General features: G+C 63.7%; 110 protein-coding genes, 2 pseudogenes and 1 riboswitch (1 of these 113 only partly in view). Of the genes and pseudogenes, 58 read left to right on the plus strand and 54 right to left on the minus strand.

Translation table 11 applies throughout. The features are described from left to right. Positions 1-103: 103 nt before the first annotated feature. Positions 104-307: a YdcH family protein gene (locus ACYG97_RS20785; RefSeq protein WP_023673103.1), complete on the plus strand. Its 204-nt coding sequence runs from the start codon at positions 104-106 to the stop codon at positions 305-307. A 24-nt stretch (positions 308-331) separates the two neighbouring features. Here the strand turns inward: ACYG97_RS20785 and ACYG97_RS20790 are convergent, their stop codons facing one another. Beyond that, positions 332-1147, minus strand: coding sequence for an IclR family transcriptional regulator (locus ACYG97_RS20790; protein ID WP_023684025.1), 816 nt, complete (start codon positions 1145-1147; stop codon positions 332-334). A gap of 156 nt (positions 1148-1303) precedes the next feature. Between ACYG97_RS20790 and ACYG97_RS20795 the strand changes: the two genes are divergently transcribed. The 8 genes from ACYG97_RS20795 to ACYG97_RS20830 all read left to right on the plus strand — a co-directional run bounded on the left by ACYG97_RS20795 (position 1304) and on the right by ACYG97_RS20830 (position 7770). Beyond that, positions 1304-2134 carry a transporter substrate-binding domain-containing protein gene (locus ACYG97_RS20795; protein ID WP_023673105.1) on the plus strand — a complete coding sequence of 277 codons (831 nt, stop codon included), beginning with the start codon at positions 1304-1306 and terminating at the stop codon, positions 2132-2134. 69 nt (positions 2135-2203) lie between these two features. After that, a complete protein-coding gene (locus tag ACYG97_RS20800) occupies positions 2204-2869 on the plus strand; it encodes an amino acid ABC transporter permease (protein ID WP_023693641.1) in 666 nt (221 codons plus the stop codon). A 1-nt stretch (position 2870) separates the two neighbouring features. Continuing rightward, the gene (locus ACYG97_RS20805; protein ID WP_023684027.1) at positions 2871-3521 is read left to right on the plus strand and encodes an amino acid ABC transporter permease; all 651 of its coding nucleotides are present in this window, start codon (positions 2871-2873) and stop codon (positions 3519-3521) included. 4 nt (positions 3522-3525) lie between these two features. Further along, the gene (locus tag ACYG97_RS20810; RefSeq protein ID WP_023673108.1) at positions 3526-4320 is read left to right on the plus strand and encodes an amino acid ABC transporter ATP-binding protein; all 795 of its coding nucleotides are present in this window, start codon (positions 3526-3528) and stop codon (positions 4318-4320) included. A gap of 117 nt (positions 4321-4437) precedes the next feature. Continuing rightward, positions 4438-4899, plus strand: coding sequence for a RidA family protein (locus ACYG97_RS20815; RefSeq protein WP_023673109.1), 462 nt, complete (start codon positions 4438-4440; stop codon positions 4897-4899). A 20-nt stretch (positions 4900-4919) separates the two neighbouring features. After that, positions 4920-6125, plus strand: a complete 1206-nt coding sequence (locus ACYG97_RS20820; RefSeq protein WP_031200643.1) for an aminotransferase class V-fold PLP-dependent enzyme — start codon at positions 4920-4922, stop codon at positions 6123-6125. 74 nt (positions 6126-6199) lie between these two features. After that, complete coding sequence (gene purE, locus ACYG97_RS20825; RefSeq protein WP_023706267.1) at positions 6200-6697, plus strand: 5-(carboxyamino)imidazole ribonucleotide mutase; 498 nt, start codon at positions 6200-6202, stop codon at positions 6695-6697. Then, complete coding sequence (locus ACYG97_RS20830) at positions 6694-7770, plus strand: 5-(carboxyamino)imidazole ribonucleotide synthase (RefSeq protein WP_023733032.1); 1077 nt, start codon at positions 6694-6696, stop codon at positions 7768-7770. The genes purE and ACYG97_RS20830 overlap by 4 nt, the downstream gene beginning before the upstream one ends. Positions 7771-7808: 38 nt before the next feature. On the opposite strand, the gene ACYG97_RS20835 is transcribed toward ACYG97_RS20830, so the two are convergent. After that, the gene (locus tag ACYG97_RS20835; protein ID WP_023706265.1) at positions 7809-8237 is read right to left on the minus strand and encodes a lysozyme inhibitor LprI family protein; all 429 of its coding nucleotides are present in this window, start codon (positions 8235-8237) and stop codon (positions 7809-7811) included. A gap of 242 nt (positions 8238-8479) precedes the next feature. Here ACYG97_RS20835 and ykgO point away from each other — a divergent pair, with 242 nt between their 5' ends. The 4 genes from ykgO (at position 8480) to ACYG97_RS20855 (ending at position 11030) form a co-directional block, all read left to right on the plus strand. Then, the gene (gene ykgO, locus ACYG97_RS20840) at positions 8480-8605 is read left to right on the plus strand and encodes a type B 50S ribosomal protein L36 (protein WP_006327841.1); all 126 of its coding nucleotides are present in this window, start codon (positions 8480-8482) and stop codon (positions 8603-8605) included. 113 nt (positions 8606-8718) lie between these two features. Then, a complete protein-coding gene (locus ACYG97_RS20845; RefSeq protein WP_023706264.1) occupies positions 8719-9300 on the plus strand; it encodes a tetratricopeptide repeat protein in 582 nt (193 codons plus the stop codon). 193 nt (positions 9301-9493) lie between these two features. After that, complete coding sequence (locus ACYG97_RS20850; RefSeq protein ID WP_023706263.1) at positions 9494-10558, plus strand: alpha/beta fold hydrolase; 1065 nt, start codon at positions 9494-9496, stop codon at positions 10556-10558. Between the two features lie 7 nt (positions 10559-10565). Further along, complete coding sequence (locus tag ACYG97_RS20855) at positions 10566-11030, plus strand: hypothetical protein (RefSeq protein WP_023733031.1); 465 nt, start codon at positions 10566-10568, stop codon at positions 11028-11030. Positions 11031-11038: 8 nt separating this feature from the next. Here ACYG97_RS20855 and pyk read toward each other — a convergent pair whose 3' ends face one another. Both pyk and ACYG97_RS20865 read right to left on the minus strand, forming a co-directional pair. Further along, complete coding sequence (pyk, locus tag ACYG97_RS20860; RefSeq protein WP_023690053.1) at positions 11039-12484, minus strand: pyruvate kinase; 1446 nt, start codon at positions 12482-12484, stop codon at positions 11039-11041. After that, positions 12481-12969: a DUF1036 domain-containing protein gene (locus ACYG97_RS20865; protein ID WP_023673118.1), complete on the minus strand. Its 489-nt coding sequence runs from the start codon at positions 12967-12969 to the stop codon at positions 12481-12483. Before ACYG97_RS20865 ends, pyk begins: the two co-directional genes overlap by 4 nt. A 246-nt stretch (positions 12970-13215) precedes the next feature. On the opposite strand from ACYG97_RS20865, the gene ACYG97_RS20870 reads away from it, so the two are divergent. The 3 genes from ACYG97_RS20870 (at position 13216) to ACYG97_RS20880 (ending at position 15667) form a co-directional block, all read left to right on the plus strand. Then, complete coding sequence (locus ACYG97_RS20870; RefSeq protein ID WP_023733030.1) at positions 13216-14013, plus strand: N-formylglutamate amidohydrolase; 798 nt, start codon at positions 13216-13218, stop codon at positions 14011-14013. Between the two features lie 12 nt (positions 14014-14025). Further along, complete coding sequence (locus ACYG97_RS20875) at positions 14026-14334, plus strand: DUF1244 domain-containing protein (RefSeq protein WP_023690051.1); 309 nt, start codon at positions 14026-14028, stop codon at positions 14332-14334. Between the two features lie 157 nt (positions 14335-14491). Next, the gene (locus ACYG97_RS20880; RefSeq protein WP_023733029.1) at positions 14492-15667 is read left to right on the plus strand and encodes an MFS transporter; all 1176 of its coding nucleotides are present in this window, start codon (positions 14492-14494) and stop codon (positions 15665-15667) included. On the opposite strand, the gene ACYG97_RS20885 is transcribed toward ACYG97_RS20880, so the two are convergent. Next, on the minus strand, positions 15631-16539 hold the full coding sequence (locus tag ACYG97_RS20885) for a LysR family transcriptional regulator (RefSeq protein WP_023733028.1): 909 nt from the start codon (positions 16537-16539) through the stop codon (positions 15631-15633). The genes ACYG97_RS20880 and ACYG97_RS20885 overlap by 37 nt on opposite strands. 95 nt (positions 16540-16634) lie before the next feature. Here ACYG97_RS20885 and ACYG97_RS20890 point away from each other — a divergent pair, with 95 nt between their 5' ends. The 5 genes from ACYG97_RS20890 to ACYG97_RS20910 all read left to right on the plus strand — a co-directional run bounded on the left by ACYG97_RS20890 (position 16635) and on the right by ACYG97_RS20910 (position 21575). Then, a complete protein-coding gene (locus ACYG97_RS20890; RefSeq protein ID WP_023733027.1) occupies positions 16635-17591 on the plus strand; it encodes an SDR family oxidoreductase in 957 nt (318 codons plus the stop codon). 110 nt (positions 17592-17701) lie between these two features. Beyond that, entirely contained in the window at positions 17702-18562 is an 861-nt protein-coding gene (locus tag ACYG97_RS20895) for an FAD binding domain-containing protein (protein ID WP_023693632.1), read from the plus strand. After that, positions 18562-19044 (plus strand): (2Fe-2S)-binding protein, encoded by a 483-nt coding sequence (locus ACYG97_RS20900; RefSeq protein ID WP_023684040.1) that lies wholly within the window; start codon positions 18562-18564, stop codon positions 19042-19044. Before ACYG97_RS20895 ends, ACYG97_RS20900 begins: the two co-directional genes overlap by 1 nt. Beyond that, entirely contained in the window at positions 19041-21305 is a 2265-nt protein-coding gene (locus tag ACYG97_RS20905; RefSeq protein ID WP_023727610.1) for a xanthine dehydrogenase family protein molybdopterin-binding subunit, read from the plus strand. The genes ACYG97_RS20900 and ACYG97_RS20905 overlap by 4 nt, the downstream gene beginning before the upstream one ends. 24 nt (positions 21306-21329) lie before the next feature. Next, positions 21330-21575, plus strand: a complete 246-nt coding sequence (locus ACYG97_RS20910) for a MoaD/ThiS family protein (protein WP_023727611.1) — start codon at positions 21330-21332, stop codon at positions 21573-21575. 276 nt (positions 21576-21851) lie between these two features. Here ACYG97_RS20910 and ACYG97_RS20915 read toward each other — a convergent pair whose 3' ends face one another. The 9 genes and pseudogenes from ACYG97_RS20915 to ACYG97_RS20955 form a co-directional block, all read right to left on the minus strand. After that, positions 21852-22634 (minus strand): hypothetical protein, encoded by a 783-nt coding sequence (locus tag ACYG97_RS20915; protein ID WP_460221607.1) that lies wholly within the window; start codon positions 22632-22634, stop codon positions 21852-21854. A 56-nt stretch (positions 22635-22690) separates the two neighbouring features. Beyond that, positions 22691-23083 carry a phage holin family protein gene (locus ACYG97_RS20920; RefSeq protein ID WP_023693628.1) on the minus strand — a complete coding sequence of 131 codons (393 nt, stop codon included), beginning with the start codon at positions 23081-23083 and terminating at the stop codon, positions 22691-22693. Further along, positions 23080-23688, minus strand: a complete 609-nt coding sequence (locus tag ACYG97_RS20925) for a hypothetical protein (RefSeq protein ID WP_460221608.1) — start codon at positions 23686-23688, stop codon at positions 23080-23082. The genes ACYG97_RS20920 and ACYG97_RS20925 overlap by 4 nt, the downstream gene beginning before the upstream one ends. 530 nt (positions 23689-24218) lie before the next feature. Beyond that, positions 24219-24635 (minus strand): DOPA 4,5-dioxygenase family protein, encoded by a 417-nt coding sequence (locus tag ACYG97_RS20930; RefSeq protein ID WP_023734746.1) that lies wholly within the window; start codon positions 24633-24635, stop codon positions 24219-24221. Positions 24636-24984: 349 nt separating this feature from the next. Further along, positions 24985-25143, minus strand: coding sequence for a DUF3309 family protein (locus tag ACYG97_RS20935; RefSeq protein ID WP_023734747.1), 159 nt, complete (start codon positions 25141-25143; stop codon positions 24985-24987). A 96-nt stretch (positions 25144-25239) separates the two neighbouring features. Beyond that, positions 25240-28410 (minus strand): efflux RND transporter permease subunit, encoded by a 3171-nt coding sequence (locus tag ACYG97_RS20940; protein ID WP_023734748.1) that lies wholly within the window; start codon positions 28408-28410, stop codon positions 25240-25242. A 65-nt stretch (positions 28411-28475) separates the two neighbouring features. Further along, positions 28476-29654, minus strand: coding sequence for an efflux RND transporter periplasmic adaptor subunit (locus tag ACYG97_RS20945; RefSeq protein ID WP_023816386.1), 1179 nt, complete (start codon positions 29652-29654; stop codon positions 28476-28478). 518 nt (positions 29655-30172) lie between these two features. Next, positions 30173-31303 (minus strand): annotated as a pseudogene (locus ACYG97_RS20950) (patatin-like phospholipase family protein). Positions 31304-31689: 386 nt separating this feature from the next. Beyond that, positions 31690-32778, minus strand: a complete 1089-nt coding sequence (locus ACYG97_RS20955; RefSeq protein ID WP_460221609.1) for a citrate synthase/methylcitrate synthase — start codon at positions 32776-32778, stop codon at positions 31690-31692. A 93-nt stretch (positions 32779-32871) separates the two neighbouring features. Here ACYG97_RS20955 and ACYG97_RS20960 point away from each other — a divergent pair, with 93 nt between their 5' ends. Next, a complete protein-coding gene (locus ACYG97_RS20960; RefSeq protein ID WP_031262535.1) occupies positions 32872-34011 on the plus strand; it encodes a citrate synthase in 1140 nt (379 codons plus the stop codon). On the opposite strand, the gene ftrA is transcribed toward ACYG97_RS20960, so the two are convergent. Then, positions 34008-35000, minus strand: coding sequence for a transcriptional regulator FtrA (gene ftrA / locus ACYG97_RS20965; RefSeq protein WP_031262537.1), 993 nt, complete (start codon positions 34998-35000; stop codon positions 34008-34010). The genes ACYG97_RS20960 and ftrA overlap by 4 nt on opposite strands. Positions 35001-35089: 89 nt before the next feature. Between ftrA and ACYG97_RS20970 the strand changes: the two genes are divergently transcribed. Together ACYG97_RS20970 and ACYG97_RS20975 are read left to right on the plus strand one after the other, a co-directional pair. Beyond that, on the plus strand, positions 35090-35509 hold the full coding sequence (locus tag ACYG97_RS20970) for a rhodanese-like domain-containing protein (protein ID WP_023702797.1): 420 nt from the start codon (positions 35090-35092) through the stop codon (positions 35507-35509). Between the two features lie 50 nt (positions 35510-35559). Beyond that, positions 35560-36015 carry a GNAT family N-acetyltransferase gene (locus ACYG97_RS20975; protein ID WP_031194243.1) on the plus strand — a complete coding sequence of 152 codons (456 nt, stop codon included), beginning with the start codon at positions 35560-35562 and terminating at the stop codon, positions 36013-36015. 45 nt (positions 36016-36060) lie between these two features. On the opposite strand, the gene phaR is transcribed toward ACYG97_RS20975, so the two are convergent. Then, positions 36061-36675, minus strand: coding sequence for a polyhydroxyalkanoate synthesis repressor PhaR (gene phaR / locus ACYG97_RS20980; RefSeq protein WP_023685813.1), 615 nt, complete (start codon positions 36673-36675; stop codon positions 36061-36063). A 302-nt stretch (positions 36676-36977) separates the two neighbouring features. On the opposite strand from phaR, the gene ACYG97_RS20985 reads away from it, so the two are divergent. Together ACYG97_RS20985 and phbB are read left to right on the plus strand one after the other, a co-directional pair. Beyond that, positions 36978-38162 carry an acetyl-CoA C-acetyltransferase gene (locus ACYG97_RS20985; RefSeq protein WP_023673832.1) on the plus strand — a complete coding sequence of 395 codons (1185 nt, stop codon included), beginning with the start codon at positions 36978-36980 and terminating at the stop codon, positions 38160-38162. 129 nt (positions 38163-38291) lie between these two features. Beyond that, entirely contained in the window at positions 38292-39017 is a 726-nt protein-coding gene (phbB, locus tag ACYG97_RS20990; RefSeq protein ID WP_023698448.1) for an acetoacetyl-CoA reductase, read from the plus strand. A 49-nt stretch (positions 39018-39066) separates the two neighbouring features. Here the strand turns inward: phbB and ACYG97_RS20995 are convergent, their stop codons facing one another. Beyond that, a complete protein-coding gene (locus tag ACYG97_RS20995) occupies positions 39067-40317 on the minus strand; it encodes an FAD-dependent oxidoreductase (protein ID WP_031262539.1) in 1251 nt (416 codons plus the stop codon). 82 nt (positions 40318-40399) lie between these two features. Here ACYG97_RS20995 and ACYG97_RS21000 point away from each other — a divergent pair, with 82 nt between their 5' ends. The 5 genes from ACYG97_RS21000 (at position 40400) to ACYG97_RS21020 (ending at position 47186) form a co-directional block, all read left to right on the plus strand. Next, positions 40400-40981 carry a TetR/AcrR family transcriptional regulator gene (locus ACYG97_RS21000; protein ID WP_023693613.1) on the plus strand — a complete coding sequence of 194 codons (582 nt, stop codon included), beginning with the start codon at positions 40400-40402 and terminating at the stop codon, positions 40979-40981. Positions 40982-41617: 636 nt separating this feature from the next. Further along, entirely contained in the window at positions 41618-45124 is a 3507-nt protein-coding gene (locus ACYG97_RS21005; protein ID WP_023737026.1) for a helicase-related protein, read from the plus strand. A 75-nt stretch (positions 45125-45199) separates the two neighbouring features. Then, positions 45200-45586 (plus strand): RNA-binding S4 domain-containing protein, encoded by a 387-nt coding sequence (locus tag ACYG97_RS21010; protein ID WP_023699303.1) that lies wholly within the window; start codon positions 45200-45202, stop codon positions 45584-45586. 253 nt (positions 45587-45839) lie between these two features. Beyond that, positions 45840-46178: a ferredoxin FdxA gene (gene fdxA / locus ACYG97_RS21015; protein ID WP_013529180.1), complete on the plus strand. Its 339-nt coding sequence runs from the start codon at positions 45840-45842 to the stop codon at positions 46176-46178. Between the two features lie 426 nt (positions 46179-46604). Next, positions 46605-47186, plus strand: coding sequence for a CarD family transcriptional regulator (locus ACYG97_RS21020; protein ID WP_023673664.1), 582 nt, complete (start codon positions 46605-46607; stop codon positions 47184-47186). A gap of 195 nt (positions 47187-47381) precedes the next feature. Here ACYG97_RS21020 and ACYG97_RS21025 read toward each other — a convergent pair whose 3' ends face one another. The 3 genes from ACYG97_RS21025 to ACYG97_RS21035 form a co-directional block, all read right to left on the minus strand. Continuing rightward, on the minus strand, positions 47382-48149 hold the full coding sequence (locus ACYG97_RS21025; protein WP_023673665.1) for an amino acid ABC transporter ATP-binding protein: 768 nt from the start codon (positions 48147-48149) through the stop codon (positions 47382-47384). Beyond that, positions 48146-48826, minus strand: a complete 681-nt coding sequence (locus tag ACYG97_RS21030) for an amino acid ABC transporter permease (RefSeq protein ID WP_023693608.1) — start codon at positions 48824-48826, stop codon at positions 48146-48148. The genes ACYG97_RS21025 and ACYG97_RS21030 overlap by 4 nt, the downstream gene beginning before the upstream one ends. Positions 48827-48963: 137 nt before the next feature. After that, positions 48964-49737, minus strand: coding sequence for an amino acid ABC transporter substrate-binding protein (locus ACYG97_RS21035; RefSeq protein ID WP_023702802.1), 774 nt, complete (start codon positions 49735-49737; stop codon positions 48964-48966). Between the two features lie 397 nt (positions 49738-50134). Here ACYG97_RS21035 and ACYG97_RS21040 point away from each other — a divergent pair, with 397 nt between their 5' ends. Next, on the plus strand, positions 50135-50992 hold the full coding sequence (locus ACYG97_RS21040; protein ID WP_023734758.1) for an RNA polymerase factor sigma-32: 858 nt from the start codon (positions 50135-50137) through the stop codon (positions 50990-50992). Between the two features lie 96 nt (positions 50993-51088). On the opposite strand, the gene ACYG97_RS21045 is transcribed toward ACYG97_RS21040, so the two are convergent. The 4 genes from ACYG97_RS21045 to thiB form a co-directional block, all read right to left on the minus strand. Then, complete coding sequence (locus tag ACYG97_RS21045; protein ID WP_245260895.1) at positions 51089-52495, minus strand: M48 family metalloprotease; 1407 nt, start codon at positions 52493-52495, stop codon at positions 51089-51091. Positions 52496-52825: 330 nt separating this feature from the next. Continuing rightward, positions 52826-53578: a thiamine ABC transporter ATP-binding protein gene (gene thiQ, locus ACYG97_RS21050; RefSeq protein WP_023734760.1), complete on the minus strand. Its 753-nt coding sequence runs from the start codon at positions 53576-53578 to the stop codon at positions 52826-52828. An 8-nt stretch (positions 53579-53586) separates the two neighbouring features. Beyond that, a complete protein-coding gene (gene thiP, locus ACYG97_RS21055; RefSeq protein ID WP_023734761.1) occupies positions 53587-55185 on the minus strand; it encodes a thiamine/thiamine pyrophosphate ABC transporter permease in 1599 nt (532 codons plus the stop codon). A gap of 220 nt (positions 55186-55405) precedes the next feature. Continuing rightward, positions 55406-56407, minus strand: coding sequence for a thiamine ABC transporter substrate binding subunit (gene thiB / locus ACYG97_RS21060; RefSeq protein WP_156937246.1), 1002 nt, complete (start codon positions 56405-56407; stop codon positions 55406-55408). A 49-nt stretch (positions 56408-56456) separates the two neighbouring features. Continuing rightward, positions 56457-56571, minus strand: a riboswitch (TPP riboswitch). A 162-nt stretch (positions 56572-56733) separates the two neighbouring features. On the opposite strand from thiB, the gene ACYG97_RS21065 reads away from it, so the two are divergent. The 4 genes from ACYG97_RS21065 to ACYG97_RS21080 are packed head-to-tail and all read left to right on the plus strand — an operon-like array spanning position 56734 to position 59812. Further along, entirely contained in the window at positions 56734-57393 is a 660-nt protein-coding gene (locus ACYG97_RS21065; protein WP_023690494.1) for a thiamine diphosphokinase, read from the plus strand. 1 nt (position 57394) lies between these two features. Continuing rightward, the gene (locus tag ACYG97_RS21070; protein ID WP_023734763.1) at positions 57395-59215 is read left to right on the plus strand and encodes an ABC-F family ATP-binding cassette domain-containing protein; all 1821 of its coding nucleotides are present in this window, start codon (positions 57395-57397) and stop codon (positions 59213-59215) included. Positions 59216-59270: 55 nt separating this feature from the next. Beyond that, the gene (locus tag ACYG97_RS21075) at positions 59271-59513 is read left to right on the plus strand and encodes a type II toxin-antitoxin system CcdA family antitoxin (protein WP_245260894.1); all 243 of its coding nucleotides are present in this window, start codon (positions 59271-59273) and stop codon (positions 59511-59513) included. Then, on the plus strand, positions 59513-59812 hold the full coding sequence (locus tag ACYG97_RS21080; RefSeq protein ID WP_023673676.1) for a CcdB family protein: 300 nt from the start codon (positions 59513-59515) through the stop codon (positions 59810-59812). Before ACYG97_RS21075 ends, ACYG97_RS21080 begins: the two co-directional genes overlap by 1 nt. 26 nt (positions 59813-59838) lie before the next feature. Here the strand turns inward: ACYG97_RS21080 and ACYG97_RS21085 are convergent, their stop codons facing one another. Together ACYG97_RS21085 and ACYG97_RS21090 are read right to left on the minus strand one after the other, a co-directional pair. Further along, complete coding sequence (locus ACYG97_RS21085) at positions 59839-61494, minus strand: hypothetical protein (protein WP_352652198.1); 1656 nt, start codon at positions 61492-61494, stop codon at positions 59839-59841. 76 nt (positions 61495-61570) lie between these two features. Continuing rightward, on the minus strand, positions 61571-62869 hold the full coding sequence (locus tag ACYG97_RS21090; RefSeq protein ID WP_023684197.1) for an adenylosuccinate synthase: 1299 nt from the start codon (positions 62867-62869) through the stop codon (positions 61571-61573). 208 nt (positions 62870-63077) lie between these two features. Between ACYG97_RS21090 and ACYG97_RS21095 the strand changes: the two genes are divergently transcribed. Next, a complete protein-coding gene (locus ACYG97_RS21095) occupies positions 63078-63983 on the plus strand; it encodes a DMT family transporter (RefSeq protein WP_023733023.1) in 906 nt (301 codons plus the stop codon). 105 nt (positions 63984-64088) lie between these two features. Then, positions 64089-64553 carry a DUF2231 domain-containing protein gene (locus ACYG97_RS21100; RefSeq protein ID WP_023733022.1) on the plus strand — a complete coding sequence of 155 codons (465 nt, stop codon included), beginning with the start codon at positions 64089-64091 and terminating at the stop codon, positions 64551-64553. 64 nt (positions 64554-64617) lie between these two features. On the opposite strand, the gene serA is transcribed toward ACYG97_RS21100, so the two are convergent. The 5 genes from serA to glmM form a co-directional block, all read right to left on the minus strand. Next, on the minus strand, positions 64618-66219 hold the full coding sequence (gene serA / locus ACYG97_RS21105; protein WP_023699182.1) for a phosphoglycerate dehydrogenase: 1602 nt from the start codon (positions 66217-66219) through the stop codon (positions 64618-64620). Between the two features lie 58 nt (positions 66220-66277). Continuing rightward, positions 66278-67453: a phosphoserine transaminase gene (locus ACYG97_RS21110; RefSeq protein ID WP_023733021.1), complete on the minus strand. Its 1176-nt coding sequence runs from the start codon at positions 67451-67453 to the stop codon at positions 66278-66280. A 201-nt stretch (positions 67454-67654) separates the two neighbouring features. Next, positions 67655-68578 carry an outer membrane protein gene (locus ACYG97_RS21115; RefSeq protein WP_348626116.1) on the minus strand — a complete coding sequence of 308 codons (924 nt, stop codon included), beginning with the start codon at positions 68576-68578 and terminating at the stop codon, positions 67655-67657. 166 nt (positions 68579-68744) lie between these two features. Then, on the minus strand, positions 68745-69590 hold the full coding sequence (locus tag ACYG97_RS21120) for an outer membrane protein (RefSeq protein WP_023711972.1): 846 nt from the start codon (positions 69588-69590) through the stop codon (positions 68745-68747). A gap of 252 nt (positions 69591-69842) precedes the next feature. Further along, positions 69843-71195, minus strand: a complete 1353-nt coding sequence (gene glmM, locus ACYG97_RS21125; RefSeq protein WP_023688970.1) for a phosphoglucosamine mutase — start codon at positions 71193-71195, stop codon at positions 69843-69845. Between the two features lie 346 nt (positions 71196-71541). Here glmM and ACYG97_RS21130 point away from each other — a divergent pair, with 346 nt between their 5' ends. Together ACYG97_RS21130 and ACYG97_RS21135 are read left to right on the plus strand one after the other, a co-directional pair. Next, positions 71542-72546 carry a hypothetical protein gene (locus ACYG97_RS21130; protein WP_023733020.1) on the plus strand — a complete coding sequence of 335 codons (1005 nt, stop codon included), beginning with the start codon at positions 71542-71544 and terminating at the stop codon, positions 72544-72546. 241 nt (positions 72547-72787) lie between these two features. Next, on the plus strand, positions 72788-73240 hold the full coding sequence (locus tag ACYG97_RS21135; RefSeq protein WP_023688968.1) for a hypothetical protein: 453 nt from the start codon (positions 72788-72790) through the stop codon (positions 73238-73240). Positions 73241-73313: 73 nt separating this feature from the next. On the opposite strand, the pseudogene ACYG97_RS21140 reads toward ACYG97_RS21135, so the two are convergent. Next, positions 73314-74198, minus strand: a pseudogene (locus tag ACYG97_RS21140) (NAD(P)-dependent oxidoreductase); the annotation flags it as partial. Between the two features lie 19 nt (positions 74199-74217). Then, positions 74218-74982, minus strand: a complete 765-nt coding sequence (locus ACYG97_RS21145; protein ID WP_023673595.1) for an SDR family oxidoreductase — start codon at positions 74980-74982, stop codon at positions 74218-74220. 185 nt (positions 74983-75167) lie between these two features. Between ACYG97_RS21145 and ACYG97_RS21150 the strand changes: the two genes are divergently transcribed. Continuing rightward, positions 75168-75536 carry a winged helix-turn-helix transcriptional regulator gene (locus ACYG97_RS21150; RefSeq protein WP_023704885.1) on the plus strand — a complete coding sequence of 123 codons (369 nt, stop codon included), beginning with the start codon at positions 75168-75170 and terminating at the stop codon, positions 75534-75536. A 66-nt stretch (positions 75537-75602) separates the two neighbouring features. Here the strand turns inward: ACYG97_RS21150 and ftsH are convergent, their stop codons facing one another. The 9 genes from ftsH to ybgC form a co-directional block, all read right to left on the minus strand. Then, on the minus strand, positions 75603-77528 hold the full coding sequence (ftsH, locus tag ACYG97_RS21155) for an ATP-dependent zinc metalloprotease FtsH (RefSeq protein ID WP_023673598.1): 1926 nt from the start codon (positions 77526-77528) through the stop codon (positions 75603-75605). 103 nt (positions 77529-77631) lie between these two features. Continuing rightward, entirely contained in the window at positions 77632-79038 is a 1407-nt protein-coding gene (tilS, locus tag ACYG97_RS21160) for a tRNA lysidine(34) synthetase TilS (protein ID WP_023733019.1), read from the minus strand. A gap of 51 nt (positions 79039-79089) precedes the next feature. After that, the gene (gene ybgF, locus ACYG97_RS21165) at positions 79090-80172 is read right to left on the minus strand and encodes a tol-pal system protein YbgF (RefSeq protein ID WP_023733018.1); all 1083 of its coding nucleotides are present in this window, start codon (positions 80170-80172) and stop codon (positions 79090-79092) included. A gap of 211 nt (positions 80173-80383) precedes the next feature. Beyond that, complete coding sequence (gene pal, locus ACYG97_RS21170) at positions 80384-80890, minus strand: peptidoglycan-associated lipoprotein Pal (RefSeq protein ID WP_023684182.1); 507 nt, start codon at positions 80888-80890, stop codon at positions 80384-80386. 259 nt (positions 80891-81149) lie between these two features. Beyond that, positions 81150-82454: a Tol-Pal system beta propeller repeat protein TolB gene (gene tolB, locus ACYG97_RS21175; protein ID WP_023673841.1), complete on the minus strand. Its 1305-nt coding sequence runs from the start codon at positions 82452-82454 to the stop codon at positions 81150-81152. Between the two features lie 38 nt (positions 82455-82492). Next, positions 82493-83650: an energy transducer TonB family protein gene (locus ACYG97_RS21180; protein ID WP_023733017.1), complete on the minus strand. Its 1158-nt coding sequence runs from the start codon at positions 83648-83650 to the stop codon at positions 82493-82495. Between the two features lie 7 nt (positions 83651-83657). Beyond that, on the minus strand, positions 83658-84110 hold the full coding sequence (gene tolR / locus ACYG97_RS21185) for a protein TolR (RefSeq protein ID WP_023673843.1): 453 nt from the start codon (positions 84108-84110) through the stop codon (positions 83658-83660). Between the two features lie 9 nt (positions 84111-84119). Continuing rightward, positions 84120-84830, minus strand: a complete 711-nt coding sequence (tolQ, locus tag ACYG97_RS21190; RefSeq protein WP_023673844.1) for a protein TolQ — start codon at positions 84828-84830, stop codon at positions 84120-84122. A gap of 312 nt (positions 84831-85142) precedes the next feature. Then, the gene (ybgC, locus tag ACYG97_RS21195) at positions 85143-85613 is read right to left on the minus strand and encodes a tol-pal system-associated acyl-CoA thioesterase (RefSeq protein WP_023673845.1); all 471 of its coding nucleotides are present in this window, start codon (positions 85611-85613) and stop codon (positions 85143-85145) included. A 65-nt stretch (positions 85614-85678) separates the two neighbouring features. On the opposite strand from ybgC, the gene ACYG97_RS21200 reads away from it, so the two are divergent. Next, positions 85679-86929 (plus strand): glycoside hydrolase family 5 protein, encoded by a 1251-nt coding sequence (locus tag ACYG97_RS21200; protein WP_023733016.1) that lies wholly within the window; start codon positions 85679-85681, stop codon positions 86927-86929. A gap of 144 nt (positions 86930-87073) precedes the next feature. Here ACYG97_RS21200 and ACYG97_RS21205 read toward each other — a convergent pair whose 3' ends face one another. The 6 genes from ACYG97_RS21205 to ACYG97_RS21230 all read right to left on the minus strand — a co-directional run bounded on the left by ACYG97_RS21205 (position 87074) and on the right by ACYG97_RS21230 (position 91696). After that, positions 87074-87976, minus strand: coding sequence for a metallophosphoesterase (locus ACYG97_RS21205; RefSeq protein ID WP_023684177.1), 903 nt, complete (start codon positions 87974-87976; stop codon positions 87074-87076). Between the two features lie 136 nt (positions 87977-88112). After that, a complete protein-coding gene (gene ruvB / locus ACYG97_RS21210) occupies positions 88113-89150 on the minus strand; it encodes a Holliday junction branch migration DNA helicase RuvB (RefSeq protein WP_023688958.1) in 1038 nt (345 codons plus the stop codon). Between the two features lie 43 nt (positions 89151-89193). Beyond that, entirely contained in the window at positions 89194-89814 is a 621-nt protein-coding gene (gene ruvA, locus ACYG97_RS21215; RefSeq protein WP_023733015.1) for a Holliday junction branch migration protein RuvA, read from the minus strand. Between the two features lie 10 nt (positions 89815-89824). Beyond that, positions 89825-90331: a crossover junction endodeoxyribonuclease RuvC gene (ruvC, locus tag ACYG97_RS21220; protein WP_023733014.1), complete on the minus strand. Its 507-nt coding sequence runs from the start codon at positions 90329-90331 to the stop codon at positions 89825-89827. A 67-nt stretch (positions 90332-90398) separates the two neighbouring features. After that, complete coding sequence (rcdA, locus tag ACYG97_RS21225) at positions 90399-90929, minus strand: protease adaptor protein RcdA (protein ID WP_023688956.1); 531 nt, start codon at positions 90927-90929, stop codon at positions 90399-90401. 386 nt (positions 90930-91315) lie between these two features. After that, a complete protein-coding gene (locus ACYG97_RS21230) occupies positions 91316-91696 on the minus strand; it encodes a hypothetical protein (protein ID WP_023668767.1) in 381 nt (126 codons plus the stop codon). Positions 91697-92007: 311 nt separating this feature from the next. Between ACYG97_RS21230 and ACYG97_RS21235 the strand changes: the two genes are divergently transcribed. Next, entirely contained in the window at positions 92008-92559 is a 552-nt protein-coding gene (locus ACYG97_RS21235) for a DUF2269 family protein (protein WP_023733013.1), read from the plus strand. A 7-nt stretch (positions 92560-92566) separates the two neighbouring features. On the opposite strand, the gene ACYG97_RS21240 is transcribed toward ACYG97_RS21235, so the two are convergent. Continuing rightward, entirely contained in the window at positions 92567-93337 is a 771-nt protein-coding gene (locus ACYG97_RS21240; RefSeq protein WP_023668765.1) for a sulfite exporter TauE/SafE family protein, read from the minus strand. 229 nt (positions 93338-93566) lie between these two features. Between ACYG97_RS21240 and ACYG97_RS21245 the strand changes: the two genes are divergently transcribed. Then, positions 93567-94064, plus strand: coding sequence for a GNAT family N-acetyltransferase (locus ACYG97_RS21245; RefSeq protein WP_023733012.1), 498 nt, complete (start codon positions 93567-93569; stop codon positions 94062-94064). On the opposite strand, the gene ACYG97_RS21250 is transcribed toward ACYG97_RS21245, so the two are convergent. Next, on the minus strand, positions 94021-94458 hold the full coding sequence (locus tag ACYG97_RS21250; RefSeq protein WP_023704892.1) for an Lrp/AsnC family transcriptional regulator: 438 nt from the start codon (positions 94456-94458) through the stop codon (positions 94021-94023). The genes ACYG97_RS21245 and ACYG97_RS21250 overlap by 44 nt on opposite strands. A gap of 129 nt (positions 94459-94587) precedes the next feature. On the opposite strand from ACYG97_RS21250, the gene ACYG97_RS21255 reads away from it, so the two are divergent. The 3 genes from ACYG97_RS21255 to ACYG97_RS21265 all read left to right on the plus strand — a co-directional run bounded on the left by ACYG97_RS21255 (position 94588) and on the right by ACYG97_RS21265 (position 97405). Then, positions 94588-95505 carry a DMT family transporter gene (locus tag ACYG97_RS21255; protein ID WP_023733011.1) on the plus strand — a complete coding sequence of 306 codons (918 nt, stop codon included), beginning with the start codon at positions 94588-94590 and terminating at the stop codon, positions 95503-95505. A gap of 141 nt (positions 95506-95646) precedes the next feature. Continuing rightward, the gene (locus ACYG97_RS21260; protein ID WP_023733010.1) at positions 95647-96294 is read left to right on the plus strand and encodes a thiamine phosphate synthase; all 648 of its coding nucleotides are present in this window, start codon (positions 95647-95649) and stop codon (positions 96292-96294) included. 46 nt (positions 96295-96340) lie between these two features. Then, on the plus strand, positions 96341-97405 hold the full coding sequence (locus tag ACYG97_RS21265; protein WP_198029680.1) for a tetratricopeptide repeat protein: 1065 nt from the start codon (positions 96341-96343) through the stop codon (positions 97403-97405). Between the two features lie 9 nt (positions 97406-97414). On the opposite strand, the gene ACYG97_RS21270 is transcribed toward ACYG97_RS21265, so the two are convergent. After that, on the minus strand, positions 97415-98431 hold the full coding sequence (locus ACYG97_RS21270; RefSeq protein WP_023733008.1) for a zinc-dependent alcohol dehydrogenase family protein: 1017 nt from the start codon (positions 98429-98431) through the stop codon (positions 97415-97417). Between the two features lie 101 nt (positions 98432-98532). Between ACYG97_RS21270 and ACYG97_RS21275 the strand changes: the two genes are divergently transcribed. The 8 genes from ACYG97_RS21275 to ACYG97_RS21310 all read left to right on the plus strand — a co-directional run bounded on the left by ACYG97_RS21275 (position 98533) and on the right by ACYG97_RS21310 (position 104621). Next, positions 98533-99396, plus strand: coding sequence for a LysR family transcriptional regulator (locus ACYG97_RS21275; RefSeq protein WP_023733007.1), 864 nt, complete (start codon positions 98533-98535; stop codon positions 99394-99396). 141 nt (positions 99397-99537) lie between these two features. Next, entirely contained in the window at positions 99538-100104 is a 567-nt protein-coding gene (gene efp / locus ACYG97_RS21280; protein ID WP_023668757.1) for an elongation factor P, read from the plus strand. A 22-nt stretch (positions 100105-100126) separates the two neighbouring features. Further along, positions 100127-100927 carry an inositol monophosphatase family protein gene (locus ACYG97_RS21285; RefSeq protein ID WP_023733006.1) on the plus strand — a complete coding sequence of 267 codons (801 nt, stop codon included), beginning with the start codon at positions 100127-100129 and terminating at the stop codon, positions 100925-100927. Between the two features lie 206 nt (positions 100928-101133). After that, positions 101134-101754 (plus strand): PAQR family membrane homeostasis protein TrhA, encoded by a 621-nt coding sequence (gene trhA / locus ACYG97_RS21290; RefSeq protein WP_245260745.1) that lies wholly within the window; start codon positions 101134-101136, stop codon positions 101752-101754. A gap of 179 nt (positions 101755-101933) precedes the next feature. After that, positions 101934-102959 (plus strand): MotA/TolQ/ExbB proton channel family protein, encoded by a 1026-nt coding sequence (locus ACYG97_RS21295; RefSeq protein ID WP_023668754.1) that lies wholly within the window; start codon positions 101934-101936, stop codon positions 102957-102959. A 1-nt stretch (position 102960) separates the two neighbouring features. Beyond that, positions 102961-103992 (plus strand): peptidoglycan -binding protein, encoded by a 1032-nt coding sequence (locus ACYG97_RS21300; RefSeq protein ID WP_023684164.1) that lies wholly within the window; start codon positions 102961-102963, stop codon positions 103990-103992. Between the two features lie 238 nt (positions 103993-104230). Beyond that, complete coding sequence (locus tag ACYG97_RS21305; RefSeq protein ID WP_348626115.1) at positions 104231-104407, plus strand: hypothetical protein; 177 nt, start codon at positions 104231-104233, stop codon at positions 104405-104407. A 10-nt stretch (positions 104408-104417) separates the two neighbouring features. Next, positions 104418-104621 (plus strand): hypothetical protein, encoded by a 204-nt coding sequence (locus ACYG97_RS21310; RefSeq protein WP_348626114.1) that lies wholly within the window; start codon positions 104418-104420, stop codon positions 104619-104621. A 112-nt stretch (positions 104622-104733) separates the two neighbouring features. Here ACYG97_RS21310 and ACYG97_RS21315 read toward each other — a convergent pair whose 3' ends face one another. Next, entirely contained in the window at positions 104734-105087 is a 354-nt protein-coding gene (locus ACYG97_RS21315; RefSeq protein WP_023668751.1) for a DUF1304 domain-containing protein, read from the minus strand. Between the two features lie 146 nt (positions 105088-105233). Between ACYG97_RS21315 and ACYG97_RS21320 the strand changes: the two genes are divergently transcribed. Then, positions 105234-106721: a carboxypeptidase M32 gene (locus ACYG97_RS21320; RefSeq protein WP_023733004.1), complete on the plus strand. Its 1488-nt coding sequence runs from the start codon at positions 105234-105236 to the stop codon at positions 106719-106721. A 10-nt stretch (positions 106722-106731) separates the two neighbouring features. Here the strand turns inward: ACYG97_RS21320 and ACYG97_RS21325 are convergent, their stop codons facing one another. Further along, positions 106732-108534: an ABC transporter transmembrane domain-containing protein gene (locus ACYG97_RS21325; RefSeq protein WP_023733003.1), complete on the minus strand. Its 1803-nt coding sequence runs from the start codon at positions 108532-108534 to the stop codon at positions 106732-106734. 204 nt (positions 108535-108738) lie between these two features. Between ACYG97_RS21325 and rpmE the strand changes: the two genes are divergently transcribed. Then, positions 108739-108960: a 50S ribosomal protein L31 gene (gene rpmE, locus ACYG97_RS21330; protein ID WP_023668748.1), complete on the plus strand. Its 222-nt coding sequence runs from the start codon at positions 108739-108741 to the stop codon at positions 108958-108960. 186 nt (positions 108961-109146) lie between these two features. Here the strand turns inward: rpmE and ACYG97_RS21335 are convergent, their stop codons facing one another. Continuing rightward, positions 109147-109788 (minus strand): TetR/AcrR family transcriptional regulator, encoded by a 642-nt coding sequence (locus ACYG97_RS21335; RefSeq protein ID WP_023684159.1) that lies wholly within the window; start codon positions 109786-109788, stop codon positions 109147-109149. 118 nt (positions 109789-109906) lie between these two features. On the opposite strand from ACYG97_RS21335, the gene ACYG97_RS21340 reads away from it, so the two are divergent. Next, positions 109907-110242 carry the 5' portion of an NAD(P)H-binding protein gene (locus ACYG97_RS21340; RefSeq protein ID WP_023733002.1) on the plus strand. It continues 489 nt past the right edge of the window, so 336 of the gene's 825 nt are visible here — the first part of the coding sequence; its start codon is at positions 109907-109909; the stop codon falls past the right edge of the window.

Raw genomic sequence — 110242 nt, forward strand, 5'->3', positions numbered from 1 at the left:
GACAATGTGATATGTGATATTGGCTGCGCGCCGGCGGCAATTGATGCCGCCCCCGCCCAATCATGCCCATTGCCGGGCGCCGCAGACATGCAGACGGTAGAGAATGTCCGACCAGGAAAAGGCCGATGTCCGCCTCGAATTTTCCCGCCTGAAGCAGGAGCATGCCGATTTCGACGCGGCCATCAATGCGATGATCGCCATGGGCTGCGACCCCTTGCAGATCCAGCGCATGAAAAAGAAGAAGCTTTTCCTCAAGGACCGGCTGATGGCGCTGGAAGACAAGATCATTCCGGACATCATCGCTTAGCCGACGGCCTCGGGGCCTAACTGCTCACCCCGCTATCGACAGCCGCGCCGCGCGATGGCGCAGCAACGTCAGCAATTCGTCGGTCTTCTCCGCTGAAGTGTCGATCGGCACCACCAGGCACATCGTCGCCTCGACCTTGCCGGCGGCCGCGAAGACAGGGGCGGCCAGGCATTTGGTGTAGGCGTCGACCAGCCCCGAAGTGATGCAATAGCCGGTCGTTCTGGCCGTCGCGATATCGGCGATGAAGTCGTCGAACTGCAGCCTGCGGCCGTCGGGCAGCAAAAGGTCGTCTTCCGAGACCATGTCCTGGATGGCGGCCCTTTCCAATCCGGCCAGAAGCAGCCGCCCCGATGCCGTCCATGGCAGCGGGATCTGCAGGCCGGTGGCCGAGCTGATGCGGAACGGCCTGGTGCCGGGGCTGGAATGGACGATGGTATAGCGCCCGCTTTGCAGCATGCACAATTCGGAGGTCTCGCCGGTCTCGCGCGACAGATTGTCGACCTCCTGCCGGCCCCGCCTAAGCAGGTCGTTGCCCCTGACATAGTCCATCCCATAGAGGTAGAGCTTCTTGCCGAAATAGACCCGGTTGCCGTCGCCCTCCATCTCCAGGAGACCCGCATCGACCAGCGAACGCACCAGCGTATAGGTGGTGGAGCGCGGCGCATTCACCCCCTTGGCGAGATCGCCAATGCCGATGGCGCGCTGCGTGACATGCAGGAAGTCCAGGATCTCCAGCACCCGGTTGAGGCCCTTCTCGCGCGAGCCGGAGGTCTTGTCGGGCGTCGGGCTCTCGGCTGGACCAAGCTCCGCCCGATCCGTGAGTCCATTGCTGTCTTGCATAACTGATTCCTGATGTTAGTATCTGTCTTGTACAGGATACATGTGTCTATTGTAAGAGACAATTCAGGTCGGCGACACGTGTGTCTGTAAGGGGAACTCAAACAACAGGAGGTCGCAGTGAACGACGCATCCAAGCGAGATTTTCTGAAACTGGGCATGGCCGGGCTTGCAACGGCGGGCGTGATGACCGCTGTCAGCGCCGAAAAGGCGGCGGCACAAGCCGCATCCGACAGCGTTCTGCGCACCGCGCTTGACCGCGGCAAGCTGATCGTCGGCACCGGCAGCACCAACGCGCCATGGCATTTCGAAAACGATGCCGGCGAGCTGGTCGGCATGGACATCACCATGGGCCGCATCCTGGCCAAGGGTCTGTTCGACGATCCGAGCAAGGTCGAGTTCGTCATGCAGGATCCGGCGCAGCGCATCCCCAATGTCACCACCAACAAGGTCGACATTACCATCCAGTTCATGACCATGACCGCGCAGCGCTCGCAGCTGATCCACTTCTCCAGGCCATACTATGTCGAGGGCGTCGCCCTGCTGACGCTGCCGACGGCGGAAAACAAGACCTTCGACAAGCTGCTCGCCGGTGGTTCGGCGACGCGCATCTCGATCCTGCAGAATGTCGATGCCGAAAGCTCGGTCCATTACGCCCTGCCGGAGGCGCAGGTGCTGCAGATCGACACCCAGGCCAATGTGCTGCAGGCACTGGAATCGAAACGCGCCGATGCCGCCGCTGTCGATCTTTCAACCGTGCGCTGGCTGGCCTCGCGCAACCCCGACAAATATTTCGATGCCGGCAAGAGCTGGTACTCGATGCTCTACGGCGCGGCGGTCAGGCAGGGCGACCTGGACTGGCTGACCTTCGTCAACCAGACCTTCACCATCGCCATGTTCGGCCATGAGACCGCACTCTACGACGCCGCCTTCAAGGACTATTTCGGCCAAGAGCCGCCGGCCCGCCATCCCGGTTTCCCGGTTGTCTGACAAGTGCTGGCGGAAGGGTTAGCCCTTCCGCCTTCTAGTTCGCATCCCCTTGGTTATTGCGGGAGACGCATGGGCTATACGCTCAACTTCAACCTGATCTGGCGCCATTTCGACAAGCTGTGGGGCGGCCTTCTGCTCAGCCTCGAGCTTGCCGTGATTTCGATTGCCATCGGCGTCGTCATCGGCCTGGTGCTGGCGGTCTGGTATGTCTCGGCCGGACGCGTGGTGCGCGCCATCATTGCGGCTTACGTCGAATTCATCCGCAACGTGCCGCTGATCCTGCTCGTCTATCTTGTCTTCTACGGCCTGCCGACGGTGATCGACGTCGCCTACGACGCGCCGACCTCGTTCGTGCTGACGCTGTCGGTCTATAGCGGCGCCTATCTGGTCGAGGTGTTCCGCTCCGGCCTGGAAGCCGTGCCGCGCGGCCAGCTCGATGCCGGCAAAGCCATCGGCCTGACGCCCTGGCAGCGGCTGGTTCATGTGCGCCTGCCGACCATGCTGCGCATCACGCTGCCGGCGCTGTCCAACACCTTCATCTCGCTGTTCAAGGACACGTCCATCGCATCGGTCATCTCGGTGCCCGAGCTCACCTTCGGCGCCCAGTGGATCAACTTCAACACCTTCCGCATTGTCGAGGTCTATCTGGTGACGACGGCGATGTACCTGGTGACCGGTTACACCCTGCTCTTCGGGCTGCGGCTGGTCGAACGCCGGTTCAGGGCTGCGCGCTGACATGCTGAGCCAGATCCTCTACGCCGTACCGTTCCTCGCCCAGGGCTTCGCCATCACTTTGTGGGTGTCGCTGCTGGTCGTGGTGCTGTCGCTGATTGCCGGCGTCGCGCTCGGCGTCGGCCTGGTCTACGGCCCGGCGCCGCTGCGCTGGGCCGTGCGCATCTTCTCCGACACCATCCGCGGCATCCCGATCCTGGTGCTGATGTTCTTCGTCTATTACGGCCTGCCGGCCATCGGCCTGCATCTGCAATCCTTCTCGGCGGCGGTGCTGGCGCTGACCTTGTTCAAGACGGCGCAGGTCATTGAGTATCTCCGGGGCGCCGTCGGCTCTATTCCCAAGGGCCAGTCAGAAGCGGCGATGGCCATTGGGCTGACTTTTCGCCAGCGGCTCACCTACGTCATCTTTCCGCAGGCCTTCCGGCGCTTCCTGCCGCCCTGGATCAACGGCGTCACCGATGCGGTCAAGGGCAGCGCCCTGGTCTCGCTGCTCGGCATCACCGACCTGATGCAGGCGATCAACCAGGTCATCGGCCGCACCTATGAGGCGATGCCGCTCTACATCCTCGGCGCCTTGATCTATTTCGCCGTCAACTATGCGCTTTCCTACGCCAGCCGGCGGCTGGAACGGCGCTTTGCCTTCATCCGGGACTAGCACGATGGCCACAAGCTCGAACGACAATGCTGCCCTTCTCGACATTGCCGGGGTCTCGAAAGCCTTTGGTTCGGTCGAGGTGCTTCGCTCGGTCAGCCTCAAGGTGGACAGGGGCGAGGTGGTCACCGTCATCGGCCCTTCCGGCAGCGGCAAGACCACCCTGCTGCGCTGCGTCAACTTTCTCGAAAGCTACGACTCAGGCTCGATCCGAATCGACGGCAAGGAGGTCGGTTTTCGTGAGGCCGGCGCGCGCCAGCGGCGCAGCGAGCGCGACCTTGCCAATATGCGCGCCGAAACCGGCATGGTGTTCCAGAGCTTCAACCTGTTTCCGCACCTCACCGCCGCCGGCAACATCATGCTCGGCCTCACCAAGGTGCGCGGCAAGAGCAAGGCCGAGGCGCGCCAGATCGCCGAGCATTGGCTGAGCCGCGTCGGCCTGGCCCACAAGGCCGACAGCCTGCCGGCGGAACTCTCCGGGGGCCAGCAGCAGCGCGTCGGCATAGCGCGGGCAGTCGCCATGGAGCCGAAGATCCTGCTGCTCGACGAGATCACCTCCGCGCTCGATCCCGAATTGGTCGGCGAGGTGCTGGCCGTTGTGCGCAGCCTGGCCGAAGACGGCATGACCATGGTGATGGTCACGCACGAGATGGCCTTCGCCCGCGACGCTTCGAGCCGCATTGTCTTCATGGCCGATGGCGGTGTCAGCGCTGTTGGCCCGCCGAAGGAGATCCTTGCCGAAGAGACCACCAATGAGCGCCTCCGCTCTTTCCTGGCGCGCTTCCGCGCCTCCCATTTCTGACATGGGCGGCCCAAAGCAATTCCAGGAGAAGTGTAAGCGGTTTTCCCGGGAAAAGCGCGAAGCGCTTTCCCCTGGGAATTGCGTAAAACAACAGGCCGGCCCAAGGAGAATTCTTCCATGACGCCTTACATCCGGCTCGCCGAACTCGGCCTGACGCTGCCCGAGCCGCCGACGCCGATCGCCAATTTCGTCACCCATGCGGAAAGCGGCCGGCTGATCTTTCTTTCGGGTCAAGGGCCGTTGCGCGCCGACGGCACGCTGTGCACCGGCAAGGTCGGCGAGGACGTCACCGTCGAGCAGGCCTATGAGCATGCCCGCCTCACCGGCCTCAACCTGCTCGCCGTCATGCACGCCGCCGCCGGCGATCTCGGCCGCATCGTGCGCGTCGTCAAATTGCTCGGCTTCGTCAATGCGACGCCGACCTTCAGCGACCACCCGAAAGTGGTCAATGGCTGCTCGGACCTGTTCGCCAGCGTCTTCGACAAGATCGGCGGCCATGCCCGCTCGGCGATCGGGGTCGGCTCGCTGCCTGGAAACATCACCGTCGAAATCGAAGCGGTCGTCGAGATCGCCGCCTGACCGTCAAGGGATTGCTGAACATGAAAACCTATTCCGACACCGGCTCCAACACCACGATCCGTGAACGGCTGGGACTGCGGCCGATCATCAACGTCTCCGGCACGATGACGACGCTCGGCGCCTCGATCATCGTTCCCGAGGCGATCAGCGCCATGGCCGAGATCGCCTCGCAATGGGTGGAGATGGACGATCTGCAGCGCGCCGCAAGCGTGATCACCGCCCGCCTCACCGGCGGCGAGGCCGGCTTCATCACCGCCTGCTGCGCCTCAGGCATCACAATGGCGATCGCCGGGGCAATGACCGGCACCAATTTGCTGGCGATCGAACGGCTGCCCGACGACACCGAAGGCCTGAAGTCCGAAGTCGTCATCCAGCTTGGCCATATCGTCAATTACGGCGCACCGATCGACCAGTCGATCCGCGTTGCCGGCGCCAAGGTCATTCCGGCCGGCACGGTCAGCGTCACGCAGGATTATCATGTGCGCGAGGCTATCAACGAGCGCACCGTGGCGGCGCTCTACGTCGTGGCGCACCACACCGTGCAATACGGCATGCTTTCCCTCGAGGAATTCTGCGATATCTGCCACGCCAGGGGCGTGCCGGTGATCGTCGACGCGGCTTCCGAATATGACCTGCGCAGCTTCCTGGCGCGCGGCGCCGACATCGTCGTCTACAGCGGCCACAAATTCCTTTCGGGGCCGACCAGCGGCATCGTCGCCGGCCGCAAGGATCTCGTCCGCGCCGCCTATCTGCAAAACCGTGGCGTCGCCCGCGCCATGAAGGTCGGCAAGGAAAGCATCGCCGGCACGATGGCGGCGCTCGAAGCCTGGGAAAAGCGCGACCATGCCGGCATCCGCCGACGCGAGGAAGCGGCGCTCAATCTATGGAGGGATTCGCTGCAGGGAATACCCGGCATCGTCGCAAACATCATTCCCGACCCGACCGCCAATCCACTTGACCGGCTGCAGATCTTCGTCTCGTCCGAAAGTCGCTTCAATGCCGCCGGCCTCGCCTCGGCATTGGCGGCAGGATCGCCGCCCATCATCGTGCGCAACCACGAGGTCGAGCGTGGCCATTTCTTCCTCGACCCGTGCAACCTGCACCCAGGCGAGGCCGAGATCGTCGCCGAACGCCTCCGCGCCGTGCTCACCGCGGCCGACAGGCCGGCGGATGCGATGAGACAGCCGCGAAAGGATTCATCCGGCGCCCTGCGCTGGCCGGACTAGGCTGCGGCGGCCGCCATCCTTGCGGGCCAGCCCGAATTCCGCTAAGGCGCGCCTTTACCGCCGGGAGCATGCGCTTGACCGACCACCGCGCCGACGTCGCCATCATCATGGGCAGCCAGTCCGACTGGGCGACGATGCGCCACGCCGCCGAAACGCTGGAGGCGCTGGGCATTCCGCACAAGCGGCTGATCGTCTCCGCCCACCGCACCCCGGACCGCCTCTATGATTTCGCCAAAGGCGCCAAGGCGGCCGGCTACAAGGTGATCATCGCCGGCGCCGGCGGCGCCGCCCACCTGCCCGGCATGACGGCGGCGATGACGCCGCTGCCGGTGTTCGGCGTGCCGGTCGAATCGAAGGCGCTGTCAGGCCAGGATTCGCTGCTCTCCATCGTCCAGATGCCGGCCGGCATTCCGGTCGGCACGCTTGCCATCGGTAAGGCGGGTGCGGCCAACGCCGCCCTTCTGGCGGCCGCCGTGCTGGCGCTACACGACGAAGAACTTGCCGCCCGCCTGGATGCCTGGCGCACCGCCCAAACCGCCAGGGTCGCCACCGAACCGACGGACGCGCCGTGAGCCTGCCCGCGGGATCGAGCATCGGCATCATCGGCGGCGGCCAGCTCGGCCGCATGCTGGCTGTTGCCGCAGCGCGCCTCGGCTACCGCACAATTATCCTCGAACCGCAGGCCGATTGCCCGGCGGCTCAGGTCGCCAACCGCCAGATCACCGCCGCCTATGACGATGCGGACGCCCTTGCCGAACTGGCGGCAGTCAGCGCCGTCGTCACCTACGAATTCGAGAATGTGCCGGTAGCGGCTGCCGGCGCGCTCGCCGCCAAGGTCCCGGTCTATCCGCCGCCCAGGGCGTTGGAAGTCGCCCAGGACCGGGTGGCGGAGAAGCTATTCCTTAACAGCATCGGCATCAGGACAGCGGATTTCCGCTCCGTCGACAATGACGACGAACTGACGGCGGCGCTGAGAGAGTTCGGTGGCAGCGGCATCTTGAAAACCCGCCGCATGGGCTATGACGGCAAGGGCCAGCGCGTCTTCCGCAACATGGAGACGGGCGGCTTTGCCGGCACATGCGAGACCATGGGCAATGTGCCGCTGATCCTCGAATCCTTCGTCGCTTTCGAGCGCGAAATCTCGGTCATCGCCGCGCGCGGGTTGGACGGCGCGGTCGCCGCCTACGATCCGGCTGAGAACGTCCACCGCGACGGCATCCTGCATACCTCGACCCTGCCGGCCCAGATCAGGCTGGAGACGGCGGCGACGGCACAGGGGTCGGCAGCGAAAATCCTGTCGGCCCTCGACTATGTCGGCGTCATCGGCGTCGAGTTCTTCGTTCTTGCCGATGGCACGCTGCTGGCCAACGAAATGGCGCCGCGCGTGCACAATTCCGGCCACTGGACGGAAGCCGCCTGCATCGTTTCGCAATTCGAGCAGCATATCCGCGCCATTGCCGGCCTGCCGCTGGGCAACCCTGGCCGGCATTCAAACTGCGTCATGGAAAACCTGATCGGCGACGATGTGCTGCGCGTACCCGCTTTGCTCGCCGAGCCCGATCTGATGCTGCATCTCTACGGCAAGGCGGAAGCGCGCCCAGGCCGCAAGATGGGCCATTTCACGCGCATCAGCCGCCGTAGCTAAGCCATTCCGGCACTTTGCGCGAGGGCGTGGCTCGAGCCCTATTGCAGCTCGTCGTTCAGATCTCCGTCCTCGTCGGGGCTGGCGCAACTCGCATCGCCTTCCCTACAATTGGCGCCCGCGGTGAGCTGTTTGATGCGCTGGTCCGTCAGTTCGGTCAGGCATTGTGAAACCTCCATCGGATGGATGGAGCCGCCCTCGCTGTCTGTCGTCGTATAGCCGCATTCGGCGTCGCGGAAGGCGATCCAGGCGCGTTGCGCGACCTGCAGCAGCTTCCTGCCCTTGTCGTCGTTGCGACCGACGAGATCCTTGTAGGCCTGGTTGAGCTTGGCATCGGCCGCCCGATAGTCCTCGCCGGCGCAGATGTTCATCATCTGCTGGCTGTCGTCGTTGCGGTCGCATTCCTGCGCCTGCGCGATGGAGGCGGCTGCCAGAACGGCAAGGCTCGCGGACACAAACAACAGGCGCATAGAGGTCTCCAAATCGGCTTGCGGGTGCCGCACCATTCCAGCCCGCCTTCGGCCGCGCAATGGCGTGGAGCCGAGATGGCGGATATTTGATGGCCAAAGCCATTCTCGGCCTCTATCCAGCACGCTTGCGGTTGACACGGGCAAGGCTCCTCGTTTATGAGCCACCGCAAGTTCAAAGGCGCGCTTTTCAGGCGCGCCTTAATAATTCGGCCCGGACAGGGCCCAGACCGACGGGCAAGACCATGAAGATCAAGAATTCGCTCAAGGCGCTGAAGGCGCGTCACCGCGACAACCAGCTGGTTCGCCGCAAGGGCCGCGTCTACATCATCAACAAGACCGCTCCACGCTACAAGGCGCGCCAGGGCTGAGTGTTCGGCCGGAGGCTCGTTGCCTCCGTCCATACGATGGTAATTGCCTGGTTCCAGGCACTTTCACGCTAATTTCAGTTTGACGATCCGCCGTCCGGGGTTAGATTCCGGCGATGCGGATTCTTTTTGCATTTTTGGCCACCCTCTTTCTTTTCGGCGTCACTCCGGCGTCGGCGGACGATCCGCCGGCAAAGCCGCCGGTTGCCCTGACCAGGGAAGCCAGGCTCGACCAACTGTTTGCCGAGCTGAAGCGCGAGCGCAACGAAAAGGCGGCCGAGCGCATCGCCGGGCGCATCTGGGGCGAATGGTTCCAGTCCGGCAGCGCCTCGATCGACCTGATGATGCAATGGTCGCAAAAGGCGATTGACGACCAGAAGTTCGACGTCGCCCTCGACTTCCTCGACCAGGTCGTCATCCTGCAGCCAAAATATGCCGAAGGCTGGAACCGGCGCGCCACCGTCCATTACATGATGAAGAATTTCGGGAAATCGATGTCCGACATCGACCAGACGCTGCAGCTTGAACCACGCCATTTCGGCGCGCTTTCCGGCCTGGCCCAGATCATGGCCGCCACCGGCCACAAGCAATCGGCGCTCGAAGCCTGGCAGAAGGTGCTTACCATCTATCCGATGATGCGCAGCGCCCAGGACCAGGTCGCGGCAATTTCGGAAGAGCTTGCCGGCGAAGGAATTTGATTAGGCAGTAGGAATTAGGGATTAGTGAGTAGTCAGTAGAGAAGATTGGTCGAGACGCCACCTCCCTACTCCCTACTCCCTACTCCCTACTCCCTACTCCCTACTCCCTACTCCCTACTCCCTACTCCCTACTCCCTACTCCCTACTCCCTACTCCCTAGAACTTATCCCCCTCCACCCCCGTATCTCCGCGCATGAACCTCATTTACGCCGCCTGTGCTTTGCTCCTCGCGCTCGTCTTTGCCCTGGCCGGTGTCACCCGCGCCGGCACGTGGCTGATCGAGTGGCGGAACCCGCCGGCCGGCGAATTTGCCGACATCGACGCCACCCGCATCCACTATGTCCACGTACCGGCGCCTCAAAATGCCGAGCTGCCGGCGATCGTCTTCATCCATGGCGCCAGCGCCAACCTCAGGGATCAGATGCTGCCGATCAGGCCTTTGCTCGAAGGCCGCGCCGAGATGGTCTTCCTCGACCGGCCGGGCTTCGGCTGGTCGGCGCGCGGCCCCGGCAATGAGAGCCCGTCGGGGCAGGCCGACACCATCGCCAGGCTGATGGACCGTCTCGGCATCCACAAGGCGATCATCGTCGGCCATTCGTTTGGCGGCGTGATCACCGCCGCCTTTGGCCGCGAACACCCGGAGAAGACGCTCGGGCTGGTCTTTCTGTCGCCGGTCAGCCACCCCTGGCCGGGCGGCGCGACCGCCTGGTACTACAAGCTGACCGCCACCCCCATCATCGGCTGGCTGTTCTCGGAGACATTGACCTATCCGGCAGGCACGCTGCAGATGGACGGCGCCACGGCCTGCGTGTTTTCTCCCAACAAGGTGCCGGAAGGCTATGTCGGCAATGCCTCGATTCCGCTGGTGCTGCGTCCCGGCGCTTTCCGCGCCAACGCCATCGATGTCGCCGGCCTCTACGACTATACGCTGAAGGCCGCGCCGCATTACCGCGACATCACAGCGCCGACCATCGTCATCTCGGGCGACCGCGACAAGGTGGTCTATGCCTCGATCCATTCGGTCGGCCTGGTCAGGGACATCCCCGGCGCCGAACTGATCTGGGTCCACAATCTCGGCCACAAGCCGGATTGGATCGCCTCCGACCTCGTCGTCGGCGCGATCGAGAAAGTCGCCGGCAAGGTCGTCGACCTGCAGGCAATGGCAAAAACCGTGGAAGCACGCATCGCCGGCGATGCGTACAACGATGCACAGTGCCCCGACATTACGGTGCCCGACGCGCAACTCGCCCCGACGTGACGGCCGCATGTATGTCCTGAAGTACGGAATCAAGAAAAACCCCGAAGCGTTCTGGGCGCTACCGGATAGCATCTTCTTCGGCTACGGCGCCTGCCACATCCTTGCGGGCACCTTCCTCAGCCATCCTCCCCTGGACGGATTCTGCGGCGAACGGATCATTCCGGGCGAGGATTTCTACGGCAACCATATCTACATGACGAACGGCGTGATCGCCTTCGACTATCACGGCTATTCCAGCCGAGAGCGGCTTCTGCAGCACCACGGAAGGGGATGGGCTTCGCATAGCGCAGGCTGGCACTGCACGCTGGAAAGGGTCGATTTCGACCTGCTCGACACCGCCGACCTCAACCGGCGAAAGATGCGCGGCCCGGATCAGTATCTCTATGACCCAATCCCTCGCGCACACCGCTTCCTTCAGCGTATCGATCACGCCGAAGGTGCGGCAAGAGCGCTGCGAACTGTGATGAGTTGAAGCCTCTGTCAACCTATGTTGCGGGTGGCCTGCACGTCCGACCCGACATAGGCGATGCGCAGCATGTTGGTCGAACCCGGCGTCCTCAGCGGCACGCCCGCCGTGATGATGACGCGGTCGCCCGGCTGACCGAACCCCTCTTCGAAAGCGATGCGGCAGGCGCGGTCGACCATGTCGTCGAGGTCGCTGGCGTCGGGCGAGACGACGCAATGCGTGCCCCACAAGAGCGACAGCCGCCGCGCCGTGTTGAGGATCGGCGACAGCGCGATGATCGGCACTTGCGGCCGCTCGCGCGCGGCGCGCAAGCCCGTGGTGCCCGACGCCGTATAGGTTATGATCGCCGACAGTTTCAGAGTCTCGGCAATCTCGCGGGCGGCGAGCGAAATGGCGTCGGCGCCGGTTGCTTCCGGTTCCGAGCGCTGCGCGTTGATGATGCCGGCATAGGTCGGGTCGGTTTCGACCTTGGTGGCGATGCGGTTCATCATCGCCACCGCCTCGACCGGATAGGCGCCGGCAGCGGATTCGGCTGAAAGCATGATGGCGTCGGCGCCCTCGAACACGGCGATCGACACGTCGGACACCTCGGCGCGGGTCGGCACCGGCGCGGTGATCATCGATTCCAGCATTTGCGTGGCGACCACCACCGGCTTGCCGGCGCGGCGCGCGGCGCGCGTGATCTGCTTCTGGATGCCGGGCACCGCTTCCAGCGGCATTTCCACACCGAGATCGCCGCGGGCGACCATCAGCGCGTCGGAGAGTTCGATGATTTCGGCCAGCCGGGCTACCGCCTGCGGCTTTTCGATCTTGGCCATGATAAGCGCCCGGCCGCGCGCGATCTTGCGGGCTTCCGCCAAATCCTCCGGCCGCTGCACGAACGACAGCGCCACCCAGTCGACGCTTTCCGCCAGCACCGCATCGAGGTCCTTGCGGTCCTTTTCGGTCAGCGCACCGACCGGCAGGTCGGTGTCGGGCAGGCTGACGCCCTTCTTGTCGGAAATGGTGGTGCCGGCGACGACCGCGCAGGTGATCGACTTGCCGTCGCTCTTCACCGCCCTGAGCTCCAGCTTGCCATCGTCGATCAACAGACGGTGGCCGGCCTCGACCGAACTCAGGATTTCGGGATGCGGCAGGTAGACGCGGGTCGACGTGCCGGGCTCGGGATTGTTGTCGAGGGTGAAGGTCTGGCCCGGGGTCAGCACCTCCTTGCCGTTGGCGAACTTGCCGACGCGCAGCTTCGGTCCCTGCAAATCGGCCAGGATGCCGATCGGACGGCCGACCTTTTCCTCGACCGCGCGGATGCGGCCGACCAGCGTGCGCATCAGCTCGTGATCGGTGTGGCTCATATTGATGCGGAAGACATCGGCGCCGGCTTCGAACAGCTTCTGCAGCATCTCCTCGGACGAGGAGGCAGGACCGATGGTGGCGAGGATCTTGACCTTGCGGCTACGTCTCATTGACTGTTTGTTCCCGGGGCGGCTGGAGCGCCTCCCGTTGTGGACTCATCGGTCAGCTGGACCATCCAGCTTGCCTGCTCGCCCGTGTCATATTCCTGGAATCCGGCGCGCTGGAAGCCCCGGGCGACGCAATCGGTAACGCCGGCAATCTTGAATTCTTTTTCGGCCACGCACATGTTGATCGGGCCATCCCAGCGCCCGCCGCGCTCGGCGTCTTCTGCATAAAGATAGTAAAACCTCGATGACAGCGGACCTTCGATCAGCGTCTTGCAGCTCGATCCTTCGATGTGCCACCACCCCTCGGTGATCCAGCCTGCCTTGGCGCGGTAGCCGATGCCGACGCCGACCAGGTTCTGCGTGGCGTTGCAGACGCGGAAATCGGCGCGGGCAGGCGAAGCCGCGACCAGCGCGGTGAGCCCTAGCGTCAGGGTCAGGAGCGGCACGGCAAAGGCGGTGCGCGCACGCGGCCTGCCGGCGGAACCCATCCCGAAACCCCTCAATAACGTCATCTGCATCTCTCAGCGCCCCTTTTCGGAAAAGTCCGGGCGCATGTCAACGCGCCGTTCTGTCCAATTCCAATCGATTTAGAAAGGCCCCCGACACGCGATCTGCCGCGCGTCACAGGATTTTCGCAGAAACCGTGGCCAAACAACGGCATTGCGCAACAGTCCTCTTCGTGGGAATGACGATACCACCCTCCCCGGAAGCCAGCGAACAGACCTTTCCAGCCAATGACCCGATCCACAGTTTTCGCGCCTTTCGATATCGTCGAAGGCGACCGCAAGCGAGGCATCGTGCTTGTCGCCGACCATGCCCGCCGCGACCTGCCGGAGGAGTATGGCAGTCTCGGCTTGCCGGCGGCGGAACTCGATCGCCATATCGCCTACGACATCGGTGTCGAGACGGTGACGCGCGAACTGGCCGCAGCGCTCGACGTGCCGGCGGTGATCGCCAATTTTTCGCGGCTGCTGATCGATCCCAATCGCGGCGAGGACGACCCGACGCTGATCCGCCAGCTCTATGACGGCACTGTCGTGCCGGGAAACTACCCTATGGCACCGGCCGAACGCGAAAGGCGGCTCGACGGCTTCTACCGGCCTTATCAGGACGCGGTCGGCGCCATGATCGCGTCGGTGGCGCACGCCTCAGGCAAAGCGCCGCTCATCTTCTCCGTACACTCCTTCACCCCTGTCATGCAGGGCTTCATCCGCCCTTGGCATGTCGGCATATTGTGGGACCTCGACGACCGCGTGGCGCGGCCGCTGATCGACATGCTGGCGCAGGATAAAAACCTCGTCGTTGGCGACAATGAACCCTATGACGGCGCGTTGCGCGGCGACACCATGTTCAAGCACGCCATCGTCAACGGCTTTGCCCATGCGCTGATCGAGATCCGCCAGGACCTGATATCAGACCGCAAGGGGGCGCTGGCCTGGGCGGAACGGCTGGCGCCGATCGTTGACGCCATCGACAGCCGTCCCGATATACATCAGGTGAAGATGTTCGGCTCGCGCACCGGGCCGCTGTGAGGACCCAAGGCAATGACCGAACTCAGCGATGACCAGAAACGCGATTTCGAGGCCGCGGCCTTCCGCCGGCTGGTCGAGCATCTGCGCGAGCGCAGCGATGTGCAAAACATCGACCTGATGAACCTCGCCGGCTTCTGCCGCAACTGCCTGTCGAACTGGTATCGCGAAGCGGCCGAGGCTGAGGGCGTCGACCTCGGCAAGGATCAGTCGCGCGAAATCGTCTACGGCATGCCCTATGCGCAATGGCAGGCGCTGAACCAGACCGAGGCTTCGGACGCCAAGAAGGCGGAATTCGAGGCGAGGCGGCCGAGGGATCATTGACGATTGGCTAGGCCCTACGCGACTTCGTCATCCTAGGGTGGAGCAGTCGCGAAGCGACGTCGCGGAAACCGTAGGATGACGAAGAGAAAGGCGCTTGACGAGAAATTGAATCGATCTAATTTGCCGCGCAAAGCCATTCTTTGACCGGATTCGGGCCATGAACGCGCAAGACACCATGCAGAGCGCCATTCGCGGGCGGTGGGCCGTAGCCGCGATATTCCTCGCCAACGGCTTCCTGACCGGCAGCTGGGCGCCGCAGATTCCGGTGTTCCTGACCCGGCTCGACATCTCGAAATTCACCCTCGGCCTGCTGATCCTTCTGTTCGGCGTCGGCGCGGTCGCGGCCATGAGCTGGTGCGGCCATCTGATCTCCAAGCATGGCTCGCGCACCGTGTTGCGCTGGTTCGGCCTTTGCGGCAGCCTCGGCCTGCTGATCGTGGCGCTGGCGTCCAACGTGCCGCTGGCGGCGATCGCCATGATCATCTTCGGCGGCTCGATCGGCGGCATGGATGTCGCCATGAACGCCAATGCAGTGGTGGTCGAGCGCCGGCTGTCCCGCGCCATCATGTCGTCCTCGCACGGCTTCTGGAGCCTCGGCGGTTTCGCCGGTGGCGGTCTGGGCGGTTACGCCATCCAGACTTACGGCCACCTCGCCCATGCGGCTGTAGTCACGATCATTGCTTTTGCCACCATAGCCGTGGCGGTCGGCTACCTCATCGCCGAGGACAAGCCGCAGGCGGCCGAACATCACAAGTTTACGCTGCCGGCCAACCCGCTGGTCTACCTGGTCGGGCTGATGGCGCTGCTGACGATGATTTCCGAGGGCGCCGTGCTCGACTGGGCAGCGCTTTATCTCAGGCAGGAGTTCGGCGCCGACCTCGCCATCGCCGGCCTTGCCTACGCCGCCTTCTCCGGCGTCATGGCTGTCATGCGCTTTTTCGGCGACGGCGTGCGCAACCGCTTCGGCGCGGTGGCCACGCTGCGCGGTTCGGCCATCGTGGCCGCCGCCGGCATGCTGGTCGCCGGCCTGTCGCCCTCGCCCTGGATCGCCATCGCGGCTTTTGCCCTGTGCGGCTTCGGCATCGCCAACATGGTGCCGATCATCTTCTCGGCCGGCGGCAACCAGGAAGGCATGTCGTCGGGCACCGGCATGAGCGTCGTCACCACCATGGGCTATTCCGGAATATTGGTGGCGCCGTCGGCGATCGGCTTCGTGGCCGAGCATTCGAGCTTCGGCCCGATTTTCGTCGCCATGTCGGCGCTGCTGGTCGTCGTGCTGTTGATGGCCGGGCTCGCTCACCGCGCCGAATTCGCGGCCGCCCCCGCCGAATAGCGCTTCAGCTCCTCGTAGAGGAAATCCGCGACGCGGCGGATGCGCACGCTGGTGCGCACGTCGCGATGCATGGCCAGCCACACCGGCAGGCTGGGCAGTGGCAGGCCGAGCAGCAGTTTCTCCAGCGACGGGTCGCTGTCCGCCAGCGGCTCCTGGCCAAGACCGACGCCGTTTCCCGCCCGCAGCGCTTCCCACAGAACGATCTGGTTGTCGGTCCTGAAGCGGAAGCTGCTTCGGGTGACCGGGATGCCGGCCTGGGTAAAGCCCCGGATCATCTCGTCGCTACGGTCGAAGCCGATCAGCGGATGGTCGAGAAGGTCGGCGGGCTTGAGCGGGCGTCCGTGCCTGTCGAGATAGGATTTCGCCGCGCAGCAGCAGAGCTTGATATCGCAGACCTTGCGCGCCGTCAGCTCGTTCTGCGCCGGCTTGACCATGCGGATGGCGATGTCGGCATCCCTTCGCAGCAGGTTCTCGACCTGGTTCGAGGCGACGATCTCGACCTCGATGCCGGGCTCCTCGATGCCGAGCCGCGCCGTCATCCTCGGCAGCACATAGGCCGCCACCACCTCGCTGGCAGCAATGCGCACCGTGCCTTCGATCGCCTCGACCGAGCCCAATGCCAATAGCGAAAACGCGCTCGCCTGCTCGCTCACCGCTCTGCCGCGTTCGAACAGCGTGGCGCCTGCTTCCGTCAGCGCATAGCCGCGCCGCCCGCGCCGGAACAAGGTGACGCCGAGCGCCTGTTCGAGCTCACCGATGTGACGCCCGAGCGTCGGTTGGCTGGCCGACAGTTTGCGCGCCGCGGCCGACAGGCTGCCGGTCTCCGCCACGGTAACGAAACTCTTGATCAGGTTCCAATCCATATCTTCCATTCATTTATGAATAACCAAGCTGCATCCATAGTCAATTTTCATTCGCTTATGAACGCATCATATTCGCCGTGCAAACACAGACACGGAGAAGAAAAATGACCAAGATCGCAATTCTGGGCGCCAATGGCCGGCTCGGCCGCGTGGTTGGCAAGGCCTTCATCGACGCCGGTTTCGACGTCCGCGCCGTCACCCGCACGGGCAAGGTCCCGGCCGAACTCAAGGGCGCCGCGGCCATCACCGGAGATGCGCTCGACCGCGAGGCGCTGATCCGCGCCACGCAAGGTGTCGACATCATCTTCAACGGTCTCAACCCGATCTACACCGATTGGAGCAAATGCCTGCCGATGGCGGCGAACGTCATGGCCGCCTGCCATGCCAATGGCGCGCTGCATCTTTTCCCCGGCACTGTCTACAATTACGGCTCGCCGATGCCTGAGGTGGTCACCGAACACACGCCGTTCCGCCCAACGACCGAGAAGGGCCGCATCCGCTGCGTCATGGAAGCGCTGTTTCGCCGCGAGGCCGATGCCGGTCGCGTCCGCACCATCATCCTGCGCGCCGGCGATTTCTTCGGCGGCACCGGCAGCGGATCATGGTTCGACCTCGTCGTCGCCGCCAAGATGAACAAGGGCGTCTACACCGCGCCCGGCCCTGCCAACCTCGTGCATGAATGGGCCTATTTGCCGGACTTCGCCATCGGCTTCGTCGGCCTGGCGCGCAATCAGGGCAAGCTCGGCTTCTTTGAGGCGCTCAACTTCCCCGGCCACGCCGTCACCGACATGGACATAAAGGCCGCGGCCGAGAAAGCGTTGGGACGTCCGCTGAAACTGACCTTCATGCCTTGGTGGGTGCTGCGCGCCGGCAGCCCGTTCGTGGCGATGTGGCGCGAGATCGTCTCGATGTCCTATCTGCGCTTCGAACCGCACCGGCTCGTGTCCGACCGGTTGGAAGGCATCATCGGCGAAGTCCCGCACACCCCGCTGGACGAGGCCGTGGCCGAGGCCTTGAAGGACATCGGCATCAGCCTCAACAATGCAAAAGACGCCGCCTAGACAAAATCTCTCGCGGTGCTGGCCCAATCGCTGGAAATCAGCAACCGGATGGTCATTATGAGGAGACTGTTTATAACGGTCGGCGAGATCACCATCACCAAGGGGAGACGATGCGTTACATACGTCCGCTTTCAATCGAAGACGCCGTTGGCCTGCTGGCCGACGCTTCCGGCACATCAGCCATTCTCGCTGGAGGCAGTGACCTCCTCGTTCGGATGAAGGGCGGGTTTGTCGATCCCGACCTGATCGTCGACATCAAGGCGATCGAGGGCTTGAGCGAGATCAGGGAGACGGCCGACGGCTTCAGCATCGGCGCCACGGTCCCCTGCGCCGTCCTGGGCGAGAGCTCGGTTCTGAAGAAGGCCTGGCCCGGTGTCGTCGAAGCGTCGAAGCTGATCGGCTCGAAACAGGTCCAGGGCCGCTGCACCATCGTTGGCAATCTGTGCAACGCATCGCCGGCCGCCGACAGCGTCCCGGCCTTGGTGGCCGCCGCCGCAAAGGCCGTGGTTGCCGGTCCCTCGGGCAAGCGCACCATTCCGGTCGAGGCTGTGCCGATCGGGCCTGGCAAGACCTCGCTCACCAAGGGTGAGATCGTCGAGGCGATCCTGCTCGACAAGCGCGCGCCGCGTTCGGGCGACGCCTACCTCAGATTCATTCCGCGCACCGAGATGGACATCGCGGTGGTCAGCGCCGGCGTGAACCTGACGCTCGACGAGCATGGCGTCATAACAGCCGCCCGCGTCGCGCTGGGCGCCGCGGCCCCGACCGTGCTTCTGGTAGAAGAAGCAGCCGAGGCTCTCATCGGCAGGAAGCTGGATGAGGCGGCACTTGAGCGGCTCGCCAAGATCTGCGCTGGGGCCTGCCGCCCCATCGACGACAAGCGCGGCACCATCGAGTTCAGACGAAAAGTTGCGGGCGTGCTGGCCGGACGGGCCGCGACGACCGCCTACGCACGCGCAGGAGGCAAATGATGGCCGGTGTAGCAGTTTCAACGACAATCAACGGCGATCACGTCGAATACCTTTGCCAGCCCGACGAGACGTTGCTCGACGTCCTGCGCGATCGGCTCGGGCTGACCGGCGCCAAGGAAGGCTGCGGCACCGGTGACTGCGGCGCCTGCTCGATCATCCTCGACAACCGGCTCGTCTGCTCGTGCCTGGTGCTCGGCGCTGAAGCCGAAGGCCGGCATATCGAAACCGTCGAGGGCATGGCGCATGGCGATCAATTGCATCCGCTGCAGCAGAAATTCCTCGAGCATGCGGCCCTGCAATGCGGCATCTGCACGCCGGGCTTCCTCATCGCGGCCAAGGATCTTCTGGCCAAGAACCCCGATCCTACCGAGGAAGAAATCCGCTTCGGCCTCGCCGGCAACCTCTGCCGCTGCACCGGCTACGACAAGATCGTGCGCGCGGTCCAGGATGCGGCCAATGTGATGAAGGGAGCGCACGCATGAACTTCGATCCACGCTTTTCGGGCCGCAAATTCTCCTCCGTCGGCACGCGGCCCATCCGTCCCGACGGCGTCGACAAGGTGACGGGCCGCGCCCGTTACGGCGCCGACTTCAACATGGCGGGACAGCTGGTCGGGCGCATCCTGCGCAGCCCGCATGCGCATGCCAGGATCCTCAAGATCGACACTTCGAAAGCGGAAAAGCTGGCCGGCGTGAAAGCGGTGATCACCGCCGCCGACCTGCCCGATCTCACCGATGGCGATGCCGCCATGTACGACGTCCTCGACAATTGCATGGCGCGCGGCAAGGCGCTCTATGACGGCCACGCCGTGGCCGCGGTCGCCGCCGTCGATGCCCGCACGGCAAGGCAGGCGCTGAAGCTGATCGAGGTCGAGTACGAGCTGTTGCCGCATGTCACCGATGTCGACGAGGCGATGAAGCACAACGCCCCTCTCATCAACGATACCATCTTCACCGAAGGCCTCGACGAAAAGCCGGTAAAGCCGTCCAACGTCACCAAGCGCAGCCAGTTTGGCCATGGCGATGTCCATCAGGGCTTTGGCCACGCCGATGTCATCGTCGAGCGCTCCTTCAAGACCGAGCAGACGCACCAGGGCTATATCGAGCCGCATGCCTGCGTGGCGAGCGTCTCGTCCGACGGCACCGCCGACCTCTGGGTCTGCACGCAGGGCCATTTCGTCTACCGCCAGCATTGTGCGCAATTGCTCGGGCTGGAAGCCTCGAAGCTGCGCGTCACCTCGTCTGAAATCGGCGGCGGCTTCGGCGGCAAGACCCATGTCTGGGCCGAGCCGGTGGCGCTCGCTTTGTCGCGCAAGGCAGGCCGGCCGGTGAAGCTGGTGATGACCCGCGACGAGGTGTTCCGCGCCTCGGGTCCGACCAGCGCGACCTCGATCGACGTCAAGATCGGCGCCCGCAAGGATGGCACCATCACTGCCGCCGAAGCGACGCTGCGCTACACCAGCGGCCCCTATGCCGGCACCTGGGCCGAGATCGGCGCCATGACGGCGTTCGCCTGCTACAAGCTCGATAACGTCAAGACGGTCGGCTTCGAAGTGCTGGTCAACCGGCCGAAGACCGCGGCCTATCGCGCACCCTCCGCACCGATGGCGGCGTTCGCGGTGGAAAGTGCCGTCGACGAGCTGGCCAAGGAACTCGGCATGGATCCGGTCGAGTTCCGCATCAAGAACGCCGCGCAGGAAGGCACCAGGTCCTCCTATGGCCCGGTCTACGGCCCGATCGGCATCGGCCCGACGCTGGAGGCGGCCAAGCACCATCCGCACATGAAGGCCCCGCTGGGCAAGAACCAGGGCCGCGGCATGGCTTGCGGCTTCTGGTTCAATTTCGGTGGCCAGACCTGCGTGGACCTGAACATCGGCATGGACGGCTCGGTGTCGCTGGCTGTCGGCACGGTGGACGTAGGCGGTTCGCGCGCTTCGCTGTCGCTGGTGGCGGCGGAGGAGCTCGGCATCGACTATGCCCAGCTCAAGGCGGTGGTCGCCGACACGTCCTCGCTCGGCTACAACGACATGACCGACGGCAGCCGGGGCACCTTCTCGTCCTCGATGGCGACCATCTCGGCCGCCCGCAACGCGATCAAGATCCTGCGTGAGCGCGCCGCCCAGACGTGGGACATCCCCGTCGACGACGTGGTCTGGGAAAACGGCCACGCCATCGCCAAGGGCGAAAAATACGGCAATCTTGCAGCCCTGTCGCTGAAGGAGATCGCCGCCGCTTCCGGCAAGACCGGCGGGCCGATCGCCGGCCACAGCGAGCTCGTCGCCGACGGCGCCGGCGTCTCCTTCGCCACCCATATATGCGACATCGAGGTCGACCCCGATACCGGCTCGACCAGGGTGATCCGCTACACGGTGATCCAGGATGCCGGCAAGGCGGTGCACCCCACCTATGTCGAGGGCCAGTACCAGGGCGGCGCCGCGCAAGGCATCGGCTGGGCGCTCAACGAGGAGTATATCTACGGCAAGGACGGGCGCCTCCAGAATGCCGGCTTCCTCGACTATCGCATCCCGGTCTGCTCGGACCTGCCGATGATCGACACGCAGATCCTCGAGATCCCCAACCCCAACCACCCCTATGGCGTGCGCGGCGTCGGCGAAACCTCGATCGTGCCGCCGCTGGCGGCGATCGCCAACGCGGTCTCCAACGCCGCCGGCGTACGCATGACCCACATCCCGATGTCGCCGCCAAGGGTCCTCGCCGCGATCGAGGCGGAACGGGGGGGCTAGGGCAAAAATGAGGTTCTTGCCCTAATGGTCGAAGTGACGCTCTGGGGCGCGCTGAGCCAGCTCGCCGGCGGCCAGAGCAAGGTCGAGGTCGAGGCCAAGGACATCAGGGAGCTGTTCAGGAAACTGGCTGAACAGTATCCCGGCATCGAGCCCTGGATCGAGAAGGGCATCGCGGTGGCGATCGACGGGACGATTTATCGCGATACGTGGTCGAAGGAACTGCCGCCGGGGGCGGAGATTTTTCTGCTGCCGCGGCTGGCTGGGGGGTGAAGTGGGGTGTCGCCCTACGTCCCAGAGCGGACCGGCATCCTCGGTCTGCGAACTTCAAGTGCAATGTCGGTCCTCGCCTAGATGCCAGTTTTGCTGACCGCGTCTTATCGGCGGCGGGTTGGCCAACAATCCAGAGAACCTGATCCGCTGGATTACTATCGGCAAGGGACATCAGTCCGCACACGGCTCTGAAGTGACTCGAGCGGGTCACCGTTTGACGGACAACACCAGCCCCTTTCTGGAGAGGCCGGCTATCGTTGATCCAGGATCATCAAGCTAGGTTTGGCGCTGAGACGTATCGGAAATTCGTTCGCGCACGGCATGCTCGGTCTTGTCTGCTGTGGACTTCACGATCTCGCCGAGCTGATCGGCTATCGTGTCTGCTTCCATATCTTGCCGGCCAGCTTCCTGCTTGATGGTCTCATAGGCGTCGGCGGCGACCTGCTTGGCCTCATCGAGGCCCCTGTCGAGCAAAGTTTCGGCGGAATCGCGAAGCTTGTCGCCATAGGCGCCTAGTTGCTCGTCCTCCGTTGCGGTATGGGGCAGCATTGCACCTATAGCGGCGCCGATGGCGAGACCGACGGCCGCTACGGCCAAGGGTTGATCCTCCAACAGATCTTGCGCGGAGCGGCTGGCTTTCGCCGCCATGTCCCCAGTCGTCGAGCTCGCATTGGCAGCGCTTCCCGTCAGACCCGCCGCAGCGGCTCTTGCGGTGCTCGATATGGTGTCGCCGACGCTGGCAGCGCTCGAGGAGACCAATTCCGCGGCGTCGGAGAGCGTGCCGCCCAAGCCGCCGCGCTCCCCTGCTACATCATGTCGTCCCGGCGCTGAAGGCAATGGATAGCCAGCCGAACGGTGGGCGGTGTTTGAGGTACCGCTGCCGAACATCAGCCAGGCCAGACCTGCGCCCACCATGGTGACCGGCAAAGGATTGTCTCGGACCTGCGTTCTGAGATTGCTGAGCATGGCCGCGCTCTCCCCTCCCGAGAACAGCCCGGTGAACTCATCCAGCAATTGTCCAGGCGTCATCTTGCCTCGAATGGATTCGGCGGTCTCCATCACCCGAGCGCGAGCAGCCTCGGCCTCGCGTTCAAGTTCGGCTGCGGATTTCTCGTTCATCTCACCTGTTCCTTAATCGCGCTCGCGTCGCGCTTGAGCTGTCCCTGGGTCCGGTCGGGGGTAAGTTCCGAAGGCGCCATGCTGGCCGTCCCGGTCCGCAGCAGGATGACGCCGAGGACCGCCACGACCACACCGACCAGCAGGGAAGACCACCCCGCGCCAAGCCCTGCCCGCGTCAGTGCGATAATGAGCGCCTGCAGCAACACCAAGAGCGCGGCGAGCAGGCAAATCGCGCCGCCCAGCACTTCCGCGGCACCTGCTCCGGCTTTGGTAAGCTTTTCAGAGAGCTCGGCCCGAAACAGCCTCGCCTCGGTTTGCACCAGAGTGGTGACATTCTGGGCCAAATCGGTGACTAGCCCGGCAAGGCTGGGATTGTCCTGGTTATTCATCTGTCCTGCTCCGCGATCTGCGTGGCGCCATCATCGCCGACCACGCCAAAATCTTGTGGACGATCAGCGGACCAACCCTGTGGCTGATCGGTGTGTGATCTGAGGCCTCCCGGAGCGGCCTCAGAATCGGGCCTTGCCGACGGAGAAGCCTTGATGAACCGCCCGAGAGCCAATCCGGCCAACACCGATCCCGCAAGCAGGACACCGGGATTTTGCCGGCCGAAGGACTGCACGTCATCAAGGACTTGGCTAAAGGGCTTCTGTTTCAAGGACGATGAAAGCCGCTCAAGGCCACTGGCAGCATCCAAAGCGAATTTCGATGCGTTCCTTTCATCGTTGCTGGCAAGGTGATCGCTGGCCACTCGCAGTGCACCACCCAACGCCGCCAAGCTCGATCCGATGTCGCGCTGCGCCTCCTCCGCCTTGTCGGAGATGATCTGCGTGGCTTCAGATGCATAGTCGCCAGCCTTACGGGTCACCTCGTCCCGCGCGTCGTGAAGCAACTCGCTGGCACGCTCATTTTCCTGGCGAAGTCTGTTGGAGACGTCGCTTTTCGCCTTGTCGAAATCGGTGCGCTGTCCGCCCTGATCGTTCTCATGCTGCATGAGGCCACCTAGTGAAAACCGAGGAAGGAGAGGACCGCGAGCACGACAACGATAAGGCCGATAAGATAGATGACACTGTTCATGTGCACGTCCTCCGTAGCTTTCCAACTTCGACGAACCTGCGATGTTCCGTAAGTGAGAGCATTTATCTCAGCCGAAACGAAGAGCTTCGTCAGGCACGCACCCAGTCACCAGTGAGTTGCCCTGTCCCTCGTGCGGAGCGCCAGTTGCTCCGTCCGAACGGGTGCGCCCTACCCTGCGGGAACGAGTGCCGGCTGCCTCCTCTATTGCAATCTTTGCCTATTCGGCGACCCCGCCTCGGCGTACCGGCGACCAAGGAGAACTCTCCCTTGCCATCAATTGACGGTCCATCGCTCCAACGGCCCCGCGCTGGTTCGGCACCTTCAACGAAGCAATGATGAAGGCATAGGATACGGCTTGAGGGGCAAAGCGGCTTGTCATGCATGCCTGAGCTAGGCTACTGGCGAACGCGTCTCCAAGGCCAAGTCTCTACTTTGCAGAACGCCTCCCTACGCCCCCAGCGTTGGCTCCGTATTCACCTCCAGCGCCTCTTCCGCTTCATCCTCTTCACCCAGCACCTCGCCATGAACCCCCAGCGGCCGCCCGATCCAGATCGGATCGACCAGATGGTCGCGCTTGGGGTTGGTGGTGTTGGGGTGGATGAGGATGCTGAGGCCGCCATGGTTCAGCATCAGCCAGGGAACCAGCGATGCGAAGATCTCGGTGGCGAAGGAGACCTGGTACATGGCCTGCTCGTGCGGGCCGACCGGCTCGTCGCGCCAGTTGCCCAGGCGCACGCGGAAGCGTTCGCCGATGCGCAGGCGCAGCCATTCGGCGTGCTGCCGCTCGGCTTGCCCGTCATAGTAGATGTGGGCGTGATAGCTGGCGATCTCGGCGAGAGGCCTTGGCGGGCTGGCGGTGTTCACCTTGATGGCTCCCTCGGAGATTGTGGTGCGGGCAGCGTATACGCAAGCGGGCGGGGTGGCCAAGGGGGGCACAGCGTGTGCTCGTCATCTCGATTTCGGGCCAATCGCATATGGAGCTCCCCCACTCCGTCTCGGCTTCGCCCAGCCACCTCTACCCCCACATTCGTGGGGGAGAGGAAATGCTAATCGCCAAGATCGCTGCCTTGAAAAGCTTGGCATTTCCTCTCCCCCATGGACATTGGGAGAGGTGGCCGCGAAGCGGACAGAGTGGGGGCGGGCGCCGCCGTATGCCTATTGCCAGCACTTCATCGGGCGAGGACCCGCTGATCGCAGAGGTCTCTTGCCCCAATCAAACCCTGCCCATCAGCACCAGGATCAGCAGCACCACCAGCACAATGCCGACGATGCCCGATGGCCCATAACCCCAGGAGCGCGAGTGTGGCCAGGCCGGTACGGCGCCGATCAGGATCAGGACTAGAACGATGATGAGGATGGTGCTGACGGTCATTAAGAGTCCCTCGCCTTGCTGGTCGGATACGGAGGGACAATGCAAAAGGCCGCCCGGTTGTTCCGGACGGCCTTTTGTCCGACTGCTCGAATGCAGCTATTCCGCGGCTTTCGGGAAGGCGATTGCCGGCTCATCGAGCGGACCCGGCTTCGGCCCTGTGGACGCATCCCTTTTCTTTTCGCGCCCGAACAGCCGGCGGAAGAACGCGTAGAAGCGGCTGTTCTTGCTGCGCGTGAAGATCATCAGCATGGACGGCGTCACCACCAGCGTCAGCAGCGTGGCGAAGGACAGGCCGAAGACGATGGCCGACGACAGCGAAATCCACCATTGCGTCGACGGCGCGTTGATCGTCGTCTCGTGATGGAAGATTTCAAGGCCGAGGCCAAAGGCGATCGGCAGCACGCCAAGGATGGCCGAGACCGCCGTCAGCACGACCGGGCGGGCACGTTCGCGGCAGGTCTGCAGCACCGCCTCCATCTTGTCCCAGCCCTCTTCGCGCAGCCGGTCATAGGTGTCGATCAAGACGATGTTGTTGTTCACCACCACGCCGGCCAGCGCGATGACGCCGATGCCCGACATGACAATGCCGAAGGCTTCGCCGGTCAGCAGCAGCCCCAGGAACACACCGATCGTCGCCATGACCACGCAGGACAGCACCAGAAGCACGCTGGTGAACTTGTTGAACTGCATCAAGAGCACCAGGAAGATCAGGAAGATCGCCGCGCCGAAGGCCTTGCCGAGGAAGGCGCTGGCTTCGGCGCTGTCCTCGTTCGACCCCGCCAGCTTCCAGCGTATGCCGTTGTCGAGCTTCATGTCGGTGACCGCCTTGGTCACCTCCGCCTGCACCGCCGCAACCTGGTTACCGGCGGCGACGTTGGCCTGGACGACCACTGTGCGGGCGCCATCGATGCGGTTGAGGATGCCGACGGTCGGCTCCGGCTTGCGCACGACGAAGTTGGAGATCGGCACCGAGCCTTGCGCAGTCTGCACCCGGAGCTCGTCGAGCGTCGACAGCGTGCGGCGGTCTTCAGGCAGCCGCAGCCTGATGTCGACGGCATCGTCGGCGCCGGCAGGCCTGTACTCGGACAGCTTCAACCCGTTGGTCACCAGTTGCACCACCGTGCCGACGGCGGTCGGGCTGATACCGTATTGCGCCGCCTTGGCGCGGTCGACCTCGAGCGCCCAGTCGACGCCGGGCGGCGGCAGGCCGTCGGAAACGTCGATGACACCGGGCACCTTGGCAATGCGCGCCGCAACCGCGCGGGCCTGGTCGTCGAGCCCTTTGGGGTCGATGGCCGAAAGCCGCAGCTGCACCGCCTTGCCCGTGGGAGGACCGGCCTCCGGCACGCGCACTTCGACATCGACGCCGGGAATGCCGGCCATGACGGTGCGCAGCTCATCCAGGATATTGTTCGCCGATTTGCGCTCGCGCCAGTCGATGAACTCATACTGGATGACGCCGACGACGTCCTCCGGCACGTCCTGTCCGCCGCCCTGCGTCTTGCCGACGCGGGTATAGACCGATTTGACGCCAGGCCAGCCAAGCAGCCGGTTTTCGGCGATCCTGGTCGCCGTGTCCATTTCGGCCAGCGAGAGATTGCCGCGGGCATGCACATAGAGCAGGCCGTAATCGGGCTCGACGCTGGGGAAGAACTCGACGCCGGCGCCATATTTCGAATAGGCGAAGCCGACGCCGGTGAGCAGCACGGCGGTGAGCACCAGCACGGTGATGGGGAAGCGCACCGCCTGTTTGACCAGCGCCATGTACCAGCCGTCGCGATTGTGTTCCTCGTGATGCTCCGGCGCCTTGGCGAAAAGCGCGCCCAGCGTCGGCGCGAACACCAGCGCATAAAGCATCGAGGCCGACAGCGTGACGATCAGCGTGATCGGCATGTATTTCATGAAGTCGCCGATGATGCCGGGCCAGAACAGCAGCGGCGAAAACGCCGCGATGCGGGTCATGGTCGCGGCGATGACCGGACCGGCCATGCGCTTGGCGGCCAGCGTGAAGGCTTCCGCCTTCGGCATGCCTTCGCCCATGCGCCGTTCGGCAAATTCGGTGACGATGATGGCGTCGTCGACCAGCATGCCGACCGCCAGGATAAGGCTGAACAGCACGATCATGTTGATCGTGTAGCCCATCATCGCAAGCAGCAGGATGCCGATCAGGAAGGATGACGGAATGGCAAGCCCGATCAGCAGCGAGGCGCGGCCCGACAGCGCATAGAGGATGACGATGAACACCAGGATGACGGCGATCATCACGTGGTTCTGCAGGTCGCCCAGCAGCTGGTTGACGAAGACAGACTTGTCCTGCGTGTAGGTGATGTTCATGCCTTCCGGCATCGTCTTGACGTAGGCGTCGGACACTTCCCGCACCTTGGCCAGCGTGTCGATCAGGTTGGCGCCGATGCGCTTCTTGACTTCGATGGCGATGGCCGGCTTGCCGTTGAGGCGAGTGATGGTCTCGGCGTCGGCGAAGGTCGAACGCACCGTGGCGATGTCCTTCGCCTGCACGACGGCATTGGGGCCGGCGACCACCGGCAAGGACGCGACATCCTCGGGTGTCTCGATCAGCGACGGCACCTTGACCGCGTATTTGCCTTCCGAACCCTCGATATTGCCGGCGGCGACCAGGCTGTTGGAAGCGCCGACCGCGCCGATCAACTGGTCGAGCTGCAGGCCGTAGGAGGACAGCTTCATCGGGTCGATGACGACCTCGACGAGATCGTCGCGCGCGCCTTGTATGGTGCCCTCAAGAACGCCCGGGACTTCCTCGATGCGGTCGCGCAGTTCGCGCGCCGCCGCCGTAAGCACACGCTCGGGCACATCGCCGGACAGCGTGACGACCAGGACGGGAAACTCGGAAATGTTGACCTCGGTAACAACCGGTTCTTCTGCCGCTTGGGGAAGGTCAGCCTTCGCGTCCTGAACCTTCGAGCGTGTATCAGTCACCGCGGTGTCGACTTTTATAGACGGCAGAAACTCAAGGAAGACAAAGGCACCGCCCTGATAGGCGGATGATTTCATCTCCTTTAACCCCTTGAGACTCTTAAGCTTTGCCTCCAGAGGCCTAAGCAGAAGTCTTTCAGCGTCTTCGGGCGCGATGCCTTGATAGGCAACATTTATATAAACATAAGGGGTAGGAACGTCGGGTTCCGCTTCCTTCGGTGTCGACTGATAGGCGACCCAGCCCGCCAGCAGCAGGAAGACCAGCACCGCAATGGTCAGCCGGGCATTGTTGATCGCGAGTTTGACGATATCCATGGCCTGTTCTCAAGATTTCAGGAGCCGCATGGCGGCCGGTTGTCCCCGCCCGGGGCCACCCGGCGCTACTGCGTTGTCGCTTCGCCCAACAGTTTCTGGATGGTCGCCTGGTCGGCCTCGACCGGCTTGACGACGTCCCCTTCCTTGACGAGCTCCTGGCCGGCGACGATGACGCGGGCATCGGCGGGAATGCCGCCAAGCACCAGGCCCTTCGGCGAGTCATCGACCAGGTCGATCGGGAAGAACACCACCTTGTTGTCCTTGTCGACGGCGCGGATGCCGAGGTCTCCCTTGTCGCCCAGCGTCACCACGGAGCGCGGCAACATGACGGCGTCGGTCGGCTGCGCGCTGAGCGCAATCTCTGCCGTCATGCCGGCCGGCACCGAGCCGTCGGCATTGGGGACGGCGATCTCGACGCGGAAGGTGCGCGTCGCCGACGAGGCGTCGCGGCTGATGTAGCGCACGGTGCCTTCGACGGTCTGGCCGCTGACCAGCCGGACAGCAGCCTTGTCGCCGAGCTTGAGATAGCCGAGGTCGCGTTCGCTGACTTCACCGCGCGCAATCACCGGATCGAGCTTGAGGATGGTTGCCACCTCGCCGCCCTGCATGACGGAACTGCCGAGCTCCACCGGCACCCGGTCGATGACGCCGTCGAAGGGCGCCTTGACCAGATTGCGGTCGAGTTCGGCCTGCGCCGTTTCCAGCTGCGACTGCGCAGCGGTCAGGTTCGAACGCGCCGTGTCGAGCTGCAGCTTGGGCAGATTGCCGGTCTTCATGAGCCGCAGCGATGCGTCGAGTTCAGCCTGGCGCTGCGCGACGAGCTGCCTGGCACTGTCGACCATCGAGATCTTTTCTTCGGCCGCCAGCATCAGCACCAGGTCGCCGGTCTTGACGTGATCGCCCTGCTTGACCGGCAGCTTTTCGATGACGCCGGCGACGCGCGTCGCCAGCACGGCGCGCTTGTCGGCCTCGGTCAGCCCGGAAATGCGGATGGCGCGGGCATAGGTCTTGCGCGGCGGCGTCACCACCGCGACGGTGCGCAGCGGCGCCTTCGGTTCGGCCTCGGCGGTCTTGGTTGCATCCGGTGCTTTGGCCTGATCGCCCGGCTTGGCCTGATCGCCTGCCTTGCCAGCACCTTCGACAGCGGCGCTGCCGACGGACGAGAACGCGCCTGTTCCCATCCAGGCGGCGAAGCCGATGAGCACGACAATAGCGGCAAGCTTGTGAAACCTGATCTTCGGCATCATTTTTTTCCACTGCGGGGTTCGGCCAAGTCGTTATCCAACAGGAGTCCGTCGTCTAACAGCTACCGTGTCTTCCAACTCGGGCGCGTCGCCGATATGGGTGCGCGCCAGGCCGTGTTCAATTTGCCGTGAACGGCGAAGCCGCGCTTCTACATCAAAGTTGCATCGCAATACAGTCGAAAAGTTGCAGGAACATTGTGCCAGGCGATGTAGTGTGGCCAACGAAAACGGTTTTATCGGCGCCCCGTCAGGCGGCGGAACGACAGTCTCGGAACCATACGGATGTTGGAGGCGCTTTGTTTTCAAGGCGTTTTGAGCACTGATACCCCCCTGTGCCCGCACTAGTTTTTGACGCTCAAATGTGGGCGCGACCTGCGTAGCCACTCAGTGAATGGCAGCAGGCGTCAGTATGATTTTGTATACCGTCACACGCAACGGTTGTTCCGGGACGGAAGGTCGTCGGCGCTACTCCGATTTGCCGAACACTTCGCTGATCGTCTTGATCGATCCGGGCGGACTCAGGCCCGCCGGCGTTCCGCCTCCGGCTTCTTGCGGGCGGCGAGGAATTCCTTCACCCGCCGTCCCGGTGCCGGCCCGCGCACCGGTTTGAAGCCGTCATCGAGTTCGCCGGAAAGATCGAGCGTCGGCCGCTTGCCGACGGCGTCGTAATTCTCCTCCAGCCAGTCGCTGGCCGCTATACGGCCAAGGTCTCTGAGATAGCTCAGGAAGGCCCATTCCGCATTGACCTTGGACGACGCCGACAGATCCTTGAACGCCTCGTCGGCATCGATGCGGTGCATGCGGATGTCGCGGTATTCGCCAGGCGGCAGCCGGCCGGCGGCGATCAGCTCCTTGACGAAGGCGATCGAGCGGAATTCGTTCAGCAGCCCGGCATTGAAGGTGATCTCGTCGATGCGGTTCTGGATTTCGTTGGCGCTTTTCGGCGTGCCCTCGCGCACCACCGGATTGATCTGCACCAAAAGCACATCCTCCGTCGCCGCCGTCTTGAAGAACGGAAACAGCGCCGGATTGCCGCCATAGCCGCCATCCCAATAGGGCACGCCCTTGATCTCGACGGCGCGGAACAATTGCGGCAGGCAGGCCGAGGCCATCACCGTGTCGAGGTCGATCTCGCCATCGGAAAAGACGCGCAACTGGCCGGTCTCGACATTGGTCGCCGAAATGAACAGCTCCATCGACTTGCAGGCGTGCACATTTTCGAAATCGATCTCCTGCTCGACCACGTCACGCAGCGGGTTCAAGCCCAGCGGATTGGCGACATAGGGCGAAAACAATCGGGACATGGTGTCGAAGAAGAAATAGCCGGGGGTGTTCTCGATCGACCAGTTGCCCTAGGCGACGTCCCACGGCATGCGCTGCACCGGGCTGAAGCGGCCCTTGGCCGCCACCGCGCGCCAGAAGTCGTCGAGCTTTTGCCGTGCACCCTCGACGCCGCCGCGCACAAAACCATCGGCCAGCGCCACCGCATTCATCGCGCCGGCGCTGGTGCCGGACACCGCCGCGATCTCCAGCCTGCCATCCTCCAGCAGCCGGTCGAGTACACCCCAGGAGAAGGCCCCGTGCGAGCCGCCGCCCTGCAGCGCGATGTTGATCTTCTTCGTTTCCTCCGCCTTGCCGTTTTTGGTCATGGCGTTCCTGTTCGGTTTGGTCCCTGCTGCCTCATTCCGCCCGGGAATCGGGCGGTTCGACTGCAGCGGACTTATGTTGCAGCGCAGCATATAAGGAATGACGAAGGCAAGAACACGAACACGGTCGCGTGATCACATGAAATTTTGGTCATGGAGAATGGCGTCTCACCGCCGAGGTCTTCGCCCTACGAATACCCCCACCCTTGATCCCTCCCCACAAGGGGGAGGGAGACTTGGTAGACGCTGATCTCAGCAAACCACCGACGTTTCGGCGGCGCGCGCCAGCTGCCCTCCCCCTTGTGGGGGTCCGAAGGACGGGCGAGACCCGTGGCTCGCCCCGGCAAGCTAGGCTGGGGGTCCTCTTCGCAAAATCTGTACTTGGAGCCTCAGGCCACGAGGTCCGGCACCGGCCCGACATAGCGCGACTGTGGACGGATCAGCCGCCCTGTCGTCTGCTGTTCGCGCGCATGCGCGATCCAGCCGGCGACACGTCCGGCGGCAAAGACATTGCTGAACGCCTGTGGCGGAAAGCCAGCCGCCTCAAGCACAAGCGCTGTGTAGAACTCGACATTGGTCTGCAGCGAGCGCTGCGGCTTGGCGATCCGCAGCACTTCGAGCGCCGTCTGCTCGACCTGTTCGGCGAAGGCCAGCCGGCGGCCGGCTTCGCCTTCGCTGCCGAGCTGCCGCACGACGGCTTTCAGCACATCGGCGCGCGGATCGCGCACGCGGTAGATACGATGGCCGAAACCCATGATGCGCTCGCCATGCGCGACCTTCTCGCGCAGCCAACCGGCCGCGTCGCCATGCGCCTGGATTGCATCGAGCATCTCGATCACCGGGCCGGGCGCGCCGCCGTGCAGCGGCCCCTTGAGCGCGCCGAGCCCGGCCAGCACCGACGATGTCAGCCCTGCCAGCGTCGATGCGACGACGCGGGTGGCAAAGGTCGAGGCGTTGAGGCCGTGATCGCACACGGTCACCAGATAGGTGTCGAGTGCCCTTGCCAGCGCCGGCGACGGGACGGATCCCTCGAGCATCCTCAGCATGTCGGCGGCATGATCGGCCTTAGCGTCAGGTGCGGTCGGCTGCTCGCCGCGCGCCAGCCGCAGCAGAGCCGGCGTCAGCACGGCGGGCGCCGCGATCAGCCGCAAGGCGTCCGTCAGCGTCTCGCCATCCGGCAGCAGCGCCATGCCGGCGCGCATGGCGCCATAGATCTCAAGCGGTGCGAGCAGCGGCAGCGAGGGCGCAAGCCGCTCGAACACCTCGACGCGAGCCTTGCCCAGCCTCGCTGCCAGTTCGGCATCGCCGGGAAGGCCGTCGAAGAAGCCGTCGAGCAACAGGCGAACCACTTGCGCATAGCGCCAGCGTCCCGCCAATTCCGGCAGCGAATGACCGCGGATCGTCAGGCGGCCGCCAAGGCCATCGACATCGGAGAGCACGGTCTCCGCTGCCACCACATCATCGAGCCCGTTCGCCATATCTCATCTCCTTGCAGCTTTTCTGCATGGGAGATAAGGGTTAGGCTGCGCCTCGATCAATCTTGATCAATATAATCAATGTATGGGCTGAAAATGTCCGAATGGCTGTCGCGGGAAGAGGCGCTGGAAAGGCTCAAGGTCCGGCCGCAGACGCTCTACGCCTATGTCAGCCGCGGCCGCATCGGCATGCGGCCGGATGAGAGCGACCCGCGCCGCAGCCAGTACCGCGCCGACGACATCGCCGCACTGGCGACCCGCCGGGCGCGGGGCCGCAGTCCCTCGGCCATCGCCGAGAGTGCGATCGCCTGGGGCGAACCCTCGATCGCAACAGCAATTTCAACCGTTCTGCACGGGCGCCTCATCTACCGAGGGCAAGACGCCGTTGCGCTTTCCAAAGCGGCGACGCTGGAGGAAACCGCTGCTGTGCTCTGGGCCTCGCCTGAACCGGTGGCTTTCAAAGCTCCGTCATCTGAAGCGCCTCATCCAGTCGGCCGCGCCTCGGCCTTTGCGCAGCTTGCCATGCTTGCAGGCCACGGGCGGCCTTCGCTAGGACGCAGCGCCGCCTCGCTGTGCACCGAGGCCGCGCGCACAGTCGGAGCGCTGGCGCAGTCGCTGGGCGCTGAAGCCGGCACAGCGCCCGTCCATAAGCGCCTGGCGCAGGGCTGGTCGGTAGATGCGACGGGAGCGGAAGCGATCCGCTGCGCCCTCGTCCTGCTCGCCGATCATGAACTCAACGCATCGACCTTCGCCGCCCGCGTCGCAGCGTCCACAGGGGCCTCGCCTGCCGCATGCCTGTTGGCCGGCCTGGCAACGCTGTCCGGCCCGCGCCACGGCGGCGCCGGCGAAGCGGTGATGCAACTGGCTGAAGATGCAGCAGCCCACGGCGCGGATGCGGCGATCCGGCGCTGGCTCGGCCATGATCGGCCCTTGCCGGCGTTCGGCCATCCGCTCTATCCCGACGGCGATCCCCGTGCCACCGCACTTCTGGCAGTCATCTCTGTCGACGAGACGCTGCAACAGCTGCAAAAAGCCGCCATGGCGGCAGCCGGTGCCCAGCCCAACATCGACTTCGCCCTGGCCGCACTAACGCGCGGCCTTGGCTTGCCGCGCGATGCACCGTTCCAGCTATTCGCGCTTGGACGCAGCGTCGGCTGGGCCGCGCATATGGTCGAACAGATCATTAGCGGCAGCATCATCAGGCCGCGTGGCCGCTATGAGGGACGCGTGACTTAAGCCGACCTGGCCGTGTTCCCGAAACGCGCACGGTACGCGACGGGCGTCGTGGCGAATTGCCGGCGGAAGTGATGCCGCAACGTGCCTGCCGCGCCAAAGCCGGCGGTCTCGGCAATCCGTTCGATCGGCATGGCGGTGTCTTCCAGCAGCGTGCGCGCCCGCGAAAGCCGTTCCGACAGCAGCCAGCGCGCCGGCGTGACGCCGGTTGCGGCCGCAAAGCGGCGCAGAAACGTCCGCTCGCTCATCCCGGCAAGCTCGGCCAAGATGGCGACGGGATAGTCGGCAGAAATATCGGCGCGCATCCTGTCGATCAACGGTCCAAGCCGGCTGCGCTCATGTGGCTCGGGTACGGAACTCTCGACATACTGCGCCTGGCCGCCGTCGCGATGCGGCGGTACCACCAGACGGCGCGCCACCATGTTTGCAGCCTTGGTGCCGAAGTCGCGCCGAACCAGATGCAGGCAAAGATCGATGCCCGCGGCACTGCCTGCCGATGTCAGCACATTGCCCTCATCAATGTACAAAACGTCCGGGATCACGGTGATGTCGGGGTACATCTCCGTCAGCTTCTCGCTGTAGCGCCAATGCGTGGTCGCCCTTTTGCCCGCAAGCAGGCCGGCGGCGGCAAGCACGAACACGCCCGAACAGATCGAAAGAATGCGAGAGCCGCGCTCGTGTGCCTTTCGAAGCGCCTCGATCAGCGCCGGCGGCACCGGAGCCTCCGTTCCGCGCCATCCCGGTACGATCACCGTGCCGGCCTGGCCGATCAGATCGATCCCGCCGTCGGCAACAATACGCACGCCGCCCAGCGCGCGCATTTCACCGCCATCGATCCCGGCAACGGCAAAACGGTACCAATCCTCACCCATTTCCGGCCGGGGCAAGGCGAAGATCTCAACCGCCACGCCAAACTCGAACGTGCACAGGCCGTCATAGGCAACGGCAACGACAAGAGGGTTGGCAGGGCGCGGATTGGCAGAGGATGGCATGATCTTGACGATATATGGCAAAGCTGCCAGCTGCAATCGCCCTGCTTCCTGTCTTATCTCTCCGTCGCATCAGCAATGGAGATACGAGGATGAGCCACGTGACAGACATTCCGGCGGCATCGCCGGATATCGCCCGCGACCATTTTCTGCGCCGGCTTTCCGTCGAGACCGACTGTTCCGACGTCGCCGCCGCACTGCGTGCCGGAGAGCCGGACTTTGTTCTCCTGCATGTGGTCGGTTCGCCGGAAGCCTATGGACGCCGCCATGTGCCGGGCGCGCTGCATCTGCCCCACCGCGAAATATCGGCCGGGCGGATGGTGCAATGGCCCGAAAGGACGCTGTTCGTCGTCTATTGCGCGGGACCGCATTGCAATGGCGCGGATCAGGCGGCCTTCAAGCTGGCCAGCCTCGGTCGTCCCGTGAAGATCATGATCGGCGGCATAACCGGTTGGCAGGACGAGGACCTTCCTTTCGCTTCAGGCAAGGAGCCCGGTGTCTTGCACGCGTGAGGCCACGCGATATGGTCGGCCTTGAAGACTGAGCAAGCATGCAGAAGGCGATGGTTAGAATTCGTCCATTCGAGCGCCAGGATGTCGGTGCGGTGCTCGCCCTCATGCGGGCGCTAGCCGTCTTCGAGGGTTATGACGACAAGCTTCGCGTCACCGAAGCGAACCTCATCGAGCACGGGCTGGGGCCATCGCCCCGGTTCGGCGTGTTGGTGGCGGAGCGAGAGGGCGTGATCGTCGGCATCGCCGTCCACTACCTCATCCCCTGGACCTACGACCTGAAGCCGGTTGTCTGGCTGAAGGAACTCTACGTCACTGAAGCGACGCGCGGCATGGGGGTCGGCCATGCGCTTGTTGAACAGCTTCGCCAACACGCTTTGAGCATTGGCGCCTCCGCCATCAAATGGACGGTGCTGAAATCCAACTCGCCGGCCAAAGCCTTCTACCGCTCGCTCGACGGCCAGCCGGACGATATCTGGGAACCGTGGCAGCTGAAAATCGACCCGTGACAGCCGCCTCGACCAACTGAGGGCGGTCGACCATGCGGCGGTCGCTTACGACATGGTGTCAAGCTTGCGCTGCATGGCGGCGATCTGTTGCTTCAGTTCCTGAAGGTCGTCGCCGCTCTTTTCCGGGACATCCTTGCGGGCCGGCTCGGGTGCAGCCGCGGCCGCAGCATTTGTGGCGGCGGTCGGGAAGGGCGTGAACAGGCGCATCGCGTTCTGGAACATTTCCATGTTGCGGCGTGTCTGCTCTTCCAGCGCCTTGATCGGCGTGGCGATCTTCATCACATCCAGCGGCGACTTGCCGATCGCGCCCTTCATCTGCTCGCGGAACCGCTCCTGTTCCTTGGAGAAGGCCATCATCGACTGTTCGAGGAAGCTCGGCACGATCTGCTGCATCTGGTCGCCATAGAAAGCGATCAACTGGCGCAGGAACGGGATCGGCAGCATGTTCTGCCCATCCTTGTTCTCCAGTTCGAAGATGATCTGCGTCAGCACCGGATGGGTAATGTCGTCACCGGTCTTGGCGTCCTGGACGGTGAACTCCTCGCCCTTCTTGACCATCTCGGCCAGATCCTCGAGCGTCACATAGGTGCTGGTGCCGGTATTGTAGAGCCGGCGATTGGCATATTTCTTGATAATGATAGGGTCGTCTTTCGCGGCCATCAGCATCCTCCCGGGACACCGGCGCGCCTGAGTAAGCCGCCGGTAACGATTGCGCCATTTTTAAGGATATGCGCAAAAGCTCTATAATTCCAAGCGCTTTGTGCAGTGCGGCATCATTTATTGCTGCATGGCCGGCCAATTATGCTGCGCAGCAAAGGTTGGGCGATCGCGCCGGCCGCTCGCGCCCTGCTTGCGGCGCTTGGCCGGCATGCCCATTTCCGGTTTGACTTGGGGTGTGGAACGGGCAAGAAAAGTCCCAACAAGCCCCCAAGAACACGACACCTCGAAGTCTGGAGAGAAAAATGTCCGCTTCCAATTCAATCGTCGTTGCCAGCGCCGCACGCACGGCTGTCGGCTCCTTCAACGGCGCCTTCGCCGCCACCCCGGCGCATGAACTTGGCGCCGTCGTCATCAGGGAGCTTTTGGCGCGCGCCGGCGTCGAGCCGGGCGAAGTCGACGAGGTCATTCTCGGCCAGGTGCTGACCGCCGCGCAGGGCCAGAACCCCGCCCGCCAGGCGTCGATCAATGCCGGCCTGCCCAAGGAGACCACCGCCTGGGGGCTCAACCAGGTTTGCGGCTCTGGCCTGCGCGCCATCGCGCTCGGCATGCAGCAGATCGCCGCCGGCGACGCCACTGTGATCATCGCCGGCGGCCAGGAATCGATGTCGCTGTCGCCGCACGCCGAGCACCTGCGCGCCGGCGTCAAGATGGGCGACTACAAGATGATCGACACCATGATCAAGGACGGGTTGTGGGACGCCTTCAACGGCTACCACATGGGCAACACCGCCGAGAACGTCGCCCGCCAGTTCCAGATCACCCGCGACGACCAGGACCAGTTTGCGCTCGCCTCGCAAAACAAGGCCGAGGCCGCGCAGAAGGCCGGCAAGTTCAAGGACGAGATCGTCGCCTTCACGATCAAGGGCAGGAAGGGCGACACTGTCGTCGACCAGGACGAGTACATCCGCCACGGCGCCACCATCGACGCCATGTCCAAGCTGAAGCCGGCTTTCGACAAGGACGGCACCGTGACCGCCGCCAACGCGTCGGGCATCAATGACGGCGCCGCCGGCGCGCTGCTGATGAGCGAGGCTGAAGCCACAAGGCGCGGCATCACCCCGCTGGTGCGCATCGCCTCATGGGCGACGGCCGGCGTCGATCCGGCGATCATGGGCACCGGACCTATTCCCGCCTCGAAGCGGGCGCTCGAGAAGGCCGGCTGGTCGGTCAAGGACCTCGACCTTGTCGAGGCCAATGAAGCCTTCGCCGCGCAGGCCTGCGCCGTCAACAAGGGCATGGGCTGGGATACGTCGATCGTCAACGTCAATGGCGGCGCCATCGCCATCGGCCATCCGATCGGCGCGTCGGGCGCCCGCGTCTTCAACACGCTGGTTTTCGAGATGCGCCGCCGCGGCGCCAAGAAGGGCCTTGCCACGCTGTGCATCGGCGGCGGCATGGGCGTCGCTCTGTGCGTGGAAGCGCTGTGAAAGAGAAGTGAGTAGTGAATAGGGAGTAGTGAATGGGGAAGAAGGAGCAGCGCGGCGGGATATCGATCCCTACTCGCTACTCCCTACTCCCTATTCCCTTCTTCCGACCAAAGGGAGGAAGAACTTTCAATGACCAAAGTAGCGCTCGTCACCGGTGGATCGCGCGGCATCGGCGCCGCCATATCGATCGGCCTGAAGAATGCCGGTTACACCGTTGCAGCCAACTATGCCGGCAATGACGAGGCAGCGGGGAAGTTCAGCGCACAAACCGGCATCAAGGCCTACAAATGGTCGGTCGCCGACTACGACGCCTGTGCCGCCGGAATCAAACAGGTCGAGGCCGATCTCGGCCCGGTCTCGGTGCTGGTCAACAATGCCGGCATTACCCGCGACGCCATGTTCCACAAGCTGACGCGCGAGCAGTGGAAGGAAGTCATCGACACCAATCTGTCTGGGGTCTTCAACATGACGCATCCGCTGTGGGGCGGCATGCGCGACCGCAAATTCGGCCGCGTCATCACCATTTCCTCCATCAACGGCCAGAAAGGCCAGGCCGGCCAGGTCAACTATTCCGCCGCAAAGGCCGGCGACATCGGCTTCTCGAAGGCGCTGGCGCAGGAGGGCGCGCGCGCGGGCATCACAGTCAATGTCATCTGCCCCGGCTACATCGCCACCGAGATGGTCAAGGCGATCGACGAGAAGGTGCTGAATGAACGCATCATCCCGCAGATTCCGGTCGGCCGCCTCGGCGAACCGGAAGAGATCGCGCGTTGCGTCGTCTTCCTCGCTTCCGAAGACGCCGGCTTCATCACCGGTTCGACCATCACAGCCAATGGCGGCCAGTATTTCGCCTGACGTCATGCCGCACTCGGCAACGCGCCGATTCGCCTGAACGTCGCAACTGTCAGGCGGCGAGCTTCAGCCCTGATTTGGCCTCAGGCTTGCTGGCGGCAATTAAGCCAGGCGCCTTTGCGGGCGCCGGCAGCCGGGCGTTTGAGGCCCGACTGAGACCCGACAGCTTCAGCGCAATGCGACGCTTCACGAACGGCAGAAGATTCACCAAGGAAAGCGACAGGTTGCGGACGAACCGCTTCGCCGGATTATGGGCAAGCGCCATCTCCGTCATCTTCCCCGCAAGATCGAGCACTTCCTGAGCCGCTGGGCGGCGCAGCTTTTCGTATAGGTCGAGTTCCGTCGCCGAGCGAATGCCGTTCACCACATCGCCAAGCAACTGGCCAAGCACGACCGCGTCGATGATGCCGGTATTCATGCCCTGCCCACCCGCGGGACTGTGTACATGCGCGGCATCGCCCATCAGGAACAGCCGGTCCTTGCGATAGGCCCTGACCAGACGATGATGCACGCGAAAGCGCGAACTCCACGTCAGGTCGAGCACGCGGGCTCTTGTCGTGGTTGGCCCGCGGCTATCGAGCAATGCCTGGATGTCGGCGGTGCCGGGCTTTTCCGGCGCATCCTTCATCGTCGCGACGACGCGGTACGAGCCATCCGGCAGCGGCGCCACCACCACCAGGCCCGCCGGTGCGAAAAACAGCGACACTTCGGCCGGTCCTACAGGCCAGTCCAGGCGAACGTCGGCCAGCACAAACGAACCATCATAGGCCTCGCCATCGAACTCGATGCCGGTCGACTTGCGCACCAGGCTCTGCATGCCGTCGGCTCCGACGACGTATCGCGCCGAGATGAGTTTTTCGTGGCCCTGCTCGACCACTGTCACGCGCGCGCCGTCACTGTCTTGAGCAACGGCCACAGCCTCGACCTCGCGATGAATGACGCCACCCAGGACCGCGATCCGTTCAGCGAACACCTGCTCGGTCACGTTCTGCGGCAGCATCATCAGGTAGGGATGCTTTGACGGCAGCTTGCCGAAATCGAGCTTGAGCAGCACCCGGCTCCGATCGCGGATGGCGAAATCGTCGAGATTCACGGAAAGCTCACTCAGCCGCTGCGTGAGGCCGAGCGGCTCCAGTGATTCCAGCGTTTGCGCATGGATGACCCCAGCGCGCGACGTTTGCAGACCCAGCGTCAGTCTGTCGATCAGCACGTGATCGACGCCAGCTTGATGCAGCGCGATTGATAGCGCCATACCAGTCGGGCCGGCGCCAATGATAAGGACTTCCGTTGTCTCAGGCAGCATTCCCCGTCTCCATTTATCAACACGTGTTGACTTCTAGTAAGTTGGATTGCATTTGTCAACGGCTGTTGGCATATGAATCTGGATGAACGAGAAGCAGCCGAACAAGCAGACCAAGTCGGACCGAACACGAGCCCAAATCCTTGAAGCCGCACGCCGGCTTTTCTCCGAGCACGGCTATGACGGCACCTCAATCCGCGACGTTGCGGCGCAGGCCTCGATCGATCCGGCCATGGTGATCCGTTATTTCCACAGCAAGGACGAGCTGTTCGCCAGGGCCGCCGTCGTGGACCTCCAACTGCCGGATCAGCGGATAGACCCTACCGCCATCGGTGAAACGCTGATCAGGCGCTTTCTGGTAAACTGGGAAGGTCAGGCCAACGGGCCAGGCATGATAATCCTGCTACGCTCGGCTGCGTCGAACGAGCACGCGGCCGAGAAGGTCCGCGACGTCTTCGCCAACCAGGTGAGGCCGATGGTTGCATCGATAGGCGACCCAGCGGACGCCGGACGGCGCGCCGGGCTGGTTGCCAGCCAGCTGCTGGGCCTGGCGACCTGCCGATATCTGTTGCGGCTTGAGCCCGTCGTCGCCCTGTCGCATGAGGAAATCATCCGGAATGTGGGACCGGTGTTGCAACGTTATGCAACAGGCCACGACGCGGCCTGAACCGGCGGGCACCGAGTGCTGTCGCGGCGATTGACCCGTTCCGGCACGCAAAGATTAACGATTTCCAGGCGCCCATGTGCAAAACCCGGTTCGCAAGCTGTGAATTCTCGATGGACAAGCTGTGGATAACACAACATGTTGGGGTGAACAAACCAGGAAAATCCCGCCATCGCTGATTCATCGCCGATTCGTTCCGGCTTTGAGCGCAACGTTAACGACCAAGGCCGAAAATCACCGGCAAATGGTTAAGGCCGATTAAGAAAATTCAACAATTTCATAATGTTGGCCGAGGCGTATCGGATCACGACGATGCCCCGCCGGCAAAGGTTAACGCCAATGGTCGCCTTGCAGGAATCGGGCCAGTTTCCGCGATTCAGCATATGGTGAGACTCAGGCTCGCAAAATCCACATGTAGCCGTGAACAAAAGCTGAATCTGCCGGAGTCACTGATTCGTCGCCGATTCGTTCCAGACTCGTTCCAACTGTTAATTGAGACCTCAACGACGAACCGTGGGACTGCCGGCCGGAACATTCCGCTTTCGCTTCGCGCCTGAAATCCCTATGTGTCGCCTGTCATACGCGCCACGCGAGGCGCGCTCCCGACAACACGATGCAGAAAGCCTCATCTCCAGGCCGATGAACATCCAGCCGAAACACACCGAGCCGCTGATCCTGTCGGGCCGCGACGTGACTGCCGTGCTGGGTCCGACCAACACCGGCAAGACCCATCTCGCCATCGAGCGCATGGTGGCACATGAGAGCGGCATTATCGGCCTGCCGCTCCGCCTTCTGGCGCGCGAGGTCTATGCCCGCGTCTGCGAAAAGGTCGGCGCCCACAAGGTGGCGCTCATCACCGGCGAGGAAAAAATCCAGCCGCCCGGCGCGAAATATTCGGTCTGCACCGTCGAAGCCATGCCGCGCGAGACCGACGTTGCCTTCGTCGCCATCGACGAGGTGCAACTCGCCGGCGACCTCGAGCGCGGCCACATCTTCACCGACCGTATCCTGCACCTGCGCGGCCGCCAGGAAACGCTGCTGCTCGGCGCGGCCACCATGCATGGCATCCTGCAAAAGCTGCTGAGAGGCGTCTCGGTGGTGACGCGCCCTCGCCTGTCGCACCTGGCCTATGCCGGCTCGAAGAAATTGACCCGCCTGCCGCGGCGTACGGCGATCGTCGCTTTCTCCGCCGACGAGGTCTATGCCATCGCTGAGCTGATCCGCCGCCAGCAAGGAGGAGCGGCGGTCGTGCTAGGCGCGCTGTCGCCCCGCACCCGCAATGCCCAGGTGGCAATGTTCCAGGCAGGGGACGTCGACTATCTCGTCGCCACCGACGCCATCGGCATGGGGCTCAACCTTGATCTCGATCATGTCGCCTTCGCCCAGAACCGCAAATTCGACGGCTACCAGTACCGCAACCTGACGGCGGCCGAGCTCGGCCAGATCGCCGGCCGCGCCGGCCGGCATCTGCGCGACGGCACCTTCGGCGTCACCGGCCAGGTCGATCCGCTGGACGAGGAACTGGTCAAGCGCATCGAGGGGCACGAGTTCGATCCGGTGAAGGTGCTGCAATGGCGCACCGCGCATTTCGACTTCGCCAGCCTCGACGCGCTGAAGCGCTCGATCGAGGCCAACGCGCCGGTCGAAGGCCTGACGCGCGCGCTGCCGGCGGTCGATGCGCAGGCGCTCGAACATCTCTCCCGCGACGAGGACATCCGCGCGCTGGCTACCAATGCCAAGCGCGTCGCGCTGCTGTGGGAAGCCTGCGCGTTGCCGGACTACCGCAAGATCGCGCCGGCCCAGCACTCCGACCTGATCGCTTCTATCTACACCGACCTCGCCAAACACGGCCATGTCGACGAGAACTACATGGCCGAGCAGGTGCGCCGCGCCGATACGACCGAGGGGGACATCGACACGCTGTCGCACCGCATTGCGCAGATCCGCACCTGGACATTCGTGTCCAACCGGCCGGGCTGGCTGGCCGATCAGGCACACTGGCGGGAAAAGACGCGCGAAATCGAAGACAGATTGTCGGATGCGCTGCATGAGCGGTTGACGAAACGGTTTGTAGACCGCAGGACTTCCGTCCTCATGCGGCGCCTTAGAGAAAATACAATGCCTGAAGCCGAAATCAGTCCTACCGGAACCGTCCTTGTCGAAGGCCATCATGTCGGCGAGTTGCAAGGGTTCCGCTTCACCGCCGACCAGAGCGCCGGCGGCGAAGACGCCAAGGCCGTGCGTACGGCAGCGCAAAAAGCGCTGGCCGCCGAGTTCGAGGCGCGTGCCGAACGCTTCGGCGCCTGCGCCAATGGCGACCTTGCGCTCGGCTCCGACGGCACGCTGCGCTGGATCGGCGCGCCGATCGGCACGCTGGTTGCCGGCGAGGACGCGCTGAAGCCGCGCCTGGTGCTTTTGGCCGACGAGCAGTTGACCGGCCCCGCCCGAGACAAGGTCGCCGCGCGCGCCGAGCGTTTCGTCAATTTCCAGATCGAATCCTTGCTGAAGCCGCTGGTCGACTTGAAGAATGCCGAGCAGATCGCCGGCATCGGCCGTGGCATCGCCTTCCAGCTCGTCGAGCATTTCGGCCTCATCAACCGCCGCGACATCGCCGAGGAAATGAAGTCGCTCGACCAGGAGGGTCGCGCCGCCTTGCGCCGGCTCGGTGTGCGCTTCGGCGCCTACCACGTCTTCGTGCCGGCGCTGATCAAGCCGGCGCCCGCCGGACTGATTACGCTGTTGTGGGCGCTGAAGAACGACGGCAAGGACAAGCCCGGCTTTGGCGACGTGGTGCACGCGCTGGCCTCCGGCCGCACATCGGTGGTCATCGACCCGGCCTTCGACAAGAGCTTCTACAGGCTCGCCGGCTACCGCAATCTCGGGCGCCGCGCCGTGCGCATCGACATTCTGGAACGGCTGGCCGACCTGATCCGGCCTGCGACCAACTGGAAGCCCGGTCTGGGACAGCGCCCCGACGGCGCTTATGACGGCCAGTCCTTCATGGTGACGCCGCCGATGATGTCCATCCTCGGCGCCACCGCCGACGACATGGAAGAGATCCTGAAAGGTCTCGGCTATCGCGCCGAGCCGAAGCCGCCCGCAGAGGTGAAGGCGCGGCTGGAAGCGCAGGACAATGCCGCGCGCGAAGCCGCGGCGGCAAAGCTGGCGGAAGCGGCAGCGAAGGCCGAGCAGGCCCAGACGGCGGAAGCCGCTGCAGGCGAAGCTGTCGCTGAAGCGCCGACCGACAGTTCGGAGCCGGATGCGGCTTCCGCCACTGAGGTTGCGGCTGAGGAGCCCGTTGCCGAAGTCGCATCGGAGGCTGTTGCAGACGCTCAGCCGGAAGCGCCTGCCGAGGGTTCGGAGCCAGCTGCGGCCGTTGAAGCTACCGCCGAGGTCCCAGCCATCGACGAAACAACTGCAGAGCCTGCAGCGCAAGAACACGCTCCGGCCGTTGCAGAGGCTGACGACACTGTCACCGAAAGCGCCGACGCTTTTACCTCCCCCTCGATGGGGGAGGTCGCGGCGCGAAGCGACGCGGGTGGGGGTGACAGCGCTGACGAAACCGATAGTGCAGACCGCGTAGCCGATGCAGGCGCAACCGCCGACGCCGGCGCTGCCCCCACCCCGGCGCTGCGCGCCGACCCTCCCCACGAGGGGGAGGGTGGAAGCGCTGAGCCTGTCCCCGAGGCCGAAGCGCCAAAGCCCATCTTGCTGTGGCGGCAGGGTCGTTTCGAGCAGCGCCCGCGCCATCGTCAAGGCCGGGACAATCGCCCGCGTAACGGCCAGGCTGCCCGCGCCGATGCGCCGGCCGACGCTGCCGGCGGACAGCCGGCAACGGGCGAGCGGCCGGCCTATCAGGGCCGGCGCGACCAGCGCGACGGTGCCGCCAAGCCACGTTTCGACCGTTCGAAGTTCAAGCCCAAGCCGCAGGCCGAGGGCGAACAGCGCCGCGACGGCAAGCCGCAAGGCGAGCGTCCGCGCGAGGGCCGGCCTGACTGGAAAGGCGGCAGGCCGGAAGGCAAAGGCGGACCGCAAGGCGCCAAGCCGGCCTTCCAGGCCAAGCCACGCGAAGAACGGCCGGTGCGCTTCGATCCGGACTCGCCCTTCGCCAAGCTCGCCGCCTTGCGCGACCAGCTGAAGAAGTAAGCTCTGAGCATGATCCCGAAAAGTGGAACCGGTTTTCGGACAAGATCATGCTCCAACAAGAAATAACTCGCTGCGATGGTTGCTGAAGGTCGTCAGCGCATCGACAAGTGGCTGTTCTTTTCGCGCGCGATAAAATCGCGCTCGCTGGCGGCCAAGCTGGTTGTCGCGGGACGCGTCCGCATCAACAGCGACAAAGCAGCGCAGGCCTCCGATCTGGTCAAGCCTGGCGACGTTTTGACCATTACGCACGAGCGCCGTATTTTCATTTGGAAGGTGCTTGGCACCGGCGTGCGGCGCGGTCCGGCCGAGGAAGCGCGCACGCTCTACGAGGACATGTCCCCGCCGCCGGTCCCAAAAGGCGAGGCTGTTGCCGATGCCATTCCGGCGCTGCGCGACGCCGGCAGCGGCCGGCCGACCAAGAAAGAGCGCAGGCAAACCGACCGGCTGTTCGGCGAAGACTGAAGCCTTGGCCGTCTGCGCCATGCCGGCGGTCTGGAATTTCATTCCGGACACGCGGGCCCCGCCTGCAATGGCTGCCCTTGCAAGCGGCAGGCAAAGGCGTTACCTCACCAAAAAAGCCGCCGCATCGGCGCGAAAATCGGAAATCGATTTTTCGGAAGGCACGATGCGCAGATTCAAAGTGTTAGAGCGTACTTTGTGCGTCCAAGTGGACGCACGTCGCTCTAGCAAGAACGGGACGTCCCGGAGCCGACCAATGACCTATGTCGTGACCGACAACTGCATCAAATGCAAGTACATGGACTGCATCGAGGTCTGTCCGGTCGACTGCTTTTACGAGGGCGAGAACATGCTTGTCATACATCCCGACGAGTGCATCGACTGCGGCGTCTGCGAACCGGAATGCCCGGCCGATGCAATCAAGCCCGACACCGAGCCGGGCCTCGACAAATGGCTGCAGGTCAACACCGAATACGCCGAGAAATGGCCCAACATCACCGCCAAGAAGGAGCCTCCGGCAGATGCCAAGAGCTTCGACGGCGAGGCCGGCAAGTTCGAGAAATATTTCTCCGCCGAGCCCGGCGAAGGCGATTGAGCGCATGACCCTGGAATCGGAATCGATTTCGGAAAGGGTGATGCGCAAAGCAAAAAAGTGCGGCCTATTGGATCGTCATAACGCTGCGTAACGCGCATCATACATTAACTGCCTTGACAGGCGGCGATGTCGCTCGACCTTCGCGTTTGCAGCAAAACCTTGATTCTTCCGACTTTTTGTGCTACACCAGTTGAAACATGCCGGTGACACAACGTCGATTTATGGCGCAAGCGCCCCAAATCACTGAAAGGTGAAATCCCCAATCGGACCAGAGCGATCTGGGCCAGGCAGTCGCTATGTATGCGGTTTGCCGGTCCCGGCTTTTTCCGATGGGTTCATCTGTTGTGCGGCTAACGATCGGTGTCCCCGGTCGCATGCGTTCGGACCGGCAGGCCGCCGGTGCCACAACAAGGAGTTCAGGGCGTAATGGCAACGATCACCCCGCAGAAGAAGTCCACCTCGGCACGCCACGGTTTCAAGACCGGCGAGTACATCGTCTATCCGGCGCACGGCGTCGGCCAGATCGTCTCGATCGACGAGCAGGAAGTTGCGGGCCACAAGCTGGAACTGTTCGTCATCGACTTCCAGAAGGACAAGATGCGCCTGAAGGTTCCGGTCGCCAAGGCGACCTCCATCGGCATGCGCAAGCTGTCGGAAGAGGATTATGTCGAGCGCGCGCTGAAGGTCGTCCAGGGCCGCGCCCGCGTCAAGCGCACCATGTGGTCGCGCCGTGCGCAGGAGTATGATGCCAAGATCAATTCGGGCGACCTGATCTCGATCTCGGAAGTCGTGCGCGACCTCTACCGTGCCGACAACCAGCCGGAACAGTCCTATTCCGAGCGTCAGCTCTATGAGGCGGCACTCGACCGCATGGCGCGCGAGATCGCGGCAGTCAACCGCATGTCGGAAACCGAAGCCGTGCGCCTGATCGAGGTCAACCTCAACAAGGGCCCGAAGCGCGGCGCCAAGGCCGACAATGAGGAAGCCGAGCAGGAAGAAGCTGCCTGATCGCTTTCACCGTCGAAATCATGAAAAACCCGGCCTTGTGCCGGGTTTTTGTTTTTACCCCCTTGTGGGGTTCCAAGGACGGGCGAGACCCGTGGCTCGCCCAGGCAGGGTCGCTGCGAAGCAGCGAGGATGGGGACGACCAGACCGCACCCGGACCTTCCGTCCGACACTCCCCACAAGGGGAACGTAGAAGGCTCAGCCGCCGGCTTCCTTCTCCGCCTCCTGCTTCAGCGTCGCAATAAAACGCTTGGTCCGTTCCCGCTCCGGATTGCTGAACACCACGGTGGACGGCCCCTTCTCGACGACGACACCAGCATCGAGGAACACCACCTCCTGCGCGATCTTGGAGGCAAGGCGAAGGTCGTGCGTGGCCATCACCATGGTGGTGCCTTCGCTGGCGAGCTTTCCCAGCACGTCGACCACTTCCTGCGCCAGTTCCGGATCGAGCGCCGAGGTCGGCTCGTCGCAGAGCAGCACTTTCGGCGACGGCGCCAGGGCGCGGGCGATCGCCACACGCTGCTGCTGGCCGCCCGACAGCGTTGCCGGCCAATCGTCCGCCTTGTGCGCCATGCCGACCTTCTCGAGCAGCGCCAGTGCCCGCTCGCGCGCCTTTGCCGTCGGCCATTTCAGCACCGTCACCAGGCCTTCCATGACGTTCTCGATCGCGGTGCGATGCGGGAACAGCTGGAAGTTCTGGAACACCATGCCGGTCTGCAGCCGCAGGCGCTGGATGTCGCGGCTGGGGATCTTGATGCCGGGACGGAATTCCAGCGTCTCGTCGCCGATGCGCACCATGCCCGAGGTCGGGATCTCCAACAGGTTGATGCAGCGCAGCAGAGTGCTCTTGCCACCGCCGGAGGGACCGACAAGCGCGGTGACGCTGCCTTCGGCAATGGTGACCGTCACGCCCTTCAGCACCAGATTGTCGCCGAAGCGCTTTTCGATATCGGTGAGGCCGATCATGAGCGCGCCTCCAGGAAGCCGCCATAGCGGTTGAGCCGCTCCTCCAGCCGCGTCTGCAAGGCCGAAAGCACCGAGCTCATCGCCAGATAAAGGATCGCCGCCTCGACATAGAGGATCAGCGGTTCATAGGTGGTGGCGACGATGCGCTGCGCCGCCTGGAACATCTCCGGCACGGTGATGGCGGCGGCCAGCGACGTATCCTTGACCAGCGAGATGAAGGTGTTGGACAGCGGCGGCACGGCGACGCGGCCGGCTTGCGGCAGGATGGTGCGCCGCATCGCCTGGCTCCAGGTCATGCCGATCGAATAGGCCGCTTCCCACTGGCCCTTCGGCACCGAGCCGATCACGGCGCGGATAATTTCCGAACTGTAGGCGCCTATGTTGAGGGTGAAGCCAATCAGCGCCGCCGGAAAAGCATCCAGCAATATGCCGACCGAAGGCAGGCCGTAAAAGATCAGGAACAGCTGCACCAGAAGCGGCGTGCCGCGAAAGATCCAGACATAGAAGCGGACCACGGCAACCAGAGGCTTGGGGCCGAACAGCCGCACCAGGGCGACAACCAGGCCGACGAACAGGCCGAGTGCGAACGATAGCAATGTCAGCGGTACGGTGAAGATCAACGCCGCCCACAGCAGTGTCGGCAACGAGTCCAGCATCAGGTGTAGCCAGTGCGGCACGAACGGCTCCTCCCTCACAGACCGCCGCGGTGACGGCAGTGCGATTGTGTGCTTCTCATATCATGCGAATAACGGCGAGCCGTCAAAGACGGCCCGCCGCTATTTGTCATTGCCGGCAAACCGCCGGGAGATGGTCTTTACTGCGAGACATCCTGGCCGAAATAGGTATCGGCGATCTTCTTGTAGGTGCCGTCGGCCTTGATGTCGGCCAGCGCCTTGTTGATCGCCGCGACCAGCTCCGGATCACCCTTGCGCACGATGACGCCGGAATAGTCGGCGTTCTCTTCCTGCGCGGCGATCTTCACATTGGCGTCCGGCTTGTGCTTCTTGAAGTCGAGGAAAGACAGGCTGTCATTGATGGTGGCGTCGGCGCGGCCGGTGAGCAGCAGCTGGATCGACTGGTCGAAGCCGTCGGTGCCGACAAGTTCGGCGCCGTTGGTCTCGGCGAGCTTGCCGAAATTCGATGTCAACGACTGTGCCGACTTCTTGCCCTTGAGGTCGGCGAAGGTCTTGATGTCGGTATTGTCGCCGCGCACGATCAGCACGGCCTTGGAGGCGATGTAAGGATCGGAGAAATCGTACTTGGCCTTGCGCGCGTCGGTGATGCCGACCTCGTTGATCACGGCGTCGTAGCGGTTGGCGTCGAGGCCGGCGATCAGCCCGTCCCATTTGCCTTCGAGGAACTCGACCTTGACGCCGAGCTTGTCGCCGATCGCCTTGGCGATCTCGACATCGAAGCCGACCAGCGCGCCGGAAGCATCATGATAGGTGAAGGGCGCATAGGTGCCTTCGGTGCCGACTTTGAGGGTGCCGGCCTGCTTGATCTGGTCAAGATTGGCGCCGGCATGGCCTGATGTAACAGCCAGAACCTGAAGCGTTCCGGCAACGATGAGCGAATTGAGCCATTTCATTTCTGTGTGATCCCGTCCTTGGCCGGTGTCCGGCGCTTGTGAGAGCCGGAAACTGACAGATACAGCGCAGCAAAATAAGGAACCAGATTTCAAAAAAACGACGATCCAGAAATCAGATTCTCAAAGCAGCTCGGATCGGTGCCAATAGTCCCGATCTGCGGTGTCGATGCGCCCTGTCGGATCGCACAAAACAACCGCCATCGGCGGCGGAACCAATCCCCGGTGTGGCACGTTCATGGCTTGTTGTAGGGCGCCGCGTTTCCATTTCAAGAACCCTTGGCTGCGCTAGGCCCGAAGCAATTCCAGGAAAGTGGGAAAGCGGTTTCCTTCGGAATTGCGTCAAACAGAGATAACGGCCGCCAGGCCGTCCGAAAATGTCCGGGAGCAGGAGCGCGGCATGATCGAAGACACGGCAGGACGGACCATGGTCCGCACGGCAATGAAAGCCCCCTACCTCGAGCGCGATGAGGAACATGTTCTCGCCTTGCGCTGGAAGGAGGACCAGGATCAGCAGGCTCTGCATCAGATCACCGTCGCCCATATGCGGCTGGTCATCTCCATGGCTTCGAAATTCCGACATTACGGCCTGCCGCTCGGAGATCTGGTCCAGGAGGGCCATGTCGGGCTGCTGGAAGCAGCCGCGCGTTTCGAGCCGGAGCGCGAGGTGCGCTTCTCGACCTATGCGACATGGTGGATCCGCGCTTCGATGCAGGACTATATCCTGCGCAACTGGTCGATCGTTCGCGGCGGCACCTCTTCGGCGCAAAAGGCGCTGTTCTTCAACCTGCGGCGCCTGCGCGCCCGTCTTGCCAACGGCGCCGAGCCGATCTCCAACGCCACGCTCTACCGCGAAGTCTCGGTAGCCCTCGGCGTCTCCGAGGCCGATGTCGAGAAGATGGATTCCAGGCTTTCAGCACCTGACTCTTCGCTCAACGCACCGCTCGCCGATGAGGCCGGTACCACCGAGCGGATGGACTTCCTGATTTCGGACGATCCATTGCCTGACGAGGTCGCCGGCGACACCATCGACTTCGAACGGCGCCTGATGTGGCTGAAGACGGCGCTCCGCGCGCTCAATGCCCGCGAACTCAGGATCATCGAGGAGCGTCGGCTGACAGACGAAGGTGCGACGCTTGAGGCGCTCGGCGAGACGCTCGGCATTTCCAAGGAGCGTGTCCGCCAGATCGAGGCCCGCGCCATGGAAAAGCTCAAGCTCGCGCTGGTCAAGCAGAACCCCGAATTCATGGCAGCGTGAGATTGCCAGGAACAGGGGTACCGCCCCGAGTTATCTCAGAAAAGTTATCTCAGAAAAAAGCACTACGAAGGCTGGGGTTTCTGACGAAGACCGGCGCTATCTGTCCGTGACGATCTTGACCTTGTCGCCGGCCGAAACCGAGGCGCCCGGCGACATCGCGTTGAGCACGCGGAACAGATCGAGCTTGCGGTCGACGCCGACCATCTGCGCCGAAAGTGTGCCCATCGTCTGCCCGGCCTGTACCGTGACGACGCGGATATGCAGCGGCTTCAGTGCCGCCTTCTCGGCGGGGCTGAGCACGCGGAACGAACCGCTGACCGAGCGTGCCACCGGATCGAGTGTCGTGCTGGCCGAGGGGGCCGCTGTCAAAAGCCGGTAGACCTGACCGCCGGCGCGGATCACCGCAATGTCGAACTGCCAGCCATCGGCGCCGGCGTGCGCGGTCGCCGCCTGGTTGCCGTCGATCGTCTCCTGGCGCACACTGGTCTCGTCGAGACCGGCCACCCAGCCGCTTCTGATGTAGTCGGTCAGCGCACGATCCTTGTCGATCGACACACCGTCGAAGCGGATCGCCATGTCGCCGGGACCGGTCGCCGTCACTGCCGCCGCCGAATTGTCGATGATGAAGCCGTCGGGCACCGTGAACGAAACGCCGAGGCCCGGATGCAGGAAGGTCTGGCCGCGCACATAGCCCTCTTCCGGCGTGTCGCCATAGAGCAGGCCGTCTATCCCGGCCAGGAAGGAAACGCGGTCGCGGGTGCCGATGCCCGGCGCGCCGAACTGGCGGGCGTGGCGCTGCGCCAGATCAATTCGCTGCGGCGTGTTGGGGTGCGTGGCCAGGAAGTCGAGGCTGGCGTCGGTGGCGCCGCTGATCGAGCGGAAATCGGTATAGGCCGACATCGACTGCAGGAAACGCCCGGCGGCATAGGGATCGTAACCGGCCTCGCCGATCGACTTGATGCCGATCGCGTCTGCCTCCAGCTCCTGGTTGCGCGAGAACTGCGCCAGCCTCAGCTTGCCGCGGATCAATGCCTGCTTGGCGGTCGGGCTGTCGCCCAGCACATCGGAGACCACCTTGGTCGCCAGGCCTTCCTCGGCCTCGAGCTGCTGGCGCTGCAAGCCGTGATTGGCGGTGACGTGGCCCATCTCATGCGCGATGACGGCGGCGAGTTCGGCCGAATCATTGGCCAGCGCCAGCAGGCCGCGGGTGACGTAGAGATAGCCGCCCGGCAGCGCGAAAGCGTTGACGTTGGGCGAATTGAGGATGGTGATGCGATAGGTCTGGGTCGGATTGGCCGACACCACGGTCAGGCTGCCGACAACCTTGGCCACCATGCGCTCGAGCTTGGGATCGGAATATTCGCCGCCATAGGTGGCAAGGATGCGCGGATGCTGTGCCTTCGCCAGTTCGGCAAGCTTGCTGTTGGCGGCGACATTGTCGACCGTGATCGGCTTGTCGGAAGGCTGGAAGCCGGATTCCTGCACTTCGGGAGGCGTGAACATCTGGCAGCTGGCCAGCGCCACGGCAAGGCCGGCCAGCGCGAGGAAGCGCACCAGCGGTCTGCGTTTCAAAGTGTCGGTGCCGGTCGGCAGCACGGCGTTCCTTCAGCTCTCGGCGCATGATTTGGACCGGGGTCCGCGCCAGCGAAAAATCGGTTTTCGTTGGCAATCCTGCACACATCAAAAAACCTACAGCGTTTACGCATCCGGCCGGGTGCGGCGCTGTAGGGGCAAATCACGGCTCGTGCCGGACCAGTACTAAGCGGACCTAGCCACATCGACTGGACCATGGCAAGCAAGCGCCACATCACCTGTAGCCGGTTTGGTCGTAAATTATGTCCGCTTCCGGGCAATATCGCGTGATCCGCCCGAACTTGCGCCGATATAGCGCCGAAACGCTTCAGGGCCAGTGCCGTCGAAAAAATCGGCGGCAGGTCCCGTCGCGGCAACCCTGCCATTGTCCAGAAAAACCATCTGCTCGCCGATACGGCGAGCGTCTTCCGGCTGATGCGTGACGAACAGCACCGTCATCGCCCGCTCGGCATGAACGCCGGCCACCAGGTCGAGCATGTCGTCGCGCAGTGCTGGCCCGAGCGAAGCGAACGGCTCGTCGAGCAGCAGCACCGGCCGGTCGCGCACCAGAACGCGGGCGAGCGCCACGCGCTGCCTTTCGCCGCCGGAGAGTTCGCGCGGCAGGCGCTTTTCCTTGCCGGCCAGGCCGACGCGGTCAAGCGCCTCGGCGATTGCGGCGCGATCGGCCTCGGTCAGGTTGAGCGATGGCGAGCGGCCGAGCCCGACATTCTTCTCCACCGAGAGATGAGCAAACAGATTGTTTTCCTGGAACACCATCGACACCGGCCGCACCGAAGGCGGCTCGACGCCGAAATCGGCGCCGCCGATCAGCACACGACCGGACTGCGGCGTCTCGAAACCAGCCACCAGATTGAGCAAGGTCGATTTGCCCGAACCACTTGCCCCCATGATGGCGGTGATCTTCGATGTGTCGAATTCGACATCGAACAGGAATGACGTTCCGCCATAGCTGAACGAGACCTTGTCCAGCCGGACGGTCGTGCTTTTCTCCATGGCGGACGTCACGATCTTTCTCCCCGTCCCAGCCAGTCTGCCGCGACCACCAACGCAAGGCAGACCGCCCCGAGCAGCAAAGCCAGCCCGGCAGCATCGGCCGTGCGATAGCTGCCCATGCGCGCCAGCAGGAGATAGGGCAAGGTCTGCACCGAATCGCTGCCGAACAGCGCGATGACGCCGAGATCGCCGAGCGACAGTGCCATGGCGAAGGCAAAGCCGGTGGCCAGCGGCCGCCGGAGCGATGGCCAGTCGACCAGAAGCAGCCGGTTCCAGCCCGCAATGCCGAGCTGCGCGCACAGCGTTTCGTGGCGCTCGCTCGCCGCATCATAGGCCGGGCGCATCGCGCGGATGGCAAAGGGCATCGCCATCACCGCATTGACGGTGACGACCATGACCGGCGCTATAGCAAAGACATCGCTGACCGTGCGCAGCAGGAGAAACCAGCCGGCGCCGATGACAATGGGCGGCACGACGAGGACGAAGCCGGCGCCGGTGTCGGTGGCATGTTCGAGCAATGAACGGGCACTGGACCGGCGGCGCAGCGACAGTGCCCGCCGAGCCATGATCAGCGACAGCGACAGCGACACCGAAAGTAGCGCCGCAGAGAAGGCGAGACCGGCGCTGGTCAGCGTCGCCTGACGCACGGCACTCTCGCCCGCCAGCCGGCCGAGATCGGCGCCGAGGCCGGACGCGACGGTGGCCGCCATTGGTCCGGCGACGAACAGCAAGGCGAGCACGATCAGGACGGCGTTGAACGCTGTTTCTGCTTTGCCGGCCAAGTGATAGCGGCGCGGCGCGACAGGCAAATTGGCGTCGCCGGTCACATTGGCGCCGAGCCGCGTCAGCGCCAGCATGACGGCAAAAGTCAGCGCGATCTGCAGCACCGTCAGCGTCACCGCTCGCGCCGGATCGAAGTCGAAACGCAGCGCCTGATAGATGGCGACTTCCAGCGTCGTCGCCGCCGGCCCGCCGCCGAGGATCAGCACGATGGTGAAGGAGGTGATGCAAAGCATGAAGACAAGCCCGGCGACGCCCGGCAGCGCGGCGCGCAGCACCGGCCACTCGATCAGCCGGAAGGCTGGCCACGCCCCCATGCCGAGCTGGCTCGCCAGCCGCCATTGATCGGCCGGCACCGTTCCCAGCGCTTCGAGGAACAGCCGGGTGGCCAGCGGCAGGTTGAAGAAGACGTGGGCGACGAGGATGCCCGACAGCCCATAGATGTCGGGCCAGCTCTGGCCACCGATCGCGGCGAAATAACCGGCGCGGCCATAGAGCGCCAGTATGCCCAGCGCTCCGACAATTGCCGGCAAGGCAAGGGGCACAGTGAACAGCTGCAGGATGAAGCCGCGTCCGAAGAAGCGCGGATGCCGCGACAGCGACCGGGCGACGAAGAGCGCCGGTACGGCGGAAAGCAGAGTCGAGAGCGCAGCCTGCCAGAGCGTGAAGCGGACAACGCGCACGAGATAGAGGTCAAAGGCGGACGCGGCGCCGGAAAGGTCGTGCGCGCCTTCGCGGATAAGGCCGGCGAAGGCGGCACCGATCAGCAGCGCGATTGCCGCAAGCGCGACAATGCCGGCCGTGATGCGGGGGTCAGAGCGTTGCACTCTTTACCGGGCGTCGCGTTCCTTCGCGCCCCCCTCTGTCCTGCCGGACATCTCCCCCACGAGGGGGGAGATTGGCGGTTTTAGCGCTCCGCTCATTCCTGCAGCTTCGGAGATTGGCGAAAGTCAACGTAAAGGCCAATCTCCCCCCTCGTGGGGGAGATGTCCGGCAGGACAGAGGGGGGCGCCGTAGAGCACTCATCTTTTGACTATACAGCCAAATCTACTTGCTCATCACCGCCAGCCATTCATCCACCCAGGCCTTGCGATTTGCCGCGACCTCTTCCGGGCTGAACAGCAAGGTCTTCGCCGGCTTGACCAGCCTATCAAAAGCCGGATTGAGCGGCTTGTCGGTTTTCCCGGCCGGGAACATCCAGTTGGTCTCCGGAATGACATCCTGGAATTTCGGCCCGGTCATGAAGGCCAGGAACTTCGCCGCCAGCGGATTCTTCGCGCCCGTGGTGGTGATGCCGGCGACCTCGATCTGCAGATACTCGCCTTCCTCGAACGAGGCCGCCTGGTAGCGCCCGGTGTTCTCGGCCACCATGTGGTAGGCCGGCGACGTCGTATAGGAAAGCACCATCGGCGCCTCGCCCTTGGTGAACAGGCCGTAGGCCTCGCTCCAGCCCGGCGTCACCGTCAGCACTTTGCCCTTGAGTTTCGCCCAGGCTTCCGGCGCCTTGTCGCCATAGACCGACTTGACCCACAGCAGCAGGCCGAGGCCCGGCGTCGACGTCCTCGGATCCTGGATGACGATCTTGTCGGCGGCATCGCCCTCGACCAGTTCCTTCAGGCTCTTCGGCGGGCTCTTCAGCTTTTCGGTGTCGTAGACGACGGCGAAATAACCATAATCATAGGGCACGAAAGTGTCGTCGCTCCAGCCGCCCGGCACGTTGTTTTCAGCCACCGCGCCATGTCGGACAAACAGGCCGGAAGCCTTGGCTTCCGCAGTGAGGTTGGTGTCGAGACCAAGCACGATATCGGCCTTGGTCGAGGCACCTTCGAGCTTGACGCGGTTGAGCAGCGCGACGCCGTCGGCCACCGAGACGAAGTCGACGCTGCAGCCGCACTCGGCCTCGAATTCCTTCTTCACCTGGGGGCCCGGACCCCAGTCGGCAGTGAAACTCTCATAGGTATAGATCGTGAGTTTTTCCTGCGCGGACGCAGGGCTTGCCAGTAGCGAAACAGCAAGCCCCAGCGCTGGGACAAAACGGGACAAAAACATGCGCATCGGCGCCTCCTTCATTCGTGTTGAAAGGAATTGAGGCGTCGGGCTGTCCGAAGCGTCTAATCCCTCCGCCGGTACAAACCGGATCAGGTTCAGCGGGTTGGCGAGACTGCCTCTCAGCCGGTCCGCGAAGATCGCGTCCGGCACCCCGTTAGAGCGTTTCGACACATAGGCCCGGCCAAGGTGCCACGCAAGTGGAAGTTTGCCCGAGCGTGATCCCGGAAAGTGGAATCCGTTTCCGGAAAAAGATCATGCTCCAACAAAGAGTGACGGTGCCGCTCGGCCTTCCGTTTCGTCGGCGGGGCTGGTAAGGGCCAGCGGATATGAGCACATTCACCATCCTGCTTGGCGGCGATCTCGTCCGCACGCCGCGGCTCGACCGCCAGGTCGCGGGCACGCGCGTCATCGCCGCCGACGCCGGCATCGATCATGCCCGCCTGCTCGGCGTGATGCCGGAGCTGTGGGTCGGCGATTTCGATTCCGTGCCGGCGGACCTGCCTGCCGATCTCGCCGCCGTGCCGCGGGAGGTGTTTCCTCCCGAAAAGGACAAGACCGATGGCGAACTGGCGATCGCGGCGGCATTGGAACGCGGCGCCACCAGCCTGGTGCTGGCCGGCGCTTTCGGCGGCAAGCGCGCCGACCACGCCTTCCTCCATCTGGCGCTCAGCCTGCGGCTGGCCGAGGCCGGCACAAAATTGCTGTTGACCAGCGGAGCGCAGGAAGGCGCCCCTCTGCTGCCTGGCAAGGCCGGCTTCGACTATGCCGACGGAACGCTGTTTTCGGTGCTCGGCTTTTCCGATCTTTCGGGCCTCACCGTGTCCGGCGCGAAGTGGCCGCTCGACCATGTCGAGGTCGTGTTCGGCTCGTCGCTGACCATCTCGAACGAGGTCAAGTCCAACACGACCGGGGGCGGCCTCGAAATCGCGCTCGGCCATGGCCGCGCGCTGCTGCTCGCCCACCCCTACCCCTTGCCTGAAAGCTGACATGGCCCCGCCCCTTCTCAACCTCGACGGCATAAGACTGACCTTTGGCGGCACGCCGCTGCTCGATGGCGCCGAACTGACGGCGTCCGCCGGTGACAAGATCGCGCTCGTCGGCCGCAACGGCTCCGGCAAGTCGACGCTCCTGAAGATTGCTGCTGGTCTGATCGAGCCGCAAGACGGCGAGGTCTTCCGCCAGCCTTCGGCAACGGTGCGCTATCTCCCGCAAATGCCCGACATGGACGGCTTTGCCAATGTGCGCGCCTATGTCGAGGCCGGGCTTGGGCCTGCCGACGATCCCTACCGCGCCACATATCTGATGGAGCATCTCGGCCTCGCCGGCACGGAGAACCCCAACGATCTCTCCGGCGGCGAGGCGCGCCGCGCAGCACTTGCCCGCGTCATGGCGCCCGAACCCGATATTCTGCTGCTTGATGAGCCGACGAACCATCTCGATTTGTCGGTCATCGAATGGCTGGAAGAAGAGCTTGTCCGGACGTCTTCGGCGCTGATCGTCATCTCGCACGACCGTCGCTTCCTCGAACGCGTCTCGCGCGCCACTGTCTGGCTCGACCGTGGCCAGACCCGCCGCCTCGACAAGGGCTTTGGCCATTTCGAGGAATGGCGCGACCTTGTGCTGGAAGAGGAAGAGCGCGAACAGCACAAGCTCGGCCGCCAGATCGTGCGCGAGGAGCATTGGCTGCGCTATGGCGTGACGGCTCGCCGCAAACGCAACATGCGCCGCCTGGGCGAACTGCAGACCATGCGCCAGCGTTTTCGCGGCCATCGCGGCGCCGAGGGCTCGGCGACCATGGTGGCCAGCGACGCCGCCGAATCCGGCAAGCTGGTGATTGAGGCCAAGAACATCGAGAAGAGTTTTGGCGACCTGACCGTGGTCAAGGGCTTCTCGACCCGCATCCAGCGCGGCGATCGCGTCGGCCTTGTCGGGCCGAACGGCGCCGGCAAGACGACGCTGTTGAAGATGCTCACCGGCGAGATGAAGCCCGATGCCGGCTCGGTGCGGCTCGGCACCAATCTGGAAATCGCCACGCTCGACCAGAAGCGCGAGGCGGTCGATCCGGCCGAGACCCTGGCGCAGTATCTCACGGACGGGCGCGGCGAAAACCTCGTCATCAATGGCGAGCAGCGCCATGTCGTGTCCTACATGAAGGATTTCCTGTTCAAGCCGGAACAGGCGCGCACCCCGGTGCGCGAGCTGTCCGGCGGCGAACGGGCGCGGCTGCTCCTGGCGCGTGTTCTGGCGCGGCCGGCCAACCTTCTGGTGCTCGACGAGCCGACCAACGATCTCGACATGGAGACGCTGGAACTGTTGCAGGAACTTGTCGCCGGCTTTGCCGGCACGGTCATCCTGGTCAGCCACGACCGCGACTTCCTCGACCGCACCGTCACCAGCATCATCGCCCCGGACGGAGGCGGCCGCTGGATCGAATATGCCGGTGGCTATTCCGACATGCTGGCGCAGCGCGGCGGCACCCGGCTCGACGACCGCAAGGCGCGCGCCAAGGCCGAAACCAGCGATGCGCCGGCGCCGGGCAAGAGCGAGCCGGCAGCGCCAAAAGGGCCGTCGAAGAAACTGTCGTTCAAGCAGAAATTCGCCCTGGAATCCTTGCCCAAGAAGATCGAGGCGGTAATGGCCTCGATCTCGCGGTTGGAAAACAACATTGCCGATCCCGCCTATTACGAGCGCGACCCGGCCTCGTTCCAAAAGACCATCGCCGCCCTCGACAAGGAACGCGCCACGCTGGCCGCACTCGAGGAAGAGTGGCTGGAGCTGGAAATGCTGCGTGAGGAGATGGAGGGGTAGCATTGCCTGCGGTCTTTTATGCGCGTATATTGTGCGCATGAAAGGAGGCATCTCCGTGCTTCAATCGACGCCAAAAACTCAGCGGACCTCTGTCAACACGTCCATTGACTCTCAGTTGATCAAGGACGCCAAAGCGTTGGGCATCAACATCTCCCGCGCTGCCGAAGCAGGGATCGCGAAAGCGATTGCGACGGAGAAAACGCGTCGATGGCAAGAAGAAAACTGGGAAGCCATCGAAAGCTCCAACGAATATGTCCGAAAGAACGGACTGCCATTGGCTAAACACCGGCCGTTCTGATGGCGCGTTACGATTTCTATCGGAGTACCGAGAGCGACGGTTATCTTCTCGACGTGCAGTCAGATATGCTTGAAGGGCTGAGCACGAGGGTGGTCGTTCCTTTGATGCCGCCCGAGATTGCCCCGCTTCCTGGCCGCCGCCTGAACCCGACCTTCGCTATAAACGGCAAAGATCTTGTGATGGTCACACAGTTTGTGTCGGCCTTCAGCGCGTCCGAATTGCGGATGCCAGAGGGAAACCTTTCTAGACATCACGACGACATCGTCGCCGCGCTCGACATGCTGTTCCAGGGCTTCTGAGCGAAGGCAGCCGCTACTGCCGCCCGTCAACCTGCCGTCTTGGCCTGCCAGGCCTTCAGCGCCTCGTCGAACACCTTCTCGCCCGGAATGCCCTTTTCCATGGTCAGCAGCGCCCGGCGTCCGGTCTTGTAGACCACCGGCACGTCGATCCAGTCCTGGCCTCGAAGCAAGGTCATATTGGCGTCCTCGTCGGCCTTGGTGTCGTTGAGCGCCACCAGGAAGAAGCCGTCGGCGATCTTGGCCGGAATGCCGATCAGCGGGCTGCCGGCATCCTGTTCCGAACTCTTCATGGCGACGCGCAGGATGTTGTCGACGCCACCGCCGTCAAAGCCCTCGGGCGTCAGGAAGATCATCTCGATGATGTGGCTGGCCGGCAGCGTCTGGTCGGTATTGCGGCGGATGGTCATGCGCAGCTGGATGTCCTTGCCGGGAATGGTCGCCTCGGCGCGGATCGCCGGCTCAGGCGGCAGGTCGCCGCCGGGGGATTCCTGCACCAGCGACCAGACGATGCTGCCGGGTTCGGCCGATCCTTGCGCGGTCGAGGTGCGTTCCTCGTAGAAGATCGCCTTCTGGCCGACCGCAACGGTGGGCTCGGAAGCGGCGGCCGCCGGCGCCGCGGGCGGCGTGCCGGTCGCGGGCGGCGTGGCGGCGGCATCAGCCGGTGCTGCCCCATTGGGCGGCGGAGCGGCGCCATCGGCGGGCGGCGTTGCCGGTGGCGTGGCGGAAGCGTCGGGCGCCGGCGCGGCGGGCGCGCCCGTGGCTGCGGCGTCGCCGGCCGGCGGGGTCGCAGGCGCTGGAGCCGCAGGTGGCGCTGGAGCCGGGGGTGGCGGTGTGGTCAGCGCGGCGACGGACTCGCCCTCGCCGATGCCGCTTTGACCGGCCGCGGGACCGGGGTCGGTTTCACCGCCTTCGGGCGACAGGCGCTGGGTGAACTTCGTTCCCTCGCCGGCAGCGGCCGGTGCCGGTGCATCGGCCGCGGGCTTGGCCGGCGCCGGCTTTACCAGCGGTTCGGTCGAGACCGTCTTGGTGTCGCCGCCGAGGCCCAGCATCGAGCCAAAGGCATCCTTGTTCAGCCAGATGCCATAGCCGCCGCCGGCGACCACCAGAAGCGCGACGACAGCCGCGATCAACCCGCCATAGCTGCGCCTGCGCTCGGCTGGGCGCAGGCGCTGGAACGTGTCCGCGACCGGCTGCTCGTCATTGGCGAACACATCGGCGCTGTCGTCGTCGGCGTCCAGCTCCACGGCTTGCTTGTCGATGGTTTCTGCACGCGCAGGCGACGGCGGTGTCGGCGCGGGCCTCTGCCAGCTCGGCTCTGTCCTGGCGGTCGGCGCCGGCTGCACGGGTTTCGCCGGCTGCCAGGCCGGCGCAGGCGTGGCGGAAGGCTTTACATGACTGGACTGGTTCTTGTTGCGGTCTATGGAGGAGAAGATGTGCTCCAGCTCCGCCAGCGGATCGGATGCCGGCACCGCCCTGGCATAGTCGCGCTCGACGCTCGAGATGGCATCTTCCAGGGATCGCTTCTGCGTGCTTATGGCTTCGGCGGCCAGCGGCGGCGAATACTCCGCAAGCTTCTTCGCCAGCATGGTACGAACGCTTTCATAGATCCGCGTACGCTTTTCGGGCGTTTCGTCGCCGTGCTTGTCGAGCGCCTTTTTCAGAATAGCAACGAAATCTGCCATGCTTCAGTCGACCTGTATTTTGTTTCCGCGCCGGCCCCCGCAAATCGGCCGCGATGCCCGGAAAGGCTTCAGAAAACTAGTCTTGAAACGGATCGGTCACAAGTATCGTGTCGTCCCGTTCCGGGCTGGTGGAAAGGAGCGCGACGGGTGCCCCGATCAGCTCCTCGATGTAACGGACATATTTGACGGCCTGCGCCGGAAGGTCGTTCCAGCTGCGCGCGCCGGCTGTGGTGCCTTTCCAGCCTTCGAGCGTCTCGTAGACCGGCTCGACACGCGCCTGCGCGCCCTGGCTGGCCGGCAGATAGTCGATCGTTTCGCCGTCGAGACGGTAGCCGGTGCAGACCTTGATCTCATCCAGCCCGTCGAGCACGTCGAGTTTGGTCAGGGCGATGCCCTTGATACCGTTGACGGCGACGGCCTGGCGCACCAGCACGGCGTCGAACCAGCCGCAACGGCGTTTGCGCCCGGTGACGACGCCGAATTCGTGGCCACGCGTACCGAGAAATTCGCCGATCTCGTTCTTCTGCTCGGTCGGGAACGGGCCTTCGCCGACACGCGTCGTATAGGCCTTGGTGATGCCCAGGACATAGCCGATGGCGCCGGGGCCCACCCCCGAGCCGGCGGCTGCCTGGCCGGCAACGGTGTTGGACGAGGTGACGAACGGATAGGTGCCGTGGTCGATGTCGAGCAGCGTGCCTTGCGCGCCCTCGAACAGGATGCGTTCGCCGGCGCGGCGCTTGTCGTCGAGGATTTTCCAGACGCGGTCCATATAGGGCAGGATCTCATCGGCGACCGAGGTCAGCTCGGTCATGATCGCCTCATGCGTGACTTCGCCATGGCCAAGCCCGCGACGCAGCGCATTGTGATGCGTCAGCAGCCTGTCGACCTTGAGAGGCAGCGTTTCCAAATCCGCCAGATCCATCACCCGAACCGCGCGCCGGCCCACCTTGTCTTCATAGGCTGGGCCGATGCCACGACGCGTCGTGCCAATTTTCGTCCCGGAATTGGAGGCGGCGTCCTCGCGGAATCCGTCCAGCTCCCGGTGCAGCGACAGGATAAGCGCCGTGTTTTCGGCTATTTTCAGGCGGTCCGGCGTGACCTCGACGCCTTGCGCCTTGAGTTTTGCCACTTCGGCGACAAAGGCGTGCGGGTCGAAGACGACGCCATTGCCGATGATCGACAGCTTGCCTTGCCGCACCACGCCCGACGGCAGCAGCGACAGTTTGTAGACCTTGCCGTCGACGACCAGCGTATGGCCGGCATTGTGGCCGCCCTGGAAGCGCACGACCACGTCGGCGCGCTCCGACAACCAGTCGACGATCTTGCCCTTGCCTTCGTCGCCCCATTGCGAGCCGACGACCACCACATTGGCCATGTTTCTTTTCCCTTGAGATGCCGCCCTGGCGGCCTGGATATGGTTCGAAACGACAGGCCTCTATAGCGTCAAGACCTCGCAAGCGCGACCTTTCTTTGCCGTCGAAAATGCCCTGAGGCACAACAATTTTCGGCTTTGACATCATTTACTTGCGTCGGCGGGGGCAATAGGCCGGCAAACACAACTTCCCAGGCGGCCGGAATCCCGCATGCATCGACGCGCCTACCTGTTCCTGCTGCTGACCACCTTGCTGTGGGGCGGCAATTCCGTCGCCGGCAAGCTGGCGGTCGGTCACGTCTCGCCGATGACGCTGGTCTTCCTGCGCTGGGTGCTGGCCGTCGCGATCCTGCTGCCGATCGGCTGGCGCACGATCAGGGAGGACTGGCCGGTGGTGCGCAAACACTGGTTCGTCCTGGCTGCACTTGGCGCCAGCGGCTTCACTCTGTTCAACACCATTTTCTACACCGCGCTCAACTACACAACGGCGATCAATGTCTCGATCGAACAGGCGGCGATGCCGGTCTTGATCATCATTGCCAATTTCTTCTTCTTCCGCCTGCGCGTGAGCTGGGCTCAGATTGCGGGCGTGGTGCTGACCATCTTCGGCGTCATCTTGACTGCCTGCCACGGCGATCCGCGCCGGCTGCTCACATTGGAACTCAATTTCGGCGACGCCATCATGCTGGTCGCGGTCGTCCTCTACAGCGGTTATTCGGTCGGGCTGCGGCTGAAGCCGGTGATGCGCTGGCAGAGCCTGATGTCGTCCCTGGCGATCGCTGCCCTCATCACCTCGCTGCCGTTCTTCCTGTGGGAGGTCGCCGCCGGCAAGGTTATCGTCCCCGATATCAGCGGCTGGGTGGTCATCGTCTATACCGCGATCGGCGCCTCGGTCATTTCGCAGATCACTTACATCAGGGGCAACGAACTGATCGGCGCCAACCGTGCCGGGCTGTTCATCAATCTGGTGCCGATCTTCGGCACGCTGCTGTCAGTGCTGATCGTCGGCGAGACATTCCAGCTCTACCAGGCGCTGGCGCTCGTCCTGGTGCTGGGCGGCATTTCGCTCGCCGAATACAGCGGGCGCAAGATGGCGGCACCGAACCGCCGCGGATAACATTTGGCTGCTGCCGCGCTGCGCCGCCGTCGCGATGCCTGCTGCCGCGCGCCGACCTGGAACATTTTACCTCTGGCGGAGTTTGCTTGCGTGGGAGGCAACAAGATGAGCCATAACCCTCGCAGCACGGCAAGCATTGCCGGTCACCCCATTCATCCAATGCTGATTCCGTTTCCGATCGCCTTCTTTGTCGGCACCTTCGTTTGCGATCTGATTTTCTGGCAAACAGCCGATCCCGGGTGGGTCACCGGATCGCTTTGGCTTCTCGGCGCCGGCCTGATCATGGGCGCCTTGGCCGCTCTTACCGGCCTGACGGACGTTCTCGGCGATGTTCAGATCCGCAATCTCACGACGGCATGGCTCCATGCCGGCGGCAACGTGCTCGTCGTGCTGATCGAGCTTTATAACTGGTACTCGCGTTATGTCGGTGGAGCGGCGGCTGTGATCCCGACCGGCTTTATCTTGTCGCTGATCGTGGTTCTGGTCCTGCTGTTTACAGGCTGGAAGGGCTGGGAATTGGTCTATCGGCATCGCGTGGGCGTCTCCGACGGCACAGATGAATTGACCTGAACCGGCCTGTGCGGCGGCCGCCCCAATGATGGGGGGAGGACCGCCGCGTCCGCCACGACGTCAACTACATCGCGTTGACGTCGAACTGCAGCCGCTTGGCCGAGTCTATCGACTTGTGCGCCTTGACCTGTTCCAGCACTTTTTCCGGGAACGGCGCGTCGAGATAGAGCAGCGCAATCGCGTCGCCGCCCGGCCGGTTGCGGCCGAGCTGGAAGTTGGCGATGTTGACGCCGTTCTCGCCGCACACCGTGCCGAGCAGGCCGATAATGCCGGGCGCATCGGCATTGGTTGTGTAGAGCATGTGCTGGCCGACCTCGGCGTCGAGATTGATGCCCTTGATCTGGATGAAGCGCGGCTTGCCGTCGGAGAAGCAGGTGCCGGCGATCGAGCGCGTCATGTGCTCGGTCTTCACCGTCAGCTTGATGTAGCCGTCGAACACGCCCGACTTGTCGCGCTTGACCTCGGCGACGATGATGCCGCGCTCCTTCACCATGATCGGCGCCGACACCATATTGACGTCGGCGACCTGCGGCCGGATCAGTCCGGCAAGCGCGGCACTGATCAGGGCACGCGTGTTCATCGTCGCGGTCGAGCCGTCGAACAGGATCTCGACCTCGTTGATCGGGTCCTCGGTGACTTGGCCGACAAAGGCGCCGAGCACTTCGGCGAGCTTGACGAACGGCTTCAGCCGCGGTGCTTCCTCGGCCGTGATCGAGGGCATGTTGATGGCATTCGAAACCGCGCCCTTGATCAGATAGTCGGCCATCTGCTCGGCCACCTGGAGCGCGACATTTTCCTGCGCTTCCGCTGTCGAGGCGCCGAGATGCGGCGTTGCCACCACATTCTCCATGCCGAACAGCGCGTTGTTCTCCGCCGGTTCGACCTCGAACACATCGACGCCGGCGCCCGCCACCTTGCCGCTCTTCAGCGCCGCGACCAGGTCGGCTTCGACGATGAGCCCGCCACGCGCGCAATTGATGATGCGCACGCCGTTCTTCATTTTGGCGATCGCCGCCGCGTCGATGATGTTGCGCGTCTTGTCGGTCAGCGGCGTGTGCAGCGTGATGAAATCGGCGCGGGCGAAAAGCTCGTCCAGCTCGACCTTGTCGACGCCGAGTTCCTCGGCGCGCTTGTCCGACAGGAACGGATCGAAGGCGACGACATGCATCTTCAGGCCGACGCCGCGCGTGGCAACGATCGAGCCGATATTGCCGCAGCCGATGACGCCCAGCGTCTTGCCGGTGATCTCGACGCCCATGAAGCGGTTCTTTTCCCATTTGCCGGCATGGGTCGAGGCATTGGCCTCCGGGATCTGCCGGGCGAGTGCAAAGATCATCGCCACCGCATGTTCGGCCGTGGTGATCGAATTGCCGAAGGGCGTGTTCATCACGATGATGCCCTTGCGGCTCGCCGCGGGGATGTCGACATTGTCGACACCGATGCCGGCGCGGCCGACGACCTTGAGTCTTGTCGCTGCGTTGATCAGTTTTTCCGTGACCTTGGTCGCCGAGCGGATGGCAAGGCCATCATACTGGCCGATGACTTCGAGCAGCTTTTCCTTGTCCTTGCCGAGATCGGGCAAATAGTCGACCTCGATACCGCGGTCCTTGAATATTTGGACGGCGGTGGTGGAGAGTTTGTCAGAGACGAGAACGCGGGGCGCCATGGCGGCCTCCTTGAATTGGATTGTCGGGAAAGGGCGGCCCGCAGGCCACCACGAAATCTCAGGCTGCTGCCTTCAGCGAAGCCTTCTGCGTGGCGAAGGCCCAGTCGAGCCAGGGCAGCAGCGCCTCGAGATCGGAGGTCTCGACGGTGGCGCCGCACCAGATGCGCAGACCGGAAGGTGCGTCACGATAGGAGCCGATGTCGTAGGCGACGCCTTCCTTGTCGAGCACAGAGACGATCGCCTTGGCGAAGGCCGCCTGCCCGTCGGCGTCGAGCGCCGCGACATCGGCGTCGGTGAAGGACAGACATACGGACGTGTTGGACCGTGTCGCCGCATCGACCGCGAGATGGCCGAGCCAGGACGACTTGTCGACAAAGCCATCGAGCACGGCGGCATTGGCATCGGCTCTGGCAATCAACGCATCGAGACCGCCGATCGACTTCGCCCAATGAAGCGCATCGAGATAGTCCTCGACGCACAGCATCGACGGCGTGTTGATGGTCTCGCCCTTGAAGATGCCTTCGATCAGCTTGCCGCCCGAGGTCAGGCGGAAGATTTTCGGCAGCGGCCACGCCGGCTTGTAGGTTTCCAGTCGCTCGACGGCGCGAGGCGACAGGATCAGCATGCCGTGTGCGCCCTCGCCGCCCAGCACTTTCTGCCAGGAGAAGGTGACGACATCGAGCTTCTGGAAATCGAGCTTTTGCGCGAATGCCGCTGAGGTGGCATCGCAGATGGTCAGGCCCTTGCGATCCGCCGGGATGAAATCGCCATTCGGCACGCGCACGCCTGAGGTCGTGCCGTTCCAGGTGAAGACCACATCGCGGTCGAAATCGATCTTGGTGAGATCCGGCAGTTCGCCATAGCCTGCCTCGATCCTTCTGATACCGGCGAGCTTCAGCTGCTTGACGACATCGGTCACCCAGCCCGAGCCAAAGCTTTCCCATGCCACCATGTCGACACCGCGTTCACCGAGCAGCGACCACAGCGCCATCTCGACAGCACCCGTGTCCGACGCCGGCACGATGCCGATACGGTAATCCGCCGGAACCTGGAGAATTTCGCGCGTCAGCTCGATCGCCTGCTCGAGCTTGGTCTTGCCGATCTTGGCGCGGTGGGAACGGCCGAGCGCGGCATTCTTCAGCGCCTCGACCGACCAGCCGGGGCGTTTTGCGCAGGGACCTGAGGAGAAATTGGGATTTGCCGGACGGAGTCCGGGCTTCGTATGCGTCGTCATCGTGGTCTATCCTTCCAGATAGTGGCCCCTCGTTGGGGAGGGGTGGCCCACGGACGGCGATATGCGTTCAACCCTCAGGCGTCAAGAGGAAAGTTTCTGTCGCTGGCGGGATACTGGCGATACGGGATCAGTATGTCGTGAACTCAAACGCAAACGGCGGATCGAAGAGATCCGCCGTCGGGTTTCGTATCTGCAGCCAGCCTACCAGAGGTCGTAGCGCAGCCCGAGCTTGACCGTCTGATAATTGATGCCCTTGTGGATGTTGAAGGCGCCGCTGTCATAGGCGACGTATTTGCCCTCCGGCACCGAGAAATATTCGTAGCCAAGGTCAACCGACACGTTCTTGGCCACCTGATAGGAAAGGCCGGCACCGATCGAATAGGCAAGGTTGAATTTGCCCTCCTTATCCGTTGCACCCTCGTAACCGGCCGGATCGTCACAAGAGAACCCGCCCGTACCGGACGAATTGGGGGCCACTTCCACGCAATCCTTCGCCCCAATGCTCCTGTAATATTTATTGTATGCGACACCGATCCCTCCGCCAAGATATGGAGTGATCCCAACATAGGTGCCGAGATCGACATAGCCATTGGCCATGATGCTGTAGCCTTTGTTGGAAGCATTGTCGGAAAGATCGCATGCCTGCGTAGCCGCGACGGAATTGATGGTGCCAAAACCGTCGTCCACAAGCGTATGGCCGTCGCAAGTGGCTGCCAACTTGGCGTGTTCCCCGAATTTGTCGGTCGGAAGAATCCCGCCGTTCAGCTCGACCCGAAGATAGTCGTTGACATGATACCCCATACCGAAACTGCCTGTGAAAAGGCTGCTCTCATCGGTAAAGCTGTTAAGCGGGCCGGTTGTCGCTTCCTCATGCTCGAAGGGATGGCTGAACGCGTAGCCGACATCGCCGCGCAGATACCAGCCCGAGCCGACCTCGACCGGTTGATAGTCCGGCGCCTGATCGACATAGATCGGCGGATCGTAGTCCGCGGCTTGCGCCGGCGTCAGCAGCGCAAGTGCGAGTGCGGCAAGTGCCGGCGCTGTCAGCAATTTTAAATTCATGGGTCCCCGGCTCCTGAAATTAGCGCTCTTCATTTTGATCGCAAGCGCCGTTTCAGTGGGCATTGTTAACCATAGTGGTTAAGTGCGGGTTAAGGATAACGCGACGTTACCGATTTGATTTCGATAGGCTTTCTCTCCGCACGCCGCGGCCTGGAAGTGCACCGCAATCGGCAAACAAAAACCGCCCGGCATGGCCGGGCGGTTCGCAAATTCCTGGATTTCGAAGCGACTACTTGGTGTAGACCGGCTCCGGTTCGGGAACGTAGGGCTCCGGCGGCGGGGCGCAGTCCGACCGGCCGAACTGGTAGCGCAGGCCGCCGCGCACTTCGTGCACGTTGATGCCGCGATCGAAGCCCGGGCCGACATCGCTGTCGGAGGCGTAGTTGAACATCTTGCCACCATTGATGTGGCTGTAGCGATAGCCGAGATCGAGCTTGACCCGGTCGGTCAGGCAGTAGGAGGCGCCGGCCATGAGGGCATAGGCAAAGCGCCAGCCCTTGCCGCCGCTGTGCTCGAAGGAGCCATCGAGATCGGTATTGTGCAGCGTATCCCACTTGACCCAGGCACCACCGATGCCGGCGCCGACATAGGGCGTCACGCCGTGCCAGGTGCCGATATCGACATAGGCATTGGCCAGGAGCAGCATCGCCGAATAGGACGATGTGTCGACGGAGGTACAAGCTATGCCGCCGCCGCAGAAACCATTGGTCGAGCCGCGGAAATTGGACTTGCCCATCCAGTCGAAGGTCAGATCGGTGCGGAAGTACCGGTTGACCTGGTAACCGACACCGGCGCCGGCCGAAAAGGAACTCTTCAACTTGCCGGAGGCGAACGAACCGGGGAGTTGGGGCGGTGCCGGGCTGTAGGTGGTGTAGTCACCACCGCGGAACTTCGACCAGTGATAGTCGATATCGCCGCGGATGTACCAGCCGCCGAAATCGGCCGGCTGTTCATAGGCGATCGGCGCCGGCGCCTCTTCGACCACTGGCGGCTCCGCCAGATCGGCGGCGAATACTGGCCCGGCCACGCCTGCGAACAGCGCGGCAAGGAAAGCCCTTTTTGCTGTATTGAACATGTTTGTCACCCCTGAGAACCCGTCGGAACTTTGAATCCGCTCGAATGTGTTTGACCTCAGTTGTGGATAATGAATTGCAAAAGTTAAAAGGCGTTTAACCCTGTCAATTAACCACGAATTCTCGACATTTTACCAAACGGCCTCCGCCGGCATGACGCTGGGACCAACCCTGGCCGAAACAAAAAGCCCGCCTGCAGGCGGGCTTGAAGTCTTGAGCCGGCAGTTCGCCCCTGCCCGTCGGAGGCAGCGCAATCAGGCGGCGCTGCGCGTTTCCGAGATGATGTCGACGATGTCGTTGACCACGGCCTCGACCAGCTGTGGGTCGTCGCCCTCGGCCATGACGCGGATCAGCGGCTCGGTGCCCGAGGGCCGGATAACCAGGCGGCCGGCCTTGCCTAGACGGTTGCGCGCATCTTCGATCGCCGCCTTGACTAAGGCTTCTTCAAGCGGCTTGCCGCCGGCGATGCGGACATTCTTCAACAGTTGCGGCACCGGCTCGAATTTCTTCGACAATTCGCTGACCGGCCGGTTCTGCCGCTTGATGCAGGCCAGCACCTGCAGAGCCGAGACCAGCCCGTCGCCAGTGGTCGAGAAATCGGACAGCACAATGTGGCCCGACTGCTCGCCGCCGACATTCAACCCGTGCGCGCGCATATGCTCAACGACATAGCGGTCGCCGACCTTGGTGCGATGCAGCTGCAGCTTCATGTCGCCAAGGAAGCGTTCGAGGCCGAGATTGGACATCACCGTCGAGACGACGCCGCCGCCGGCCAGTCGCCCGCTCTGGTGCCAGGACTCGGCGATCAGCGCCATGATCTGGTCACCGTCGACGATGGCGCCGTTCTCGTCGACGATGACGACACGGTCGGCATCGCCGTCGAGTGCGATGCCGATATCGGCGCGCACTTCATGCACCTTCTTCTGCAGGCCGGCCGGATGGGTCGACCCGCATTCCTTGTTGATGTTGAAACCGTTCGGATCGACATTGATGGCAATGACCTCGGCGCCCAGTTCCCAAAGTGCGGCGGGCGCCACCTTGTAGGCTGCGCCATTGGCGCAATCGACGACGATCCTGAGACCCGACAGCGACATCGAGCGCGGCAGCGTGCGCTTGGCGAATTCGATGTAGCGGTCATGCACGCCGTCGACGCGCTTGGCGCGGCCGAGCCCGTCGGAATCGGCGAGCGCCAGTTCGATATCCTTGTCGAGCATGCTCTCGATGCGCTCCTCGATCTCGTCGGAGAGCTTGTAGCCATCGGGACCGAACAGCTTGATGCCGTTGTCGTAATAAGGGTTGTGCGAGGCCGAGATCATGACGCCGATATCGGCGCGCAGCGAGCGCACCAGCATGGCGACCGCCGGTGTCGGGATCGGGCCGAGCAGGAACACATCCATGCCGGCCGCGCACAGGCCGGACACCATGGCGTTTTCGATCATGTAGCCGGACAGCCTGGTGTCCTTGCCGAGCACGACGCGGTGGCGATGGCTGCCGCGCTGGAACGACAGGCCGGCGGCCATGCCGACCCGCATCGCGATCTCAGCCGTCATCGGAAACTTGTTGGCGCGCCCGCGAATGCCGTCGGTGCCAAAATAACGTCCTGCCATGCTTGCCAGAATCCCCGTCGGTTTTTCAGCCGGCTCGTAATGCCACAATTGGTCCGAGCCCGACTATCACATTGTGTGATTGTATATTACCAATTCTTAGAAAATCATTGTAGCAGGCTGTTCGGAGCGTTGGGCAGCGTATCATGACACGGTGTTGCCGCAATATAGCATTCACACTGGGCCACACTGCGCAGATTGGGCCGGTAAGCCGGGACTGTTGGAGGGGCAGATCGCAAGGGTCCATCACCTTATCGGGAGAACGCCGTTTAGCATCTGGCGCAGCCTAGCGTTGAGAGCTATTGATTGACACAGATACAACCTATGGGCGCAGCAACGGGAGAACGCCATGCTCATCCACCGACTTGCAACTTTGACGGGTCTTGCCGTCGCAACCTTGTTCATGGCGGCGCCCGCCAGCGCGCTGACCATGGCCCAGTGTAGTACCAAGTATAATGCCGCCAAGGACGCCGGCACGCTGAACGGGCAGACCTGGAATCAGTATCGGAAGGCCGAGTGCGGCACCGACGCGGCGGCCACCACCGAGACCGCAAAGCCGGCAGCCAAGAAGGCCGCTGCGGCCAAGACGGACACGACCAAGGCCGCCGCCGCTGCTGATGACGGCGCCAAAGGTCTGACGGCCAAGGAATGCAGCGCTAAATACCAGGCTGCCAAGGCCGCCGGTACGCTCAATGGCGCAAAGTGGAACGACTTCCGCAAGACCGAATGCGCCGCCGGCGCATCCGCCGCGGCAGAACCCGCCAAGGCCACGACCAAGGCCGCAGCCACAACCGACGATGGCGCCAAGGGCCTGACGGCCAAGGAATGCAGCACCAAGTACCAGGCGGCAAAGGCCGCCGGCACACTGAACGGCGTGAAGTGGAACGACTTCCGCAAGACCGAATGCGCCGCCGGGGCCTCGGCCGCGGCAGCACCCGCCAAGGCAACCACCAAGGCAGCTGCCGACAGCAGCGGCAAGGGCCTGAGCATGGCCGATTGCAGCGCCAAGTACCAGGCTGCCAAGTCTGCCAATACTCTGGGCGGCAAGAAGTGGAACGACTTCCGCAAGGCCGAATGCGGCGCAGGCGCAGATGACGACGACACCGTGCCCGCTCCGAGCGAGGCGACCTATACCAGCGAGCCCGAGAAGCCCTCGGTCACCGCTCCCAAGGGCGTGAAGTTCCCGGCCGCGATCTCGAAGAAATACGCCGGCGAGACGCCGGCCAAGGGCCGCATGCACACCTGCCTCGAGGTGTATTATGCCAACAAGGACGCCAACACGCTGAATGGCCTGCGCTGGATCCAGAAGGGCGGCGGCTTCTACAGCCTCTGCAATGCCAAGCTGAAGAGCTGATCGCGTAGCCATATTCTCCAGACAGAGGCCCGCGCATCGCAGCATGCGCGGGCCTTTTTGTTGCGCTCGAACACACCCGGCGTTGCCCGCGTCTACATACCGCGGAAGCTGTCGGCATCATCTATTCGCCCACCCTGCCAACCGCCAGACATATCGGTGGTTCGCAAAGATTCCAATTGAACATATGTAGAACAAATGGTATACAAAAGGACATCGAACTTTTGTCAACCAGGAGAGTCTTATGTCCAGATTGAAATTGGCGGCATTGGCTGTGACGGCATGGATTGCGTGGAGCGTCGCCCCTGCAAGCGCACTGACGATGAAGGAATGCGGCGAGGCCTATCGCACAGCCAAGGAAGGCGGCACTCTGAACGGCATGGATTGGACCGCTTTCCGCACCGAGAAATGCGCGACGTCAGCTGCGGAGAGTGCCAATGCGGATGCGGTCAAAACCGAGCCGCAGTCGCAGAAGGAAACCAGCGCGGCGGTCGCCCCCGCTGTAGCGCCGACGGGCGTGACATTCCCGACCACCCTCGCCGCCGAATTCAAGACCGAGAAGCCCTCGAAGGCGCGTATGAAGACCTGCCTGCAGGGCTACCACGGCAACAAGGACGCGGGTACGTTGAACGGCCTTCGCTGGATCCAGAAGGGCGGCGGCTATTACAGCCTCTGCAACGCCAAGCTGAAGAGCTGATCGACCAGCAGCGTTTGAAGATCGAAGGCCCCCAACCGCAAGGTTGGCGGGCCTTCTCTTGGGTCTTGCCCCGTCAAGCGCCTTGTTTCGAGAGCTGGAGCAGTGCGACCAGGCTTGTAAGATCGGCATTGGCCTGGCCGGCAGCCACCCCGCGCTTCATCAGGCTTTGCATCGGCAAGACGAGTTCGGTGCTGACATCAGCCGACCTGCTGGCATCGATGAGATTGACGTAGGCATCAGCCTGCATGCCCAGGTTGGAAACGACATTGCTGGTGTGATCGCCACTGTCGATCTGTTCCGCCCACTTCGGCAGCAGGCCTTGCATCGACTGAAGCCAGGAGGCCAGCAGCGGCATGAACTCGCCGGCCGGGATCCCTGCTGCGCCCGTCAATGCCAACGCCTGCAGAACGCCCGCGAACATGCCGTACATGCCGCTCAGAAGCGAGATATCATAGAGCGGCGCGAGGCAAGCATCCTCACCGAGGAATTTGCTGGTGCCGAGCGCTCCGAGCTGCCCCGAACAGGCATCGAACGCCTGGCGCGAACCGCTGTAGAGAATCAAGGCGTGCGGCCCGCCGATCATCGGCGGCACCGCCATGATGCCGCCGTCGATGTAGCTGGCGCCCTGGCTCACCGCCCAGGCCGACATCGCCCGCGCCTGCTCGGGCGTGCCGTTGGTGAGATTGACGAATGTGCGGCCCGACAGCGCGTCTCGGCTTGGGCCGAGCACCTCACGAACGGTGTCATAGACAAGCAGGCACGCCACGATCAGTGGACTCGATCTGACGGCTTCCTCGACACTCTTGGCCACAGTGGCGCCCTTGGCTGCCAAAGCCTCAGCCTTTGCCGGAGAACGGTTCCACACCGTCACCGCATGTCCCTGGTTCAGAAAGGCTTCGGCAAGCGCCGTGCCCATGGCGCCGAGACCGATCACTGTTATGTCGCTCATTCTGCTTCTCCTTGGTTTGGTTGCGCGGTTACGCCGGTGTCGGGCTCAGGTCCTGGCCAAGGCCACCGTCCACGGTCAGCCGCGCGCCCGTGGTGAAGGTCGCGTCGAACGCCAGGAACAGCACTGCGCGCGCCACCTCCTCCATCGTGCCGTGGCGCTTCATCGGCGTGACCGCGTCGCCGATCGCCATGAAGGCGGCCCGCTCCTCGGCCGAGGCGTCGGCCACACCCATCGTCGGCGTATCGATGAAACCAGGGCTGACCACATTCACGCGGATGCGGCGCGGCAGAAGCTCGGCGGCCAGGACCTTGGCGAAGGCGCGCAGTGCCGCCTTCGATCCGGAATAGACGCTCATGCCGCCGGTGCCGGATTCGTCGGCGATCGACGAGGTGAAGACTATGGCGCCACCATCCCTGATGAGGGGCAGCAGGCGCTGCGCGGTGAAGAAAGCGCCTTTGGTGTTGATGTCGAAGGTGCGATCGTAACTGTCCTCGGTGACCCGCTCCACGGGTTCGAGATTGGCCACCCCGGCATTGACGTGAAGGAAGTCGATGTGGCCAAGCTTCTGCCCCACTTCGGCACCGAGCGTGACGATATCGGCCATGTCTGAGATATCGGACCGCACGACATGAGCTCGCGAAAGCAGCTTGGCTCGCGCGGCCTCGATGTTGCGCTGGTCGCGGCCGGTGACCAGGACCTCGGCGCCGCTTTCGATCAGGGCTTCGGCAACGGCGAGCCCCATGCCGTGCGTCCCGCCGATGACAACGGCCTTCTTGTTTGCGTATCGTGTCATGATCCATCCCTTTTTGACAAAATCCGGCCGCCGACGGCCTTTGCAGGTCGAAGCGGGGTACCGATATGATGTTGTGGTGTTCGCCGATGCCGGCGAGCTGGTTTGAAGCTATGGACCGGCTTGGTTTTTCTCAAGTACCGACAAAAATGTAAGCTACCCACCGATTGCTCAGAATTGGATGAAACATGGGAAAGAAACAGCCAGATAGTTGCGGATTGGGGCCGGCGCTGGAGGTCATCAGCGGCAAATGGAAGGCGCTACTGCTCTGGCAGATTCACAAGGCGCCGGCACGATTCGGTGAGCTGAAGCGGCTGGTGCCTGACATCAGCGAAAAGATGCTGATCCAACAGCTGCGCGAAATGGAGGCCGACGGCATCGTCCATCGCGAAATCTTTCCCGAGGTGCCGCCGAGGGTCGAATACTCGATTACCGAATTCGGCATCGAGCTGGACAATGCCCTGATCCCGCTGGCCAGATGGGGCAAGCAACATGCTGGCCGGACTGACGGTGTGCGCCCCGGCAAAGCAAATGCATCCGTCCCGCATGCTCTTTGAGAGACCCTGAATAGCAAAACGCCGCGGATTGAGCCGCGGCGTTTTCTTGCATCAAGTGATGTCAGCTCAGCTCGATGGCTGAGGCTCCATGCCGCCTTCGGGCTCGGGACCCTTCTTGCGGCGGCCGGACTTCGGCACAGCCGAGCCGCGGCTTGTGGGGGTGTCATCCCCCAAATCTCGCGCGGGCTTCTGCCCGGCGATCAGCTGCTTGATCTCTTCGCCCGAAAGCGTCTCGTATTCGAGCAAGCCCTGCGCCAGAGCGATCCATTCCTTCTTCTTCTTGGTCAGAATGGATTTGGCCGTGACATAGGCCTCGTCGATCAGGCGGCGTACTTCGGCGTCGATGATCTGCGCAGTCTCTTCCGAGACGTTCTGCGTGCGCGCCACAGAATGGCCGAGGAAAACCTCTTCCTGGTTGTCGCCATAGGCGACGTGGCCGAGCTTGTCGGAGAAGCCCCAGCGCGTGACCATGGCGCGCGCCAGCTTTGTCGCCTGCTCGATGTCCGAGGACGCGCCGGAGGTGATGTTCTCCTTGCCGAACTTGAACTCCTCTGCGACGCGGCCGCCCATCATGATGGCAAGCCGCGAGATCATGTATTTGTAGCTCATCGAATAGCGGTCGCCTTCCGGCAGTTGCATGACCATGCCGAGCGCGCGACCGCGCGGGATGATGGTCGCCTTGTGCAGCGGATCGGCCGACGGCACGTTGAGCGCCAGGATGGCGTGGCCGGCCTCGTGATAGGCCGTGAGTTCCTTTTCGGCCTGGGTCATGGCCGACGAGCGGCGCTCGGCGCCCATCATGATCTTGTCCTTGGCGTCCTCGAACTCGGCCATGGTGACAAGGCGCTTGTTGCGGCGCGCCGCCATCAGAGCGGATTCATTGACAAGGTTCATCAGGTCGGCGCCCGAGAAGCCCGGCGTGCCGCGTGCGATCACCTTGAGGTCGACATTCGGTGCCAGCGGCACGTTGCGCACATGCACCTTGAGGATCTTCTCGCGGCCGACGATGTCGGGGTTCGGCACCACCACCTGGCGGTCGAAGCGACCCGGACGCAGCAGCGCCGGATCGAGCACGTCGGGCCGGTTGGTGGCGGCGATCAGGATGATGCTCTCGTTGGACTCGAAGCCGTCCATCTCGACCAGCAGCTGGTTCAGCGTCTGTTCGCGCTCATCATTGCCACCGCCGAGGCCGGCGCCGCGATGGCGGCCGACAGCGTCAATTTCGTCGATGAAGATGATGCAGGGAGCATTCTTCTTGGCCTGGTCGAACATGTCGCGGACACGGCTTGCGCCGACGCCGACGAACATCTCGACGAAGTCGGAACCCGAAATGGTGAAGAACGGCACATTCGCTTCGCCGGCGACGGAGCGGGCGAGCAGCGTCTTGCCGGTGCCGGGAGGTCCGACCAGAAGCACGCCGCGCGGGATCTTGCCGCCGAGGCGCTGGAACTTCTGCGGATCGCGCAGGAACTCGACGATCTCTTCCAGATCTTCCTTGGCCTCGTCGACGCCGGCGACATCCTGGAAGGTGACGCGGCCATGCGCCTCAGTGAGAAGCTTGGCCTTCGACTTGCCGAAACCCATGGCGCGGCCGGAGCCGGACTGCATCTGGCGCATGAAGAATATCCATACGCCAAGGATCAGGATCATCGGCAGGTAGGAGATCAGATAGCTGAACAGCGAGTTGGAACCGTCCGACTCAGGCCGCGCATTGATGGTGACGTTCTTGTCCTGCAGCCGCGAGACCAGCTGCGGATCGCCAGGCGAATAGGTCTGGAAGCCATTGGCGTTGTCGGCGTAGGTGCCCGTGATGCGGGCGCCGGCGATGACCACCGTCTTGACCCGGCCGGCCGCGACCTCTTGCAGGAACTGCGAATAGGGAACGTCGGTCGAGGCCCCGCGAGTCTGCGGCGTCTGGAACAGATTGAAGAGAGCAATGAGCAGGACCGCTATGATCGCCCAGAGCGCGAGATTGCGATAATTCGGATTCATCAATTGTCCCGTTGGTGCCCGCTGGGACACGCGTCATGAGAGGAAACTTGCGCCTAACATAGGGAGAGCGCCCCCCCTTGCCAAGCATAACAGCACGTCTGGGTTAAGCTTTCGCGCCATGATCAACCGGCACTGTGGCGGCCAAAGGGCAAGCCGGGACAGGCGGTGCGCCGATCAACTCGGCCACGGCCTGCGCCAACACCAGATCGAAGCACGGCAGAAAACGGGCAAAGGGCGCAACGGCGGGACTGACGGCGATTGCCGCCGCCGCCGCTACATCCCCTGCAAAACCAAGGCATTCGCCGCCGCGCCATAGCGCCGGTTCCGCAGCCAGGGCGGCGCGCACAAGGCTTGGCGGCGCGCCATCCCCGGCAATCGGCGTTCTGGCGGCGGCAGCGGCGCCAAGCGGGGCGATCAACCATGCACCCGGACTGTCGCCCAATGTGATCGCCCCGGCTTCGATGTCTGGCGTGATCCGCCGGCGACCGTCCCAAAGCAGAGTGCCAGCTATCGGCGCGGAACGCGGCAGGTCGCGCGATTCACGGCGCAGGAAGATGCCGTTTCGCCTGATATCGACGACCGCCCGCGACAATGTGGCGCAAAGCCGACCGGCCCGCATTTGCTCGAACAGCGCTTCGCCGCGCGCCTGGTCCGGCAACAAGGCGGTGCCGCCCGTCGCCGCCAGCAGGACACGCAGCGCATAGACCGAGGCTCGCGTGTCGTCAGCTTCGGCAAGACCGGGATCGAGACGGATGAGACCCCTCGCCGGCCGGCTGGCAAATTCACCGATCAGGGCGGCGGCGCGGCGACCGAGTTGTTCGCGCTCGCCGGCGGCCCGCCTGGCCAGGCCGATCGCTTCGGCAAAACGCTGCCCGCTCCGGTCTTCGCCGAGCACGGCGCGGATGCGCGGGCGTTCGAAATTCGTGTCGATGTTGGTCGGATCCTCGACCCAGCCGACATGTTCGCGCTGCAGGAAGGCGCGCAACGCCGCGCGCCGAGCGCCGAGCAGCGGCCGCGCGATCCAGATCCGCCAGTCATAGAGGGTGGCAGGCGCCATGCCGGCGAGACCTCGGCCTGCAAGCTCTCGCCCGTCATTCCGCGCGGCTCGCATCAGGACGGTCTCGGCCTGGTCGTCGGCGGTGTGGCCGGTTACGATCACACCAATGCCTTGCGCCTGCGCTGCCTCGGCCAGCAACCGGTAGCGCGCCTCGCGTGCCGCCGCGGGCAGGCCGGCCGACGGCTTGGCGCCGTACCAGTTGAGCGTCCGGTGCGCGATGCCGCGCTCGGCACAAAGCTTTGCCACGCTGCGCGCTTCGGCTGCTGCTTCCGGACGCAGGCCGTGGTCGATCGTCACCGCCAGCAGCCGGGCTGTCGGGGCGCTGCGGTCGAGGTGAGCCTTGAGGAGAAGAAGGAGGGCGGTCGAGTCGCTGCCCCCGGACACGGCCGCAAGCGCGCCGTTGGTAAAGTCGATCTGCGAAAAATTCGAAAGGTCAGGCTCGGTATCGAGCATCAATGCATGTCGCGCAAAAGTGGTCCCGGTTCTGGGACAACACGGCAAAGACTAGCACGCCGCCAGCGCCCTCTCCTGCTTGACGCGTTCCTTGAGCGCGGCCGAAATATCGGGATAGCGCTTGCCGATCTCGCCGAAGGTGGCGCAGGCGACATCCTTCTGCTTGAGGCCGACCAGCGACACGCCAAGCTTCAGGAGCATGTCAGGCGCCTTCTTGGCCTTCGGATAGTCCTTGCTGGCGGAGAGGAAAACCTCGGCAGCGTCATGATACTTCTGCTGGCCAAGCAGCGATTCGCCAAGCCAGTAATGCGCGTCCGCCGCCTTGGCGTCCTTCGGGAACCGGGCGATGTGGTCGCGAAAACCCTGCTCGGCGGTGCTGTAGTCGCCCGACAGGATGAACTGGTAGGAGTTGCGGTAGATCTCTTCCGGGTTGTTGGTGGCAGGCAGCGCCGCCACCACCGTGCCGTCCGACTTGCCGGTCTTAGCCCCGGCAGCCGGCGCCTCGGCGGCGGGAGCCGCACCTTCCGCCGGCGCCGCTGCCTGCGTGTTGCCGCCGGCGTCGATTACATTGCCGTTCTTGTCGACGGTGATGGTGCCGAAGGTCTTGGGCGGCGTGCCGTTGATCACCTTGCCGGGATCGCCGGTCTGCGATTCGACGATGACCTCGCCGACGCTCTGGCCGCCATCCGACTGCGCGCCGGCATCGGCCGGCGCCTGGTCTGCCGGGGCCTCGGCGACGCCGGTGCCCGCGCCACCGTCCTGCGGCGCGGCCTCCGATTTCTTCTGGGCCGGCGGCTGCCCGCTGGAGCCGCCTTCCAACTGCTGGAAGCGGAACTCGTTGTCTTCCTGCTGCTTGCGCATCTGCTCCTGCATCTGCAGGATCTGGAAGTTGAGTTCCTCGAGCTTGCCGTTCATCTGCCGGAGCTGATCTTCCAGCCCCGCGGCGGCGGTGCCGTCCTGCTGCTGCGCGATCTGTTGCTGCTCCGGCTTCTCCTTCTTGCCGAAAATGCCGAGCGTCGGCAGATGGAAGGAAAAGCCGCTATCCGCGGGTTGTCCGGTGCCGCTCGCAGAAGCCGCGAAGCCTGATACGAGCAGCAGCGCAAGCGTGCCGCTCAAGACCGATCTGAAATGCATGTGCCTCTCGCCGTGAATATCGTGAGCCTGTTCGCGCCTTCCGATCACAGTGGGACCGGCACGACGCCCTCGGCTCTTAGCAGGAGGCGAGACTTCGGCCAAATTTTGTTTCCGGGTTTGTTTCCGGGACCGAAACTGAAAAAGGCGGCCACAAGGCCGCCTTTCGCATGGAAGTGTTGCAATTATGCGACTAAGGCCGCCGTCTTACTCATCAGGAGCCGGCGCCGGAGAGCGTGGTGACGGCGCGGCGATTCTGCGACCAGCAGGAGATGTCGTCGCAGACCGCGACCGGACGTTCCTTGCCGTAGGAAATGGTCTTCAGGCGGCTCGCCGAAACGCCCCTGGCGACCAGGAAGTCGCGGGTGGCGGCGGCGCGGCGGGCGCCGAGAGCCAGATTGTATTCACGCGTGCCGCGTTCGTCGGCATGGCCTTCGACGACGATGGCGTACTGCTTGTACTGGTTGAGCCACTGCGCCTGGCGCGACAGCGTCGTCTGCGCATCGGCGCGGATCGCGGTCGAGTCCGTGTCGAAGAAGATGCGGTCGCCAATGTTGACGGTGAAGTCCTGCGCCGAGCCCGGCGTTGCCGCACCCGCGCCATTGAGACCGAGATCGGCAGCGTTGTTAGGGGTTTTCTTCGAGGCGCAACCGGTGATGGCGAGCATCGCGATCAGGGCGATCATCGCCGGGTTTCTGGTAAGTGCTGCGATACGGCCCATGCCGCCTCTCCTTCGTATTCGAGTGACTTCGTTGATCACCCAGTAACCACGTTTGGGTTAACCGGCATTCAAGAAACACGGTTAAAATTTGGTTTCAGCCGCCGTCCCCAGCCAAAATGACCTGATGCCACAATGGTCGCGGACCGTAGGCGGAAATGCGGCCAAAACGCGACTTTGGCGTGAAAAAAGCCCCAAAACGGGGCTTTTAAGGTAGTGTTGCCGAGTTGCAACGAAGCGAGCGGGCCAGGCCGAAACTTAGTTACTCCAGCAGCGGCGACCACGCCGGGTCGGAAGCAAAATTCGCGGTCGGGATCGACTGTTCGTTGCGGCCGGTGAGATCGACGGAAACCAGTTTTGGGCCGCCGGCGGAGTCGCGGAAGAACATCAGCACGCGGCCGTTGGGCGCCCAGGTCGGTCCCTCCTGCTGGAAGCCCGAGGAGAGGATGCGCTCGCCCGAACCGTCGGTCTTCATGACGCCGATCTGGAATTCGCCGCCGGTCTGCTTGGTGAAGGCGACGAGGTCGCCGCGCGGCGACCACACCGGCGTCGAATAGACGCCGTCGCCGAACGAGATGCGGGTCTGGCCCGAGCCGTCGGCGCCCATCACATAGATCTGCGCGCGGCCGCCACGGTCGGAAGTGAACACCACCTTGCTGCCGTCGGGCGAATAAGACGGCGAGGTATCGATCGCCGTCGAATTGGTGAGCCTGGTGGTCGAGCGGCTGCGCAGATCCATGGCAAAGATGTTGGAATTGCCGTCGTCGCGCAGCAGGCTCATGATCACCTTCTGGCCGTCGGGCGAAAAGCGCGGCGCAAAGGTCATGCCGGGAAAATTGCCGACCAGTTCGCGCTGCCCGGTCTCGATCTGCAGCAGATAGACCCGCGGCTGACCGCTTTCGTACGACATGTAAGTGATTTCCTGCCGGTTGGGCGAGAAACGCGGCGTTAGCACGATCGAGCGGCCATCGGAGAGATAGCGCACATTGGCGCCGTCCTGGTCCATGATGGCGAGCCGCTTCTTGCGCGCATTCTTGGCGCCGGATTCGTCGATGAAGACGACGCGTGTGTCGAAATAGCCCTTCTCGCCGGTGAGCTTCTCATAGATCGCATCGGCGATGATGTGGGCGACACGGCGTTGATTTGCGTCGTTGGCGAAAAACTGCTCCCCGGCTATCTGCTGGTTGCCAAAAATATCCCATAGTCGGTACTGGGCGCGGATTCGGCCGTCCGCCTCCTTGCTCACGCTGCCGGTGACCAGCGCCTGCGCATTGATCACCTTCCAGTCGTCGAAACGGGGCTGCGCATCCGGATTGGCGATCTTCTCGATGAAGGCGTTCTTGTCTATCGGTGCGAAGAGACCGGAGCGCTTCAGGTCGGCGGTGACGATCTCGGAAATCTGCGCGCCGAGCCCTCCCTGGAAATCTGGGATGGCGATCGGCATCGGTTCGACATTGCCTTTGTTGACGTTGAGCTCGAGGGTTGCTCGAGCAGGCAAGGTGACGACGGCGTTCATGCCCATCGCCATCGCGGCGACCATCAGGAGCGGCTTGAGGATGGATTTCATGTCTTCTCGCTTCTCTTGCTGATTTCTGGGTGCTCAGGCTACAGGCCAAGCATCGCTCTGGGATCGAAGTTGACGCGAACGTCGGACCAAATGTCATGCTTTCCGGCGGGCACCTGCAGGCCGGCGACATCGCATTTCTGCACAGCGCGAACCGCGCTGCTGTCGAACTGGGGGTTGCCGCTGGACTTCTCGACGGTCGGACGGCCCTCCAGCTTGCCGGAGGCATCCAGGCTGAAACGGATCACCACGGTGAAATCCTCAGAACCCTCAAGCCCAACCGGGAGGGTCCAGCAGCCACCGAGTTGTTCTTCCAATGCCCCTTGCTCGGACTTCGACAGCTTCTGGCCTTGATCCTTGTCGCCGCCTAGCGATGCTTGCTGGGTCGAGCGCTTAGCGCCGCCGCCGGATGGCTTCTGCTTGTCGAGCAAAGCCTTGATGTCAGCCTCATTGAACTGCTTGTCATCCGACTTCGGCTTCGACGAGGCTTCCTTGACTGGCTTGTCAGCGTCCTTGCGGTCCGGTGCCTTGGCGCTTTCGGCCTGCGCCGGCTGCGGCTTCGGCCGTGCTTCGGGAGCAGGAGCGGAAGTCGGAAGCTGCGCTTCTTCCAGAGGCTGCTGATCCGATATGGCTTCGGCGACCGCGTCGGGCTTCACGCGTGGCTTCGGCTCTATGGCGGCGGTCGTGTCCGGCTGCGGTGTTGGTGCAGGCTCCTTCACCGGGGTCGGCTTCGGTTCAACCTGCTTCACCGGCTCGGGCTTGACCTCTTCCTTCGGCTGCGGCTCCGGCGCCACCTCCGTCGCAGGTGTCGGCTTCGGCGCTTCCTTTGGCTTCGGCGTGTCCTCGGTCTTCGGCTTTTCGGTCGGCGTCGGCGCCGGAGCAGCCGTCGCTGTTTTCTCCACCGGCTTCGGCTTGGGATCGTCCGTCACCGGCTTGTCGGTATCAACGCTGTTCTCGCCGATTTTCTGTGCATCTGGCACGATGTCGGGACGCTTGGTCGGCATCGGCGCCGGCTTTTCATGCATCACCGCCTTCTTGTCGCCCTGCAGCGTCTGCGCAATGGCTTCCATGGGAACGATGTCGACCGCTATCGACTCGACATCCGTGGACGGCAGCGCGGCCGGCGCCGACAGGGTGAACAGGCCGAAAGCCAGTGCCACCGTATGCAGTATCACCGATGTGGTGAGGCCGGTCTTCATCGTGCGTCTACTGATCCTGTTGCTGCAGTGAAATCAGGCCGATATTCTTGTAGCCGGCGGCCTGGATGAGGGCCATGACCTCCATCGCGGCACCATAATTGGTCGCCTTGTCGCCGCGGATGAAGATGCGCTCTTCGTAGCCGGTCTTGGAAATCGCCTGCAGTTTGGCGACCAGCTCTTCCCTTGGGATTTCGGTCTCCTGCAGGAAAATCTTGCCGGCCGCGTCGATCGAAACGGTGATCGGCTGGGTGTCGGCGTTCATAGCCTTGGCCTTCGTCTCCGGCAGGTCGACCGGCACGCCGACCGTCAGCATGGGTGCGGCGACCATGAAGATGATCAAGAGCACCAGCATCACATCGACCATCGGCGTGACGTTGATTTCCGACATCAATGCATGGTGGCGGCCGCGCCGCCTGTGTCCGCGTCCGCCGCGTCCTGCCATGCCAACCGACATACCCATCTTCTTACCTCAGCCCTTAGGCGCTACTTTTTCATCGATTTGGCGCGAGAGTATGGCGGAGAACTCGTCCGAGAACCCTTCCATCCGCACCGCGATCTTGTTCGCGTCGGATGACAGCTTGTTGTAGGCGATAACCGCTGGAATGGCGGCGAGCAGACCGATGGCCGTTGCCAGCAGCGCTTCGGCAATGCCGGGTGCGACAACCGCGAGACTGGTGTTCTTCGAACCGGCAATCGCCTGGAACGAGGTCATGATGCCGATGACGGTTCCGAATAGGCCGATGAAGGGTGCGGCCGAACCAGTGGTGGCGAGAAAGCCGAGACGGCCCTCCAGCTTCTCCATCTCGCGCGTCAACGCCAGGTCCATCGCCTTGTCGATGCGGGTCTGCAGGCCGAGCGGCGATTTGGCCCCCTTCTCGAAGCTCTTCTTCCATTCGCGCATGGCGGCGACGAAGATCGCACCCATGCCCGTGGTCTTGCGGTCGGCAAGCGTGCGATAGAGCTCTTCCAGCGACTGCCCCGACCAGAACACCTGTTCGAAGCGATTGAGCGACAGACGCATGCGGGCATAGCTGACCAGCTTGTCGACGATGATCGCCCAGGTCCAGACCGAGGCGCAGAGCAGACCGATCATGACCAGCTTGACCACCCAGCTGGCCTGTGTGAACAGCGCCCAAATCGACAATTGCGCTGCCGGATCGGCGAGTGCGGTAGTTTCCATGCTTCAGTCCTTAAGATTTTCCGGGCATCGCTGGCGGCTGGCCCATGGGCATCCCTTGTGGTCCGTTCGCGCTTGGCTTCCGGATTAACCCCAAAATGCACCGTTGGCGGCCTTTTCAGGGCAAATATTGGTGAAAGGAAGGCGCGCGGATTCTTCCAATCTTCACCGATCTCTTCATGAACCGTTATGGTTAAGGATGGGTTAGGAAATATGGCGCGGCGCATTGCCGCGCCAAGGCACGACGCGGGCCATCCATCCACAATCGAATGCGCTGCCGATTGGCCGCTCGTTGCCGGCCGGCAGGCCTGGATATCAGCTTGCTCCTGGTAGAAAGGCCGCGATCCATTCTTTCGGAAAGCGCTTCGGCCGGCCGTTCTCGCCGATGATCGCCGCCTCGACCTTTGCTTCGACCAGAACCTCTGTCCCGCGTTTCAATTGCTGCGCCATGACGATGCGGGCGCCGGAAATATCCTGCGTTGATGTGTCGATGGTCAGGATATCGTCCATGCGGGCAGGCGAGCGGAAATCTATCTCCATCCGCCGCACCACCCAGACGATCCGTTCGCCGTGCTTGCCTTCGTGAAGTTCTGTGTGGTGGACGCCCGCCAGCCTGAGATAGTCCGAGCGGCCGCGCTCGAAGAATTCGAGATAGCGCGCGTGGTAGACGACGCCGGAAAAATCGGTGTCGGCATAATAGACTCGCGCCATCAGCCGATGGCCGAATTCCGTCAAGGCTCCGGAAAGCCCGCCGGCAAGCGCCGCCGATTCACCATGATCGTCCATCGCGCTTTCCTTTTTGCCCCCGGCGGGGCACCTGTCTTGCCAAAATCACCAGCGCAGCAAACCGGATGGCACTGTTGACGGCGAGGATCAAGACCTTGATGGCAGCGCTGCTGGTGCTGGCGGCGTCTGCGCTTCCCGGTCAGGCCGCGAGCTTTTCGATGAAGCGCGGCCTCAACCTCGACCAGTGGACGACCTGGGTCGGGGAAGACAAATGGAACGACCGACAAGCCATCCTGCCCTATCCGGAATGGCGCAAGTTCCTCGACGAGGGTGACCTCAAGGCGCTGAAGGCCGCCGGTTTCGACTTTCTGCGCATGCCGGTCGATCCCTCGCCGTTTATGTCGGATCAGACACTGGCGCTGCGTGACGACCTTTATGCCAGCGTGCGGGACTCGGCGCGCATGATCAACCGGGCCGGTCTGAAAGTGATCGTCGACATGCACCTGATCCCGGCCGGCGGCGGCCGCGAGATCGGCATGGGCCAGGTGATGGACGATCCCGCAACCTTCGACGCCTATGTCGAGGTCGTCCGCAAAATGGCGCGCACGCTTGCCACTGAGGACCCGGCGCAGGTCGCTTTCGAGCCGATGAACGAGCCTATCGTCGACTGCGACAGCGATGGCACCAGCCTGTGGCCGGAGCGTCAGCAAAAGCTGTTCGCGGCCGCGCGCGCCTCGGCCACCAGGCTGACGCTGATCCTGACCGGCGCCTGTTATTCCAATGCGGCTTCGCTGGTCAAGATCGACCCAAAGTCGATCCCCGACGACAACCTCATCTGGACCTTCCACTCCTACGACCCGTTCCTGCTGACGCATCAGGGCGCGACCTGGGCCGGCGATTTCATTCTTTATGTTACCGGGCTGCCCTATCCGCTGACCGCGGTGCCGCGCGCCGAGCTCGATGCGACGCTGGATGCGATCCGCGCCAAGATAAAAGCCGAGGCGCCATGGACCAGACGGAACGGCCTGCTCGCCTATCTCGATGAACAAGCCGCCAGCATAAACACGGACGAAAAGCTGCTCGGCGTCATGGATGCGCCGTTCGAAAAGGTCGAGGCCTGGGCGAAGGCCAACGCCATCAAGCCGGAAAACATCACGCTGGGCGAGTTCGGCATGATCCGACAGGAGTATGGCAACCCCTATGTGATGCCGCCCAAATACCGCGCCGCCTATGTCAAGGACATGATCGCGCGCGCCGAGGCGCATGGCTTCTCATGGTCGGTGTGGAGTTTTGGCGGCGCCTTCGGCATCGTCGATGCCTTCAACGGCGAAAAGGCCGAACCCGCCGTGATGGATGCAATCCGCTCGCTCCATTAGCCCTAGGGCATGTCGAGATCCAGATCAGGCCGAGTCGGAAATGAGGGGTCCGAGAACCGGAACGGAGCGGACTTTGGTCCGTGACTACCGGAAGCGCAGGAACACCTCATTTGCAGGCCGGCATCACCTGAATACCGGCATGCTCTAACCGAGGTCGATCTGTAGGATCTCCGGCCGCATGCCAAAGCGCACCGGCGCGATGCTGAAGCCGAGCCCGCCTGACACGATCAAATTGCGGTCATTCTCGACGACATGGCCATAGGCAAAGCGGTTGCCGAAGCGGGACGGCACCACCGGTGAATATCCGAACAGCCTGACCTGCCCGCCATGTGTGTGGCCCGACAGCGTCAGCGAAACCCGCCACGGCACTTTCGGGAAAATGTCAGGCTCATGCGCAAGCAGGATGATCGGTGCCTGGTCGGTGATCTTGGCCAGCGTGCCGTCGAGATCGTCGAGGCCTTCAAATTTGTCGCGGCCTGCGGCCTTGTTCGGTAACAGGGCCAGCTGGTCGGCGAGTCCGGCGATCCAGAAGCCGTATCCATTCTTTTCCAGACGCACAGCGTCGTTCTCCAGAACCGAGATGCCGGCTTCCTCCAATGCCTTGCGCGCCACAGTCGGCCCCGCTCCGGCCTGCTGCGCGAAAGGATCGTGCCACCAGTCGTGATTGCCGAGGATCGACAGGACACCAAGCGGCGCCTTCAGTCCTGACAAGGCCGGCGCCCATTCATGGGCCTCCACCCGGTTCGTCACCAGGGACATGCCTGAGATATAGTCGCCGAGCAGTACGATCAGATCGGGCTGCAGCACGTTCGCACCCTCGACGAGCGAAGCGATCCGCTCAGGCGTCATCCAGGGGCGGCAGGCGTGAATATCGGCAAGTGCTACAACGCGCAGCTTCAAGCCCGCCGGCCAATGCGGCGGCGTCAGCCGGTAGCGCTTCACATGGGTCAACAGCATCGGCTCGATGCCGACCGCATAGGCACTGAGCGACGCCAGCGAGAGGAACGAACCCCCGACGAATTTCAGGAACCCGCGTCTGGTGATCACTTTTCTGGCTCCGACGCTTGATCGGAGCAGTTCGCGCCGACACTACGACGCCCGATAGCATCCAGGAATGCGCCTTCACGCTGGCAGGCTTGAGGAAATTCTGCGCAGACAGCCCGTTCCGGAGGACAAATCTCCGTTACTCTTCCTGGAACAGGTTGATCTGCTGCTGCGCCAGATCCTTCGGTGCGTCGAGGCCGAGATGGCGCCAGGCATTGGCGGTCAGCACGCGGCCGCGTGGCGTGCGTTGGATGAAACCCTGCTGGATCAGATAGGGCTCGATAATGTCCTCGATGGCGTCGCGCGGCTCGGATAGGCCGGCGGCGATGGTTTCGATGCCGACCGGCCCACCACCGAAATTGCGCGCGATCATCGAGAGATAGCGGCGGTCGAGCGCGTCGAGGCCGAGCGCGTCGACCTCCAGCCGCGTCAGGGCTTCGTCGGCAACCTGCTTGTCGACGTGACCGTCGCCGGCAACGGAGGCGAAGTCGCGCACCCGGCGCAGCAGCCGGCCGGCGATGCGCGGCGTGCCGCGGGCGCGACGTGCGATCTCCAGCGCGCCATCGTCGCCAAGCGGCATTTGCAGGATGCGGGCGCCGCGCCGCACGATCTGCTCCAGTTCCTCGACAGAATAGAAATTGAGCCGCACCGGAATGCCGAAGCGATCACGCAGCGGGTTGGTCAAAAGGCCGAGCCTGGTGGTGGCGGCAACGAGCGTGAAGCGGGCAAGATCGATCTTGACCGAGCGTGCCGCCGGACCTTCGCCGATGATCAGGTCGAGCTGGAAATCCTCCATCGCCGGGTAAAGGATCTCCTCGACTGCCGGATTGAGCCGGTGGATCTCATCGATGAACAGCACATCGCGGTCTTCGAGATTGGTGAGAAGTGCGGCGAGATCGCCGGCCTTGGCGATCACCGGACCGGAGGTCGAGCGGAAATTGACGCCGAGCTCGCGCGCCATGATCTGCGCCAGCGTTGTCTTGCCAAGCCCCGGCGGCCCGACGAACAGCACATGGTCAAGCGCCTCGCTGCGGCCCTTGGCGGCCTCGATGAAGACTTTGAGATTGGCCCGCACCGCGGCCTGGCCGACGAAATCGGCGAGCGTCTGCGGCCGCAAGGTCTGCTCAGCATCCTCGCCGCGCTTTTCCGGGGCAATGAGGCGGGGTGAAAGGCTCATGCGGCCTTCCTCGCACAGGGCAAAGGACCGGACAAGCAATCACTCACCGCGCCAGTTCCTTCAGCCCGAAACGAATGAGCTTCGAGGCATCGGCGTCCTCGCCGGCCGTCTTCAGCGCCGCCGCGACAGCATTGGCTGCTGTGTCGCGCGAATAGCCGAGATTGACCAGCGCCGAGACGGCGTCCGTAATCGGCGCCGGCGCCACGCCTTCGCCGAGCTCCTGCTTAAGGCCGATGGCGCCGGAGGCGGTTCCGGCATAGGCCGGCGCCTTGTTCTTCAACTCGGTGACGATTCGCTCGGCCACCTTCTTGCCGACGCCGGGCGCGCGGCTGACCATGGCGATGTCGCGCAGCGCGATCGCATTGGCGAGGTCTGCCGGCGCCAGCGTCGACAGGATGGCCAGCGCCACCTTGGCGCCGACGCCTTGCACATTGCTCATCAAGAGCCGGAACCATTCGCGTTCAAGCACCGACTGGAAACCGTAGAGCCGGATCATGTCCTCGCGCACATAGGTCTCGATGAACAGCACCACCGCCTCGCCGGGCGAAGGCAGCGCGGCCAGCGTGCGCGCCGAGCAATAGGCGACATAGCCGACGCCGTGCACATCGACGAGGCAGAAATCCTCCTCGATCTCGTCCAGCGTGCCTTTCAATTTGCCGATCATGCGTGATCCCTCATGCCAGCGCCATCCTGTCGGCGACGCTTTGCCGGTGATGCGCGTGGCAGATGGCGATAGCCAACGCGTCGGCGGCATGTTCGGTGTCGAAAACGGCTTTCGGCAACAGCACCTTTACCATCATGTGGATCTGCTTCTTGTCGCCATGGCCAACGCCGATCACCGCCTTTTTGACGGCATTGGGGGCATATTCGGCGACGACAAGGCCGGCGCGCGCCGGCACCAGCATGGCTATGCCGCGCGCCTGGCCGAGCTTCAGCGTCGCCACGGCATCCTTGTTGACGAAGGTCTGTTCGACGGCCGCCTCGTGCGGCATGGCGCTGTGCACGATATCGGCGAGGCCGTCATGCAGCTGGCACAGCCGCCTCGCCAGTGCCGCCTTGTCGTCGGAGCGTACAGTGCCGGAGCTGATAAAGCGCAGCGAGTTGCCGAGGCTCTCGACGATGCCCCATCCGGTGCGCCTCAGCCCCGGATCGATACCGATAATGCGAATCGCTTCCCTCATGCGCGAAGTCTACCTCCGGCGCACAGCGATGTCAGGGAAATGTGAACAAACCGGAAACGGGAAGCGTTTAACCTCGAGCGAAAGCCGTATTCAGCAGCGTGATCTGGTCGGAAACCGGATTGGCGCGGCGGCCTGTTACCGGCGTCTCGGCAAACGCGCCGCCATAGATCTCTTCGTCCATGCGGCGCACCAGCGCCTGCAGGCGCAGCGAGCGGGTGACGAGGTCGAGGAAATCCTTCGGCAGTTCGCCCCAGCCGACCGCTTCGTCATGCGCCGAGGCGGTGTCGAGACGCACCTTGGATTTTTCCGAGGCGACCTGGTCGCGGGTCATCTCGCCGGAATTTGCCGCCCGCTGCAAAAGCAGCCAGGAGGCGACCTGCATCAGCCTTGTGGTCAGCCGCATCGATTCGGCCGCATAGAGCGTCGCCGCCAGTCTGGACAGCTTCTTGGCCTCGGCCCGGCCCTTGCCGTCGAGATATTCCGCTGCTTGCTCAACCAGGCCCATGCCTTCCTGGTAGAGCGGTTTGAAGGATTGGGAGAAAACCCGGCGTTCCGCCAGCTTGATGGTTTTCGCGCTGCCCTTCGAAGGCTCGTTCATCGATACGCCCCTGCACTGCCCCGTCGGCTGATTCGGCTTCATCGCCGTCACGCCGGCACCCTAGATGACTGAAGCTTGAAAATGCGCTTCGCCGCCGGCGAAGGCAAGCACATGTTTAACAAACGGTTAACGCCTGCGCAGGGGCGCCAAGCGGACCAAAAGCAGACAAAAAAAGAGCCGCGGATAAGGCGGCTCTCAGGAGTTTAACAGGGAGGCGTCAAACGAAGTGGCTCCAACCACTCGGTAAGAATCCAGATCACTGGATGGACATAGTAAACACCTGTAAAGCTTAATGGACCCTTAACGGCGCGGATATTTCTTGATCGACCGCTGCCCTTCTGTGCCGTATAAGCACAACGGCCCCCGAAGCCTGATCGTCAGCTTGTTCATGCCTTCTTCCATACAGCCGGCAAGGAAATGAAGGCGAACAGCAGCATTGCCGCATAAAAGCCCATCGAGGAGGAAGCCAGCACCGGCTCGATCTCCGGATGGCCGGCAAGTTCAAAGTAAAGCCCGATCATCAGTGCGATTCCGCAGATTGCTGTCAGCCAGAAATGCACGACCGCAATCGTCTTTTGCCCGACCGCTGGAAACAGGTGGTAGAAGAAAGCAAACACCGCCGACATCAGCCAGCCCGCCACCATGGTGTGCGCGTGGGTCGGCATCTGCCCATGGTCATTGGAGATCGCCATATGCAGGCCGAGCGCCATGCCGCACAGGGAATAGATGACGGCCAGGGTGAAGAAATTTCGTGCTACGCCTTGCATGGGATACCCTCGTTGGTTGTTTCAGACTTGGTCCGACCGCGCGCGGCCAAAATGGAGCGTCGGTCGCGAGCGGCTTAGTCCCCGCAGGTTTCAGGATCATGCCGCGAAACCAGCCAATGCCGACACGGCGTCTATCCGGCAAATGCCGGGTATTGTGCGGGCTGGCGGTAAAATCCGGCGACGGCGCCTCCGCAACAAGCCGGCACCCACGCGGCATCTTCTGGATACATGTACGGAGATAATCCGCCCTCCTTCGGAAGCAGACGCGCGAAAGCAGCGTTTACCCCCGGAACGATGCACAAGGAGCGGCAATGGACTGGTATTCTCTCTTCAAATTCCTGCATGTCATGGCAGCGATCCTCTGGCTCGGCGGCGGTTTCGCCATGCTGCTGGTTTCGATACTCGCCGATCGCGACGGCGACGACGAGACGCTGATGGTCATGCTGAGAACGACGGACAAACTCGGCTTGCGTCTGTTCGTGCCGGCGTCTATCGCGACCCTGGCTTCTGGTCTGGTGCTGACTTCGCTATGGACCGGCTTCTCCGACCTTTGGGTCGTCATCGGCCTTTGCGGCTACGCCGCCGCGTTTCTGACCGGTATCCTCGTGCTGAAGCCTTCGTTCGAAAAGCTTGCCACAATGCTTGCCGCGGACGGCATGACCCCGGCTGCCATAGCGTTTGGGCGCCGCATGATACGGATCGTCAAGTTCGATTTCGTCATCATGATCGTCGCCGTCGCCGACATGGTGCTGAAGCCGACCGCGCACGACATCGCCACTCTCGGCGCCATGGCGGTCGTGGTCGTTGGTGGTGCATCGCTGACCTTTGCGAGCGCCCCGCGAACCAAACCGGCAGCCGCCTGAGCGGGATTTAGAGCAGGCCGGCGATCCCGTCCCAAAGCAGCTTGACCGCGACCACGGCCACGGTCGCGTAGGTGAAGGGATAAAAAATCTCCGGCCGCATGCGCCGCACCAGCCAGGCGCCGGCGATGGTGGCCAGCGGCGCCAGCGGCATCAGCACGGCCGACGCCGTCAGGTTGGCGGTGTCGAACTGGCCAAGCGCGAAATAGGGGATCAGCTTCAGCGCGTTGGTGGCGGCAAAGAAGATCGCCGATGTCCCCGACAGCACCTTCGGATCGAGCCGGATCGGCAGCGCATAGACCTGGAAGGGGGGCCCGCCGACATGGGCGACGAAGCTGGTGAAGCCGGCGACGGTGCCCCAGAAGGCGGCGGCGATGCGGTTGGGCGCCGCCGCATGGTCGGAACCGTGGCGGAACTGGAGATAGAGCCAGCGCAGCACGAAGATCAGCGCGACTGCGCCGACGATCAGCCGCACCATCTCTTCGGTTACGAGCGCTGCCGTCAGCCAGCCGAGCCCAATGCCGATCACCGCGCCCGGCATCATGTCGACCAGCATCTTTCTGTCGTAGACGCCCCACCACGTCCACACCGAAACGATGTCCATCAGGCACAGGATCGGCAGCAGGATGGCCGCCGCCTGCACCGGCGGCATGGCCAGCGCCATCAAAGGCACGCCGACGAAGCCGACAGCGCCGCCGAAGCCGCCTTTCGACAGCCCGACAAGTATCACCGCCGGAATGGCGGCGGCATAAAACCACGGATCGGCGAGCAGACCTGACATGAACTGGAAATGCTGGAGGGAAGACGGTTGCCCTGCAATAGCCCAGAAACCCTTGCGCCGCGACCGGGAAAATGCCGGCCGTGTCGATCAACTGTGCGTAAAGCGACGGTTCCGGATTTACGGCAAGATCGCCGCCGATGCATAAGGGCGCCGTCCGATGCATCAAGTTTTGACCCCAGGTTTTGGCCCCAGGTTTTGACCCCAGGTTTTTGACCCCAGGTTTTTGACAATGAGCGAACCCCACATCCGCCGCGCCGAAGCGGCCGACCTGCCTGCCATCGTAGCCATGCTCGCCGACGATCCGCTTGGCCGCAGCCGCGAGGATGCGACCGAGCCACTCGCCAAGGCCTATCGCGACGCCTTTGCCGCCATCGACGCCGACCCCAACCAGTTTCTTGCCGTGATGACGGATAGCGGCCGCGTCATCGGCACGTTGCAGATCAGCTATCTCGCCGGGCTGTCGCTGCAGGGCGCCTTGCGCGGCCAGATCGAGGCTGTGCGCGTCGTCGCAGACCGCCGCAGCGAACGGCTGGGACAGCGTCTGCTGGAATGGGCGGTCGAACAGTGCCGTGAACGCGGCTGCAAGATTGTCCAGCTGACCACCAACAAGAGCCGCCAGGACGCGCATCGCTTCTATGACCGGCTCGGCTTCAAGGCCAGCCACATCGGCTACAAGCTGGAGCTTAATTCAGTGGCGGCGGACGGCGCCGGATCGGCTGCGCCTTGATGATGGCGGTGCTGGTCTCCGCCTTGTCGGCGATGCGGTCGAGAAGCTTGTCGAGCTCGCCGATGGAGCGCACGTAGAGCCGGGCCACGAAACAGTCGTCGCCAGTGACCTTGTCGCATTCGCCGAATTCCGGGATCTCCTCGATCAGCTTCTGGACGATATGCAGCTTGCCCGGCAGTGGCCGCACCCGCACGATCGCCTGCAGCGGAAACCCCAGCGCCTCCGGGTCGATCTCGATGGTGAAGGCGCGGATGACGCCGCGTTCCTCGAGCCGCCGCAGCCGTTCCGAGACGCTCGGCGACGACAGCCCGACCTGCTGCGCCAGATCCTTCAACGAAGTCCGCGAATCCAGGATCAGGATGTCGAGAAGCTTTCTGTCCAACTCGTCCAGCATTTTCATCTCCTCGCAAAAGGGCAGCGCGCGCCTTATTAAATAAGGTGTTGCCCCCTTATCACCTTTCATAGGGCATATAAACCCTCAAGACGGCATGAGATTATGGCCTCAACAGATAGAGGTATTGTCATGGACAACACGGTACGCGGCACGATCGAGATGACGGCGGCGATGACGATCGTCGGCACGATCGGCTGGTTTGTCGTCATGTCGGGCCAGCCCGTTATGGACGTGGTGTTCTGGCGCTGCGCCTTCGGCGCGGTGGCGCTGCTGATCACCTGCGCGGCACTCGGGCTGCTGCGCGGCAGGCTGACGCTGCGCATTGTTGCCATCGCCGCTCTTGGCGGCGCGGCCATTGTCATCAACTGGCTGTTGCTGTTCAGCGCCTTCTCCCGCGCCTCGATCTCGATTGCCACGGCGGTCTACAACACGCAGCCCTTCATGCTGGTCGGCTTCGGCGCGCTGTTCTTCGGCGAGCGGCTGACCCTGGCCAAGCTGACCTGGCTCGGCATCGCCTTCGCCGGCATGCTGCTGATCGTGCAGACAGGGCCCGATGCGGGTGTCGGTTCCGGCATAACCGGCACAGATTATGTCATCGGCATCGTCATGGCGCTCGGAGCGGCCTTCTTCTGGGCTGTCGCGGCAATCGTCGCCAAGAAGCTCAAGGGCACCCCGCCGCATCTGATCGCGCTGATCCAGGTCTGCGTCGGCGTCATCATGCTGGCGCCCTTCGCCAACCTCTCGCATTTGCCCGCCGATGCCTGGAGCTGGGCCATGCTGGCCACGCTTGGCGTCGTTCACACCGGCCTGGTGTACATATTGATGTACGCCGCCATCCAGAAACTGCCGACGCATCTGCAGGGGTCGCTGTCCTTCATCTATCCTGTCGTGGCGATCCTGGTCGATGTCATGGCTTTCGGCCACCGGCTGCATCCGGCCCAGCTCGTCGGCGCCGCCGCGATCCTGGTCGCCGCCGCCGGCATGAACCTCGGCTGGACTTTGTGGAAAGCCAAACCAACGGTCGAAAGCCCGCAAGCCGTCAAATGAGCCGCAGAGCGTCGGCTCGCCGGCGATCGTAACCAAAGCCAGCGCATCGTTCCCCGCCCGCCTGTTCAAGGCGGGCGCTTTGTTCTATGCCGCAATGCAACCATCTTCGCCCGGCATAGGCGAAACCCGGGATCGAAAGCCATGAACGACGCAACACCCCCCAACCGCTGCCGCATCGTGCTGATCGCACCCAAGGACGCTCCGGCCGAGCGCATTGCGGCTGCCTTCGACGGCGGTGATATCGCTTCGCTGATCCTGCCTGAGAGCGGCATGGACGAGGCTGCCTTCCAGGCCTTTGCAGAACAGATCGTACCGGCCGCGCAAGCGGCCGGCATCGCCGTCATCATCGCCGGCGATACCCGCATTGCCGGCCGTGTCCAGGCCGACGGCATTCATGTCGAGGTTTCCAAGGACGCGCTCGCCGAGACCATCGAACACTTCCAGGGCAAGATGATGGTCGGCGCCGGTGGCGCCAAGACGCGCGACGACGCGCTGGAACTCGGCGAAACCAGACCCGACTACATCTTCTTCGGCCGCTTCGGCTACGACAACAAGCCGGAACCGCATCCGCGCAACCTGTCGCTCGGGCAATGGTGGGCGGACGTGATTGAGATCCCTTGCATTGTCATGGCCGGTTCCGCCATCGCCTCGGTCGAAGCGGTGGCCGCCACTGGCGCCGAGTTCGTGGCGCTGTCCAGCGCCGTCTTTGCCGAAGGCGCCGATCCTAAGGCGGCGATTGCCGCCGCCAATGCGCTGCTCGACCAAACCGCGCCGCGCTTCGGGGGCTGACGTGCGCCGACATGGACTTCCTCTCGCGGTTCTCGTTGCGGCCTTGATGAGCGGGGCAGCGATCGCGGCGGAGACCGTTCCGCTGCCGCAGCCGAGGCCGGACACCAGCGCGCCCGCCCTCAGCGTGCCGGATGCGATCGCTCCCGATGCGGGTGCTCCAAAAGCCGGTGCCACGGATTCCGGCGTCCATATCGACAAGCCCATCGACACCCCGCTGCCGCAGCCGGCGACAACCGCGCCGCTGCCGTCGGCCGACGCGATCAACCCCGAACGTTTCGGCGCCAAGCCGGCGGACCCCGCCTATGGCGCTTTCCAGCGCGGCCTTTACAAGACGGCCTACAATCTGGCGTTGGTGCGAGCTCAGAATGGCGACCCGGCGGCGCAAACGCTGGTGGCCGAGATCCTGTCGCGCGGGTTGGGCGTGCCGCTCAACCCAGCGGAAGCCGCCAAATGGTATGCGCAGGCCGCCGAGCAGGGGATTCCTGAATCGCAGTTCCAGTATGCGCTGATACTGCTCGACGGCCGCTACGTCAAGAAGGACGAGAAGGGAGCTTATGCGCTGATGCAGGCCGCCGCCGAGGCCGGCAACCGGCTGGCGCAGTTCAACTTCGCGCAATTGCTCGTGCAGCAGGATCCGGGCGATGCCGGCATCGCCAGGGCTGTGCCTTATTATGAGCGTGCCGCGGCGACAGGGCTTGCCGACGCCCAGTATGCGATGGCGCAGGTCTATGCCAATGGCGTCGGCGGCAAGACCCGCGACGATGGAAAGGCCCGCAGCTTGCTGGCACAGGCTGCCAGGCAGAACTACGACACCGCGCAGATCGATCTTGCCGCCTGGATGATCGAGGGCCGGGGCGGTGTTCGCGACCTGAAATCCGGCTTCAACTGGATGAAGCAGGCAGCTGAAGGCGGCAATGTCGCTGCCCAGAACCGGTTGGCAAAGCTCTATATGGGCGGCATCGGCACCGACCCCGACCTGATCTTGGCCGGGGCCTGGTATGTGGTCGCCCGCCGCGCCGGCCTTATCGATCCGGAGATGGACGATTTCCTGCAAGGGCTGACCGACGACCAGACAAAGCAAGCCTTGCAGAAGGCCAACCGCCTGCCCTGACACGCAACGTCACTGTGTATGATCCAGCACGACCTTGCCGAAGGGAGAGCCGTGTTCGAGATGGCGAAAGGCCTGCGCTGCCTCTGCCCATGGGAAGACCCGGTCGATCACCGGCCGCAGCCGATTGACGGCGAGCGCCTGGTTCATCGCTTCGAAGGACTCGCGCGAGCCGACCGGTATGCCGCGTGCTTTCACCTGGCGTCGGAAGATGTCGAGCGGATTGATCACCCCTTCGCTGCCGCCGAGATAGCCGATGACATTGATCTGGGCGCCACGCGCCGACGCCTTGAGCGAATCCGCGAAACTCTGGGGACCACCGACTTCGATGATGTGGTCCGCGCCACGGCCATCGGTCAGCGCCAGCACGGCCGACGACCAGTCCGGATTGTCGCGGTAGTTGATGCCGTGATGCGCGCCGAGCTCTTTGGCCCGGACAAGTTTCTCATCGCTACTCGACGTAACGACGACCCGCGCGCCGGCCGCCTTCGCGAACTGCATGGCAAACAGCGATACGCCGCCCGTGCCGAGGCTGAGCACGGTCTCGCCCGGCTTGAGGTTGCCTTCCGTAAACAAGGCATGCCAAGCGGTGACGGCGGCGCAGGGTAACGTCGCCGCCTCTACGTCGCTGAGATGCGCCGGCGCGATGACAGCCGCCTGTTCGTCCAGCCGGGCGAATTCGCTCAGCAAACCGTCGATGGGGCCACCGCGCTGGTATGAGGGTTCGGCCATGGCGAAGCTGCCGCCGACCCATCGCTGCCAGAACGTGCCGCAGACCCGGTCGCCAACCTTGAAGCGGCTGACCTCGGGGCCAAGCGCGACGACCTCGCCGACGCCGTCGGAAAGCGGCACCAGCGGCAAGGGGAATGTCGTGTGATAGCTGCCGCGCGCGATCTCGACATCGCGGTAGTTGAGCGCCGTCGCCTTTACCCTGACGATCATCTCCTGACGGCCGGGCTCCGGCATTGGTCGTTCGACCATCTTGAGATTGTCGATGCCGCCCGGCTTCTGCAGTTCGATTGCCTTCATTGTCGTCGTCCTTTCGTTTGAAAGGAAAATTGCTTGCCAGGCGATGGATTTCAAATTCATAATGTTTACAATGATTATGCTTACGAGACATGGTTCTAGCTATGCTTGAGGAATTGCGCACGCTCGCCCTGTTTGCCGAGGAGGGCTCGATCCAGAAGGTCGCCCGGCGCCTGCCGCTGACGCAGCCGGCTGTGACCCGGCAAATCCAGCGGCTGGAGGACATGCTTGGCACGACGCTGCTCGACCGCCGGCAAAAGCCGCCGCGACTGACGCCGACGGGGCTGGAAGTGCTGGCGCGCGGACGCGATATCATCGCTTCCGTAGAAGCGCTGAAATCCTTCGCCGGAAAGACCGAGCCGGAAGGACTGTTCCGCCTGGGTCTCGCCCATGGCCTCTCGGACCGCGACATCGCCGGGGCCATCGCCAACGCCGCGGCGGCGTTCCCGAAAGTGTCGCTACGGCTCAAGACCGGCTGGAGCGCCGAACTGATCGATCAATTCCAACGCGGCGAGCTCGATGTGACGATTGTTCTGCGATCGTCGGACAAGCCAGGTCCGGAAGCGCTTGGCACTGAACGTCTTGGCGTCATAGCTGCGTCCACCGTCGCCGATCCGGAAGACGGTGGCCGGACACCCATGCCGTGGGTGCTTAGTCCGGCACCTTGCGACGCGCGCCAGAAGCTCACGTCCGTTCTGGTCGGCGGAAGGCGTTATTTCGAGATCGCGGCGGAGATACAGGATCCGGCCTTGCAGATGGAATGGGTCCGTCGGGGGCACGGCCTTGGGCTAGTGCCGTTGCGTCTTGCAAGGCGCGGAATTCCCGACGGCCTCATGCTGGTCAACACGGAAGATGTCGACCTTTCCTTGCAGGTCGCCGCACTTCGTTCGCCTCATCTCAACCGGCTGACTGAGGCTGCGGACGCCATCGTCGAGGCCGTCGGCAAAGTCATTGCGGCCCAGGTTTGAGGCTACCAGCCCTTGTCGGGCGATCTGGCATCCCTTGCCTCTCCTGCCGATTTGTGGTCTTGGGAGCCCGAAATCGCTTATCCAGCGACCATCCTCATATCAACGGCCAAGCCGTTGCTAGCATCCCGGATCAATCTCATCATGGCCAAGATCAATGGCAACGAAATCCGTCCCGGCTATGTCATCGAGCACGATGGCGGACTTTGGGTGGCGGTCAGGACCAACACCGTCAAGCCCGGCAAAGGCGGCGCCTACAACCAGGTCGAACTGAAGAACCTGATCAACGGCACCAAGCTCAACGAGCGCTTCCGCTCGGCCGAGACCGTCGAGCAGATCCGGCTCGACCTGAAGGATTTTTCCTTCCTCTACGCCCAGGACGACGCACTGGTGTTCATGGACACGCAGAGCTACGAGCAGCTCGAGCTGGCGAAGGATTTCGTCGGCGACCGCGCCGCCTTCCTGCAGGACGGCATGATGGTGACGGTTCAGCTCTATGAGGACAGGCCGATCGGCATTTCGCTGCCCGACCAGGTGACGCTGACCATCACCGAGGCCGACCCGGTGGTGAAGGGCCAGACGGCCGCGTCCTCGTACAAGCCGGCGGTCCTGGAAAACGGCATCCGCGTGCTGGTGCCGCCATTCATCGGCGCCGGCGAACGCATCGTCGTCGACACCAACGAACTCACCTACATGCGCCGCGCAGACTGACACGTAGGCAGGAACAGATACGATGGCACGCTCCGCACTTCTCAATGTCATGGTCCAGGCCGCCATGAAGGCCGGCCGCTCGCTGTCGCGCGACTTCGGCGAGGTGCAGAACCTGCAGGTGTCGATGAAGGGACCGGGCGACTATGTCAGCCAAGCCGACCGCAAGGCCGAGGACATCCTGTTTGCCGAACTGTCGAAGGCACGGCCGGGCTATGCCTTCCTGATGGAAGAGCGCGGCATGATCGCAGGGGACGACGACCAGCACCGTTGGATCGTCGACCCGCTCGACGGCACCACCAATTTCCTGCACGGCATTCCGATCTTTTCCATCTCGATCGCGCTGGAGCGACAGGGCCAGTTGGTCGCCGCTGTCATCTACAATCCGGCAATGGATGAGCTCTACACCGCCGAGCGCGGCGGCGGCGCCTACATGAACGATCGCCGGCTGCGCGTTGCCGGCCGCAGCAAGCTCACCGACTGCGTCATCGGCTGCGGCGTGCCGCATCTCGGCCGCGGCCAGCACGGCAATTTCCTCGTCGAGTTGCGCAATGTGATGGCCGAGGTCTCGGGCGTGCGCCGCCTGGGTTCCGCCGCGCTCGATCTCGCTTATGTCGCCGCCGGCCGCATGGACGGCTTTTGGGAAACCGGCCTTTCGGCCTGGGACATTGCCGCCGGCCTGCTGCTGATCCGCGAGGCCGGTGGCTTCGTCTCCGACATGGATGGAGGCCAGGATATGCTCGAGGCGGGTTCGCTCGTCGCCGGCAACGAGGTCATCCAGCGCGCGCTGCTCAAGGCGGTGAAGAAGCCGCTTTCGGCGCGCTGATCACTTGGCATGCCGGCGCGGCGTGCTGAAGCGCCGCAGTCGCAAAACCGCAATCAAAGCTTGAAATACTGCCCGGCGGCCGCCCAGATAAGGGTGACGCAGGATTTTTTATGACGAGCATACCTTCACTATCCTCGCGAGAAGCGCAGCCAGACCAGCCAGTTGAAATCCCTTATGTCGGGCGTTGGCACTACTCGCGTGCGGAGATGATCGCCGATGGCATCGTCCATGCGGTCGGCATCGTGCTGGCGATAGCAGCCGGCTCGGCCTTGCTGGCACTGGCCGCCTTCCATGCCGGTCCCGGCGAATACATCGCCGCCGCCTTCTTTGTGGTGTCGCTGCTGACTGTGCTGTCGATTTCGCTGACCTACAATCTGTGGCCGGTGACGTCGCCGGCGAAGTGGATCTTGCGGCGCTTCGATCATGCGGCGATCTACCTCCTGATCGCCGCGACCTACACGCCCTTTCTGGCCCAGCTCGACGGCTCGCCGCTGGCGCTGCCGATGATTGTCCTTGTCTGGACCGCTGCTTTGACCGGCATTGCCATGAAAGTGTTCCTGCCCGGCCGCTTCGATCGTCTGGCCATTGGCTTCTATCTCGCCATCGGCTGGAGCGGCGTCGTCCTGGTCAAGCCGCTGGTGGCGACGTTGCCGACGACCTCGATCGCGCTGATTGTCGCCGGCGGCATCGTGTACTCCTGCGGCGTCATCTTCTTCGCCTGGAAACGCCTGCGCTTTCACAATGCCCTCTGGCACGGCTTTGTCGTCACCGGCGCCGGGCTGCATCTTGCCGCCATGGTCGACTGCCTGGTCGTCAACCGCCTCTGAACGGCGTGGTGCGGCCCGACAGTCGGGCAATATTGCCAAGCGCCATTCAATTTGGTCACAATTCCGTTTAGAGTCGCGAATTACGTGATCGGCGGCACTGGAGCGGTTCCAGGGAAGTATGAGCGGCTTCCCGTTCGGAATTGCGTCAAGGCAAATAGAGCATCGGAAACGGGGCACGGATGGCTTTTCTCAGATCCTTCGGCGTGGGCAGGCGTTCTGATGTCCTGATGTACGATCCGCACAAACTGTCGAGCCCGCAGGTCTTCCTCCTGACCATGGTCATCTTCCTGGTCATCGTCGCCTTCATCGCCGCCATCCTCACCCGCCAGATCTCGACCGCTTTCGGGAGCAATCCCGGCCTCAATGGCCTCATCGTCGGCGTCCTTGTGGTCGGCATCCTGCTCGCCTTCGCCCAGGTCGGACGACTGTTTCGCGAAGTGCGCTGGGTCAATTCCTTCCGCGCCGGTTCCGAAACCACCGAGCCGGTGCTGCTGGCTCCGATGAAGGCGATGATCGGCCGCTCCTCGACGGTCGCCTTCTCGACGTCTTCGATGCGCACCATGCTGGATTCGATCGCCACCCGCCTCGACGAAAGCCGCGACACCTCGCGCTATCTCGTCGGGTTGCTGGTGTTCCTCGGTCTGCTCGGCACCTTCTGGGGCCTGCTCAACACCATCGGCTCGATCCGCGAAACCATCGAATCGCTCGATCCCGGCACCGGCGACGCCGCCGCCGTGCTCGATTCGCTGAAGCAGGGGCTGTCGGCGCCGCTGGCCGGCATGGGTACGGCCTTTTCGTCCTCGCTGTTCGGCCTTTCCGGGTCGCTGGTGCTAGGCTTCCTCGACCTGCAGGCCGGCCGCGCGCAGACCCGCTTCTATACCGAGCTTGAAAACTGGCTCTCCTCGGTCACCGATCTCTCCTCCGACATCGCCGTCGCCGACCCGGCCAAGACTGAATCCTCCGACGAGATCCGGGTCCTGTCGGAACGGCTGCGCAGCATGCAGGAAAGCGGCGGCGGCTCCAATCCGCGCGTCGCCACCGCCATGGCCAATCTCGCCGACGGCATTTCCGGACTGGTCAAGAACATGCGCTCCGAGCAGCAGATCATGCGCGACTGGGTCGAGGCCCAATCGGACGAGCAGAAGGCGATGCGCAACACGCTGGAAAAGATCGCCGACGCGCTGAAGAAACCCGGGGTCCACTAGCATGGCTCTCGCCAGGGGCCGGCGCACCGATCGCCGGATCGACTATTGGCCGGGCTTCGTCGACGCGCTGTCGACGCTGCTGCTCGCCATCATGTTCCTGCTCACCGTTTTCGTGCTGGCGCAGTTCCTGCTCGGACGCGAACTCTCCGGCAAAGATACGGCGCTCACGCGCCTCAACTCGCAGATCAACGAACTGACGCAGTTGCTGGCGCTGGAGCGCTCGAGCGCGCAGGACAAGGACGATTCGCTGGCCAATCTGCAGGCGTCGCTGTCGGCCGCCGAAGCTGAGAAGAGCCGGCTCGAGCAGCTGCTGGCACAAGGTGCCGGCGCCGGCGACGCCGCCACCCAGCGCGCCGCGGAACTCGGCGGCGAACTCGACAGCCAGCGCCAGATCAGCCAGCAGGCGCTGAGCCAGGTCGAGATCCTGAACCAGCAGATCGCAGCACTGCGCAAGCAGATCGGCGCGCTCGAGGACGCCCTCAATGTGTCCGAAACGCGCGACCGCGATTCCAACACCAAGATCGCCGATCTCGGCCGTCGGCTCAACGTCGCGCTGGCGCAGCGCGTGCAGGAGCTGAACCGCTATCGCTCCGACTTCTTCGGCCGCCTGCGCGAAATCCTCGCCGACCGCGAGAACATCCGCATCGTCGGCGACCGCTTCGTCTTCCAGTCGGAAGTTCTGTTCCCGACCGGGTCGGAAGTGATCAACGATGCCGGCAAAGTCGAGATGAAGAAGCTCGCCGATGCCATCATCGAGTTGCAAAAGGAAATCCCGCCCGAGATCAACTGGGTGCTGCGCGTCGACGGCCACACCGACAACAAGCCGCTGTCCGGCGCCGGCCGCTATCGCGACAATTGGGAATTGTCGACGGCGCGTTCGACCTCGGTGGTCAAGTTCCTGATCGAGAACGGCGTGCCCGCCAACCGGCTGGTTGCGGCCGGCTTCGGCGAATTCCAGCCGCTCGACCCCGCCGACACCGAAGACGCCCGCAACAAGAACCGACGCATTGAACTGAAGCTCACCGAACGGTGATTTTCAGTCACGCGAAATGTTTGCCGGATCAACTCTAGGGCGCAACGCCAGGTCGGCAAGGCCTGAAAACATTATCTTTCTTTAATTACACTTCGCGTTTCCGGGCTCCTACTTTGACGCGCAGGGCCGAGAACCGCCGGCGATGCCTCCCATCGCGACGCGACGGAACCGGACGGCCCGCTTCCGGAAGGCGGAGCGAAAGCGCTTGCCCCTTCCATAGCAGGAGGAGACGCACATCATGCGCTCTTTGAAGACTCTCAGGACCGCAACCCTCACGACACTTCTGATCACTGTTCCACTCGCCGGCGCCTATGCCGCCGGACATCACAAGGGCGCCCTCGACGCCAGCGACCCGATCGACATGACCGGTCCGCGCGTGACCGGCCTGATCGAGCAGGTGCGGGGCGTCGAATAGGGCATCACGGATGCGCGCGAGACGAAGGGCATCTCGACCTCGGAAGCAGTGGCTGCATCTGCGTGCTGCGCATATCGGCCAGGCCGCCGAACGGGTCGCCGCTTCGGACCATGGCCGGATCCCGGCCGCGCAATATCACGATCTGCTGCGCCGCCTCGACAATGTCGATCAGAGGCTGATGTCCGACACCGGCAGCGGCTTCAATGATCGGTGATGGCTCCGACGGCGGAAATTATCCGAACGGCTGAGATCCGCTCTGATATCTCCAGGAATGAGGAAGGGACTGTCTGACGCCCCCGGATCTGGCTCCGAGGGCGTCTTTTTTGTCACCAGCCCAGCCACAGCGCAGCGAGGGCCAGCACCGCCGGCACGGTCTGAATATAGAGGATCTTCCGGCTGGCAGTCGCCGCGCCATAGAGGCCGGCGACGGCGATGCAAAGCAGGAAGAACACCTTGATCTGGAATCCCGCCGCGCCGAGATAGAGGCCCCAGATCAGCCCGGCGGCAAGGAAGCCGTTGTAGAGCCCCTGATTGGCGGCGAGCACCTTCGATGCGCTGGCGAAGTCCGGCTTGAGGTTGAACGCCCTGTGCCCGCGCGGTGTGTCCCACGCCACCATCTCCAGATAGACGATAAAGAGGTGGATCAGGGCCACCAGCCCGACCAGGATATTGCCGATCATCTTAGTCTCCCCTCCATGGCGGTGTTCCACCGTCAGCCAGCATTCCACGCACCAGCTCACCGGCGCAAGCTGCATAGCCACCTTTGAGGGTTGCCAATCCTGGCGCGTTGGTATCTTTTCCCGCGGTCCAAAACGCGGAACCTGTCATGTCTTTTCAGAAGCTCGATGATCTCGGCCACAAGCTCGAAGCGCTGGAACATGCGCTCGCTATCCTCGGCGCCGACGAGGCGACTCACATGGCTGTCGGCGGCGGCGAGAAGCGCGCCGAAGCCATGTCGTCCCTGGCCGGGATGCTGCATATCAGGGCAACGGCGCCGGAGATCGCCGACTGGCTCGCCGCCGCCGAACAGGAGGCGCTCAACGAGGAGCAGCAGGCGGCGGTCCGCGAACTGCGTCGCCAATACACCAACCTGACCTGCCTGCCGGTCGAATTCGTCGAGCGCCAGACGGTGGCGCGTATGCGCTCCGAGCAGCTCTGGCGCGACCTGCGCGCCAAGAATGACTGGGCAGGCTTCCTGCCGGCGCTCGAAGGTGTCATCGCGCTGGTGCGCGAGGAAGCCGCTTTGCGCGCCGACGCGCTCGGCCTCGATCCCTACGACGCACTGATGGAGCAATACGATCCTGGCAACCGCGCCGCCGACATCACGCCGGTGTTCACCGAGCTGAAGACATTCCTGAAGGGCTTCGTGCCGGAAGCCCTGGCCGCGCAGGAAGCGCGCCTGGCCAGGCATCCCGTGAAGCCGCTCTCCGGCAGCTATGCGATCGACCGGCAGCGCGAGCTTGGTCTCGCCATGATGGCTTCGGTCGGCTTCGACCTCACCCACGGTTCTCTGTCCGTATCGCACCATCCCTTCTGCGGCGGCGTGCCGAGCGACGTGCGCATCACCACCCGCTACAAAACGTCCGATTTCCTGTCGGCTTTGATGGGCGTGCTGCACGAGACCGGCCACGCGCTCTACGAGCAGAACCTGCCGAAGGCCTGGGCGCACTGGCCGCTCGGCAAGGCGCGCGGCATGGCGGTGCATGAAAGCCAGAGCCTGTTCGTCGAAAAGCAGATCGGCCGCAACCCCGAATTCTGGCGCTGGGCGCTGCCGGTGGTGGAAAAGCATCTCGGCGAGGCCTGGTCGCTGGACGACATCCTGCCGCATGTGCACCGGGTCGAGCGCGGCCTGATCCGCGTCGACGCCGACGAGGTCACCTACCCGCTGCATGTCATCCTGCGCTACGAGTTGGAGCAGGAGCTGGTCTCGGGGCGGCTGCAGGCGGCCGACCTGCCCGAAGCGTGGGACGCCAAGATACGGGAGTATCTTGGCCTTTCGACCATCGACAACCCAGCCGACGGACCGATGCAGGACGTGCATTGGCCAGGCGCCGCCTTCGGCTATTTCCCGTCCTATACGCTGGGCGCCATGATGGCGGCGCAGCAATGGGCTGCGCTGACGCGCGACCATCCTTCAGCCGACAGCGATCTCGCCAGGGGCAATTTCGCCGCCATCAATGACTGGCGCCGCGACAATATCTGGTCGCAGGGATCGCGCTGGTCGACGCCCGAACTGCTTGAGCGCGCCACGGGCGAGAAACTGAATGCCGCGCATTTCACCGAGCATCTCCGCAAGCGGTATGGTCCCGCCTGATTGCGGGTTGCTACTCCGCGGCACCCCTGAAGGCGCTTGCTCCGGTTTCGAACTGCAGCTTGGCCAGCCTTGCATAGATGCCGCCCTTGGCGACCAGGCTCTGGTGCGTGCCTTCCTCGACGATGCGGCCGCCATCCATGACCAGGATGCGGTCGGCCTTCAGCACGGTCGCCAGCCGGTGGGCGATGACGATGGTGGTGCGGCCCTGCATCAGCCGTTCCAGCGCCGTCTGCACCAGCGTTTCGCTTTCGGCGTCGAGCGCCGACGTGGCTTCGTCGAGCAGCAGGATCGGCGCGTCGCGCAGGATGGCGCGGGCGATCGCCACGCGCTGACGTTGGCCGCCGGACAAGGTGACGCCGCGCTCGCCGACCTGGCTATCGTAGCCCTTGTCGAGCCTGAGGATGAACTCGTCGGCCAGCGCGTCCCCGGCGGCGGCCTCGATCTCGGCATTCGTCGCGCCCGGCCTGCCAAAGCCGATATTGTCGCGCGCGCTTGCCGCAAAGATGGTGACATCCTGCGGCACGATCGCAATGCGCTCCCGCACTTCAGCCGGATCGGCTTCGCGCACGTCGACGCCGTCAATGGCGATGCGGCCGGTTTCGGGATCGTAGAAGCGCAGAATCAGCGAAAAGACGGTGCTCTTTCCGGCGCCCGACGGGCCGACGATCGCCACCGTCTCGCCGGGCTTGACCTGAAAACTCAAGCCGTGGACGGCGGCACGGTCCGGCCTTGCCGGGTAGGAGAAGGAGACGTCGTCGAAACTGATCGCGCCTGTCGCCTTGGCGGGCAGCGGCAGCGGATTGGCCGGCGGTTGAATCGCCGGCGTCTCGTCGAGTATCTCGGTCAGCCTTTCGGCCGCACCCGCCGCCTGGGCAAGCTCGCCCCAGACTTCCGACAGTGCGCCCAGCGCGCCTGCGGCAAACACGGAGTAAAGCAGGAACTGGCCGAGCGTACCGGGCGACATCGTGCCGGCAAGCACGTCACGCGAGCCGAACCACAACACCGCCACGACCGAGGAAAAGATCATGAAGATGGCAAGGAAGGTGAGCAGCGAGCGGGAGAAGATCGACGAGCGCGCCGCTTGGAAGGCGGCTTCCACCGCGGCCGAGAACCGCCCGGTGACCAGCGTCTCGTTGGTGAACGCCTGCAGCGTGCGCACCGCGCCGATCTGCTCGCTGGCATAGGCGGTCGCTTGCGCCAGCGTATCCTGCGCCTGCCGTGACCGGCGCCTCACCGAACGGCCGAACGCGACCAGCGGCAGCACAATGAGCGGAATGGCCGCGATCACTAGGCCCGACAGTTTCGGGCTGGTGACGACCATCATCGCCACCGCGCCAAGGCCGAGGATGACGTTGCGCAACGCCACGGAGGCGGTGGCGCCGACGGCGGATTTCACCTGCGTGGTGTCGGCGGCAAGCCGCGAGACGATCTCGCCCGACTGGGCGGTGTCGAAGAAGGACGGCGAAAGCGTCGTGACATGCGAAAACACGTCGCTGCGGATGTCGGCAACGACCCGCTCGCCGAGCGTGATGACGAAGTAGTAGCGTCCGGCCGACGCCGCCGCCAGAATGGCTGCCATCGCCACCAGGGCGGCGAAATACTCGGCGATGACGACGGTGCCGGAAGCACTGAAACCGTGGTCGATCATGCGCCGCACGGCCAGCGGCAGCGCCAGCGTCGTCGCTGCGGCGATGGCGAGCGAAATGAGGGCGCCTATGACCAGTTTGCGGTAGCGGAATATGTAGGGATATAGGCGCCTGAGCGGCCCGAGCGAGCGCCTGCGCCCGTCTTGCTCGCCGCTGATGTCCGCCATGACCGTTTCCTCTGGCCGCTTCCAGGTTGGCGCTTTCAATATGCGCCTGCCGCGGCCTTGTGATTCAATTCCGGCTGATGTATAGGCTCGCCGACCGTTTTAGAAGCCGTGGCTTTTCAATAGCTGCGGCTTCGAGTTTTAAAAAGGGGCGCATCGACGCAGGCCACGGGCCGTCGGCAGCGCCACAAGCCAGGAAGCACGACAATGAAGGCCGATATCCATCCCGACTACCACACCATCAAGGTCGTCATGACCGATGGCACCGAATACTCGACCCGTTCGACCTGGGGCAAGGAAGGCGATACGATGAACCTCGATATCGACCCGACCACGCACCCGGCCTGGACCGGCGGCCAGCAGACCCTGCTCGACCGCGGCGGCCGCCTGTCGAAGTTCAAGAAGCGCTTCGAAGGCTTCGGCCTCTAAAGTTTACCTGTATCGCTGAATAAAGAACCCGCCTTTGTGGCGGGTTTTTTGTTGCCGTCAAAGTCAGTCGCTTCAAGCTAACGCGCCGATACCTCCCGCTTGTGGGGAGGTCGGCCCAAGGGTCGGATGCGGTCCGACGCGTCCACCCTGCTGCTTCGAAGCGACCCTTCCCAGAGTGGTGCGAGCCTACCCGTCCACCAATTCCCGCAGCGCCATGCGCTTGTAGGCGGCGACCAGCCTGTCGCCCTCCTGCCGATCGACCGAGATCGCCAGCCGCACGGCAGCCTCGCCCATCTGCCAGACCAGAAACGCTGTGGTCTCCAGCGCCACCGGATCGGCGCCGGGATGCAGCCGCTTCAGCACCATGGTCAGGAATTCGGCATTTGCCCGGCTGTCGGCGAGTTCGAGCTGGCGCAGCGCCTTGTCGGCCTGCGTGCCCGACCAGATGTCGCGCATCACCGGCTCGGCCAGGAACAGCTGATAGTAGATATCCACCAGCTCCGAAAACGCCTGCCGCAGGCCCTCGGCGTCGACGACATCCTTGAGCGCCGAGGAGATGCAGGCCTGGCTTTCGGCGGTGTAGCGCTCGGCCAGCGCCCAGACGATCGCCCGCTTGTCGGGAAAGAACTGGTAGAGCGAGCCGATCGACACCGCGGCCCGTTCCGCCACCTCGCCCATGCGCATGGCGTCGCTGCCTTGCTCGGCAATCAGCGCCGAGGCTGCGGCCAGCATGCGCTCGACCCGCTCGCGGCTGCGCTGCTGGGTGGGCGCCCGTCGCGGCGATGCGACCTGCTCCTGGGCAGATGCGGGCGTTGCTGTGTCTTCCATGACGGCCTCCGGTCTCGACAAAATCTGCCGACAGACGGCTTGACTCCCAAAATACGAGGGTTTATCACGTTTTGCAAATGTGAGGATTACTCATATTTGTAAACAGAGGAAAACCACAATGACCGACACCAAACCAGTCCTGATCCTCGGTGGCACTGGCAAGGCCGGCCGTCGCCTCGCCGAGCGGCTGACCTCACAGGGCATTCCCGTGCGCATCGGCTCGCGTTCCGGCAGCCCCCGCTTCGACTGGGAGGTTCCGGCGACCGGGGAGCCTGCCATGCAGGGCGTGGGCGCCGTCTACATCAGTTACTATCCCGACATCGCCGTGCCGGGCGCCGCCGAGACCGTCGGCGCCTTCGCCAGGCTTGCGGTGGCAAATGGCGTCACCCGCATGGTGCTGCTCTCCGGCGGCGAGACCGAAGCCCAGCGCGCCGAAGAGATGGTCAAAGCCTCG

The organism is Mesorhizobium sp. W067 (assembly GCF_054719525.1).

Excerpts from the sequence above, each read along its gene's own strand:
- ACYG97_RS20785 (WP_023673103.1), top strand. The coding sequence starts at position 104 with ATGTCCGACCAGGAAAAGGCCGATGTCCGCCTCGAATTTTCCCGCCTG.
- ACYG97_RS20790 (WP_023684025.1), bottom strand. The coding sequence starts at position 1,147 with ATGCAAGACAGCAATGGACTCACGGATCGGGCGGAGCTTGGTCCAGCC.
- ACYG97_RS20795 (WP_023673105.1), top strand. The coding sequence starts at position 1,304 with ATGGCCGGGCTTGCAACGGCGGGCGTGATGACCGCTGTCAGCGCCGAA.
- ACYG97_RS20800 (WP_023693641.1), top strand. The coding sequence starts at position 2,204 with ATGGGCTATACGCTCAACTTCAACCTGATCTGGCGCCATTTCGACAAG.
- ACYG97_RS20805 (WP_023684027.1), top strand. The coding sequence starts at position 2,871 with ATGCTGAGCCAGATCCTCTACGCCGTACCGTTCCTCGCCCAGGGCTTC.
- ACYG97_RS20810 (WP_023673108.1), top strand. The coding sequence starts at position 3,526 with ATGGCCACAAGCTCGAACGACAATGCTGCCCTTCTCGACATTGCCGGG.
- ACYG97_RS20815 (WP_023673109.1), top strand. The coding sequence starts at position 4,438 with ATGACGCCTTACATCCGGCTCGCCGAACTCGGCCTGACGCTGCCCGAG.
- ACYG97_RS20820 (WP_031200643.1), top strand. The coding sequence starts at position 4,920 with ATGAAAACCTATTCCGACACCGGCTCCAACACCACGATCCGTGAACGG.
- ACYG97_RS20835 (WP_023706265.1), bottom strand. The coding sequence starts at position 8,237 with ATGCGCCTGTTGTTTGTGTCCGCGAGCCTTGCCGTTCTGGCAGCCGCC.
- ykgO (WP_006327841.1), top strand. The coding sequence starts at position 8,480 with ATGAAGATCAAGAATTCGCTCAAGGCGCTGAAGGCGCGTCACCGCGAC.
- ACYG97_RS20845 (WP_023706264.1), top strand. The coding sequence starts at position 8,719 with ATGCGGATTCTTTTTGCATTTTTGGCCACCCTCTTTCTTTTCGGCGTC.
- ACYG97_RS20850 (WP_023706263.1), top strand. The coding sequence starts at position 9,494 with ATGAACCTCATTTACGCCGCCTGTGCTTTGCTCCTCGCGCTCGTCTTT.
- ACYG97_RS20855 (WP_023733031.1), top strand. The coding sequence starts at position 10,566 with ATGTATGTCCTGAAGTACGGAATCAAGAAAAACCCCGAAGCGTTCTGG.
- pyk (WP_023690053.1), bottom strand. The coding sequence starts at position 12,484 with ATGAGACGTAGCCGCAAGGTCAAGATCCTCGCCACCATCGGTCCTGCC.
- ACYG97_RS20865 (WP_023673118.1), bottom strand. The coding sequence starts at position 12,969 with ATGGGTTCCGCCGGCAGGCCGCGTGCGCGCACCGCCTTTGCCGTGCCG.
- ACYG97_RS20870 (WP_023733030.1), top strand. The coding sequence starts at position 13,216 with ATGACCCGATCCACAGTTTTCGCGCCTTTCGATATCGTCGAAGGCGAC.
- ACYG97_RS20875 (WP_023690051.1), top strand. The coding sequence starts at position 14,026 with ATGACCGAACTCAGCGATGACCAGAAACGCGATTTCGAGGCCGCGGCC.
- ACYG97_RS20880 (WP_023733029.1), top strand. The coding sequence starts at position 14,492 with ATGAACGCGCAAGACACCATGCAGAGCGCCATTCGCGGGCGGTGGGCC.
- ACYG97_RS20885 (WP_023733028.1), bottom strand. The coding sequence starts at position 16,539 with ATGGAAGATATGGATTGGAACCTGATCAAGAGTTTCGTTACCGTGGCG.
- ACYG97_RS20890 (WP_023733027.1), top strand. The coding sequence starts at position 16,635 with ATGACCAAGATCGCAATTCTGGGCGCCAATGGCCGGCTCGGCCGCGTG.
- ACYG97_RS20895 (WP_023693632.1), top strand. The coding sequence starts at position 17,702 with ATGCGTTACATACGTCCGCTTTCAATCGAAGACGCCGTTGGCCTGCTG.
- ACYG97_RS20900 (WP_023684040.1), top strand. The coding sequence starts at position 18,562 with ATGGCCGGTGTAGCAGTTTCAACGACAATCAACGGCGATCACGTCGAA.
- ACYG97_RS20905 (WP_023727610.1), top strand. The coding sequence starts at position 19,041 with ATGAACTTCGATCCACGCTTTTCGGGCCGCAAATTCTCCTCCGTCGGC.
- ACYG97_RS20910 (WP_023727611.1), top strand. The coding sequence starts at position 21,330 with ATGGTCGAAGTGACGCTCTGGGGCGCGCTGAGCCAGCTCGCCGGCGGC.
- ACYG97_RS20915 (WP_460221607.1), bottom strand. The coding sequence starts at position 22,634 with ATGGAGACCGCCGAATCCATTCGAGGCAAGATGACGCCTGGACAATTG.
- ACYG97_RS20920 (WP_023693628.1), bottom strand. The coding sequence starts at position 23,083 with ATGAATAACCAGGACAATCCCAGCCTTGCCGGGCTAGTCACCGATTTG.
- ACYG97_RS20925 (WP_460221608.1), bottom strand. The coding sequence starts at position 23,688 with ATGCAGCATGAGAACGATCAGGGCGGACAGCGCACCGATTTCGACAAG.
- ACYG97_RS20935 (WP_023734747.1), bottom strand. The coding sequence starts at position 25,143 with ATGACCGTCAGCACCATCCTCATCATCGTTCTAGTCCTGATCCTGATC.
- ACYG97_RS20940 (WP_023734748.1), bottom strand. The coding sequence starts at position 28,410 with ATGGATATCGTCAAACTCGCGATCAACAATGCCCGGCTGACCATTGCG.
- ACYG97_RS20945 (WP_023816386.1), bottom strand. The coding sequence starts at position 29,654 with ATGCCGAAGATCAGGTTTCACAAGCTTGCCGCTATTGTCGTGCTCATC.
- ACYG97_RS20955 (WP_460221609.1), bottom strand. The coding sequence starts at position 32,778 with ATGGCGAACGGGCTCGATGATGTGGTGGCAGCGGAGACCGTGCTCTCC.
- ACYG97_RS20960 (WP_031262535.1), top strand. The coding sequence starts at position 32,872 with ATGTCCGAATGGCTGTCGCGGGAAGAGGCGCTGGAAAGGCTCAAGGTC.
- ftrA (WP_031262537.1), bottom strand. The coding sequence starts at position 35,000 with ATGCCATCCTCTGCCAATCCGCGCCCTGCCAACCCTCTTGTCGTTGCC.
- ACYG97_RS20970 (WP_023702797.1), top strand. The coding sequence starts at position 35,090 with ATGAGCCACGTGACAGACATTCCGGCGGCATCGCCGGATATCGCCCGC.
- ACYG97_RS20975 (WP_031194243.1), top strand. The coding sequence starts at position 35,560 with ATGGTTAGAATTCGTCCATTCGAGCGCCAGGATGTCGGTGCGGTGCTC.
- phaR (WP_023685813.1), bottom strand. The coding sequence starts at position 36,675 with ATGGCCGCGAAAGACGACCCTATCATTATCAAGAAATATGCCAATCGC.
- ACYG97_RS20985 (WP_023673832.1), top strand. The coding sequence starts at position 36,978 with ATGTCCGCTTCCAATTCAATCGTCGTTGCCAGCGCCGCACGCACGGCT.
- phbB (WP_023698448.1), top strand. The coding sequence starts at position 38,292 with ATGACCAAAGTAGCGCTCGTCACCGGTGGATCGCGCGGCATCGGCGCC.
- ACYG97_RS20995 (WP_031262539.1), bottom strand. The coding sequence starts at position 40,317 with ATGCTGCCTGAGACAACGGAAGTCCTTATCATTGGCGCCGGCCCGACT.
- ACYG97_RS21000 (WP_023693613.1), top strand. The coding sequence starts at position 40,400 with ATGAACGAGAAGCAGCCGAACAAGCAGACCAAGTCGGACCGAACACGA.
- ACYG97_RS21005 (WP_023737026.1), top strand. The coding sequence starts at position 41,618 with ATGAACATCCAGCCGAAACACACCGAGCCGCTGATCCTGTCGGGCCGC.
- ACYG97_RS21010 (WP_023699303.1), top strand. The coding sequence starts at position 45,200 with ATGGTTGCTGAAGGTCGTCAGCGCATCGACAAGTGGCTGTTCTTTTCG.
- fdxA (WP_013529180.1), top strand. The coding sequence starts at position 45,840 with ATGACCTATGTCGTGACCGACAACTGCATCAAATGCAAGTACATGGAC.
- ACYG97_RS21020 (WP_023673664.1), top strand. The coding sequence starts at position 46,605 with ATGGCAACGATCACCCCGCAGAAGAAGTCCACCTCGGCACGCCACGGT.
- ACYG97_RS21025 (WP_023673665.1), bottom strand. The coding sequence starts at position 48,149 with ATGATCGGCCTCACCGATATCGAAAAGCGCTTCGGCGACAATCTGGTG.
- ACYG97_RS21035 (WP_023702802.1), bottom strand. The coding sequence starts at position 49,737 with ATGAAATGGCTCAATTCGCTCATCGTTGCCGGAACGCTTCAGGTTCTG.
- ACYG97_RS21040 (WP_023734758.1), top strand. The coding sequence starts at position 50,135 with ATGATCGAAGACACGGCAGGACGGACCATGGTCCGCACGGCAATGAAA.
- ACYG97_RS21045 (WP_245260895.1), bottom strand. The coding sequence starts at position 52,495 with ATGTTCACGCCTCCCGAAGTGCAGGAATCCGGCTTCCAGCCTTCCGAC.
- thiQ (WP_023734760.1), bottom strand. The coding sequence starts at position 53,578 with ATGGAGAAAAGCACGACCGTCCGGCTGGACAAGGTCTCGTTCAGCTAT.
- thiB (WP_156937246.1), bottom strand. The coding sequence starts at position 56,407 with ATGTTTTTGTCCCGTTTTGTCCCAGCGCTGGGGCTTGCTGTTTCGCTA.
- ACYG97_RS21065 (WP_023690494.1), top strand. The coding sequence starts at position 56,734 with ATGAGCACATTCACCATCCTGCTTGGCGGCGATCTCGTCCGCACGCCG.
- ACYG97_RS21070 (WP_023734763.1), top strand. The coding sequence starts at position 57,395 with ATGGCCCCGCCCCTTCTCAACCTCGACGGCATAAGACTGACCTTTGGC.
- ACYG97_RS21080 (WP_023673676.1), top strand. The coding sequence starts at position 59,513 with ATGGCGCGTTACGATTTCTATCGGAGTACCGAGAGCGACGGTTATCTT.
- ACYG97_RS21085 (WP_352652198.1), bottom strand. The coding sequence starts at position 61,494 with ATGGCAGATTTCGTTGCTATTCTGAAAAAGGCGCTCGACAAGCACGGC.
- ACYG97_RS21090 (WP_023684197.1), bottom strand. The coding sequence starts at position 62,869 with ATGGCCAATGTGGTGGTCGTCGGCTCGCAATGGGGCGACGAAGGCAAG.
- ACYG97_RS21095 (WP_023733023.1), top strand. The coding sequence starts at position 63,078 with ATGCATCGACGCGCCTACCTGTTCCTGCTGCTGACCACCTTGCTGTGG.
- ACYG97_RS21100 (WP_023733022.1), top strand. The coding sequence starts at position 64,089 with ATGAGCCATAACCCTCGCAGCACGGCAAGCATTGCCGGTCACCCCATT.
- serA (WP_023699182.1), bottom strand. The coding sequence starts at position 66,219 with ATGGCGCCCCGCGTTCTCGTCTCTGACAAACTCTCCACCACCGCCGTC.
- ACYG97_RS21110 (WP_023733021.1), bottom strand. The coding sequence starts at position 67,453 with ATGACGACGCATACGAAGCCCGGACTCCGTCCGGCAAATCCCAATTTC.
- ACYG97_RS21115 (WP_348626116.1), bottom strand. The coding sequence starts at position 68,578 with ATGCCCACTGAAACGGCGCTTGCGATCAAAATGAAGAGCGCTAATTTC.
- ACYG97_RS21120 (WP_023711972.1), bottom strand. The coding sequence starts at position 69,590 with ATGTTCAATACAGCAAAAAGGGCTTTCCTTGCCGCGCTGTTCGCAGGC.
- glmM (WP_023688970.1), bottom strand. The coding sequence starts at position 71,195 with ATGGCAGGACGTTATTTTGGCACCGACGGCATTCGCGGGCGCGCCAAC.
- ACYG97_RS21130 (WP_023733020.1), top strand. The coding sequence starts at position 71,542 with ATGCTCATCCACCGACTTGCAACTTTGACGGGTCTTGCCGTCGCAACC.
- ACYG97_RS21135 (WP_023688968.1), top strand. The coding sequence starts at position 72,788 with ATGTCCAGATTGAAATTGGCGGCATTGGCTGTGACGGCATGGATTGCG.
- ACYG97_RS21145 (WP_023673595.1), bottom strand. The coding sequence starts at position 74,982 with ATGACACGATACGCAAACAAGAAGGCCGTTGTCATCGGCGGGACGCAC.
- ACYG97_RS21150 (WP_023704885.1), top strand. The coding sequence starts at position 75,168 with ATGGGAAAGAAACAGCCAGATAGTTGCGGATTGGGGCCGGCGCTGGAG.
- ftsH (WP_023673598.1), bottom strand. The coding sequence starts at position 77,528 with ATGAATCCGAATTATCGCAATCTCGCGCTCTGGGCGATCATAGCGGTC.
- tilS (WP_023733019.1), bottom strand. The coding sequence starts at position 79,038 with ATGCTCGATACCGAGCCTGACCTTTCGAATTTTTCGCAGATCGACTTT.
- ybgF (WP_023733018.1), bottom strand. The coding sequence starts at position 80,172 with ATGCATTTCAGATCGGTCTTGAGCGGCACGCTTGCGCTGCTGCTCGTA.
- pal (WP_023684182.1), bottom strand. The coding sequence starts at position 80,890 with ATGGGCCGTATCGCAGCACTTACCAGAAACCCGGCGATGATCGCCCTG.
- tolB (WP_023673841.1), bottom strand. The coding sequence starts at position 82,454 with ATGAAATCCATCCTCAAGCCGCTCCTGATGGTCGCCGCGATGGCGATG.
- ACYG97_RS21180 (WP_023733017.1), bottom strand. The coding sequence starts at position 83,650 with ATGAAGACCGGCCTCACCACATCGGTGATACTGCATACGGTGGCACTG.
- tolR (WP_023673843.1), bottom strand. The coding sequence starts at position 84,110 with ATGGGTATGTCGGTTGGCATGGCAGGACGCGGCGGACGCGGACACAGG.
- tolQ (WP_023673844.1), bottom strand. The coding sequence starts at position 84,830 with ATGGAAACTACCGCACTCGCCGATCCGGCAGCGCAATTGTCGATTTGG.
- ybgC (WP_023673845.1), bottom strand. The coding sequence starts at position 85,613 with ATGGACGATCATGGTGAATCGGCGGCGCTTGCCGGCGGGCTTTCCGGA.
- ACYG97_RS21200 (WP_023733016.1), top strand. The coding sequence starts at position 85,679 with ATGGCACTGTTGACGGCGAGGATCAAGACCTTGATGGCAGCGCTGCTG.
- ruvB (WP_023688958.1), bottom strand. The coding sequence starts at position 89,150 with ATGAGCCTTTCACCCCGCCTCATTGCCCCGGAAAAGCGCGGCGAGGAT.
- ruvA (WP_023733015.1), bottom strand. The coding sequence starts at position 89,814 with ATGATCGGCAAATTGAAAGGCACGCTGGACGAGATCGAGGAGGATTTC.
- ruvC (WP_023733014.1), bottom strand. The coding sequence starts at position 90,331 with ATGAGGGAAGCGATTCGCATTATCGGTATCGATCCGGGGCTGAGGCGC.
- rcdA (WP_023688956.1), bottom strand. The coding sequence starts at position 90,929 with ATGAACGAGCCTTCGAAGGGCAGCGCGAAAACCATCAAGCTGGCGGAA.
- ACYG97_RS21230 (WP_023668767.1), bottom strand. The coding sequence starts at position 91,696 with ATGCAAGGCGTAGCACGAAATTTCTTCACCCTGGCCGTCATCTATTCC.
- ACYG97_RS21235 (WP_023733013.1), top strand. The coding sequence starts at position 92,008 with ATGGACTGGTATTCTCTCTTCAAATTCCTGCATGTCATGGCAGCGATC.
- ACYG97_RS21240 (WP_023668765.1), bottom strand. The coding sequence starts at position 93,337 with ATGTCAGGTCTGCTCGCCGATCCGTGGTTTTATGCCGCCGCCATTCCG.
- ACYG97_RS21245 (WP_023733012.1), top strand. The coding sequence starts at position 93,567 with ATGAGCGAACCCCACATCCGCCGCGCCGAAGCGGCCGACCTGCCTGCC.
- ACYG97_RS21250 (WP_023704892.1), bottom strand. The coding sequence starts at position 94,458 with ATGCTGGACGAGTTGGACAGAAAGCTTCTCGACATCCTGATCCTGGAT.
- ACYG97_RS21255 (WP_023733011.1), top strand. The coding sequence starts at position 94,588 with ATGGACAACACGGTACGCGGCACGATCGAGATGACGGCGGCGATGACG.
- ACYG97_RS21260 (WP_023733010.1), top strand. The coding sequence starts at position 95,647 with ATGAACGACGCAACACCCCCCAACCGCTGCCGCATCGTGCTGATCGCA.
- ACYG97_RS21265 (WP_198029680.1), top strand. The coding sequence starts at position 96,341 with ATGAGCGGGGCAGCGATCGCGGCGGAGACCGTTCCGCTGCCGCAGCCG.
- ACYG97_RS21270 (WP_023733008.1), bottom strand. The coding sequence starts at position 98,431 with ATGAAGGCAATCGAACTGCAGAAGCCGGGCGGCATCGACAATCTCAAG.
- ACYG97_RS21275 (WP_023733007.1), top strand. The coding sequence starts at position 98,533 with ATGCTTGAGGAATTGCGCACGCTCGCCCTGTTTGCCGAGGAGGGCTCG.
- efp (WP_023668757.1), top strand. The coding sequence starts at position 99,538 with ATGGCCAAGATCAATGGCAACGAAATCCGTCCCGGCTATGTCATCGAG.
- ACYG97_RS21285 (WP_023733006.1), top strand. The coding sequence starts at position 100,127 with ATGGCACGCTCCGCACTTCTCAATGTCATGGTCCAGGCCGCCATGAAG.
- trhA (WP_245260745.1), top strand. The coding sequence starts at position 101,134 with ATGATCGCCGATGGCATCGTCCATGCGGTCGGCATCGTGCTGGCGATA.
- ACYG97_RS21295 (WP_023668754.1), top strand. The coding sequence starts at position 101,934 with ATGGCTTTTCTCAGATCCTTCGGCGTGGGCAGGCGTTCTGATGTCCTG.
- ACYG97_RS21300 (WP_023684164.1), top strand. The coding sequence starts at position 102,961 with ATGGCTCTCGCCAGGGGCCGGCGCACCGATCGCCGGATCGACTATTGG.
- ACYG97_RS21305 (WP_348626115.1), top strand. The coding sequence starts at position 104,231 with ATGCGCTCTTTGAAGACTCTCAGGACCGCAACCCTCACGACACTTCTG.
- ACYG97_RS21310 (WP_348626114.1), top strand. The coding sequence starts at position 104,418 with ATGCGCGCGAGACGAAGGGCATCTCGACCTCGGAAGCAGTGGCTGCAT.
- ACYG97_RS21315 (WP_023668751.1), bottom strand. The coding sequence starts at position 105,087 with ATGATCGGCAATATCCTGGTCGGGCTGGTGGCCCTGATCCACCTCTTT.
- ACYG97_RS21320 (WP_023733004.1), top strand. The coding sequence starts at position 105,234 with ATGTCTTTTCAGAAGCTCGATGATCTCGGCCACAAGCTCGAAGCGCTG.
- ACYG97_RS21325 (WP_023733003.1), bottom strand. The coding sequence starts at position 108,534 with ATGGCGGACATCAGCGGCGAGCAAGACGGGCGCAGGCGCTCGCTCGGG.
- rpmE (WP_023668748.1), top strand. The coding sequence starts at position 108,739 with ATGAAGGCCGATATCCATCCCGACTACCACACCATCAAGGTCGTCATG.
- ACYG97_RS21335 (WP_023684159.1), bottom strand. The coding sequence starts at position 109,788 with ATGGAAGACACAGCAACGCCCGCATCTGCCCAGGAGCAGGTCGCATCG.